Raw genomic sequence first — 102,260 nt, 5'->3', positions numbered from 1 at the left:
CACCACCTTGAAGGGCAGCACGGTCAGGAGCAAGGGCACGCTTGCAGGGGGCAGCAAGTCTCTGACGATCGAGGGTAATGCGGTGTTGGGTAACACGGTGAGTGATCTGAACAGCCTGACCGTGACGGGGACGACGAAGCTTGATATCGGAAACCTCGTGACCGTTGGTGAGCAAAGCTATGGTGGCGCGGTGACGCTTGGTGCCGATACCACCCTGGCCGGGAGTACCGTGAAGATGCTGGGAGGGGTGACGGGTCGAGAGCACCCTCTGTCGATCGTCGGCGATGCGGTTTTAGGTGGAACGTCGAGTGGGCTGACGACTTTGACGGTCAGCAAATCGACGACGATTACGGGCGGAGAGGTCAGGAGCACGGGCGCGCAGACCTACGGCGACAATCTCGTCATCCATAACGCGGATGCGTCGCTCAGTACCCTGGGTGGAGCGGTGATGGTCGCCGGGGCGACGACGCTGAGCAAGCGACTGACGGTCAGCAGCGGGGCGGGCGACGTGAGTTTCAGCGGCCGTATCGATGGCCCCGGCGAGTTGGAGGTGAATAGCAGCGGGATCACGACCTTCAGCCAGGCGGTGGGTGCAGGCACGGCGTTGGCCAGCCTGACGACCGATGCCCTTGGGCAGACGCTGATCGAAGGTGGCTCTGTCAAGACCAGCGGCGAGCAAAGCTACGGTGATGCGGTGACGCTCAGTGTCGACACTACCTTGAAGGGCAGCACGGTCAGGAGCAAGGGCACGCTTGCAGGGGGCAGCAAGTCTCTGACGATCGAGGGTAATGCGGTGTTGGGTAACACGGTGAGTGATCTGAACAGCCTGACCGTGACGGGGACGACGAAGCTTGATATCGGAAACCTGGTGACCGTTGGCGAGCAAAGCTACGGTGGCGGTGTGACACTTGGCACCGATACGACCCTGACCGGGAGCACCGTGAAGATGCTGAAAGGGGGGACGGGGGTAGAGCACGCGCTGTCGATCTTCGGCGATGCGGTTTTAGGTGGAACGCTGAGCGGGCTGACTACGTTGACGGTGAGCAAATCGACGACGATCACGGGCAGGACGGTGACTAGTTCCGGGAAGCAGGAGTATTTGGGCGATGCGACTATCGCCGGGGCGACGACGCTCAGTAGCGGCGCGGGCGACGTGACATTCCATGGCAAGGTTTTTGGCCCCAGCAGCCTGAGCTTGAACAGCCAGGGAACCGTTACTTTCAACGATGCAGTCGGTGGTTTCAACGATGCAGTCCATGCCGATACGCCCTTGGCGAGCCTGACCACCGATGCGGGCGGAAAGCTGCTGATCAATGGCGGCTTGGTCCGCACGACCGGGAGGCAGTCCTACGCTGATCGCGTGGAACTCGGGGGCGATACGACCCTGCATGTAAGCGCTAGCGATGCACGGATCCTCACGGTCAAAGGGGAAGATGGATTTTCCCTTGCCTACTACGACAATGCAGTCGAATTGAGGGAGGGCGGATCAATCACGAACCAGTCCGGCTCCCGGCTCAAGGTCGTCGTTGATGGGCCGGGGTCGGTCGATCTGCTCGGTCTGAAGCCGAAGGACGGGAGCAGCACCACGCCGTCGCTCGCCGAACTCGTCACCAAGGCTGCGGAAACCCTGGATCCCTCTTCGACAGCATTTGCCGGCTTGATTGGCTGGACGACGCGCAACGACTTGCAGGGAGAGGTGACCGTGATCACCGATGTAGCCAATGGGGGAGCGCATTCCTCGGACGCGCAGCATCTGGTCGGCATCGCCGCCCCGAAAATAGAAATCGCGAAGTTCGGCGGCTACGACGAGCGTGCCGATATCGGTGTTCTTGCTGATTCGGTCCTCTTGATGACTCGCGCATTGCCGATAAGCCGGCTGGATGGCATGGTCGATAACGGCATCGTCAAGGCGACGGCATCGCTACCGGCGGAGGCCGTCGCGCACCACCCTTACGTGCCGGCGCTGACCATGCTTCCCGTCGACGACGGGAGGATAGGTGCATCCCAGCCTTACTATTACGGTGGCGCAGATAAGGACTCGTGGATACCCGTGGAACTGGGTGTGGACGCCCGGCAGCAAGGCCTGGTCGTCTTCTTGCCCCCCCGCGATGCTGGCAGGGAGGCTAGCTCGTTGTTTCTGGGAGGGCCCAAGGAACTCAAACCCATCCAGACCGGTTCGTCATCGGTCAGCTATCGTAGCTACTCGCTTCCGGTGATCTATAACGGCGAGATCATATCGAGCGCCCAGTTTGCCGGCTTCGAGGCCTCGCTCGTGCAGTTGCTCAGCGATATCCGTCGTGAGCAACTCGAACGCGGTTACGCCAACGAGAGCATACCGGCGCGCCTTCGCACCGGTGTTGTGATGGAAACCGGTCTGGGCAGTCCGGCCGTTGACGAGTTCGAGGGCGTGGCACTTCCGGCACGTTGCACCGGCACCGTTTCCGCATCAGGCATGAGTTGCGCGAATTGAGCCGCTTTCGGGCGCAGCTGCGCAAGCGGGACAGCTCGGCCGAGAGAATGGAGCCGGATAGCCTATCTGCGCTTTTCAGTTTCCTGCACCAGGAAGCGCAGTGCGGCATAGTTCGCCGGGCAGGGCGCGCCCGACGCGCAGCGCGGACTGCCGGTGATGCTCCGGCTGGACGCGTCGGACCGATTGAGTGCTGCTTCGACACCGTCCTGGCTGGCGTCCAGCGTGCCGCCCTTGTTGCTGAAGCCGAGGGAGGTGAAATCACGTGGCGAAGCGGAGACGATGGTGAGGATGTCCCAGTCACCCGCAGGCGCATCGGCCTCGTAGCTCCACTCGGGTCGCGGGAAGGAGAGCGTCTCTCCGGCGCCGATGTGATTGTCACGATCGAGGTCGTTCGGGAAGATGAGGCTGACGTGGCCGCCTGCCTTGTCCCAGAGCAGGACGTTCAGGTAGCCGCCACGCTCGCTGCGCAAGGCGAAGCTGAGCCGGTCGTGTCCGATCCTCAGCGGGCTCTTGACCCCGGAAAGCTTGAGCGCAAAAGCGCTGTCCGATCCCGCCAGGGCTTCGGCAAACGCATCGTCGAGGGATACGCGCGCTCTTGTCGTGGGGGGCGACGACGTCAGCGGCTGCACAGCAGGAGGGCCCTCTTGCTGCGCAGTGGTTGAGGGAACTGATGGCTCACGCAGGTAGAAGGTGAGGCCGACAGCGAGCGCGAGGATGAGGACCGCCCCGACCATGTATTGCGGCAGACCCAGGCCCTTGCCCTCGGTTGCCGGAGCGGGCGAGTTCGGCGGGGACTCCGGCGCCAGCTTTGTCGTTGCGGGTGATGCCGCGGCAACGGTGAGGTCTGCCGCTGCGTCGGGGGGCACGTCGGCGAAGGGAGGAGCCGACGTGCCCCCGTCCGCGCGCGTGGCGACGGGCCGGGGCGCCAGTCCGGACCCAAGCTCACGCTGTACTGGCGACGCTCCAGCGACGATCGTCGAATCGAAGCCGATCAGTTCGCGCATCTCGGCGATCGATTGCGGGCGATCGCCCCCCTTCACGGACAGGCAACGGTCGATGCCGCGCAGGAAAACCTCGGAATAGCGCCCGGCTACCAGGTGAGCGAGCGGCTGGTAGTCGTCCTGCATCATGCGGCCGACAGAGGGCGGCGGAGTGTGTCCGGTGATCATCAGGTACACGACCGCTGCCAGCGCGTAGATGTCGGTCCAGGCGCCCTGTCTGGCGCCGGGTATCTCGGCGTACTGTTCGATCGGTGCGTAACCCGGTTTCAGGATCACGGTCAGCGCTTGCGTCATGTCGCCGATGACGCGGCGGGCGGCGCCGAAGTCGAGCAACACCGGGCGCCCGTCGGCAAGCAGCATGATGTTGTCGGGGGCGATGTCGCGGTGGAAGCAGTTTTCGTGGTGGATCAGTTCAAGTGCGTCCATCAGCGGCGACAGCAGATTGCGGATCCATGCCTCGTCGGGGGCTTCCGACCTGTCCTTGAGTGCCTGCTTGAGCGTCTTTCCGGAAAAGTAGGGCATCGCCATGTAGGCCGTGCCGTTGGCTTCCCAGAAACGGTGGACCTTGACCAGGGAAGGATGGTCGAATTGCGCGAGGAGCCGCGCCTCATTCACGAAGCTGCGCAAACCGATGGCGAAGGTTTCGGCGAATTGTTCCGAACGGAGCATTACCGTCGAATCGAGCGCCCGGGTCGCCAGCGAGGCCGGCATGTATTCCTTCACCGCGACCCGTCGATGCAGCGAGTGGTCATCGGCCAGATAGACGATACCGAAACCACCTTCGCCGACCAGACCGACGATCTCGAATTCGGAAAGTCGCGTTCCGATGGGCAGCGCGTTCCCGGAGGTGCGCGAATCCCGTCCTGCGCCCTCGGTAGGGCCGCCGAACACCACGGTCTGGTCTGCGTTGGAGTCGATCACGTCAGGTAGCCGAGCGAGGAATACCAGACCTCATCTTGGCTACAAAATTCCGGCGCTGCAAGTACGCAAATAGAATATCTCGAATATGACGAAAAATTTCCCGGCCTGGCCGTCAATGAGTCCGATTGCCCGGTAGCCTAACCTCATTTCAGCGCCGGTGAAGCCGCTTCGGCAGCCTCGAGTTGGCGGAATTCAAACAGGTAGTCGCCACCCTGCTGGTGGCCGGCGGAAGTCATCGCTCCATAGCGGGGCGTTTGCGGGAAAGCGTGGACGACCTCGCTCTGGACCGTGCTGAATACGGTATTGCCGGGTTGCCAGTTCTGCACCCGGGCTAGCGTATCCAGCAGGTACCAGGCGAAAATCGAGTGTCCCTCCCGGCCGGCGTCGGCAACCGGCTCGTCGCCGCCGGAGGAGACGACGACGACCGAGCGCTTCTGCAGGACCTCATCCGGCTTCAGATCGGCCGCCACCAGGACCCGTCCTTCACGCGCGAAAGCACCCGAATAGCAGCTGTCCGAGATCATCGTGATCTGGTTGGCACGAATCGCGGCAAGGTACTTCGTGATGTCCCGGTTCGAAACCCAGCGGGACGGATCATCGACCGGACCGTCAGCCGGGATCCAGTATCCTTCGCCGTCCTTGTCGAGCGAAAGGCCGTGGCCTGCATAGTAAATGAGGACGCTGTCCTTGTCCGAGGTCTCGATGGCGAGCTGATTCAGGGTCTGGATGATCGCCGCCTTCGTCGGGTTGCGCAGCACCCGAACCTCGTAGCCCATACGTTCGGCAAACAGCGCGGCCATGGCATCGGCATCGGCGAGCGCGTTCTCCAGTGGCGGGATCTTCTTGTCCGAATAGTCGTCGACGCCGAAGAAAATCGCCATCTTCCGCTCGATCCTGGGCAGTTCTGCAATCCTGACCTTCCGTTGCTTCCACAACCCGAGGCCCGACGTCTTCGCCATTGCGCCGATCTGGGCTTCGGTGACGCGGCACAGTCCCGTAGCGACATCCGCCTGCGTCAGACAAGGCCTTACGTCCGCCAGGCTTGGATCCAGTTTGAGCCTGAAGATCGCATCGGCAAAAAGCTTCCTCTTGAATTCCTGGCGTTCTTCCAGGAAACGCGACAGTTGATCCATGCTCATCGAGCCGATGTCGACCCTTCCGAACCCCATCGGGATGGCTGAACCCAAGGTGTCGATCAAGCTGCCGCTGCCAAGGGCAGTACCGTAACTCGTGGCCAGATTTACCGCCACATTGAGGCTGTTGATGAATTGGGATGGGTCCGCTTGCGGCTTCACCTCGTCGCCTGGTGTGGCATAGAGAATCCCGTTTCCAGATTGCGCGGGCGGGGTGGGGTAGGGCGCGTCATACTGAACGAAGTCGTAGGGTAGACCGTCCAACGTGTTTTTCGACGGAGCGCCGGCATAGATCAGCCAGCGCCCGTCCGGAGCAGACAGGGCGCTCGCGCCCGCACGGTTGTCGAAAATTCCCGTCGCTACGGTTATCACGCCACGGTCGGCGACAATTTGCGAATCGTCGCTGATTCGCACCGATCCATTCAGGCTCTCGATGAGGATGCTGCGCCCGCTTACGTTCGAGTCGCCTGCGAGTTCAATGCCGAGTTTTCCTCTTGATGTCGTGCTGCCATGGATGCTGATCGTCTCGGCCGAGAGCCTGGAATTGCCGCCAATGAGGACGCCATCACCACCGACGCTTGGACCGGTGCCCTTGAGTGAAATCGTGCCGCTGGATCCTGCATCGAGTGTTCCGTTGTCGATCTCTATTCCGGGCTCGCCCGGTCCCCCGACGGCGGCACCCGAAACTCCTCCTCCAAGATTGATGTTGCCGCCTTGGGTAACGATTGCAGAGCCCGAATGCATGATTATCCTGCCCACGCCGCTACCACCCTTGTTCGCGATCAAGCTCACGGTGAGCGGAGCAGAAGGCGCTTCAATACCCGTCGATCTGATACTCGTTCCGGCTTCCATGTGGATGTGCCGGTAGGCCTCCAGGGTCAGTTGGGCGGGTTCCGTCCCTTCATAGACGATGGATGCGGCGATCCCGGGTTGATTGTCGAAGTCGCTCCACACGAAGAGGTCGCCGCCTTCCTCGCTTCCGTCTCCCGGATCGAATCCGGTCCGGATGGTCACGTTTGTGCTGCTGTTCAGCGCAGCCGAGATATCGCTGTCCAGAACCACCGCTGGCGTCCCAGAGGCCTCGAAGACTGGTGCGCTTTCCGTTCCGGTATTGACGACGTTGACCGTAGTGCACGAGGCGGTGAATTCGCCAGAGCCACACTGGGCTTGGGCACTCATGATGTAGATGTCCGAGGGATCGAGCAGCCACCGTCCCGGCGATCCCTTCGTGGCGCCTGCCGAAACCCTGATTCCGGCGGTATCGAGAAACTTCCCCGAGGTCTCGATCAGCCCGCCGTCGCCGCCGAGCGGGCCACCCTTGGCTTCGATGCGGCCGAAGGCACGCGTCGCATTTTCACTCCAGACGATGACGCGACCGCCGTCGCCGGATGCAGTCGCGTTGGCCTTCAGTTGCGCGGTGCTCCCCAGGTAGGTCGCAGTCGCGTTGTCGATGGCTGGATTGCCGCCCTGGTAGTCGCCGCCCACCAGCACTTCGCCGCCGCCGGTCGCTCCGGAAGCATCCACGCTCGCTTGGCGAAAGACGCCGACGTTTTCGCCGAGCAGATGGATCTTGCCGCCTTTCCCCTCTGCGCTGGTGGCGCTGATTTCGCCGCTCAGCAAGGTGGTGCCGCTTTCCGATTGCGCGACGACCATTCCGCCCGAACCGCTGCCGAGCGCGCTGGCGCTGGTCTGGCTACCGTCTCCGAGCGTCAGTTCGTCCTGCGCGCGCAGCGTGATCATTCCCGCCGCGTCGACGCCGAGGCTGTCGGCCCGGATGATTCCCTGCTGGTTGACGATGCTGCCGTAGACGTCGACCTTGCCGCCATCGCTGGCGAGCAGCGATCCGAGGTTGATGGCCGCGCTCTCCGCTGCGCTGACCCTGACGACCAGATTGGGGAGGCCCGAGTCGACCAGTTCCAGACTGCGGCCGGCGGCAAGGACGATCCTTCCTCCGGGGGTTTCGACGACTCCTTCGTTGCGTACGCTGTCGCCGATCAGCCAGACCCGACCGCCGAAGGAGGTGCGGATTTCGCCCTGGTTCAAGACTCCTGCCGCGGGCAGTGAATCCGGGCGCGCAAAGGCATAGCGCCCGCCGAGGAAGTCAGCATTCGAGATGTTGAGCGAGGTGGCCACCAGTCCGGCGACGTCGATGCGCGCGTTCTGGCCGAACAGGACGCCGTGCGGGTTCACCAGCCAGACGCGGCCGTTCGAAGCGAGGCTGCCGAGGATCCGCGAGGGATCATTGCCGACGACGCGGTTCAGCACCTGGCTGCTGGCGTCCTGCTGCTGGAAATAGACGCTGTTCCTGGCGCCGATCGAAAAGCCCTGCCAGTTCAGGATCGCATTCGGGCTGTTGGTGATCGTCATCGCATTGCCGACCGTGGCGATCGTCGCATTGCCGTTGATGACCGTCGGAGCGACCGGCAACTGTGCCTCGCTTGTTGTTGCAATCGCCAGCAGGGCCACAGCTGCTGCGAGCGTCGTCAGTCTGCGGGAAGAACTGAAGGAGGTCCTGGGGACGCTTGTGACTGACGCAGTCGATGCCATGATCGATCTCCTCTGCACACAATGCCGGCGCAGCGACAGGTCAGGCCTGAATCGGTGTCGATCCGGGGCTCGATCTTCGAGCGCGTTGCTGGCGAGAGAACTCTGCTCTCGTGGCAGGTGCTTGAGCGTGGGAGCGTTCGAATGACTTGACGGTGCTTGCCAGCAACTCTTTCCGTCCGCTTCCCCATTGCACACGCTCAGGCTTGATGGCCCCCCTGGTTCGGCCTGCTTCACTTGCTTTGGCACGCAATTAGCAGGCCGTCCCGGCTTTATCTAGGAAAAACAAAGGGGTGCGTTTGATTACCCCGGTACGGTGGGCCGCAGTGGAAACTTTTCCGACAGTGGCACTTCTCCGAGGAGCGATGCGCCCCGCGTTGGCAGGGATGCGACGGTCGCGAGCGGCTGCGCTTCCAGGGCCTCCGGAGGCTCAGTAAGCGATATTGACGGAGAGATGCCCGCGCGTACGGCCGGCGCTATGGATGATCCCGTCCTCGAGGGCTCTGCCGATGTCGAGGCGCGCCGATGTACTTTTGCCGGCAGTCAGGCGGAAGCCGAAACCGATGCTGCTGAGGCTGCAGGATTGCTCATCGACTCCGCGGCAGGGCTTGTCCTGATGGTTCGCAACGCTGCCCTGATCCAGGAAGACGAGCGGTCGCAAGCGCAGGCCACCGGTGCCAGGCGCCATGGCGAAATCCGGCCCCAAGGCTTCAAGACTGAGGAAGTGGCCATGATCGCCGGCGAGTTCCCTTTCGCTGTAGCCGCGCACGCTTGCCGCGCCGCCGAGGCCGAACTGTTCGCCGGGAACCAGGGCGTCCGCGCTGTACTGGGCCGAAACCCGGCCATGCAGGGCGTAACCGTCGCCGAATGGAATCTCGGCGAAGGCCGACAGCTTGCCGATTAGGTAGTCACGCGCGGCGCCGGGTCTGGCCGCCGCAAATTCTTCCTGCGAACTGCCGCCGATGTTGTTCAGCAATGTGACGTTGAAACCCCAGGCACTCCTTGCCGTCTGCTGCTGACCGACATAGGTCATGCTCAGTGGCGCTATCCTGATGTCGGCAGCGGCCGGGCCGCAGCCGATCGCGCCGAAATCCCCGAGCGAGCAGCTGTTGTCGTATTTGCGCCAGTCCATGCCGAGCGTCAGGCGATGGTCGTATTCCCCGAGACGATCGAGGTAACGGTTCGCGCGCAGGCCGACGACCGTTCCCTTGCCGCTGAAGCTCAACGGCCCCGCGGTGGTCGCCGTGGTCCCTGTATCGACGGTCGAGTGGGCGTAGAAAGCATCGATCGACGATGCCCAGCCATAAAGCGGCATGCGATAACCCAGGCTGTAGATCCTGACCCGATCGGGTTCTTCAGGTGAGCTCTGGAACTGGGCGGTGCCGACATGATCCGAGTTGAACAGGTTGGCGTGCTGGATACCGACGCCGATCCGATAATTTCCGGTGCGCTCGTTACCCGTGTTGTCGACGTTGGCCAGGAAAATCAGCGGGTTCTTCTCGGCGACTTCGATGTCGGCGTCGATGTCGCCGGGCTTGCGGCCGGCGAGGAGGGTGACCCGCAGTTCCTTGGCAGGATTTTCGTTGGACAACTGGATGTCGCGATCGATCGCCCGGACGAACGGTGTCTCGCCTTCGCGCAGATGCGGCAGGCCGGCACGGACATTTTCGGGCGTGAAGTGCGCACCTTCGCCCTTGACCCGCACCTCGGCCAGCTTCCCTTCGACGACGCGGATGGCGACATCGCCTCCGGACAGTGACTGCTCCGGCAGATAGGTGACGACTCCTCCGTAACCTGCGTCACGATAAGCCTCCTGCACCCTTGCGGCACGCTGCTTGAGTTCGGCAAGGCTGCGGCCTTCGCCAGCCAGACCCGCGAGCAGCTCAGCGACGCTTGCTTCCGGCAACAGCGTGTTGCCTTCGAGACGCACGGACTTCACCGGGAAGCTCGTGGGCTGGACGGACTGCTGGCCGAAGGCCGTTGTTGCCGGGAAAAGGGTGTAGACGAGGAGCATTGCGCAGCAGCCCTGGAGGCGATGCAGGGCCGACGACGGCCCGCCTGATTCGTGCAGGGAACTTGAATTCATGGTCTTCGTCCTGAGGGCGCCGCCAAGGACGGCTTGTGCCCCCGGTTGGCCGCCTGTAATGCCGATAAGATGCTCTGGTTCGCGTCACGAGATTATGCCAACGATTGCAAGTTGATGATGAGTGAATTTTTGGTGTTCAATGGTCGCCGATGCTTCTTGGGCGAAGCTTGCCCGACCCCGCGAACTTTTGCTGCCCTCGCCATGGCCGGTACCGGGAGATTTTCCTGCCGGCAGCTTGTCATGATGATTCATATGCCATAATGCCGGATCGATCGCCCGGCCAGGGCGATGCCAAAGTCAGCGGAGACGGAGTCATGATCACGATCCGGGTCGTTTCCTGCAACGGCGAAGCTCCGGCAAGGCCGCTCGCGGTCGAGTTCGACGAACTCGGCGGCACGATCGGTCGCGCCGAGATGAATCAACTGGTATTGCCCGATCCGGAACGTCACATCTCGCGCCTGCAGGCGCGCGTCGCCTGGCGCAACGGCAGCTTCGAGATCGCCAACGTCGGCGCCAATCCGCTCGACGTCGCCGGGCAGAGCATCGCCAACGGCGCCAGCACCACGATTGAGCCCGGCGATCGCATCACGGTGGGCGGCTACCTGCTCGAAGTCTCCGCCGGCGGCAGCGGTCCTGCGCCAAGCCCCGCCGCGGAAGGTGCGGGACCGTCCGCTGCGAAGGACGATCCGCTCGGTCTGTTCGGCGGACTGGCGCAGGGGGGGCCTGACGAGGATCCCTTTGCCAGCATTCTTGCCGGGGCCGTGGGCGCTGCGGTGCCGCCGATGGCGACGGAAGCGCCCGCGCGTTCCCCGGTGCCCGCGCCCGCGGAGCGGCCTGCGTCGGCCCCGTCGGTTGCGGGCGCGAGCGCTTCGGCACCCGTCATTCCCGAGGATTTCGACCCCTTCGCAGACCCGTTTGCGCAGGCTCCCGCTGCGAAGCTTGCCTCCGACAATCTCGACGACCTCGGCTTCGGCGCGAGCGGCGAGTCCGTGTCGGGGCCGGGGATCAGCACGATCTTCGGTCTCGAGCGCGGCGCGCGAGCGGGCACGGCAGCAGACCTCCTTGCCGGAACCCCGCTGGCAGCCCCCGCGCCCGGCAAGGACGAGAAGGGCGCACTCCTCGATCCGCTGGCGGCGCTGTCAGGCGCAGCTCCGGCCGAGCCCAAGCAGGCTGCCGTTCCGGACCAGGTGCCCGAGATCCGCGCTGCCTATCGTCCGCCGGCAGCGAAGCTGCCCGACGATGCCTTCCTGTCCTGGGAGCAGGCAGGGGCGGGCAAGGCTGCGGAAAGTGCCGAGCCCGCTGAAGCACCTTCCCCCAGGCCACGCGCGGACGTCGAGATTGCGCCATCGTCGGGCGCTGAGACGGCGAAGGGGAGCGAACGCTTGCCGGGAGCCGAAGCTGTCCCCGAGCCGCCCCCAACGCCAGTCGCGCCCCCTGCCGGCGAATCCGACGCACTCCTGCAGGCCTTCCTGCAAGGTCTCGGGCTGCCGGGGCTGAAGCTGGAACAGGGGCTAACGCCGGAGGCGATGCAGACCATCGGCCAGCTGCTGCGCGAGGCGACCCAGGGAACCCTCGATCTCCTCCTGGCGCGGGCGACGACCAAGCGCGAGGTCAGGGCCGAGGTGACGATGATCGTCAGTCGCGACAACAATCCGCTCAAGTTTTCACCCAGCGTCGAGGTGGCGCTCATGCATCTGCTGGCGCCGCAGGGCAGGGGCTTCCTGCCGCCGCTGGCAGCGATGCGCGACGCCTGGGACGACCTGCGCGCGCACCAGCTCGGTTTCATGGCTGGAATGCGCGCGGCGCTGGCCGGCGTGCTGCAACGCTTCGATCCCGCGACGCTGGAGCAGCGCCTGAGTGCGAAATCGCTGCTCGACAGCCTGCTGCCGATGAATCGCCGCGCCCACCTGTGGGAACTGTACATTTCCCTGTACAGGGAAATCGCGCGCGAGGCCGAGGACGACTTCCACGCGCTGTTCGGCCGCGAGTTCGTGCGCGCCTACGAAGAGCAGGTCAGGCGCCTGCACGCTGCTGACGAATGAGCGCCCCGACGAGGATGAGAAATCGATGAAGATGGAAGTGGCGGTACTGTCCAAGCCCGGCGGTCGCCTGCGCAACGAGGATGCCTGTGGCTACTGGACTTCGGATGGCTCCTGTTGCTGGGTATTGTCCGACGGTGCCGGCGGGCACGCGGGCGGTGATGTCGCCTCGCGCTCGGTGGTCGCCACGATCGTGCGCGAGTTCGCAGCGGCGCCGCAGGCGACGCCCGACGCTGTTGCCTCGCTGATCGTGCATGCGAACGAGGTCCTGCTGCGCGAGCAGCACGAAGAATATCGGCTGCGCGACATGCGCGCGACGGTCGTCGTGCTGGCCTTCGACCACGCCCGGCAGAAGGCCTGCTGGGGCCATGTCGGCGATTCGCGCATCTACGGCTTGCGCAGCGGTCACGTGCGCTTCCAGTCGCGCGACCACAGCGTGCTGCAGCGCATGATCGATGCCGGTCTCGGCGACGCTGCGCTGCTGCGCACCCACCCGCAGAGGAGCGTGCTGCTCGCCGCGCTCGGCTCGCTCGACGGCGTGCAGCCGGAGGTCCCGCTGCAGGCTGAAACGGTGCATGAGGGCGATGTCTTCCTGCTCTGCAGCGACGGACTCTGGGAGTACGTCGACGAGTCGGTCATGGAAGCCACGCTCGCCGCCAGCGTCACCGCCGAGAGCTGGCTGGCCGCGCTCGAAGCCGAGGTGCTGGCACGCGCCGAGCGGGGACACGACAACTACAGCGCGATCGCCATCTGGCTCGGCGACCGTGCGGAAACAACCCAGTTCGTAATCCGATGAACGAGAAGGAGAGAGACGATGAAAGCAAGGATGGTCAGGGCACCCATGATGGCTTCACTGCTCCTCGCAGCGCTGTGCGCCGGCGCACAGGCGCAGCAGATCTTCAGCGGCGAGGACATCACCGAAGAAAAGCTGATCCAGGCGCTGACCCCCGGGCAGCCGGGGGTCCGCACGCGCAGCATCCAGGTCCAGCGCGACGAAAAACCCGCAGCCAAGCCGGCGGCGTCGCTGCTGATCACCTTCGTCACCAACTCTGCCGAACTCACGCCGGACGCTCAGGCCAAGCTCGACGTCGTCGGCCGCGCACTGAAGGCCGACCGGCTGGCCGGCTTCAGCTTCTCGGTCGAGGGCCACGCCGACCCGCGCGGTCTCCATGAGCACAACCTGCGCCTGTCCCAGCTGCGGGCCGAGAACGTGGTCGATTACCTGGCGACCCGCCACGGGATCGAGCGCGATCGCCTGAAGCCGGTCGGCAAGGGCGATGCGGAACCGGTCAATACCACGCAACCCGCAGCCCCGGAAAACCGGCGGGTGACCATCGTCACGATCCGCGAGTGATCCTGGAAAAAGCAGTCGGCCACGAAATGCACGAAAAAGCACTCGTCGCCTTCGACGCCGCTTGGATGTGGCCCGGTGGGTCGGACGCCAGACGACGGCGAGCTTATGCTCTATTTCGCCACTTTCGTGTTTTTCGTGGCTGAAGAGAGATCTTCAGGCCCGCCTAATCGACTTCGACGATGGTGAAGGTCGCTGCGCCGTAAGCATCCGGACACGTGGCCTTGCCCTCCGGGCAGACCGGCCTGCCGAGGAAGGGCGACTGGCCGTCGCGATGCGCCGCCGCAATGCCGGCGGCGATGCTCAGCGGGAATTCGGCGAAGGGATCGACCGCGACCAGGCCGCTTTCGCTGAAGTCACGCGGCAGTTCGCTGACGACGGTGACGAACTGGTTGGCGCCCGCCGGCCCTCCCGCGACCATGGTCCAGCCGCTGCGCGGCAGGGACAGCGTCTGCCCGGCTTCGATGCGGTTGCGCGCATCGACCGCATTCGGAAACAGCCTGTAGAAGTGCTGGCGGTCGGTGCCGACCATCAGCACATAGAGATAGCCGGGCTTGGACGAACGCACCCGGAAGCTCAGCCTGTCCTTGCCGATGCGCACCTGTGGCCGGTCGATCGCCACCGTCACGCTGTGCTCGCGGTTGCGACCTTCGAAGATACGGTCGATTTCGTCCAGGGCGCTGAAAGGGGCGGGGACGCCTGCAGCGTCGACGCGGGCTGGCGGGGCGGGAGGAAGGGCGACCGGGCCCGGCCCCGTGCCAGTTCCGGGCGCGACCGGGGCGGAGCTCGGCGGCGTTGCGGAGGGGATCAGTAGATAAGCGGCCGCAGCGAGGATGACAGCGAGCGCCACGCCTCCGGCGAGCAAGGGCGGCTTGCGCCCGGCCGCAGGTCTTGCAGTCGGCGTCGGCAAGAGGACGACCGTCTCCGGTGATGTCGTGCGCTCGGTGCCGTGTTCGAGCTCGAGCAGGGCGCGGAATTCGGCGATGCTCTGCGGTCGGTCGGCAGGCTTCACGGCCAGGGCACGGTCGAGCGCGCGCAGGAAGGCCGCCGAGTAGCGCCCGGCAGCGGCTTGCGCGAGTGGCGGCATCGAGTCGTTCAGCATGCGCCCGACCGACGGCGGCGGCGTCCTGCCCATGATCGCCAGATGCACCACGGCGGCGAGCGCGTAGATGTCGGTCCATGGTCCCTGCTTCAGTTCGGGCATTTCGGCGTACTGCTCGACGGGCGCATAGCCGGGCTTCAGGATCACGGTGAGCGCCTGGGTCATGTCGCTGATGACGTGGCGGGCGGCTCCGAAATCGAGCAGCAGCGGACGCTCGCCGCCGAGCAGCATGATGTTGTCGGGGGCGACGTCGCGGTGATAGACGCGGGCGGCGTGCATCACCTCCAGCGCATCGAGCAGGGGCGCCAGCAGGCGCTTGAGCCAGGCTTCGTCCGGCGGGGTGCCCATCGCCTGCAGCGCCTGTTTCAGCGTCTTGCCCTCGTAGTAGGGCATGACCATGTAGGCGGTGCCGTTCGCCTCCCAGAAACGGTACACCTTGAGCAGCGCCGGATGGTCGAACTGGGCGAGCAGCCTCGCCTCATTGACGAAGCTGCGCCGACCGGCCTCGAAGGTCTCCACCTCGCGCTGCGACTTGACGCTCACCTGCAGCCCGCTGCCGCGTGCGGCGAGCGACGAGGGCATGTATTCCTTCAAGGCGACGCGCCGGCCGAGCGAATGGTCCTGCACCAGATAGACGATGCCAAAGCCGCCGATCCCGATCAGGTCGATGATCTCGAACTCATCGAGCCGCGTGCCCTTGGGCAGCGCCTTGCCTTCGCCGTCGGCAGGTGGCGACTTTTCCGGCGCAACGGGGGGAAGGACGACCGTCCTGTCCTCGGCCGTCGCCACGGCCTCCTCAGGTGCCAGCGTCCTTTCCGTCCCGCGCGTCTCGTCGATTGCGCCAGGATGCTTGTTCAGTTCGGCCATGAGCTTCGTTCCGTGGCAGGTGCCGGTCCGGTCAGAGCATCGCCGCGAAGCACTTGCCGTCCGGCAGTCCGCGGCAGGCGAGCAGCGACGCAGCAGTACCTGCCTCTCCCGCCGTCCACCACAGCGAACAGCCGCGAGCGGCTTCGGCGAGCAGCACGGCGCCTGCGCCCATCAGCGTCGGCGCCAACTCGTTGCCGGATGGCAGGCTGAGCAGCGCTGAATCACCGTTGCGCAGCGTGCCGATGATCTTCTGCGCGCCCCTCATCCGCGGCGCGGCGAGCGAGGGCGGCCGTAGTGCGGTGAGCGAGCGGTCGAACCGGTCGATATCGCAATTCAGATCGAGCGTCGAGCGCGCCAGGGCTTCGAGCCGGTCGAACCAGTCGGCCATCGCGTCGAACTCGCGCTCGGTGGTGGCGAAGGCCTCCAGCTCGCAGGCGAGCGTGACCGGAAAATAACGCCCGACCTTGTCCACGCTCGGCATGATCACGCCGCTCCAGATCCCCGGCGCGCAGACCCCCGGGAAGAGCACGAAGCGCCAGACGGGTGCGTTGAGGTAGGCGTCCAGCCAGGCCGGGCCGAGTTGCTCGCGCGAGGCGACGATCACCTGCTGCAACCAGCCATCCCAGCGCTCGACGAAGGCAGCAGGCAGCCGGCGCGAGGCGAAGTCGCCGAGGCTCGCGATCTTGCCGTACCAGCCGGCGACGCCGTTCATGGGCACCGGAACTGCTCGAGTTCGCGCAGGCGGAACGGGTTCTGCACGCTGTTGGCGATGACTTCGAACTGCGCCTTGCGGCCGTCGACGTTGAAGCTGACGAAGACGCGCTCGGGCTGTGCGGTCGGCGTCACCGACAGCTTGTCGAACAGGCGGAACAGCGCCCACGGTCCTTCGCTGCTCATCCCGGAAACTCCGGTGGGTCCGGGCGGCTGGATCTGCACGCGCACCGCGCTGCTGCCGGCCGGTCCCGGCCAGACCACCGTCTGCCGTACCTGCGGGCCATGGCTGTAGCGAACCAGTTGCCCGTCCACATCGAGGATGAACTGGTTGATGGTCGCGTCCATTTCGACCGGCTTGAATTCCAGCTTCAGCCCCGGCGTGCGTCCGCCCGAGGGAAAGAAGACCTCGCGGATCTTCTGCGCGCGCTGGAACTGGACGAGCGCCGCCGAACCACCGAAGGCGATGTCGTTGATCTTCCGGTAGCTCCACGGACGCGTCGTCGTGTCGACCAGCGGGGCCAGGTTCTGCTGGAAGAACTGGTCCATCTTGCCGCCGGGGGCGAACAGCGTGGCGAAGTCGTCCTGCGTCGCGTCGCGGTTCGAACTGCGCACGAGCGGGTAGCGTCCGGCGATCGCCTGGCGGCAGAAGTCGCCGACCTGCACCTGCATTGCCTCGGCGACATTGCCGATGATCGCGCCGCCGGCCTGACGTGCGCTGCTCTCGGCCAGGTTCTGCATCACCGCGCGCAAGGGCTCCGGCATGCTCGGTGCCTGTGCCTTGACCTTGTTCGGTACGTCGGAGGGCGGCGGTTGCGTTTTAGCCTTGATCGCGGTATCGGCGGCGCTCAACATCGTGTACAGCTCGCCGACGAGCGCGACGGCGCCATCCACCGGTGCCGGCTGTCCCGGCGCCGCGGCAGTCACGTAGCGGCGCAAGTCTTCGAAGCGTCGGTCGACGATGTCCTCGACCGTTCCGCCCGCTTCGGCGACCGGCTTCGCTGCGCCGCCGAAGAGGCTCGACAGGCGACGGGTCTCCTCCGCCAGCCGCTCGCTGGCCTGGTCGACGACGGTCTTTTCTGCGGCGGTCTTCTGCAGCGTCGTCTCGTGTGATGCGGCACGCAGGAAGGGCGCGAGCGGGTTGTCGATCGCCGAGAGCAGGCGGGCGACGTCCATCGCCTGCTGCAGGTTGGTGGTGCGCACGAGCTTCACGTCGCCGAGGAAGGCCTCCCAGGTGCGCGCGTAGTCTTCGAGGTAGAGGCGGCGCACCTCGTCGTCGAGGCGGGCGCGGACGGCGGGATCCTGGATCCGCGCGATCATTCCCCCGTCCTTGGTTCCGAGCACCCAGGCTTCCTCGTCGGCCAGCTGATTGGCGACCTTTTCCGCCGCGCCCTTGAACGCCTTGTGATAGCCGTCGTAGGTGAACAGGCCGGGGACGCCGCTGGTCAGTGGTTTTCCCGACGGACGGGTGAACACCAGCGAGGCCGACGGGCCGCCGGCCTTGACCAGCGTGAATTCGGGGATGTCGCTGCCGACCCCCTGGCGCTTCAGGCGGCTGTAGACACGGTCGGCCAGCGGGTAGCGGGCGAGCATGTTGCGCACGGAGGCGACCAGGTTCTGGTCGGCGGCGATCTGGTTCGTCACCGGGCCACGCGCGAAGAGGACGTCGAGGTGCGCAGCGAGCGCCTGCCGTTGTTCCAGGGTGATCTCGCGCGGCAGGCTGCGCTCCCAGTCGAAGCGGATCCAGGCTTTCAAGGCCTCGGCGTCGAAGTGCCCGCTCTCGTGCAGCATCAGGTAGGCCTTCAAGGCTTCGTAGGCGAATTCGAGGTTGTTGGCGTTGGCGCTGCGCAACTGCTCCTCGACGCGCAGTGCCAGCCGCGGCAGGAAAGCCTGTTCGAGCAGTCGCGCGTAGGCCTGCCCGGCGGCAGCGTCGAGCTTCTCGCCCTGATAGAGGCCGAAGCCCATCGTCGTCGGCACGCCCGCCTCGATCGCCGGGGTGACGGCGATCCGGCGCACCGCGTCGAGGACCGGCATCACCTCGATCAACTCGGCCGAGCGTCCCGCCTGCGGCAGCGCTGCGATCTGTTGTCTGACGGCCGGAAGCTTCGCTTCGACGGCAGCGACGTAATCGCCGTTCTGCGCGTAGCCGGCGAGCCAGGTCAGCGCGGCGCCCAGCAGCAGCAATCCGGCTGCGCCGTAGCTCGCAAGCTGCAACAGCCGGCGCTGGCGTTCGACGCGCAGGTTGCGGCCGGCGAGCCCCTGTTCGTGGAAGACCAGGTCGCGCAGGACACGGGTGATGAAGTAGCTGCGTCCGCTGGAGGCCTGCGGCGGCAGGCTCTTGCGCTCGACGCGGAAGGCGCGGGCGAGGCTGCCGAGCACGCGGTCGATCGGGCTGCCTTCCTGCGTGCCGCTGGTGAAATAGACGCCGCGCAGGAGCGGCGCTTCCTCGAACTTCGAAGCAGAGAAGACCCGGCCCAGGAAATCGAGCAGCAGGGGGCGGAGACTGGAGAACTGCTGCGGGAAGGCGAAGATCTGCGCGCGCCGCGCGGGGTCGCTCTCCTCGTGCAGGCGGGCATTCACGCGCGTCAGCAGCCGCTGCTCGAGCGCATCGAATTCGCCGGCGAAGGACTCCGGCGAGGGTGGCGAGGAGGGCGGCGCCTTCTCGGCCCAGGCAAAGGTGCTCCCCCAGACCTGCGCGCGTTCTTCCTTGCCGAGGTCGGCGAAGAACTCGGTGAAACCGGCGAGCAGGTCGGTCTTGGTGACGAGGACGTAGATCGGGAAGCGGATCCGGAAGCGTTCGTGCAGTTCCTGCAGGCGCTGCCTGACCGCGTCGGCCTGCGCCTGCCGCTGATCGGGGCTGAGCAGCAGGAGGTCTGAGACGCTGACTGTCAGCATGACGCCGTTGATCGGCTGCCGCGGTCGCGAGCGCTTGAGCAGGTCCAGGAATCCCTGCCAGGCGGCGCGGTCGACCTCGCGATCGGACTCCTGCGTCGTGTAGCGGCCGGCGGTATCGAGCAGGATCGCCTCGTCGGTGAACCACCAGTCGCAGTTGCGGGTGCCGCCGACACCCTTGATCGACGCGGTGCCGAACTTGTCGGCGAGCGGGAACTGCAGGCCTGAGTTGATCAGCGCGGTGGTCTTGCCCGAGCCGGGGGCGCCGATGAAGATGTACCAGGGCAGTTGATAGAGATATTGCCTGCCCGCGAGCGAGACGAGGTCGGCGAATCCGGGCTTCCTGCCGGCAGCCGAGATACGCACCTCCTTCAAGAGCCCGATCGCTTCGTCGAAGCGCTGGTTCAGTCTGGCGACTTCCTCTTCCGAGGCGCTCGGCGTCGCCGGCGCCGGTTCCGGCTTGGCGCGCAGACCTTCGAGCAGCTTCGTGTTCAGCTGCCTGGCCTTGATCAGGTCCCACAGCTTCTTCAGCAGCCAGGCGGCGAAGATCAGCGCGATGAGTAGCCAGCGCACGGTCGCCGACTCGAGCGGGCGGAAGCGATCGATCGCGACCAGCGGGCCGACGAACCAGATGAGCGCGGCAAGCGCCAGCAGGCCGACGATCGCCAGCAGGACGGGATGCGTCAGCAAGGCAAGGATCTTTTTCATGATGTCGCTCCGCTCAACGGACACCGTTGGCGACGAAAAGCGTGATCTCGACGCGCCGGTTCCTCGCCCGCTCCGCCGGCGTGGCGTTGCCGGCGACCGGTTCCGCATCGGCGCGTCCTTCGGCGCGCAGGCGTTCCGCCTGCACCGCGCCGGCGAGGATGTCGCGCACCGCCAGCGCGCGTTCCTGCGACAGGTGCCAGTTCGACGGGAAGCGTCCGCTGCGGATCGCCTGGTTGTCGGTATGGCCGGTGATCAGCACCGAGCCATTGACCGAGTTGAGTGCTTCACCGATCCGCGCGAGCAAGGGCAGCACCGCGTCGTCCACGCTCGCGCTGGCCGGCTTGAAGAAGCCGTCGCCGCGGAGGGTGATGACCGAGCGGTCGGCCAGATCCTGCACGGCGACGAGTCCGGCGTCGATCTCGGGTTTGAGGAAGGCGGACAGGCGCGGCTTTGCAGCGGGCGCAGCCGGGGGCGGGGTCGGCACCTGCATGCGCAGTGCCTGGATCTCGGCGAATACCGGGTCGGAAGCAGCGTTCAGCTTCAGCGACAGCGTCAGATAAAGCATGCCGGCGAGCAGCACGGCCACGGTCAGCGCGACCCACGCCGGCAACTGCGCCATGGTCGTGCGCCGGGTGTCGATTCCCTTGGCGCGCGGCGACAGCTCGCGCTCGTGCTCGCCCAGCTGTTCGCGCAACATGGCGTAGAGCCGCTCGCGCACCTGCGCGAGCTGTTGCAGCCCGCCGTCGATGACGCGGTAGCGTCCCTCGAAGCCGAGCGCGAGGACCACGTGCAGCAGTTCGAGCAGGTCGAGGTTGGCCGCGGGGTTCTCGGCGAGCTTCGCCATCAGCTGGAAGACCTTCTCGCCGCCCCAGGTCTCGTTGTGGAACATCACCAGCAGGCTCTGCCGTCCCCAAACGCCGGAACCGCCCCAGGGGGTACTCGCTGCCGCCTCGTCGATGAAGGTGCACAGGATGTAGCGGGCCGCCAGGATGTGGCGCGGGTCGACGCCGAGCTGTCCCGCCTTGCGCTCGAAGGCGCGCACGCCTTCGGCCAGCGTGTCGCGCAACTGCGCCGGGTCGGACTGGCTCGGCGAGATGCGCAGCGGCGGCACGGCGTTCAGCAGCGGGCTGGCGGCAGTGACGATCGGGTTGAGGCCATGCGCGGGGATCAGGGCTTCGAGCGCGAGGGGGGGCTCGGCGCGCGCTGTCTCCGCCGGCTGCTGCACAGCTCGCCGTGGCCCGCCCGCTCCCGGCGAGGGCATGACGAAGGTACGGTCCGACTCGAACGAGGCAAAGGGGTCTTCGTTGCTCATCGCAAGCCTCTCATTCGCGGATGGCCCAGAATTCCAGTTCGAGCCCGGGGAATTCGCCGGCGATGTGCATGGCCATGCCACCGGACTGCTGCAGCTGCTTCCACAAGTCGCCGCTGCGTTCGAGCTCGAAGTAGGTGAAGCCGGCGTGGTAGGGGATCTGCCGTGGCGCCACCGGCAGCGCACGCAGGGCAATTCCGGGCAGGGCCAGGTTCACCAGATCGCGGATGCGTTCGACCGGCCCGATCTTGACCTGGGTGGGAAAACGCGTGCGCAGGATTTCGCCGGCGACCTGCGCGTTGACCGCCAGCACGAAGGAAGCCGTACGCAGCAATTCCAGGTCGGGAATGATCGCGACCCGCACACCGTACTTGCGCTCCTGCAGTTCGATCGGGATCGCGCCCTGCTCTAGCACCATCGACAGCGATCGGCGCAGGTCGGCGATGAGCGGCCCGAAACAGGCCTCGGCGTCGTCGTGCTGGTAGAGCGGGTAGTCGGGCGGGCGCCGTCCCTCGCGCGAGAAGCTGCACAGCTCGCCGGCCAGCGACAGGCAGTGCAGGTACAGGGTCAGGGGATGCAGCAGCGTGCTCTCGCCGAACTGCCTGAACACGGGTTCGTGGCGGTTGACCGTCTGCAGCAGCAGGAAATCGGCGATTTCGGCGACGCCGCCGCGGCCAGGTTGCGACAGGCGTGCGGCGATCGCCTCGCCACGCTGATGCAGGAGGCCCTGCAACTCACGGATGTAGCCGGCCAGGCGCTCGTTGCCGCGGCAGGCGAGGCTTGGCGGGATGAAGGCATTGTCGAGCAGCAGCTGCTTGTCGGCGCGACGCTCGCGCACCCTGACGACGCCGAGCGTCGCCCAGGCGTCGGTGGCGTCCCGTTGGCGCATCAGTTTCAGGCGCAGGTCGCCGACCTGGACCAGCGCCTCCTGCGCATTGGCGAGGGTGTTGTCCGGGACCCGCAGCTCGCCGACCACATAGCGGGTGAGGCCGCTGGCGTCTTCGCCCGCCACATCGGCTTCAAGATTTCCCGGCCGGCGCAGGGGGACGCCGAGCACGACGAGTTCGTCCCGGACATCGGCGCCGAGCTCGAGCGGCAGGGGGGCGAGATCGTCGGCCGGAAAATCGAAGGGCGTGCCGTCGGGGAAAAGGCCTTGCGCCCGCGTGAGCGCGACCTTGCCGAGCGCCAAGGCGGCTTCGTCGATGACGAGACTGACGAAGCCCCAGGCATGGCCGGCGATCGGGCGGGTGCGTCCTTCGATGAGGCGTTCGAGATGGCGGTCATGCTGCTGCAGGTGCTGCGGCTGCAGGAACATGCCTTCCGACCAGAGAGTCTTGCTGTTCCGGGACATGGGGCTCGCCCTTCAGGTTTGCGCTTTTTCAAAAGCCCTGGCGTGAAATTCCGGCCCGACCGTTCATTCGCCGGAGATGTTCACGGAGCGCGATTCGACACGGATGCTGATCGGCTGACTCTCGTGCGGCACGACGTCCAGACTGTCGCGCCACCGTGCGTGCTCCAGGTCGCGAAAGGCAGCGACGACGCCCAGGTGTCGCGTGTCGGGCTGAAGCGTGCGCTCGAAATTCCGTTCCTCTCCGGGGCGCAACAGGAACTCCTCGCGCGCCACCGCGTCGGCGCCCAGGGCCTGGCTCTCGTGGTCCCACAGAGTGAAGAAATCGGCACCGTTGAATGCGGCGGCCGACTTCAACTCGAACAACCTGAGCACGACCGGCGAGGCTCGGCCCCGGCTGTCGGGGTTGAGCGTGTTCGTCACCTGCAGTGCAGCGACGACGACGGCCGGTTTGGGTGGCGCTGCGCCACAGGCGGCAAGCAGCAGGGCGGCCGACAGGAGGACAAGTGCGCGCAAGGCAAGAGGTTTACTCACTGAAATCTCCGTCGCTCATTAACTTGTAACTTCAAAGGCATGCGCCCGGGTGCGTGCTGCCGCCTACCGGGCTCGCCTGGCAGCGCAGGCCAGCGGTCGGTCATCACGGGATGACGTCGCGTTGCCCTCCGTCTATTATTTCATCATATTAAGTGATCCGGCAAATTACGACGTTTGCACGAATGCCATCTGCTTCGGGAATGCGGTTGGGGAAATTTACGCTGCGTGCCGGGTAGCGTTCCTGCTTCCGCAAGCGGCCGTTTTCTGCTAAAACTGCATCAGCAAAGGCGAGGGCCGGGCAGCAGCGTTCAGCCTTCTCCATGGGGCGCTGACGAAACCCGGAGGCATCGGCTGGCTATGAGCTATCAGGCGTGCGTATGCAATCTTTGCGGCACCGGCTGCGGGCAGTTCCTGAAGACCGACGGCAGGAAGGTGCTCGGCGTGGCCCCCGTCATCGCGCATCCGGTGAGCAAGGGCAAGCTCTGCGTTCGTGGCTGGCATGCGAACGAGTTGCTCAACAGCAATGAGCGGATCACGACGCCGCTGATCCGCGAGGACGGTGCCTGGCGCACCGCCAGCTATGCGGAGGCGATCGAGCTGCTTGTGCGGCGGATGGGCGAGTTCGACGGGCCCGCCGGCGAGATCGGTGTGTTGGCTTCGGCGCGTTCCAGCAACGAGGACCTGTTCGCCCTGCGCAGGCTGGTCGACGAGGTCTTCCACACGCACGTCGTCGGCGTCGGTGCCGAGGCCGGGCACCGCAACAGCATGGCCTGCATCAGCCATGCCTTCGGTTATCCCGGCGCCGTCGGCAGCCTGACCGCGATCGACAAGGCCGATTACATCCTGGTCGTCGGCAGCGACATCACCCGCCAGAATCCGATCATCGGCGGCAACATCCACTACGCCGCCCGCCGCGGGGCGCGGGTGGTGACGATGTGCAGTTCGCGCACGCAGATCGCCAAGCTGTCGACCAAGCATTTCCAGCAGAAGCCGGGGACCAAGGGCCTGCTGCTCAACGCGCTGGCGAAGGCGCTGCATGCCTTGCGTACGGTCAACAACACGCGCCGCGTCGATGTCGGCAAGCTGCCGGGCTACGCCCGGTACATCGACGCGCTGCGCAGCATCTCGTCGGTCGCGCTCGAGGCGGCGAGCGGCATCCGCTACGAGGAGATCGAGGCCGAGGCCGAACGCCTCGACCGGGCGAAGTCGGTGGTGATCCTCTTCTCCTCCGGGATTTCGGGCCTCGACCAGTGGACCATCCAGGCGATCACCAACCTCGCGGTGCTCACCGACAAGATGGACGACGAGAACTCGGCGCTGATTCCGGTCGCCGGGATCAGCAACCTGCAGGGCAGCTTCGACATGGGCTTGTCCGGCGAATTCGGCAACAGCGTCTTCAGGCGCCTCGCCGAGCCCCAATCGCCGCTGCGCGCGCTGTTCGTCGTCGACCACGACGACGGGATCATCCGCGACCGCGAGCGCATCGAGGCGCTCGATTTCGTCGCCTACTGCGGCGCCTTCAGGAATCCGTTCATGGAGCTTGCCGACGTGGTCTTCCCGCTGACCGCGTTCAACGAGGCGGACGGGACCTACACGGCCTCCGACCGGCGCGTGCAACTCACGCGCAAGAACACCGCCAACGCCAACGACTGCCTGCCGGGTTGGGCGCTCTACCAGGCAATCGCCGGGCAGGCTGCACGGTCCCGGCCGGTTGCCGTGCCGGCCGGCCGTCCCTGGGGCTACCGCGACGCTGCCGAGGTCTTCGCCGACATCGCCCGCTCGATTCCCGGCTACCACGAGCTCTCGCACGCGCAGCTGGCCAAGGGCTTCGGGCAGCATTGGGACGTCGGTGCCTTCGCCAATGCTGGCAGGAAGCGCTTCCACGAAGTCCGCATCGACTACCCGACACCGCCGACCAGCGACGAATTTCCGTTCGCGCTGATGGTCGGCAAGGCGCAGCACTTCTGGCACCAGAACAACCTGATGCGCAAGACCCTGATCCCGCGGCGCGAGTACGACCAGACCCTGCTGCTCTACCCGCAGGGCTACGTCGAAATCAGCCCCGAAGACGCGAACAGGCTCAAGGTCAAGGACAAGTGGCTGGTGCGGGTGACGTCGAGCACCGGCACCAGCATGCACATCGCGGTCAAGATCTCCGCGGACGTGCAGACGGGGACCGCTTACATCCCCTATTTCATCAAGAACATGATTTCCGACTTCCTCATCCACTACGACAATGCCTTCGCTGCCGGCGAGGAGAGCATCATTCCGGTCAGGATCGAGGAAAAGGAGTAGGTGATGTCCATCTATCTGGTGAGTTCCGAGGAAATCAAGGCACTGGCGCTGGATCTGCAGAAAACGCACGAGGTCTATGGCCCGCAGCTCAAACCTCCGGGCGGACAGGTCTTCTTCGACCTGCTCGCTGCCGGCGAAGTCCCCGACCTCGACGCGGCGATTCCGTCGATGCCGGTCAAGGAAATCCTGTTCCCGCAGATGGAGCGCATCCTCAAGTACCGTTACGATCCCGAGGCGCAGCAGGTCGAGATCGAAAAGCAGTACGCCGAGAAGCCGAAGGTGCTGTTCGGCCTGCGTCCCTGCGACCTCAACGGCATCCTCTGCCTCGACCGCTTCTTCCTCGGCCAGGAATTCGTCGACGACGTCTACCTCGTCCATCGCCGGCAGAGCATCCTCATCTCGAACACCTGCAGCGCCCCCTGGGATCAATGTCTCTGCGTGTGCACGCACAGCGGCCCGGCGGCCGAGGAGGGCTTCGACCTCGACCTCACTCGCCTGGACGACGGCTACCTGGTGCAGGTCGGCAGCGCGAAGGGGCAGGCGATCGCCGACGCGCAGGGCTGGCAGCCGGCCGGTGAAGAGCACCTCGCCGCGAAGAAGGCCGTGATCGAGCGCTCGATCGCCTCGTTCCCGGAACTGGCCAAGGACAACAAGGCGTGGATTTCACGCGCGATGAACCGGATGACCACCGGCTTCATCAAGCACGAGATCTGGGAGTACATCGGCAACCAGTGCCTCGAATGCGGTGCCTGCGCCTTCGTCTGCCCGACCTGCAGTTGCTTCAACATCGAGGACGCGCAGCAGTGCGGCGGCGATTGCGAGCGCCTGCGCACGCGCGACTCGTGCTCCTTCGAAGGCTACGCGCGCATGGCCGGCGACCACAACCCGCGCAAGCCGGTCGAGGACCGCCGCAACAAGCGTTTCTTCTGCAAGCTCTCGTACTCGCAGTCGAAGAAATACCTGCGTCCCGGCTGCGTCGGCTGCGGCCGTTGCCAGTGGGTCTGTCCCGGCGACATCGGCCTGCCCAACGTCGTCCAGTACATCCGTCGCGAAACCAGCGCATAGGCGAGGATCATGGCTCAAGCGAATGCTCAAGCGCGGCACCGTCCGGGCTCGTGCCAAGAAACCGGCGTCTGCCCGATCGTCGCCTTCCCGGAGGTCGTCAATATCGACGAGATCCGCGACGAGGCGCCTGAGGTGAAGACCTTCTACCTGTCCTTCCTCGACCCCGAGCTCGCAGCGCAGTTCACGCTGAAGTCCGGGCAGTTCATCATGTGCACCGTCTTTGGCGCCGGCGAGTTCGCGGTGTCCCTGCCGCCGAGCCCCGAGAACGACCGCTTCCACATCACCGTGCGTGCGGTCGGCAAGGTGACCCACGCGCTGCACGCGCTGCGTCCCGGCGACAAGCTCGGCGTGCGCGGCCCCTTCGGCAACGGTTTCCCGTTCGACGAGATCAAGGGCAGGAACATCATCTACGTCGCCGGCGGCATCGGCCTCATCCCCCTGCGCAGTTCGATCGTGCACGCCTTGCAGCACCGCGAGGAGTTCGGCCGGATCATCCTCCTCTACGGTGCGCGTAGCGCGCGCGACCTGCTCTACCAGGAAGACATCGTCGAGTGGAAGAAGAACGAAGGCTTCGAGACCTTCATCACCATCGACCGTCCCGAAGCCGGCTGGTCAGGCCACGTCGGCTTCGTGAACAAGCTGATCGAAGCCGCTGGCGTCCCGGTCGATAACACGGTGGCCTTCGTCTGCGGACCGCCGGTGATGTTCAACAGCGTGATCGACGAACTGCTGCGGCGCGGGATGAGCGAGCACGACATCGTGTCGACGCTGGAGCGGCAGATGAAGTGCGGCATCGGCAAGTGCCAGCACTGCTCGATCGGCCGCACCCTCGTCTGTACCGACGGGCCCGTCTACACCTACCACCAGATCAAGACCCTGGGCGAGGTGATATGAGCACGCTGCCGCGCGGCCCGGCTGCCGGGAACGATCTCGTGTCTCGCCTGCGGCAGATTCTGGCGCAGCCGACCTGCATCGTCGGCGTCGGCAATCCCTGGCGCAAGGACGACGCCGTCGGCGCGCTGATCGCCGAGCGTCTCCAGGACGAGCTTCCGGCCTCCGGGCAGCTCGGCGTCGTCAACGCCGAGGACGTGATCGAGAACCACGTGTTTACGATCGCCGACGGGCCGGCGCAGAACGTCCTCATCATCGACGCCGTCCGCGGCGCTGGCGGCGATCATGCACAACCGGGCACCTTGTTGCTCGGCCCGATCGAGGACCTGGAAGACGCGGCCGGCGGCTGGTCGACGCACAAGCTCGCGCTGTCCACCGCGGCTGCCGTATTGAAGCATCACGGCAAGTCAGTCTGGCTGCTCGGCATCGTCGCCGGAGACACCGATTACGGCAATGAGGTCGGCCGGGAAATCCTCGACAGCGCCGAGGCCGTGATCGACATGATCCGGACGCAGGGGCGGACGCCCGTTCCCGCGCTCCACGGGGAGTGAGAAGATGGAAATGCAAAGCACCTTGTTGGCCGGACTCGCGCTGCTGCTCGGGTCGGCGCTGATCACGCCGCTCCTCGCCACGCAGCGGCGAGTCGCCGGCGCAGCGAACTTCCTGTTCACCCTGGCCGCCGGGACGAGCTTCGGCCTGCTTGCCTTCGCCATCCTCTCGGGCAGCGTTCCCGGCGAGAGTTTCGTCCTGCATCTCGGCGAGATCGCCGTCCCCTTCCTGATCGACGGCTTCTCGGCGCTCTTCCTCGCACTGATCTCGTTCATGGGCGCGCTGGCGGCCTTCTACTGCATCGGCTACATGGAGATGGCGCATTACCGCGACTACCCCTTGCGCGGCTTCTACCTCGCCTTTCCGCTCTTCCTTGCCGGCATGGTCGGCATCGTCACCGTCGACGACCTGAGCATCGGTTTCACCGTCGCCTGGCAGACGATGACGCTCGCCTCGTACTTCCTGATCCGCTTCGACGACCGGAATCCGGAGATCGTGCGCAGCGCCAACAAGTACCTGCTGCTGATGCAGGTCGCCTGGGGCTGCGTCGTCGTCGCCGCGGCGGCCATCCCCGAGAGCGGCCCCGGAACGCCGCTGCACGCGCTCGCCGAAGGACTCGGCGCCGCCGAGTCGCCGCGGCGGGCGGCGATCTACGCGCTCCTGCTGCTCGGCTTCGGCATCAAGGCCGGCATGTTCCCGCTCGGCCAGCTCTGGCTGCCCGACGCGCACTCCTCGGCGCCGTCGCCGATCAGCGCGCTGCTCTCCGGGGTGATGATCAAGACCGGCGTCTACGGCATCGTGCGCACGCTGTTCTGGATGGTCCCGCCCGAGGTCCAAGTGCACGAAGGACGCAATCTCGGCCTGGTCCTCGCCTGTTTCGGTGTCGTCACCCTGTTCATCGGTACGGTGCAGGCACTCAAGCAGCACGACGCCAAGCGCCTGCACGCCTACCACTCGATCGGCCAGATGGGCTACATCCTGCTGGCGATCGGCAGCGCGCAGTATTTCCTGCTCTCCGGCAACCCGCTGCTCGGCACGCTCGCGGTGTTGGCGCTGGTCGGCGGCATCTACCACCTGGCCAACCACGCGCTGTTCAAGGGCCTGCTCTTCCTGACCACCGGCAGCGTCCAGTACGCGACCGGGACGAAGGACCTCGACAAGCTCGGCGGCCTCTTGACACTGATGCCGCTGACCGCCTTTGCCGCCGCGATCGCCTCGGCGTCGATTGCCGGGATCCCGGCCTTCAGCGGCTTCGTCAGCAAGTGGGCGATCATCGGCAGTGGCCTGCTCGGCGGCAAGGCCGCCGGGGTCATCGTCCTCTTCGCCGTGATCGCGCTGATGACCAGCGCGATCACGCTCGCTTCCTACGTCAAGTTCTTCGGCATGGCCTTCGCCTCGGCCGGGGTCGAGTGGAACGAGAAGAAGGATATCCGCGAGGTCGACTTTTGGATGCTGCTGCCGATGCTGCTGCTGGCGGCGGCCTGCCTCGTCCAGGGCTTCTTTCCGGCCTTCTTCGTCGATCTCTTCGTCGGCATCTTCGCCAACGCCGACGGTTCGATCGCGCAGGCACTGTTCGCCGACCCGGCGACGCAGGCGGCGCTCGCCACCTCGTGGGCGGGCGTCCGCCTCGACCTCGGTGCCGGTGGCGTCGCCTTCGTCATGCCGCTGGTCGTCCTCGCCGCCCTCGTCGTCGCCATGGTGCTGGCCGACTGGCTGCGCACCTCGGGCAGCAGCGCGCGGCGCAGCGCACCGGTGTGGCTGTGCGGCTACCAGACGCGCAACCAGGACAACAGCTACGTCAGCAGCCACATCTACGCGGCGTTCAAGAAGTTCATGAGGTGGACGGGCGGCAACGTCCACGGTGCCTGATGGCCGGGCAGAGCAGGGGTGCAGGATGAGAAAAGAGCTTGAAGCGGCATTGACCGCGCAACTGGGTGACGCGGTGATCTGCGTCGAGAAGACCGACCGGCGCACGGTCTTCGTCGATGTCAGGCGCGAGGCGATCCGCGCCGCCAGCCGGATCATCGTCGCGCAGGGCGGGCGCTACATGTGCAGCGTCGGCTACGACGAGATCGCGCGCGACGGCAGTCTCGGCCTCGTGCATACGTATTCGGTGGACAGCGAGGACCGCTTCGTCTGCCTGCGCACCAAGGCGCCGGCAGACGACCCCGAGGTGGAGTCGATCACGCCCGACCTGCCCTCGGCCGGCTGGTCGGAGCGTGAGTACATGGACCTTCTGGGCTTCAAGTTTCCGAACCACCCGAAGCCGAAGAAGCTGATCGTCTGCGACGACTGGCCGCCGGGCATCTACCCGATGCGCAAGGAAGTGCCGCACGACCTGGTGCCGCAGGGCGCCGAGGACGTCGCCTACCAGTTGGACGAGGCGCCGCCAGGCACCAAGATCGTGCCGATCGGCCCCTTCCACCCGAGCCTGCACGAGCCCGAGCACTTCGCCGTCTATGTCGACGGCGAGACGATCAAGGGTTGCGACTACCGCGGCTTCATGACCCACCGCGGCATCGAGAAGCTGTGCCAGACCCAGGTCAGCTACAACGAGATCCCGTTCATCGCCGAGCGCATCTGCGGCATCTGCGGGTCGGTGCATGCCACCGCCTACTCGCAGGCGGTCGAGGCTGCGGGCGGCATCCGGATTCCGCGCCGCGCGGAGTACATCCGCACGCTGATGCTCGAGATCGAGCGCATCCACTCGAACCTCCTGTGGCTCGGCGTCGCCGGCCACCTGATCGGCTTCGACACGGTGTTCATGCAGGCCTGGCGCGTGCGCGAGCAGCTGATGTGGCTCGCCGAACGCCTGACCGGCAACCGCAAGACCTACGGCATGATCCTGATCGGCGGCGTGCGCCGCGACATCACCCCCGAGATCGCCGACGACATCCGCGCGGTGGTCACCAAGATCGAGCAGGAACTGCGCGTGATCCACAAGGCGATCGAGAAGGACAGCTCGATCCACAAGCGCACCAAGGGCGTCGGCACCATCACCAAGCAGGAAGCGATCGACTGGGGCCTGGTCGGCCCCGTCGCGCGCGCGCGCGGCGTCGACATCGACGCGCGCCGCGACCATCCCTACGCGGCCTACGACGAGATGAAGTTCGACGTGCCGGTGCTCGACGACTGCGACGTCTGGGCGACGCTGGTCATCCGCGTGCTCGAGGTCTATGAGGCGATCCGCATCATCCACCAGGTGCTCGACCGCATGCCGTCAGGGGAATACTTCGTCGAGCTGAAGGACGACATCCCGCCCTTGCGCCACGCGATCACCGTGGTCGAGGCGCCGCGCGGCGAATCGACGCACTACGTGATCACCGGCGAGGACAACCGCCCCGAGCGCTGGCGGGTGAGGGCGCCGACCTACCCGAACCTGCAGGCGGTGCCGCTGATGCTGCTCGACGAGCAGTTCGGCGACTTTCCGATCATCCTCGGCAGCATCGACCCCTGCTTCTCGTGCACCGACCGCGTCGCGGTGGTCGACCTCAGGTCGGGCAAGGCCAGTTCGCTGACGAAGAGCGAACTGGAGCGCATGTCGCGGAAGGGAGGCCTCTGATGCAGCCGATGTTCGACAACCCGCCGGGCCTCTTGCTCGTCTTCGGCAACCTGCTCGTCTTCCTGCTCTTCGCGCCGCTCTTCGATGGGATCATCCGCCGCGTCGCCGCGCGCGTGCAGAACCGCGTCGGGCCGCCGCTGCTGCAGTCCTTCTACGACCTGTTCAAGCTGCTCGGCAAGGAGAACGTCGATTCCGCCGGCACCGCCCCCTACCGCCTGGCGCCGCTGGTCGCGTTCGCCTCGATCCTCTGCGTCGTCGCCATCCTGCCGGTCGCCGGCCGGCCGACGGCGCTGACGCCCTACGCCGACGCGATCTCTCTGATCTACCTCCTGACCCTCGGTGGCGTCGCGGTGCTCATGGGCGCCTTCGCCAGCCGTAACATCTATGCGCTGATCGGCGCCAGCCGCGAGATGACGACGATGATCATGGTCGAGCCGATCCTGTTCATGATCCTGCTGCTCGGCGTCCTGAAGACCGGCAGCCTCGACCTGACCACCGTGATCTACGGAACGCCGGCGCGCGAGTACGGCTGGCCGGGGATCGTCATGCTCGTCGTTTCCCTGTTCGCGCTGCAGGCCTTCGTCGGTCGCCAGCCCTTCGACATCGCCGAGGCCGAGCAGGAGATCATGGGCGGACCGTTCATGGAGTACAGCGGGCCGAACTACGCCCTGTTCAAGTACTACCTGATGGTGAAGCAGATGTTCTATGCCTACCTGCCGGTCGCGGTGTTCGTCCCGCTGCTCGGCGCCAGGCACGTCGGCTTCGACCTCGTCATCCAGCTGATGCTGACGGCGCTCGTCTTCCTGCTGATCGGTCTGCTGTCGGCGACGCACCCGCGCTTCCGCATCGACCAGGCGCTGAAGTACTTCGCGGGCCTCTTCGTCGTCGCGCTCTTCGCGATCGGCGGCGCGCTGTTCGCTTGAGAGGGAGAAAGACCATGTGGCTCACCAGCAAGATCAAGCAACTGATGCTCGTCGCCAAGCCCGGCGTGGTGACGCTCGACTACCCGCTGCAGCCGGCACCGGCGCCGCAGACCTTCCGCGGCCAGCCGACCTGGGACCACCACAAGTGCATCGGCTGCGGCGGCTGCGCCAACCACTGCCCGGCGCGCTGCATCCTGACGCGCGACGTGTGCCAGGAACTGCGCGTGATGCTCTACGACGGGACGCGCTGCACCTACTGCGGGCGCTGCGCCGACGTCTGCCCCGAAGACGCGATCAAGATGAGCAACACCTTCCAGACCGCGAGCGACGACAAGGACGACGTCACCACGCGCATGGAACTGTTCATGATGACCTGCCAGCGTTGCGGCCGCTGCTACGAGATGGAAAACAGCAACGCCATCGACCGCCTCGACCTCAAGGGCTTCCGCTACGACAACCTCGAACAGCGCGCGCTGCTCCGCAAGTCCTCGGAAACCTTCGCGCCGGATCTCCTCGCCGAGACCGAGGGCTACCAACGACCGCGCAGATAGGAGCGCAAGATGCTGAGAAGCCTGTGCAAGAAGATGTTCGCCAAGTCGGTCTGGGTGTACCACTGCAATACCGGTGCCTGCAACGGCTGCGACATCGAGATCCTCAACATCCTGACGCCTTATTACGACGTCGAGCGCTTCGGCATCAAGCTCGTCGCCTCGCCGCGCCACGCCGACGCCATGCTGATCTCCGGCGCGGTGACGCGGCCGACGCTGCCGCTGGTCAAGCGTGCCTACGAGGCGATCCCGTCGCCGAAACTGGTCTTCGCCATCGGCTCCTGCGCGACCGGTGGCGGCGCCTGGTTCGACACCTACAACGTCACCGGCGGTGTGGACAAGGTGCTCCCGGTCGACTACTTCATCCCCGGCTGCCCGTCGCGCCCCGAGGCGATTCTCTTCGGCATCGCGCTGGCCCTGGGCCTGGTCGAGAAGGAAGCCGCGCCGGTCGAACTGAAGCAGATGGAGTTCCCGATCGACATCTACGAGCGCAGGGAGGCGTGGGAGAAGCGCAACGTGATCTACGAGCTGCTCAAGTGAGCGCCGCCGGAGAGGGGCAAGGGATGAAGAAGATATTGCTGGTCGACGTCGATGAGGATTACCTGCGCGATCTGGCACGGCTGCTCGAAGGGAAGGGCTACGCGGTCGAACTCGCGCACAGCAGGGTCGAGGGCCTGAAGAAGGCGCTCGCCTGGCGGCCCGACGTGATCGTCCTCGAAGCCATCCTGGAAACCGACACGGCCGGTTTCGAATTCATCTACCAGCTGCGTGCCGGGCGCGCCGACTCGCGCTACCGGGAAATCAGGAACACGCCGGTGATCATCGTCTCGGCGATCCACGAGGTCACCCATTTCCGCTTCTCGCTCAACGAGGAGGCGAGCTACCTGCCGCCGATCAGCGCGATGCTGACGAAGCCCTTGCAGCTGGAGGCCCTGCTCGCGGAACTGGAGAAGCTGGGCGCAGCGGCGGCGTAGGTGACGCCCCGGCCGCTGCGCGCCGCGCGCTAGAGGCTCAGCGACGGCCGCTTTCCCATCTCCGCGCGCCAGCGCAACAGTTGCGGGTGGCGCTGGTCGGGCCTGAGTCTGACCACGCGCGCGAAGTCCACCGCGACGACCGCGCTGATGTCGGCGATGCTGAACTGCCCGGCCGCGATGAATTCGCGGTCGGCGAGCTTGGCGTCGAGGTCTGCGAAGAACTGCTGCACGCGTGCCCGACCCCGCTCGGCCAGCTCGGGGATCTGCGCGTAGTCGACCGGCCCCGGCAGCGCGCGCCCGACCATCGTCGGCGAACTGTTGCGCAGCACCTCGGCAATCGCCAGCAGGCCGTCGAACTCGATCTTCCAGTTCCAGCTCGCGATCTCGGCCTTGTCCAGCGGCGTCACGCCCAGCAACGGCGGCTCCGGCCAGCGCGCCTCCAGCCAGGCGGCGATCGCCGCGTTGTCGCTGAGGATCACGCCCTCGTCGGTGCGCAGCGCCGGTACGGTGCACTGCGGGTTGATCTGGCGGTAGGCCGCACCGAGCTGCTCGCCCGCGCGCAGGTCGATCTGCACCGTCTCGTGGGCGATGCTCTTCTCGGCGAGCAGGATGCGCGCGCGGCGCGGGCTGGGCGCGGTCGCGCAGTCGTAGAGGGTGATCACGATCGCGCTTCCAGCTTGTCCTGCGTGCGCGTGTCGAAGTCGCTGGCGTCGTGGCGCTCGCGCAGCTGGCTCTCCAGCGGCCCGTTCACGCGGTTGACCCTACGGCCACGCTGCACCGCCGGGCGGCTGGCGATCTCGTCGGCCCAGCGGATCACGTTCCCGTATTCGTGCACCTGAAGGAATTCACCCGCGTCGTAGAGCTCTCCCCTGACCAGCGCGCCGTACCACGGCCAGATGGCGATGTCGGCGATCGTGTACTCGTCACCGGCGACGTACGGATTGTCGGCCAGCCTGCGCTCGAGCACGTCGAGCTGGCGCTTGACCTCCATGGCGAAGCGGTCGATCGCGTATTCGATCTTGGTCGGTGCGTAGGCGTAGAAGTGGCCGAAGCCGCCGCCCAGAAAGGGCGCGCTGCCCATCTGCCAGAACAGCCAGGACAGGCATTCGGCACGGCGCGCCGGCTTGCCCGGCACGAAGGCGCCGAACTTCTCGGCTAGGTAAAGGAGGATCGCGCCCGATTCGAACACCCGGACCGGGGCGGGACCGCTGCAGTCGAGCAGCGCCGGAATCTTGGAGTTGGGGTTCACCTCGACGAAGCCGCTGCCGAACTGATCGCCCTCGCCGATGCGGATCAGCCAGGCGTCGTATTCGGCGCCGGCATGACCGAGCGCGAGCAATTCCTCGAGCAGCACCGTGACCTTGACGCCGTTCGGGGTGGCCAGCGAATAGAGCTGCAGCGGGTGCCTGCCACGCGGCAGCGCCTGCTCGTGCGTGGGACCGGCGATCGGCCGGTTGATGTGGGCAAAGGCGCCGCCGCTGGCCTTGTTCCAGGTCCAGACCTTGGGCGGGGTGTAAGCAGCGGAGTCGGACATGCGAGTTCCTCCTGAGAAAGTGCCGGCAAGCCTGCATGATATTGCAAGCTGCGGAAGAAAAACCGCAATGACTGTGGCGAACCCGTTGTCTATGCTGTTTGAATGGCTGCGCCGACTCGGGTGCAAGCGAAGGGAGCGCTCAAGCTCACTCCGGCATGCCTGCCGGAGCATCGATCCAGGAGGAAACAATGGAAACCACAGCCGCAAGACCGTCCGGACAGCAGCTGGAAGTCAGGGTGAGGATCGACCAGCTCGGGGACGAATCCCTGCCCGACGCTGCCGCTTACGTCTTTGACGAAGCCGACCGACTGCTCGTGTCGGAGAACCTTGTCCGTCGAGACTCGTCTACGTTCAAGCTGCAGCTCTCCCTCCCCGGAGACTTCAGCGCTCGACGCCTGCGCGTCATGGTTGCACCTGCCATGTCAGAAAAGTCGACGACCGGCGAGCTTCCGCAGTGGATGCAGCCGGTGCTCGAACAGGCCGGACAGCTTCCGCGTTCCGCCCTTTACGAAACCCTGCTGCGCCGTGGCGGCGTCGAGCGGAAGGTCAGGGTTGGCGCCAAGGAGGGAATCGTTGATATCGCCGTCGCCCGGGGTGACTGGACGAAGTGGCTCCAGTGCAGCTGCCAGGTGCGCGGACGCCTGGTCAAGCGCGTCAAGATGGCGGACGGCTCCACGGCAAGCTGGGGCGTTTGTCACGCCTGCGTTCAGATCTGGGAGGTTGACGCAGTCCCCCTCGTCCTGGCGAGGATCCCGGACGAGGCGCTCATCCGGATACGCGACGAGTTGATCGAACTGCTCAAGAGCCGGCCGCTCCCCAGGCCGAAGATCCCGCTGCCCTTGTTGGCGGCGCCCGCCGGCGCTGCTGCCGGACTTCGCGCCACTAATTCCGCTGCCGGCGAGTTGCTCGCGAGCCCGCTGCCAGCCTCGTCGGAACTCGAAGCGATCGCCTACGCGAGTTCGGCGGTCCAGATCCGCAACGCGCTGGCCGTGGCCTGGAAGCCCCACGCCTTCATCCTCTGCTCGCTCGGCGAGCTGGTATCGCATCTCCACAAGCACCTCCTCAAGTGCGTGTGCACCGACGAGGACGGCTACTTCGACACGAGCATCGACTACTCGTGTGCGGGCGACCACCCCGACCTTTATTTCTCGGCCGGCCAGTGCATCGATGGTTCCTGGCACTGGTTGTACGATCCCGGACTGAAGTGCCATGTGCATTGGAATCATGCCTGCGGCAGCGACGTGATCCTCGAGACCAGGGATCCCCAGGCCAGGGTATGCGCCCCGTCGATCGAGGTCGATCCACCCGCAGGGGTGCTCAAGTGGGTGATGCCCTATGCGATCGGCGGCATCCCGGTGCAGAAGGTCAAGGCCACCGGTCTGGTCGATCACGGCTTCGACTTCGACGCGACCGACGCCCCCTGGGGGGCCGTGCTCGGCTTCCGCGTCGGGCACGCAGCCAGCATTCCGACTGCGCAGATCCGCTACTATCGCTGGCTCGTTAAGAAACCGGGGGCCACGGCATTCGTCGATCTGGCGGCGCCTGCGGCGCTCGGCATCTACAAGACCTACGTCGATTACGACCTGAGCGCTCCGCTCAAGCCGCCTTCGTTCCCGCTGTATTTTCTCGGGCCGAAGGGCGTGAACTCGATGCTGCTGTATGAATTCCGCCCCCATGAACCGCCCGCCATCCCTGGCCATCACCGGGAGTGGCCCGGCGGCGATTATGCCGGAGAAATCTACTCGGCAATGGTCGACTCCAGCCAGCTCGATCATGGCCTGCACAGCTTCCGGCTCGAAGTCTACAACGAGTCCGGCGTCAAGGTGTCGCCTGCACCTGCGGACTTCCAGTTCATCCTCAGGGACCTGAGCGGAATCGACAGCCACGTCGTCACGGCGGGCGAGGGACTGGTCGACGGTGGTTTCGAGTTCAGCCTGACCATCGACAACCGGGCCTGCACGGCCGCGATTGACCCACCCACGGCAGGGGGGCTCGGTGCCAACCCGGACTGCGGCTTCCTGCAGTTCAATCCGGCAGACAGCGTCGGCTTGTCCGTGCATGCCGTCCACCCCGAGAATCGGGCGCGCTTCCGGCATTGGGTACGCCGTGGCGCGAACGTCCTGTTTTCGTCCAGCGGCGAGGTCGCCGCGTCCTCCGTTGCGATTGTGCCGGGCGGACCGACGCCCGCCGAGCAGATCCTGAGCGGGGATGGCTCGGGCCACTTCACCGCCAGCCTCTCAACGGGCTTCCTGCTGGGCTCGTGCAGCCAGGCCGCATTCGCCGAAATGCTCGAAGTCTATGCCAAGGCCACCAACGGCTGGGATCGCCTGCATGGCCTCGATGCGCAGACCGAATGGGCCTTTGCCCTGACCCCGGCCAAATCCCACACGCCCTAGGGCGCGTCGGCAAGGAGCTTTGCGGAGCCGGGAGCTCTCGCCGGCTCCTTTTCCCAAGCCAGCGAGCCAGGATGCAGGGCCCGCATTGTTGCATTGATGGCCGGATGCAACAATTCGGGCCCTGAACCCTTACTGAGTTTGCGATGAGCGCGATTTTCGAGATCCTCGCCGAGCAGCGCATCGCCGACGCGATCCGGCGCGGCGAGCTGGACGGCCTGCCGGGTGCGGGCAAGCCGCTCGAATTCGATGACGATCCCTTCGTCTCCCCCGAGCAGCGGATGGTCAATCGCGTGCTCAAGAACGCCGGTTTCACGCCGCCCGAAGTGGCTTTGCGCAAGGAGATCGCCGCCTTGCCCGAGGGCGCGCAGCGCAGCGAGCTGAAGCGGAAGCTGGCTTGGGTGCTGCTCGAACTCGGAGGCAAGGGGTGAAGCGCTCGCCGAATCTGTTGATCGATTCAAAATGAATCACTATGATTAGAAATGAATCAACCAGGGTGCGCTCTCTGAAGGAGATTTTTCATGGCACAGACCGAAACCAAAGTTCTGACTGCACACGTCCCGATTCTTCTCGCCGAGAGGGTCGATCAAATGGCCGCTCGCCTTGAACGCTCCCGCGGCTGGATCATGAAACAGGCTCTGTCTGCCTGGGTCGACCAGGAGGAAGAACGCAGCCGCCTGACCCGCGAGGGTTTGGCCGATGTGGATGCGGGGCGCGTCATCGATCATCAGGCCGTGCAGGCGTGGGCCGACAGCCTTGGAACGGATAAGCCCTTGCCGGTGCCCCGCTGATGGAACTGAAATGGACCAGCAAGGCGCTCTCCGATCTGCTACGCCTGTACGAGTTTCTGGCGCCCGTGAATGAAGCTGCGGCTGCGCGTACCGTACAGTCGATCACGGCGGCGACGTCCACCTTGCTGAACAACCCGCGCATCGGCGAACGGCTCGATGAATTCGAGCCGCGTGAGGTCCGCCGAATTCTCGTCGGTCGTTACGAGATGCGCTACGAGATCGTCGATCTCAGCCTCTACGTGCTGCGACTCTGGCACACCAGAGGGACAGTATGAATCATACTGTCCCCAGTTCTTAGGTTTTCAAGGGGCGGCACGAATCAGGCCGCCCCCCGTTTTCACGCGCGCTTCTGGATCTCGTCGATGTAGCCGATCATTCCGGTCTTGATGCTGGCGGCGTTCCCTTCGTCGGTGTCGATGTGCATGGCCAGGCGGTAGCCGGGGTTCACGCGCACGACGACGTCGCCGAAGATCAGTTCGCGCTGGCCTTCGACGCGGACGCGGACGATGTAGTTGTCACGCACGTGGAAGCGCATGGCTTCCTCGGGCGACATGTGGATGTGGCGGTAGGCGCAGATGACGCCGCGCTCGATGGTGACGCTGCCGTACGGGCCTTCGAGCGTGCAGCCGGGGGTGCCGGCGAGTTCGCCCGACTGGCGGATCGGTGGCTGCACGCCGAGCTTGAACTGCTCGGTCATGGCGATCTCGACCTGCGTTTCCTTGCGCGTCGGGCCGAGCACGCGGACCTTGGCGATGCGCCCCTTCGGCCCGACCAGATGCACCTGTTCCTCGCAGGCGAACTGCCCGGGCTGCGACAGCTCCGACTTCGGCGTCAGCTGGTGACCCGGTCCGAACAGCTTCTCGACGTCTTCCTGGCACAGATGCACGTGGTGCGCCGAAATCTCGATCGGGATCGGCAGCTGTTCCGGCGCGCCGGCGGCGAGCAGCAGCTGGTTGCGCTCGATCGCGCGCAGGGTTTCCCAGGCGACCAGGCGCTCGTCGTCGTTGGTGATGACGAGGATGGTCACCGGCGAGTCGTCGGCGGAGATGATCGCGTAGCCGCGGCTCAGGTCGAGCTTGCTGTTCTTCTCCTCGTCGAGCTTGATGCCCATGTACTCGAGGCCCTGGCAGACCGAGCTGCGCACGCGGGCGCTCGTCTCGCCGATGTCGCCGGTGAAGGCGAGTACCTCGATGCCGCCCATCGCCGCGGCGTAGGCGCCGACGTTCTTGCGAATCTGGTAGCAGAAGGCCTTGTGTGCGAGCAGCGCGCGATGATGGCCATCGGCGGCGGCGCTCTCGATTTCGTGGATGTCGCCGGAGATGCCGGAGATCCCCTTGAGGCCGCTTTCGGTGTTGATCATCGCCGACAGTTGCTCGGGCGACATCCCGTGCTTTTCCATCAGGTGGATCATCACCGCCGGGTCGACGCTGCCCGAGCGCGCGGACATGATCAGGCCGTCGCTCGGCGTCACGCCCATGCTGGTGTCGATCGAGCGGCCGTGGTCGATTGCGCACAGCGAGGCGCCGACGCCGAGGTGGCAGGAGACGATTTCCAGTTCGCCGAGCGGGCGCTTCAAGACCTCGGCCGACTTGGCGGCGACGTAACGGTGCGAATTGCCGTGGAAGCCGTAGCGGCGGATGCCTTCCTTCTCGTACAGTTCCCAGGGCAGGCCGTAGAGGTAGGCGTAGGGCGGCAGCGTCTGGTGGAAGGCCGTGTCGAACACCGCCACCTGCGGCACCTTGGGGAAGTGCTCGAGCGCGGCGCGGATGCCGGCGACGTTGATCGGGTTATGCAGGGGCGCGAACATCGCCAGTTCCTCGATGTCGGCGATCACCTGCGGCGTGATCACGACCGAACTGGCGAACTTGTTGCCGCCATGGACGATGCGATGGCCAATGGCGATGACGTCTTCCGGATAGAACTTGTGGTCGGGGCCGAGCAGGGCGGTCGCCTCGCGCATCACCGAGAACAGCTCGGGCAGCGGGAAGGGCGGGAAGTCGAGGCTCTTCTGGATCGCGCCGACCTGCACGGTGACCCGGGTCTGCTGCGCATTGGAGTGGTCGATGCAGCCATGGACCGCGGCGCTGCTCTCCTGGGTGTCGTAAATGCCGAAGTGGATCTGGCGCAGGCCGACGTCGAGCGCGAGGATCTTGCCGGCCTGCTTGTTGGCGAGGGAAAGCGCGTAGGGCTCGTCGGCACCGGCGGCTCCGATATGCTGCGTCGCGGCCGTGTCGACGGCGATCTTGCCGACGATCTCGGCGAGCGCGCGCGCGAGGAAGCTGACTGCCTTGGGGTTGCCGAGGATGTGGCTGTTGAACACCTCGAGCGGAATCGACAGGACGCGGCAGCGCGTGCTGGCGATGACGTCGGCCATGATGCGGTCGCCGGTCATGCGCGAAACGACGCCATAGACCTCGCCCTGGCCAAGCTGCTTGATCAGCGTGCGCGAGCCGGTTTTGCCCGTCGTCGAGATCTCGGCGCTGCCCTCGATGATGACGCCGAAGACGTTTGCCTCGTCGCCCGTCTCGAGGATCGCCTCGTTGGCCTCGTAGGTCGCCAGGCGCGACTCGGCTACGATTTGCTCGACCTGGTTGGCCGGGAAGTTTTCGAACAGGGGCACCTGTTCGAGGAAGAAACGGTTCAGATCGATTTCGCTCATGCTGGGAGGGGGACAGTATGGAAAAGACGGTCGCTTACATCGTAATTCATAATTATAGCGCCGCACACCAAGAAAAAAGGGACAGCATGAACCTCGCTGTCCCCTTTCCCATCGGCGGACAGCATGAATCATGCTGTCCGCCGTTTTCCTTGCTTACGCCCGCTTCTGGATCTCGTCGATGTAGCCGAGCATCCCGGTCGTGATGTTGGCGGCGTTGCCTTCGTCGGTGTCGATGTGCATCGCCAGCCGATATTCGGGATTGACGCGCACGACGACGTCGCCGAAGATCAGCTCGCGCTCGCCTTCGACGCGGACGCGGACGACGTACTTGTCGCGGACGTGGAAGCGCATCGCGTCCTCGGGCGACATGTGGATGTGGCGCTGCGCGCAGACGACGCCGCGTTCGATGCTGACGCTGCCGTGCGGGCCTTCCAGGGTCACGCCCGGCGTGCCGGCGAGGTCGCCGGACTGGCGGATCGGCGGGTGCACGCCGAGCTTGAACTGCTCGGTCATGGCGATCTCGACCTGCGTTTCCTTGCGCGGCGGGCCGAGCACGCGCACCTTGGCGATGCGCCCCTTCGGTCCGACCAGGTGCACCTGTTCCTCGCAGGCGAACTGGCCCGGCTGCGACAGCTCGGACTTCGGCGTCAGCTGGTGCCCCGGTCCGAACAACTGCTCGACGTGCTCCTGGCTCAGATGCACGTGGTGCGCCGAGATCTCGATCGGGATCGGCAGGTCTTCCGGCGCGCCGGCGGAGAGCAGGAGCTGGTTGCGCTCGATCGCGTGCAGGGTCTCCCAGGCGACCAGGCGCTCGTCGTCGTTGGCGATGACGAGGATGGTCACCGGCGAGTCGTCGGCCGAAATGATCGCGTAGCCTGCGCTCAGGTCGAGGTTGCGGTTCTTCTCCTCGTCGAGCTTGATGTTCATGTAGGCGAGGCCCTGGCAGGCCGAGCTGCGCACGCGCGCGCTCGTCTCGCCGATGTCGCCGGTGAAGGCGAGCACGTCGACGCCGCCCATCGCCGCGACGTAGGCGCCGATGTTCTTGCGGATCTGGTAGCAGAAGGCCGTGTGCGCGAGCAGTGCGCGATGATGGCCGTCGGCCGCAGCGGCCTCGATCTCGTGGATGTCACCGGAGAGGCCGGAGATTCCCTTGAGGCCGCTTTCCGTGTTGATCAGCGTCGCCAGTTGCTCGGACGACATCTGGTGCTGCTCGCGCAGGTGGAGCATCACGGCCGGGTCGATGCTGCCGCAACGCGTGGGCATGATCAGGCCGTCGCTCGGCGTCAGGCCCATGCTCGTGTCGACCGAGCGGCCGTGGTCGATCGCGCACAGCGAGGCGCCGACGCCGAGGTGACAGGAAATGATCTCCAGTTCTCCGAGCGGGCGCTTCAGGATCTCGGCCGACTTGGTCGCGACGTAGCGGTGCGAGTTGCCGTGGAAACCGTAACGGCGGATTCCCTCCTGCTTGTACAGCTCGTAGGGCAGGCCGTAGAGATAGGCGTAGGGTGGCAGCGTCTGGTGGAAGGCCGTGTCGAACACCGCCACCTGCGGCACGTTGGGGAAAGCGGCCAGCGCGGCACGGATGCCGGCGACGTTGATCGGGTTGTGCTGCGGCGCAAGCACCGAGAGCTTCTCGATGTCGGCGATCACCGCCGGCGTGATGACGACCGAGCTGGTGAACTTGTTGCCGCCATGGACGACGCGGTGGCCGATGGCGGTGACTTCTTCCGGGTAGAAGGTGAAGGCCGGGCCGAGCAAGGCGCTCGCCTCGCGCATCGCCTTGAACAGGTCGGCGAGTTCGAAGGGCGCACGCTCGAGGCGCTTCTCGATGCCGCCGGCGCTGACCGTGACCCTGACGACGTTGCCTTCGCGCTGGTCGAAGACGCCGCGCACGTCGTTGCCGGCCTTTTCGGTATCGTAGATGCCGAAGTGGATCTGGCGCATGCCGATGTCGAGCGCAAGGATCTTGCCGGGCAGGTCGTTGAGCACGCTCAGCACGCTCTGGTCGTCCGGATCCGTCGGTGCTTCGCTCGGTGCCGCCGCGGGTTCGGGCGTCAGCGTGCGCGCGCGGTCGGCGAGCAGCCGCGCGAGATGGCGGAAGGCCTTCGGATTGCTGAGGACGTGCGCGTTGAAGACTTCCTCGGGGATGCCCAGGACCAGACAACGGGTGGTGGCAACGACCCCGGCGTAGCTGCGTTCGCCGGTGAGCATCGACATCACGCCGAAGACGTCACCGGGCCCCATGCGCTGGATCACCACGCGCGTTCCGGTGTTGTCGGTGTTCGAGATTTCCGCGAGGCCGGAGACGAGCACGCAGAAGCGACGGGTCTCCTCGCCGGGTTCTAGCATCGCCTCGTTACCCTCGAAGGTCAGCAGTTGCGACTTGCCGACGATTTCCTCGACCTGAGTCGCCGAAAAGTGTTCGAACAGGGGCACCTGCTCAAGGAAGAAACGGTAGAGATCGCTTTCACTCATGTGCTGCCTCGCGGTAAATTGACTTGCAGGCGACAGGATAACACCTTTTGCTGCGGCGCAGCATATGGGTCGCTGGCGCGCAGGGAAGCGTATGCGGGCGGGCGCGCATGCGCTCAGGCGCCTCGGCTTCCGGACGTCATGATCGGGCGGGAGCACGCGCTGCCGCGGTCGGGCAAGGCTTCAGGATCAGGCAGGCTGAGCGGCAGTTCCGGGTCGCATCCACTGACGCGGGAAAGCAACGGGGGCGGGCGATTGGCGCCCGAAGTCGACATGACCTCCCCGGAACCGCTCAGCGGCTGACGCGGACGAGGCGCTGCTTCTCGCGTTCCCAGTCGCGTTCCTTTTCGGCCTCGCGCTTGTCGTGCATCTTCTTGCCGCGGGCGAGGCCGATTTCGGCCTTGATGCGGCCGCGCGTGTAGTGCAGGTCGAGCGGCAGCAGGGTGTAGCCCGCGCGTTCGACCTTGCCGATCAGCTTGTCGATCTCGTTGGCATGCAGCAGGAGCTTGCGCGTGCGCGTCGGATCGGGCGTGACGTGGGTCGAGGCGGTCGGCAGCGCGGTGATGTGCATGCCGAAGACGAACAACTCGCCGCCGCGGATGACGACGTAGGCTTCCTTGATGTTGGCGCGACCGGCGCGGATGGCCTTCACTTCCCAGCCGCTGAGGACGATGCCAGCCTCGAACTTTTCCTCGATGAAGTAATCGTGGAAGGCTTTCTTGTTGACGACGATGCTCATCGGAATGGGGCTCTCTGAAGGGGAGTGTTGCGCTCGGGCAGCTGATTTTACAGGATTTCCGGGTTTCTCCGGAGTGGCTGCGGCGACGCAGGGAAAGCTCCCACACCAATCAATTCCGGGGACGTTATAATTCCGGGACAATCCGGGACGCGTCTTGAGCAATGCTTTTGACATGGGATGTGGCGCACCCGACATCCGGGAGACTCCATGAGCTGGCGTGTCTTGTTCCGCGCGGTTTTCTGGCTGGCGGCGCTGGCGGTGGCTGTGCTGGCGCTGTCACCGGGGGAATACCTGCCGCCGCAGGCGCTGAACTGGTGGGACAAGGCCCAGCATGCGTTGGCCTTCGTCGTGCTTGCGCTGCTCGGGCTACCGGCCTATCCGCGCGATTTCGGCAAGCTGGCAGCAGGTCTGCTGGCGTTCGGCGGCCTGATCGAGCTGGCACAGTCGGCGACAGGCTGGCGCTTTGGCGACTGGGCCGACTGGCTGGCCGACTGTCTCGGGGTAGCGGTGGTGATGGCACCGGCGTGGTGGTGGCACCGCCTTCATCGCTCGCGTTGATGTACGATTGCCACGCGGCTACCCCTTTCCGGAACTCAAGCCTGAGGATGACGGTCCCTGATCTGCATGGCTAAAAAACTTCTCCTTGCGCTGCTCGTTGCAGCCTTTCTTCCCGAGCTGGCGAGTGCGCAGACGCCGCCGTCGAACGCAGACCACGTCGGCGGCGTCGTCAAGATTCTCGGACAATCGGCGCGGACCAAGACGGCGATGCTCACCGTGTGGCAGCCGCGGACGAAGGGCGGAGAGCATGCAGCCTTCCAGCTCCGCGCTGACACCGACCTCTACCGGTTCTCGCTGACGCGCGAGCAGGTCGCCGGCTTCATCGAGGCCATCCGCAAGTATCAGCTGGCCGAGCGACAACTGGGTTCCGACGCCGAGGCCGGCGGCGAGTTGTATCGGACTGGAGTGAAGCTCGGGCGGGGTGACGAGGAAGCGAAATCGGACACCCTGATCGTCAGCATGGAGCGCAAGGGCCGCCAGAAGGCGGCGCTGTTCCTGAGCTTCGACTCTTGGCAAGCCGGCGAACGCCCCTACAACGGCGCCACCTTCCGCTACGAAAGCGCCCTGGGTCTGCGGGAAATCCTCGAAGAATTGCAGTGAGGAATTGCGGGGATAGAGTGGCACCATCGCGGGTGCTAGCATTGGTGCTATTAACAGCTCCTGGAGATCGTCATGACTCATCAAATCCTGGCCGAAACTGCGGCAAGCATCTCTGAACTGAAAAAAAACCCGATGGGCACGGTTGCAGCGGGCGATGGGTTTCCTGTCGCGATCCTGAACAGGAATGCCCCAGCCTTCTATTGCGTTCCGGCGAAGATGTACGAAGCCATGATGGATCGGCTCGATGACATTGAACTGAATGCCATCGCTGATGCGCGCGCTGATCAAAAAGTGATCAAGGTCAAGCTCGATGAGTTATGAACTCGGCTTCCTCGATGAAGCCTTGGGCGAGTGGCGCAAGCTGGATGGCTCGATTCGAGAACAGTTCAAGAAAAAACTCGCCGAGCGCTTGGACAACCCGCGAGTGCCTTCAGCCAAACTGAGCGGTCATCCAGACCGCTACAAGGTCAAGTTGCGCAGTATCGGTTACCGCCTTGTTTACGAGGTACGAGACAGTCAGTTGGTCGTGGTGGTCGTGGCTGTGGGAAAAAGAGAGCGAAACGCGGTTTATCAGCCAGCCGGCAAGCGCTGAATTACGGGGACGGAATTTCGGGGGCGTTATGCTTGATTCAACGTCCCCCGAATTCCTCGGCAGAAAACTGCATCGATTCGCTGTCGCGGCGCAAGCTCACGGCCTGTTGCGAGACGGAGAGATACCAGGTCTGACGCTCGGCATCGGGCCTGGCCTGGGCAAAGCCGCTCGGCGTCAGCAGGGCGAGGCACCAGGCGGGATGGGGATCGCGGACCGAGCGGTAGAGGATGCCGGAGAGCCCGGCCGCGCGGGCGATCCGCGCAAGCTGCTGCGTCGGGCCGTAGTCCGTCGGGTGCTGCCAGGCCCCGGCCTCAGCGGCGAACGGCGGGCGCTGCAGGTCGATGACGGCGGTGGCGATCTCCGTCCGGAAGGCGGTGTGGGCGACCGGTTCGAGGCGCTCGAGATCGACCGCGTCGCGCAGGAACTTCCAGCGCCAGTAGCCCAGTTCGGCAGCAGCCGTCCGCACCGATTCCGCAGCGTAGAAGACGCCGGGCTCGGTCGCTGCGCGGAAGCGTGAGCCTCCCTGCCGGGGAGGATAGCGAAACGGGGTCGCCAGCAGGTAGTCGAGCCCGGCCGTAGCGTCCGGCAGGGCCGGCTTGCTCGATTCGAGCAAGGACTCGAGCAGGTCCTGCTCGTCGCGGCTATCGACCAGTTTCATGGTGGCAGCGATGTGCTGCGATTCGACCATGCGCCAGACCTGGCCACGCCAGGCGAACGCCTCAGACGAGAGCGCGGGAGGCGTCCAGGTAGTGAACGACACGGACGAGTCCCTCCGTTTGCCGGATCAGATCGCGCGGACGGCCGTTGAGCGCCCGGTTTTCGCTGGTAAGCCACTGGCGTGCGCTCTTTTCGTCGCCGACGATGGTGTCGAGCGAGCGGAAGACGCGGACGAAGAGCAGGGCGAATTCCCACTCCTTGCGCCGCTCGTCGAGCGTGTATTCCCCGTTGTAGAGGCGGGTGATCGTCGGCGGGCTCACGCCGAGGATCCTGGCGAGCAGGGCACGCGAGATGTCGAGGCGCTCGGCAGCCCGTGCCACGGCCTTGCTCAGCACCCGGGCCTGGTCCGGCGCTGCGGCGAACTTGTGCGGGGATGCGGTCATCGTCCAACTCCTTTCCTGCTGAAATAATAGTACCTCCGTATTTCTGAGGGAAGTTTTTCTCGGCAATTCCGGGATCAGGGGGAACCCGGGATCACCTGCGCAGGCCAAAGTCCGACACAATCAGCGAAAGGACCCATCATGAGTCTCGGTCGAAGCTTGCAGCGGGCGATGCTGTCGATCCTGTCCTGCTTCCTGCTCGCCGCCTGCGCCGACGACAAGCCGGCCGCGGTCGCCAAGCCGGTGGAGATTCCCGACAATGCCGAATCGATCGTGCTCGGCATGGGCTGCTTCTGGGGGGCCGAGAAGCGCATGGCGGCACTGCCGGGCGTGCTCGACGTCGAGAGCGGCTACGCCAACGGCGAGATTCCTGCGACCTACGAGGCGATCCTGGCGCACGAGAAGGCGCTGCGTGCCGGGAAGGCGAGCCAGCGCAACCATGCCGAGGTAGTCAGGGTGACCTTCGACCCGGCGGTGGTCGACCTGGAGAAGGTGCTGATCCAGTTCTGGGAGAACCACGACCCGACGCAGGGCGACCGCCAGGGCAACGACGTCGGCAGCAATTACCGCAGTGCAATCTACACGCACGGCGAGGCACAGCAGGCGGTCGCGCTGCGTACGCGGGCGATCTACCAGCAGGCGCTGTCGGCCAAGGGGTTCGGCAGCATCACCACCGAGATCGCGCCGCTGCACAACTACCAAGCAGCCGAGGCTTACCATCAGGATTATCTGCAGAAGAACCCGAAGGGTTACTGCGGATTGGGCGGCACCGGGGTGAAGTATCCCGGCGGGCAGGGCGCTGCGTCGGCGATCGCGCCTGCCGCCGCCAAGGCAGCGCCGCTCGATGCCGCGCGACTCGACTTCGCGCGGCAACTGATCGTCTTCGAGGCTGAGGATTGCGCGTATTGCCGCAAGTTCAAGGCCGATGTGCTCGACCACTGGCAGTCGCCGGTCGCCGTCGCGCGCAGCCTTTCTTCGCTTCCGCCGGCGGGCTGGTCGCTCGAAAAGCCGCTGTTCGCGACACCGACGATCGTGCTCTTCGCCAAGGGCAGGGAGGTGTCGCGCTACACGGGCTACGATGGCGATACGCAGCGCTTCTGGCAGTGGCTGGGCTACCAGCTGCTCACCCCGGAACAACAGCGGATCGCCTTCGCCCAGGGGACCGAGCGGGCGTTCACCGGCTCGCACCTCGACGAGAAGCGAGCCGGGACCTTCGTCGATCCGGTCAGTGGCGCGCCGCTATTCCGCAGCGACAGCAAGTTCGAGAGCGGTACCGGCTGGCCGAGCTTCTTCACCCCGGTCGAGGGCGCGATCACGCTGCACGAGGACCGGAGCCTCGGCATGCGCCGGGTCGAGGTGCGCAGCGCGAGTTCGGGAATCCACCTGGGCCATGTCTTCGACGACGGCCCGCCACCGACCTACAAGCGCTACTGCATCAACGGCAAGGTGCTGAGGTTCGTGCCCGACGCGCCTTGAAGCTGGAATCAGGTTTAGGGGTTAACGTGAAACGTGGAACGATGTCGTGAACCATCGGCAGACCTGATCTGCGGAAGCCGTCGCAATCAACAGCCCGTCATCGCGAGCCCGAAGGGCGTGGCGATCCAGTGCATAGGGCTGTTATCCGGTCGCCCGAAATGGCGAGGCCGCGAAACTGGAAGAACGAACTGGATTGCCACGGCGCTACGCGCCTCGCAATGACGGCATCGAAGCGAATGGCTGCATTTCATACTCAGGGGTGGCACGACTCGCCATGATCGTTAAGGGTAAAGTCCGAGATTGCCGGAAGTTGCTTCCGCGGCCGCATCGTTCGGGCCTGCCGGCCCTTCCACGAGAGGCTGATGCTGGGGGAGCGCTTTTCGCGGGAGCGGCGGCAGCCGCGAATGCTGCGTTGAGCTTGGCAAGCCGCTTGGTGTCGGCAGGCTACGCGCTCTTGATCAGCTCCGGTCCCGGTCCGAAGCGTCGGTCCTGGCGTCGGCAGAAGTCGCGGATCAGCCAGTGGGCGATGGTCGACGGCCCGGGCAGGTTAGGGGGCAGGCGGTCGACGTGGAAGAAGGCGACGTCCTCGAGTTCGTCGGCCTGGACCACGATGTCCCCGTCGGCGTAGTCGGCGTGGAAGCCGAGCATCAGCGAATGCGGGAAGGGCCACGGCTGGCTGGAGAAGTAGCGGAGGTTGCGCACGAAGAGGCCGCTTTCCTCGTGGATCTCCCGATGCACCGCGGCCTCGACCGATTCGCCGGCGTCGACGAAACCGGCGAGCGCGCTGTACATGCCGGGCGGGAAGCGCGGCGAGCGTCCGAGCAGGATCTCCGGGCCGCGCTCGACGGCGACGATGACCACCGGCGAGATGCGCGGGTAGTGCTCGCGCCGGCACATCTGGTTGGTGCAGACGCGGACGATGGCGTCGTCCCGCTGCGTGGTCGGGGCGCCGCAGACGCCGCAGTAGCGGTGCGTATGGTCCCACTCGATGAGTTCGAGCGCGCGCCCGGCGAGGTGGCCGAGGTCCTGCGGCAGTTCGTCGAGCAGCTTCTTGAGGTGGCGCAAGCAGGTTCCCGGGAAGACAGGGGTGTCGGTGGCGAGCACCGCGCAGTAGCAGGGCCTGCCGCGGTAGTCGCCGACGCGCTGCACCTGCTTGAACCAGCGCGAGAAATGCCGCAAGGACTCGATCTCGGGAAGCTCGCCCGACTCGGTCAGCAGCAGCTCGCTGCCGCGAAAGGCGAGCAGCCAGCCCGTCGCTTCGTTGATCCTGCTGGTGTGCACCCTTTTCCTCCTGTCGATCGGATTCAGCGCGCGATCCGGGGACGGGCGATGGCGCCACGCCCGGTGATCGCCAGCGCATCCTTGAAGTTGAGCGTCGAGTAGGCGACGTCCACGGTCACCACGCGCTCGGGCAGCGCGGAATCTTCCATGTCGACCAGTTCGGCATGGGTCTTCTTGTCGTTGCTCTGCGACAGCGCCTTGAAGCTCATCGTGGTCCTCGCGGGTGGATCGAAATGCCAAGGTTGACTATGATCGCGGCGCCGGTCAAGCGTTTCGTCGTGGGTTTTTGCGTTTGTCCGGAACGTCAATCGTCATATTCAGCACTGGGGGATCGAGATCATGGGCAGCAAGTTGTCGGCGACGGAGTTGAGGATCCTGGGAACGCTGAGCGAGAAGGAGCGCACGGTTCCCGACACCTATCCGCTCTCGCTCAATGCCCTGCTCGCCGGCTGCAACCAGAAGACCAGCCGCAATCCGGTGATGGAGGTTTCCGAGAGCGACGCGCTGCGCGCGATAGAGTCGCTCAAGGAATCGGGATTCGTCAGCGAAGTGAGCGGCGGCCGGGTCGTCCGCTATGCGCACCGTCTGGACAAGGCGCTCGCTCTTTCGCGGCCGGCGGCGGCCCTGCTCACGGTGCTGATCCTGCGCGGGCTGCAGACAGCCGGCGAGTTGCGCCTCAACTGCGAGCGCATGCACGGCTTTGCCGACATCTCCTCGGTCGAGGCCTACCTGGAAGAGATGGCGGCGCGGCAAGACGAGGGCGGGCCGGCTGCGCTGGTGCGCGAGCTGCCGCGGCTGCCGGGGACGCGCGAGAACCGCTGGGCGCACACGCTGGGCGAGCCCGACGGAGAGGGTGAAAACGCGGCGGCACAGCCGGAAGCTGCCGGCGAACGGAGCGACCTGAGCGCCCGGGTCGCGGCGCTGGAGGGCGAGGTGAAGGCGCTGCGCGACATGCTCGAACGCCTGCTGGCGAAGGACTAATCACGGGCAGGCTGTCGCGGGAGGGCCGTGAGGCCCGACTACAGCAGCACAGCCTGCGCTGCCATCTCTGGCAATCACCGTCACGGCTTGGACCTGCTCAGGATAGGATTTCAATGACTGTAAAGCGCTGGCACTGGCTCTCCCGCCTGCTCAGAGCACGCCCGCCGGAGGCGCCGGAGATCGCAAGGGCGCGCGAGCTGATCAAGGCGATCGACCGCGGCGGCATCCCGCTCAACCCGGCCAGGGTGAACGCGATCGCGCGCGACATCGGACTCGAGGTTTCTCGCAAGGCGCTGGTCGAGGAAACCCTCCTGCGCATCCGTGAAGCCATCGTGCGCGCCGGCCGATGACCCCGGAATTCAGGCTCACAAACCGAATGAGGTGTGGTGCGCAATAGACTGAAAAATGATCGTTTTCAGCGCTGCCGTGAGCGCCAGGGCCAGGCCTGGGAGTCCCTGATACGGGCCTTCAGGCACGCTCACGAGAGCACGATGCCGCGCAAGGTTTTTCGTGGGAGTGGCGGCAGCCGCGAATGAGGCGTTCAGGCGTCAGAGCGCTTCCGGTCGCGCGAATGCGGCCGCCTGGCCGAGCCGCCGGCCTGCGTCATCGACGAGGTTCCACACCGTCGCCCGCTCGATACGAAAGCGCGTGCCATCTGCCGCGATCCGGATTCCCGAGTAATCGTCGATGTAGCCGTGCTGCGTCACTCTTTCGAGCAGCGTCTGCCTTTCGGCGCGTGCCACCGGCTCCGCAGAAAAGCGCGAGGGCAAGCGCGTGATCTCTTCCCAGTTCATCGCAAACGCCCGCTGCGCCGCCAGGTTGGCGTAGAAGAACACCGGGTCGGTAGCGCCGTCGTGCGCGAGGACGGCGATCGGTGCGAAGTACAGCTGCTCTGCGAAGTCGATCCCGCTGGCCTCTGCAGCGAGCAAGGGACGCTGCAGCAGGCGCTGGTGAGTCGCCAGAATGAGACGGGCGCTGTCGGCTTGAAAGCAGTTGGCAGCGGCAGGTTCGCTGCGATCGTAGCTGAAGTTCGTCATGAGCTTGGTAGTTTAAATTATTGAAAAATAATACTTGGCTCGGGCCTTCCGGCCCTCTCGCGAGAGGGCGATGCTGCCGGGAGGGATGGTCGTGGGAGCGGCGGCAGCCGCGAATGGCGCGTTCAGTTCCGTGCAGGTAGCGCGGGTCTTCAGGCAGGGCCGGCGGCTGATCGCGGCGCATGCTCCAGCCAGCCGAGCGCCAGACCTGCCCACAGCGACAGCGGTTGCATCCCCCGCAAGGCGAGTGCCTCGGCGCGCGTCATCACCCGCGGGCGGATGTCTTCGCCCTCGTGTGCCAGGCCATGCAGGCCGGCGACCTGTGCCGAGTCGACCGTGGCGCAATAGAGATGGACCTGCTCGCTCGACAGGTGCGGTGCCGTCAGATAGACGCCGATCGGCTCGATCGACGTTGGCGTCAGCCCGGATTCCTCGCTTATTTCGCGAATGACGGTCTCCAGCGCGGACTGCCCGCCCTCGATGCGACCGGCGACGATGTCGATCAGCCAGGGATCGACCCCGGCGAGGTGGGCGCCGGCGCGATACTGTTCGACCAGCACCACCTTGTCGGCGGCGGGGTCGTGGAGCAGCGCGGCGGCGACGTCGCTGCGCTGCAGGACTTCGCGCACCAGCGGCCCGCTGCTGCCGCCGGCGAAGCGATCGTGCTCGAGCTTCAGGCGGCGCAGTTCGAAGAAGCCGCAGTACGCCGTCTCCGCGTGGAGGATCTTCGCCTGCATCGCCAGGCACCGATCAGGCTTACGCCTTCTTCACGAACTCCGACTTGAGTCCCATCTGCCCGATGCCGTCGATCTTGCAGTCGATGTCGTGGTCGCCGTCGACGAGGCGGATGTTCTTGACCTTGGTGCCGACCTTGACCACCAGGGAGGAACCCTTGACCTTGAGGTCCTTGATCACGGTCACGGTGTCGCCGTCCTGCAGGACGTTGCCGTTGGCGTCCTTGACGACGCGCTTTTCCTCGACCGTCTCGGCAGCGGCCTGCGGCCACTCGTGCGCACATTCGGGGCAGACGTAGTTGTCGCCGTCTTCGTAGGTGAATTCGGAGTTGCACTGCGGGCAGGGGGGGAGGGCGCTCATGTGTTCTCTCAGGCTACAAAGCAGAAAGCCCATTCCGGAGAATGGGCTTTCTGCTTGAATTTTGGCTCCCCGACCTGGGCTCGAACCAGGGACCTACGGATTAACAGTCCGGCGCTCTACCGACTGAGCTATCGAGGAATTGTGTAACCGGTTGAATGTCCGGAAGCGCGAGATATTACCGAAGACGCGGGCGCTTGTCTAGAGGCTGGGAGCTTGCAGTAGCGGGCGTGCCGCTCACGAAAGGGCATCACGCTTTCCCTGCCGTCGCATGCTGATGATAAAGGGTGATGAGGGGTTGCGATCGGCTAGCCCTAAGGGATATCTTGATGCCGGAAACGTTCCCGGAATCTTTCACGACCTGCGCCCGACAAAAACCATGTGGATCTTCACAAGCATCGGCTTCTTCAGCGCCGTTCAGAAGCCTGGAACGAATTTCCTGACCATCCGCGCCCGTGTCAAGGCGGACCTCGACCAACTCAGGGAGAAGTATTTACCCGAGTTGTCACCCAGCGTCGGCCATGTCGGCAGCGACTATCCTTGGCGAGCGACCGCAACGCACCCGCAGTTTGCCGCCGCCCTGGTGAAGATAGCGTGCGACGTGCAGTACGCCAACTTCAAGGACGAAGTTTCCAAGCAGCAGGGCAAGGCAAGAGCACTTCGCTATCACAAGGTATGGTCGGCGCTGTACGACATGGAGGATGAGGGTCCCTCCACCGAGCAGGCAAACCCATGGGCGAAGGCGATCACTGGCGGCAAGAAGGTCGCGTATGGGGGCGTGGTTTTCGACCCGCAGGGCCGGGTGCTGCTGCGAGAGCCCAAGAACCACTTCGACGGATATGTCTGGACCTTCCCGAAGGGACGTCCCGATCCCGGGGAGTCGCCCGAATCGACTGCCTTGAGGGAAACGTGCGAAGAAACAGGTGTAGCCGCCACGATCGTATGCCCGATTCCCGGCGAGTTCGTCGGCGGGACGACCATCAATCGCTACTACCTCATGCAGGCACCGGCCGGCAGCGGCAGCGTGCCGGCAACCGATCCCGAGACCCAGTCGATCTGCTGGGTGACGTCCGAGGAGGCGGCAGGGCTGATAAAGATGACAATCAACGCCACGGGGCGCGAACGCGATCTGAAGGTGCTCAAGAGCGCGCTGACTGAAAGGGATAAGCGTGGCTAAGAAGGAAATGACCTGGCGCGACGCGATCGACTTCGTGCTCTCCGCATCGCCGAACGCACTGCACTACCAGGAGATCACCGAGAGGATCATTGTCCAGGGCTTGCGCACGAGCCTTGGTGCAACGCCGGCAGCGACGGTCAATGCGCAGATCAGTGCCTCGATCAAGAAGGATGGGGACAAGTCGCCCTATGTCCGGGTGGATAAAGGCAGCTTCATGCTGAAGGCGGGCGCGGCAGTTGAGGTCGGCGCATCGCCGGTCGCAGCCACCCCAGTCGAGGCGCAGGAGGAGGTCGAAGAGGATCAGTACGACATTGTCACCTCGTTCGGGATGTTCTGGAGCAGGCAATCCGTCCTCTGGCAGGCGACGCCAAAGTTGCTGGGCGTGCAGCAGAAGGGCGCGGCCACGGTTGACGTGAGCAAGCAGGCCGGAATCTACATGCTCTATGATGGCCGCGAGGTGATCTACGTCGGCCGGGCAACCAGCGCCCTCGGCAAGCGGCTTTACGAGCACACCTACGATCGTCTGGCGAGCCGCTGGGATCGCTTCTCGTGGTTTGGATTGCTACCCATCGCCGACAACGGAACGATCGGTGAGCTGCCCTCGACCTTCGAGGGCAGCAAGTTGATTCCGGCCCTCGAAGCGATCCTGATCGAGGCGCTGGAGCCGCGACAGAACCGCAAGCGCGGGGACGATTTATCCGCGGTCGAATTCATGCAGGTGGAGGACCCGGAGCTTCAGAAGAAGCGGGTCAAGGCGACTCTGGCAGCGGCAATGGAAAAACTCTGATCGACGGAGCGAAGAGCGTGCTTCGGTGAAACCGGGAGCGTGTATGGCTATGGCGAATGAATTCTCAATCTGTCGATTAAATCAGTGCTTCCTTGGAGGGACGAAACTGATGCCTGATCAATTCGCCGAGAAACCGCGGTTGCAGCCGTTCTCTGCAGCAGATTTGCCTGTGGTGGACGGGCGTGCTTATCATCTGAACTTGCGTCCTGACGATTTGGCTTCGTCAGTGCTGCTTGTGGGCGATCCCGAGCGCGTTCCACTCATCGCCGACGAATGGTTCTCGTCACGAGAGATCGATGTGGATCACCGCGGACTGCGAACCATTACTGGCCGGGTGCGCGAGACCGGACAGCGCGTCTCGATCGTCACTTCGGGGATGGGCACGCCGTCACTCGAAATCGTTCTCGGGGAGTTGTACGCCTTGAGTGCCATCGACCTGGTCGCACGGACTCCGCTGCGCACGATGCGGCCGCTGACCCTGATCCGACTCGGAACCTCGGGCGCGCTCCAGCCCTCCACGGTACTCGGAACCGCGATCGTCACGACACATGCCGCCGGACTCGACAATACGGCCTTGTTCTACGACGTCGGTGACGAAACGGACGACGAGCAGCGAATCAGTTCCGCGGTAACGCTTGCGGTTCAAGCAGCCCGACTTCCGGGCGCACGCCGGGCGAGAGCAATCTCGGCATACGCGGCTACCGCAGATCCTGCCGTCGTCGACGCCCTGCTGGATGCTTGCGAGACGGCCCGGATCCCCTCACAGCGCGGGGTCACGGTGTCGAGCAGCGGCTTTTTCGCAAATCAGGGGCGGGCAATCTTTCCATTTCCGATTGCCGTTCCGGACCTAGACCTTGTTTTGGCGGGCCTGAGCTTCGGAACCCAGCTTCCGTGCTGCGAAAACATGGAGATGGAAGCGAGCTTCCTCCTCCATTGGGCACGGGCCCTCGGATTCCGGGCGGGAGCAATGTGCCCGGTAATCGCACATCGACCTACGGATACATTTGCCGAAGACTACCTCGAGATCATGAAGAGATGTGGTCGCGCTGCGCTACTGGCACTGGCAGCGCTTGACAAGGAGAGGCACGAGGAGAATGCCGTCAGCCATGACTGAAACGAGCACGCGCTTCCGGAAGAAGTTTTTCAAGGCTTGCTACGAGGCGTGCGGTCGAGCAGAAAGCAAAAAAGCCAACCCGAAGGCTGGCTTTTTTGCTTGAATCTTTGGCTCCCCGACCTGGGCTCGAACCAGGGACCTACGGATTAACAGTCCGGCGCTCTACCGACTGAGCTATCGAGGAACGACTTGAGAAGCCCGCATTTTAGACGCCGATCCGGGCTTCGTCAAGAAAAAATTCGCTGAAAACGACAAAAAACCGCTTACAGCACCGCCGCGATCGCGTCGGCGACGTAGTCGATGTTCTTCGTGTTCAGCGCGGCGAGGCAGATGCGGCCGGTGCCGACGGCGTAGATGCCGTATTCGGCCTTCAGGCGCTCGACCTGCGCGGCCGACAGGCCGGTGTAGGAGAACATGCCGCGTTGCTTGACGACGAAGGAGAAGTCCTGCGCGACGCCGCGTGCGGCCAGCTTCTCGACCAGGCCGGTGCGCATCGCGCGGATGCGCAGGCGCATGCCGGCGAGTTCGTCTTCCCACTGCTGGCGCAGTTCGTCGCTGGAAAGCACGGCTGCGACGATGGCACCGCCGTGCGTCGGCGGGTTCGAGTAGTTGGTGCGGATGACGCGCTTGACCTGCGACATGACGCGGGCCGATTCGTCGCGGTTGGCGGTGACGATCGACAGCGCGCCGACGCGTTCGCCGTAGAGCGAGAACGACTTCGAGAAGGAGCTGGAGACGAAGAACTGCAGGCCCGAGGCGGCGAACAGGTCGAGCGCGATCTTGTCTTCGGCGATGCCTTCGGCGAAGCCCTGGTAGGCCATGTCGATGAAGGCAACGAGCCCGCGCTCGCGGATCGCTTCGATCACTTCGACCCATTGCGCGGCGTCGAGGTCGGCGCCGGTCGGGTTGTGGCAGCAGGCGTGGAGGACGACGATCGATCCCGGTGCCAGGGTCAGGAGGCAGGCCTTCATCGCCGCGAAATTCACGCCGCGCGTGGCGGCGTCGTAGTAGGGGTAGTTCTCGACCGGGAAGCCGGCGGCTTCGAACAGCGCACGGTGGTTTTCCCAGGAGGGGTCGCTCAGGTAGACGGTGGCGTCGGGCAGGAGGCGCTTCAGGTAGTCGGCGCCGACCTTCAGCGCGCCGGTGCCGCCGAGGGCCTGCGCGGTGATGACGCGACCGTCGGCGAGCAGTTGCGAGTCGGCACCGAAGATCAGCTTCTGCACCGACTGGTTGTAGGCGGGAGCGCCTTCGATCGGCTGGTAGCCACGCGCCGGCATGGCGGCGAGGCGGGCCTGTTCGGCAGTGCGCACGGCGCCGAGCAGCGGCAGCTTGCCGTTGTCGTCGAAATAGACGCCGACGCCGAGGTTGACCTTGGTCGTGCGCGTGTCGGCGTTGAAGGCTTCGTTGAGGCCGAGGATCGGGTCGCGCGGGGCCATCTCAACGGCGGCGAAAATCGAGGAAGTCATGGATGCTCCTGTTGGCGCGCTGCTGCGCAGGTGGTGCGGTACGCCGACGACGGCAAAAGCCGTGCCAGACGCCGCGATTTACGAAATAATGCGGAACCTCCGGCTGCATCCGTGCGCCCAAGACAAGCTCGACACTCGGTCATCCGGTCGTGAAAAAAGGCGCAAAATTCTACCATGTCCGACACGACAAGCCCTGCCCAATCTGCCCCTGCCAAGCCTTCCGGGAAAACGCGCGCGGCGAAACCGCCGGCACCGACCATTGCCGCCGCCGTGGACGCTGCCGCAGTGTCGGCCGGCGTCGCCGCGGCGGACATCCCCGCTGCGCACCCGGTCGCCACTTTCCCCGGCAGCCCGTTCCGCCTGCACCAGCCGTTCCCGCCGGCCGGCGACCAGCCCGAAGCGATCCGTCTGCTGGTCGAGGGACTCGACGACGGTCTCGCCTTCCAGACCCTGCTCGGCGTCACCGGCTCGGGCAAGACCTTCACCATGGCCAACGTGATCGCGCGCAGCGGGCGGCCGGCGCTGGTGCTGGCGCCGAACAAGACGCTGGCGGCGCAGCTCTATGCCGAGTTCCGCGAGTTCTTTCCAGAGAACGCGGTCGAGTACTTCGTCTCCTACTACGACTACTACCAGCCCGAGGCCTACGTCCCGGCGCGCGACCTGTTCATCGAGAAGGACTCGGCGATCAACGAGCACATCGAGCAGATGCGGCTGTCGGCGACGAAGAGTCTGCTCGAACGCCGCGACGTGGTCATCGTCGCCACCGTCTCCTGCATCTACGGCATCGGCGACCGCGACGAGTACCATCAGATGATCCTGACCATGCGCGTCGGCGACCGCATGGGCCAGCGCGAGATCATCAAACGCCTCTCCGAGATGCAGTACGAGCGCAACGAGCTCGACTTCCACCGCGGCACCTTCCGCGTACGCGGCGACGTGATCGACGTCTTTCCGGCCGAGCACGCCGAGCACGCGATCCGCATCTCCCTGTTCGACGACGAGATCGACGGCCTGCAGCTGTTCGACCCGCTCACCGGCCACCTGCAGAACAAGCTGAAGCGCTTCACGGTGTTCCCGTCCTCGCATTACGTCACGCCGCGCGAGACCGTGCTGCGCGCGATCGAGGCGATCAAGGAAGAACTGCGCGAGCGCATCGAGTTCTACCACCGCGAGCAGAAGCTGGTCGAGGCGCAGCGCATCGAGCAGCGCACGCGCTTCGACCTCGAGATGCTCGACCAGCTCGGCTTCTGCAAGGGCATCGAGAACTACTCGCGTCACCTGTCGGGCAGGAAGCCCGGCGAGGCGCCGCCGACCCTGCTCGACTACCTGCCGAAGGACGCCTTGATGTTCATCGACGAGTCGCACGTCGCCATCTCGCAGGTCGGCGGCATGTACAAGGGCGACCGCTCGCGCAAGGAGAACCTGGTCAATTACGGCTTCCGCCTGCCGTCGGCGCTCGACAACCGGCCGCTCAAGTTCGACGAGTACGAGAAGCTGATGCGGCAGACGATCTTCGTCTCGGCGACGCCGGCCGAGTACGAGCGCGTGCATCAGGGGCAGGTGGTCGAGCAGGTGGTGCGCCCGACCGGCCTGGTCGACCCGGTGATCATCGTCCGCCCGGCGACGACCCAGGTCGACGACCTGCTCTCGGAAATCAGGAAGCGCATCGCCGTCGGTGAGCGCGTGCTGGTGACGACGCTGACCAAGCGCATGTCCGAGGACCTCACCGACTTCCTCGGCGAGCAGGGGATCAAGGTACGCTACCTGCACTCGGACATCGACACCGTCGAGCGCGTCGAGATCATCCGCGACCTGCGCCTCGGCGAGTTCGACGTACTGGTCGGCATCAACCTGCTGCGCGAGGGCCTGGACATCCCCGAGGTGTCGCTGGTGGCGATCCTCGACGCCGACAAGGAAGGCTTCCTGCGTTCCGAGCGCTCGCTGATCCAGACCATCGGCCGCGCCGCGCGCCACCTGAACGGCACCGCGATCCTCTACGCCGACCGCATCACCAATTCGATGGAGCGCGCGATCGCCGAGACCGAGCGGCGGCGCACCAAGCAACTCGCCTTCAACGCCGAGCACGGCATCACGCCGAAGGGCGTCTCCAAGCGGATCAAGGACATCATCGACGGCGTATACGACGCGGATGCCGCCGGGCGCGAGCTGAAGGCGGCGCAGGCACAGGAAAACTACGCGGCGATGAGCGAGAAGCAGCTGGCGCGCGAGATCAAGCGGCTGGAAAAGGAGATGCAGGAGCACGCCAAGAACCTCGACTTCGAGAAGGCCGCCGCCACGCGCGACGAACTCTTCCGCATCAAGGCGCTGGCCTTCGGCGTCGCCGTGCACGACGAGCCGCCCGAACCGCCGGCGGCGTGACGGCCTGTCGTGGGAGGGCCGTCAGGCCCGAATCTTTGCCCCGACACTACTGCTTCAGGGTGATGCCGCCGGAACCGGGTTGGTTGATGCTCCTGCCCACCGGCGAAAACTCAGTTTGCGGGCGCGCGGGCGACGCTGGCGGAGCGCAGCCAGGCAGCGAAATCGGCTTCGGACAGTTCGCCGGCGGCGAGGGCGAGCATCCGCTGCAGGGCGTCGACCTGCGTCGCGACCAGGCGATAGCCGTTCAGGCGCAGGAAGAGACCGGCTGCCAGAAATACCGCGCGCTTGTTGCCGTCGACGAAAGGATGGTTGCGCGAGAGTCCGAAGGCGTAAGCGGCGGCGCAGTCGAAGACATCGGGTTCGCCGTAAACAGCCTGGTTTTCCGGTCGGGAGAGTGCCGACTCCAGCAGCCCTTCGTCGCGCACTCCGGAAGCGCCGCCGTGGATGGCGAGGCTTTCCTCGTGCAGGAGAAGGAGGGCGCGGCGATCAAGCCAGGCGAAGCTCATTTCGCCAGCGCATGAAAGGTGTCGCGGTACTCACGCATGAACTCGCGCCCTTCTGCGAGCTGTCGTTCAAGCGTCGGATCGTAGGGCGAGAGTAGAAAACCTTCAGGCGACTCGCTCAGATACAGCGTATCGCCCTTGTCGACGTGGAGCAGCGCGAGCGCCTCCTTCGGCAGCACGACGCCGACCGAATTGCCGATCTGGGTGAGTTTCAGGCTGAACATGGTGCTCTCCGATGTAATTACATACGTAATAATAGGCGGCTGCCGGGCGACAAGCAAGCGACGAAGAAGGGAGGCGAAAAAAAAACGGCCTCCAAGCCGCTCAATTCACCGGAGACCCCGCAGCGGAACGGGCGAGGTTGAGCGCGAGCATGCGGCGCAGGATTTCTTCGTCGGGCATGTCGACGCTGTAGTCGGTCCAGCCGTAGGCGCCGGCGACTGCGGTGTCGAGTGCGTGGTGCGCGTGCGCGAGCCAGGTCGGACGGGCGTTGTAGAGGTTCGTCAGCGTGCGCTTCTTCAGCTCGGCTTCGTGGCCGGGTTTGGCGAGCGGCCGTTTCGGGAAACCGGCTTTTTCCTCCTCGGGAGTGATCACCCAGTCGACCCATTCGGGCGGATTCAGCCAGTTTTCGCGCAGTTCGTCGAGGCGTCTGGCGGCGCTGGCGATGGCTTGCGCGTGTTTGGCGGTCGGAGCGCTGTGAGCTGTGGCGCTTGTTTCGGTCGCGGCGCACGGCGAACCGGGGGCCGGTGGCGCCTCATGGTTGTCACAAATCGGTGCCCCCGGCCCCCAGCCCGCCGTGTCACGCGGCGTCAGCTGTTCGGGGAAGGGGAAGGTCTCGAAAGTCGTGCTCGATGTGTAGCGCGGGCGGTCTTCGAGGCTGGTTCCGAGACGCAGTGCCCACAGCTCGTGGAAGCGCGAGTGCAGGATGCCGAAAGTCACGTCGTCGGCGCGGGCGACGACGAGGTTCTTGTCGGCGACAACGCCCGGCGGGAGACAGACGCCGCTGTGGAGGGTAGGGAAGCCCGAATCGTGGCACCCACATGCGGCTGTTTCAGCGTGATGCCGCCGGAAGTGGTTTGGCCGATGCAATAGTCCCAGAGTTGCTGCTGGCTGTAACATTTCTGTCATGAAGCGGGGCCAGCGCAGCGCGGTGCTAGAATTCGCGATCCTTTGCTGCAAGGTTCAGAGAAATGGCTTACGAACTGGTCGCTGCCGTCGATCTTGGGTCCAACAGTTTTCGCCTTCAGGTCGGGCGCGTCGTCGATGATCAGATTTATCCGCTCGATGCACTGAAGGAGCCGGTCCGGCTGGCATCGGGGCTTACGGCCGACAAGCGCCTCGACGCGGCTTCGCGCGCGCGCGCGCTGCTGGCCTTGCGCCGCTTCGGCGAGCGCCTGCGCGGTTTCGCCCCCGATGCGGTGCGCGCGGTCGCCACCAACACGCTGCGCGTGGCCAGGGACGCGCCCGAGTTCATTCCGCTGGCCGAGAAGGCGCTCGGTTTCCCGATCGAGGTCATCGGCGGTCGCGAGGAAGCGCGCCTGATCTACCTCGGCGTCGCGCATTCGCTGCCGGCGGCCGAGCACAAGCGCCTGGTGTTCGACATCGGCGGCGGCTCGACCGAGTTCATCATCGGCCGCCAGGTCGAGCCCTTGTTGCTCGAATCGCTGTACATGGGCTGCGTCAGCTACACGCTGCGCTTCTTTCCCGGTGGCCTGGTCGACAAGAAGCGCTTCCGCGAGGCCGAACTGGCGGCGGCGCGCGAGATCCAGCGCATCGCCACCAGCTATCGCCAGTTCGGCTGGCAGGAGGCGGTCGGCTCTTCGGGAACGGCGCGCGCGCTGGCCGACATCCTCGAACTCAACGGATTCAACCCCGGCGGCGTCAGCGGCGTCACCCGCGCGGGACTGGAACGGCTGCGCAGCCTGCTGATCCGTGCCGGTTCGGCGGAAGCCTTGTCGATCGAAGGACTGCGCCCCGACCGCATGCCGGTCTTCGTCGGCGGCCTGGCGATCATGTGCGCGATCTTTTCCGAGATGGGGGTCGAGCACATGACCTACGCCGACGGCGCCCTGCGCCTCGGCGTCCTCTACGACCTGCTCGGACGTTTCTTCGCACACGACATGCGCGACGCGACGGTGCAGCAGTTCATGCGCCGCTACCAGGTCGACGGCCCGCAGGCGGAGCGCGTCGCGCGCACGGCGCACGGCCTGTTCGCGCAACTGGTCGATGCCGAGGCGCCGGAACACGAGAACGATTTCCGCTTCCTGCGCTGGGCGGCGCAACTGCACGAGATCGGCATCTCGGTCGCGCATTCGGGCTACCACAAGCACGGCGCCTATGTCCTGACCTTCGCCGACATGCCCGGCTTCTCGAAGAAGGAGCAGTCGCGGCTGGCGCTGATCGTGCTCGGCCAGCGCGGCAAGCTGGAGAAGCTCTCTGCCTTGCCGCCGCAGGACAGCGCCTGGCTGCTCGTCCTCTGCCTGCGCCTGGCGGTGCAGCTGCACCGCTCGCGCGACGACGGCGCCTTGCCCTCGCTCACCCTCAAGCGCAGCGCGTCCGGCTTCCAGCTCGAGGTTCCCGCCGACTGGATTGCCAACAATCCGCTCAAGGCCGTGTCGCTGAACGAAGAGGCGGCAGTCTGGGAGCGCATCGGCTCCAGCCTGCGCATTCGCCGCCGGGCGACAGCGACCGAGGGCTGATCCGGCAACGATCCGCCGATGGCTGCCGCGACGCTCGACTACGATGAGGCAGACGCCGTCGCGCGGCTGGGCGGCGACTGGACCCTGGTCGGGCTCGGCAAGTCCCTGCCCGCGCGCGAAGCCCGGCTCGCCGAGCTGAGCCGGGCAGCGCCGCGCTGGGACCTGCGCGGAATCGGGCGCCTCGACAGCGTCGGCGCGCTCGTGCTGTGGCGGGCCTGGGGCCGCAGCTTGCCGTCGACGCTGCTCATTTCCGAACAGCACCGTCAGGTCCTCGAGCGCGTCAGTCGCCTCCCGCGCCGCGAGGCGCGCCTTGCCGAGCGGCATCCGGCGGGGCCGATCGTCGCGCTCGGGCGTTTCGCGCTCGACGCGCAGAGAATTTTCCTCGGGACGATCGCGCTGATCGGTCAGCTGGTGCTCGACCTCGCGTGGCTGTGGCTGCATCCGCGCGAGCTGCCGCTGCGCGAGTTTTCGGCGACGCTGTACAAGAGCGGCGCGCAGGCGTTGCCGGTGATCGCGCTGATCGGCTTCCTGATCGGCGTCGTCCTCTCCTACCTCTCGTCGTTGCAACTGAAGGCCTACGGCGCCGACGTCTTCATCGTGAACCTGCTCGGCATCGCCATCATCCGCGAGCTGGGACCGCTGCTGGTTGCCGTCCTCGTCGCCGGTCGCTCCGGGTCGGCGATGACCGCGCAACTCGGCGTCATGCGCGTCACCGAGGAAATCGACGCGCTGGCGACGATGGGGGTCTCGCGCAGCCTGCGCCTGGTCCTGCCGAAGGTGCTGGCGCTGGCAGTGGCGACGCCGCTCCTGGTGGTGTGGTGCTCGGCGGCCGGCATCTTCGGCGGCATGGTCGCCGCCTACCTGCAGATGGGACTCTCCTACGCCTATTTCATCGACACGCTGCCGAAGGTGGTCCCGCTCGCCAACCTGTGGATAGGCCTGGCCAAGGGCGTGAGCTTCGGTGTCCTGGTCGGCGTCATCGCCTGCTACTTCGGCCTGCACGTGCGCCCGAACACCGAAAGCCTGTCGACCGGGACGACCAGTTCGGTAGTCACCGCGATCACCACGGTGATCGTCGTCGATGCGATCTTCGCGATCTTCACGCGCACGCTCGGGATGCCCGGAACATGAGCGCCACGATCAACAGGGGCGAACCGGTCATCGACGTGCGCGGCGTGTCGACGTGCTTCGGCCGGATGCTGATCCATCTCGACCTCGACCTCCAGGTCTTCGCCGGCGACATCCTCGGCCTGGTCGGCGGCTCGGGCAGCGGCAAGACGACGCTCCTGCGCGAGATGGTCGGCCTGCTCGCGCCGAGCGCGGGCGAGGTACGCCTGTTCGGCCACCCGGTACTCGACCGCGACCCCGAGATCCGGCGCAGCATCCGCCAGCGCTTCGGCATGCTGTTCCAGCAGGGCGCGCTGTTTTCGGCGCTGCCGGTCTACGACAACGTCGCCTTCCCGCTGCGCGAGCTGAAGCTGCTCGACGAGGACCTGATCCACGACGCGGTGATGACGAAGCTGGCGATGGTCGAACTCGATGCCAACGACAGCCGCCTGATGCCGGCCGAGTTGTCGGGCGGGATGGTCAAGCGCGTCGCGCTGGCGCGGGCGCTGGCGCTGGAGCCGGAACTGCTGGTGCTCGACGAGCCGACCGCCGGCCTCGATCCGGATCGCGCCGCCGGCTTCGTCCGCCTGATCCGCTCGCTGCAGGAGGCGCTGGGCTTCACCGTGGTGATGGTCACGCACGATCTGGAGACGCTGGTCGGACTGGCGAGCCGCGTCGCCGCGCTCGCCGAGCAGCGCATCGTCGCCGACGGCACCCTGGCCGAGGTGACGACGGTGGATCATCCGTTCGTGCGCAACTTCTTCGGTTCGCTACAGGTCAATGGCGCCTTGCAGCGGGCTGCGCGCTGAAGGCCGCCAGGGAGGGGAGAGACATGGAAAACCGTTCGCATGCATTGATCGCCGGCCTGTTCACGATCCTGCTCGGGCTCGCCGCGCTCGCCGCGGTCTGGTGGTTCGGCGGCAAGCACGAGGCGACCCGTCCGCTCGTCGTCGTCACCCAGCAGAACGTCACCGGCCTCAACCCGCAGGCGCAGGTGCGTTACCGCGGCATCCCGGTCGGCAAGCTGCAGTCGATCGGGATCGACCCGGAAGACCCTCGCAACATCCTGATCAGGATGAACGTGAACGACAAGCTGCCGCTGACGCGCGGCACCCGGGCCAAGCTCGGCTATCAGGGCGTCACCGGCATCGCCCACATCCTGCTCGAGGACGACGGCAGCGATCCGCGGCCGCTGGAGGGTTCCGCCGAGTCGCCGCCACGCATCGCGATGCAGTCCTCCCTGCTCGAAGAGCTGTCCACGCTCGGCGGCGACACGATGCGCCAGGCGCGCGACCTGCTGCTCGCCGTAAACCAGCTGCTCGGCCCGGAGAACCGCGAGCGTGTCGCGCGCACGCTCGCCAACATCGAGTCCGGCTCGAACGACGCCAGCCGGACGGCGGCACAGGTACGCGCCTTGCTATCTCCTGAAAACGTCGCTGCGCTGAGTTCGACGCTGGCGCGGCTGGAAGCGGCGGCCGGCGAAGCGGCGCCGACGCTGGCCGAAGCGCGCGGGCTGCTGGTCAGCCTGCGTGCGACCAGCGAGCGTGTCGAAGAGGCGCTCGCCAGTCCGGGCAGCGGCGTCGGTGCGCTGGCGCCGCGGGTGAATGAACTCGTCGGCGAGCTGGCGGCGACCTCGCAGCAGCTCAACCGGGTGCTGCAAGTCCTCGAACACGCGCCGCAGAGCGTCGTCTTCGGCGCACCCGGCCCCTTGCCGGGGCCAGGCGAGACGGGGTTCGTGGCGCCGTCGGCAGCGCAGGCGGACGGTGGTGCCGTCATGACGGGCCGTCCCGGGCAAGAGTAGGCTGCGACGATCCCGGGGAAAATCAGTTGGCCACGAAATTCACGAAAAATGCACGAAAAAATCGTCAAGGGTTCGGGCCGAGGCGAAATGACTGAATGGCTTGAATACGACTAGAAGCCCATGTTTCGTGGCTTTCGTGTTTTTCGTGGCTGATAAGAGGTTTTGACGATGAGCGAACTGACTGGTTTGAACACGACTACGACCCGATCTTTCATTTCGTGGCTTTCGTGCTTTTCGTGGCTGAAAAGAGGTTTTTACGATGAGCAGCTGGAGCCGAAACGAGGAGACCCGATGACCATCTTCGCTTTCAGGAATTTTCTGCCGCGGTCGATCCTCGCCGGGCTTGCCGCCGCTCTGCTGCTTGCCGGATGCGCGCTCGGCGGGCGTTCCGGGCCGCCGGCGACGGTCTATGATTTCGGCCCGCCGGCGCAGCGTGCCGCCACCGCGCCGGTCAGCCTCGCCGTCGAGGTTCGGGCGCCCGCGTGGCTCGACGGAACAGCGATCGCCTATCGTCTCGCCTACGAAGACCCGTTGCGCCTGCGCGAATATTCGGGGAGCCGCTGGGCCGGGGGCGCGGCGCAACTGCTGGCGCAACGCCTGCGCCAGCAACTCGGCGCGACCGCCGCGAACGGCGCCGTCGATTGCCTGTTGCGCGTCGATGTGCAGGAATTCACGCAGGTGTTCGACACTGCCGAGCGCAGCCGCGGCGTGGTGCAGGCGGAAGCCTTCCTCCTCGACGCGGGCCGCCGCATCCTTGCCCGGCGTGTCTTCAGCGTCGAGCGCCCGGCGGCGAGCCAGGACGCGCGCGGCGGTGCGGCGGCGCTGGTCGCGGCCAGCGGCCAGCTCGGCGGCGAACTGGCGAGCTGGCTGGTGGAGAGCGACGGCGCGCGCTCTTGCGCGCCGGCGGCCGGGAACGCCCGCAGCAGAGCGCAGTAGTCGCATCTGCTTTCATACTGGGGCGGCAAGCTTTCGTGGGAGGGCCGTAAGGCCCGAACGTGACGCTCTGACTGCGCTGCGGGTGAGGGCGCAGCCTCAGCGCGAGAGGATTCGCTCGGCGATCCAGCGCTTGCAGTCGGCGTTCTGCGGGTCGTTGCGGTCGTAGGCCATCAGGCTGCTGCCGAAGACGTAGGCGTAGAGCAGGAGGCTGCGGCTGCGCGCGTCGGCGTCGGCAAAGCCGCAGGCGAGGAACAGCTTGCGCGTGCATTCCATCCGCCAGGCATCGACTTCCTCGACCACCGCCTTGGCCGCGGCGTCGCGCCGCGCCCAGTCGCGGATCGCGAGTTCGATCCAGAGCCCGCGGCGGTGGCCCGCGGCGCCACTGTAGATGTCGATGACGCGGCGCAGTTGCTCGGCTTCGCGCCCGGGTGCGCTCTGCGTCTGCCGGTTGATGTCGCGTACGCGGCCTTCCTTCCAGGCGGCCAGGACCGCGTCGAAGATGTCCTGGCGATCCTTGAAGTGCCAGTAGAAACTGCCCTTGGTCACACCGCAGCGCTTGGCCAGCGCTTCGACGCGTAGGCCGTCGATGCCATGGTCGGCGAGTGCGTCGAAGGCGGCCTCGATCCAGTCCTTGCGTTCGAGTTGGGTGCGTAGCTTCTGCTCATCCATGCTGCGATCTTCTCCATCGTTCTGCGCTGCGCGCCGCCGTCTTCCGGGGCGCGCCGCCGAGTCGGGCAAGGGCTCTGGCGATTCTTGACAGCATCGTTGCGCCTGCGGTACTTTGCAGGCTTCCATACTGTACAGTATGGGTTATTGTGCGGGCATGAATCCAGACTGTCAAACTGCTGTCGCCGCCGTCCACAGGGGCGGCATAATGTCGGCCGGAGCGCCTGCTCCCCAGCCTTTGAAAGGAGAAAAGATTGAAGATTCTCGTTCCCGTCAAGCGGGTCATTGATTACAACGTCAAAGTCCGCGTCAAGAGTGACGGTTCCGGCGTCGACCTCGCCAACGTCAAGATGTCGATGAACCCGTTCGACGAAGTCGCGATCGAGGAAGCGGTGCGTCTGAAGGAAGCCGGGATCGCCACCGAGGTGGTCGCCGTTTCGGCAGGCGTCGGCGCGTGCCAGGAAACGCTGCGCACGGCGATGGCGCTCGGCGCCGACCGTGCCATCCTGATCGAGACCGATGTCGAACTGCAGCCGCTGGCGGTCGCCAAGCTGCTCAAGGCGGTCGTCGACAAGGAACAGCCGCAGCTGGTCATCCCCGGCAAGCAGGCGATCGACGATGACTCCAACCAGACCGGCCAGATGCTCGCCGCGCTGCTCGGCTGGCCGCAGGCCTGTTTCGCGTCGAAGGTCGTGGTCAATGCCGACAAGACCGGCGCCGCGGTGACCCGCGAAATCGACGGCGGCCTGGAAACGCTCGACATCAAGCTGCCGGCCGTGGTGACGACCGACCTGCGCCTGAACGAGCCGCGCTACGCGACCCTGCCGAACATCATGAAGGCGAAGAAGAAGCCGCTGGAAACGACGACGCCGGCCGCGCTGGGCGTCGACGTCACGCCGCGCCTGAAGACGCTGAAGGTTGCCGAGCCGCCGAAGCGCTCGGGCGGCATCAAGGTGGCCGACGTGGCCGCGCTGGTCGACAAACTCAAGAACGAAGCAAAGGTGATCTGAACATGGCCATTCTTGTCATTGCCGAACACGACAACGCAGTCCTCAAGCCGGCGACGCGCAACGCCATCACCGCCGCCACCAAGATCGGCGGCGACATCGACGTGCTGGTCGCAGGTAGCGGCGTCGCCGCCGTTGCCGCAGCCGCCGCTGCGATCGCCGGCGTCAGCCGCGTGCGCGTCGCCGACGCCGCCTTGTACGCAGACCTCGGTGCCGAAAACCTCGCCGCGCTGGTCGTCGCCAACGCCGCCGGCTACAGCCACATCCTGGCGCCGGCCACCGCCGGCGGCAAGAACTTCCTGCCGCGCGTCGCCGCGCTGCTCGACGTCGCGCAGATCTCCGACATCGTCGCGGTCGAGTCCGCCGATACCTTCGTGCGTCCGATCTACGCCGGCAACGCGCTGGCGACGGTGCAGTCGGCCGACCCGGTCAAGGTCATCACCGTGCGCGGCACCGCCTTCGAGGCCGCCGCCGACGGCGGCTCGGCACCGATCGAGGCGCTCGGCGCTGCTGCCGATCTCGGCATCAGCAAGCTGGTCGGTCGCGAGCTGACCAAGTCGGCGCGTCCCGAACTGACTGCCGCGCGCATCATCGTTTCCGGTGGCCGCGCGCTCGGCAGCAGCGAGCAGTTCCACGCCGTCCTCGAACCGCTCGCCGACAAGCTCGGTGCCGCCGTCGGCGCCTCGCGTGCCGCGGTCGACGCCGGCTACGCGCCGAACGACTACCAGGTCGGCCAGACCGGCAAGATCGTCGCGCCGTCGCTGTACGTCGCGGTCGGCGTCTCGGGCGCGATCCAGCACCTTGCCGGCATGAAGGACAGCAAGGTGATCGTCGCCATCAACAAGGATCCCGACGCACCGATCTTCCAGGTCGCCGACTACGGCCTGGTGGCCGACCTGTTCGTCGCCGTACCGGAACTCGTCGCCGCCCTCGGCTGATCGCTTCAGCCTGGTCGACGCTCCCCGGTCTTGGCCGGGGGAGTCCCCTGCAACGCCCCGCCCGGACTGGCGTCCCGGCGGGGCGTTTCCTTGCTGCGACAGGCTTCGACGAGCGCCGGGCCGCGGTATAATTATGCATTCCCGCGCGCCTGCGCCGACTGCCAGCTTTCTGACCCTGAAACCCCGCTGAGGAGAATGCAATGAGTGAATACATCGCCCCGCTGAAGGACATGCAGTTCGTGCTGAAGGAATTGGCGGGGATCGAAGAGGTTGCGCAGTTGCCCGGCTACGAAGAGGCGTCGGTCGACGTCGTCGATGCCGTGCTCGAGGAAGCTGCCAAGTTTGCCAACGGCGTGCTCTCGCCGCTGAACTGGTCGGGTGACCAGAACGGCGCCAAGTGGTCGGCCAACGACGGCAAGCCTGCCGTCACCGCAGCTCCCGGCTTCAAGGAGGCGTACAAGCTGTTCGCCGAAAGCGGCTGGACGGCGCTCGCGGCCGAGGCCGAGTGGGGCGGCCAGGGCCTGCCGAAGGTGGTCAGCGCCGCCGTCAATGAAATGTGGAAGTCGGCCAACCACGCGTTCTCGCTCTGCCCGATGCTCTCCGGTGGCGCCGCCGAAGCGATCACGCTGTCGGCCTCGCAGGCGATCAAGGAAAAGTACCTGCCGAAGCTGACCAGCGGCGAGTGGACTGGGACGATGAACCTGACCGAACCGCAGGCCGGCTCGGACCTGGCGGCGATCCGCTCGCGCGCCGAACCGCAGGCCGACGGCACCTACAAGATCTTCGGCCAGAAGATCTTCATCACCTGGGGTGACCACGACGCCGCCGACAACATCATCCACCTGGTGCTGGCGCGTACGCCCGATGCTCCTCCCGGGGTCAAGGGCATCTCGCTGTTCGTCGTGCCGAAGTTCCTGGTCAATGAGGATGGCAGCCTCGGCGAGCGCAACGACGCCTGGTGCGTGTCGATCGAGCACAAGCTCGGCATCCACGCCAGCCCGACGGCGGTGATGGCCTTCGGCGACAACGGTGGCGCCATCGGCGAGCTGGTCGGCGAGGAAAACCGCGGTCTCGAATACATGTTCATCATGATGAACGCAGCGCGCTTCGCGGTCGGCCAGGAAGGCGTCGCGGTGTGCGAGCGTGCCTACCAGCGTGCGCGCGACTACGCCAAGGACCGCATCCAGGGTACCGAACTCGGCGTCCGCGGTGGTCCGAAGGTGCCGATCATCAACCAGCCCGACGTCCGCCGCCTGCTGATGACGATGCGCGCCTACGCCGAGGCGACGCGCGCGCTGTCCTACGTCGTCGCCGCCGCGCACGACGCCGCTGCCCATCATCCGGACGCCGACGTGCGCAAGAAGAACCAGGCCTTCGTCGACCTGTTCGTGCCCGTCGTCAAGGGCTGGAGCACCGAGATCGGCATCCTGGTCGCCTCCGACGGCGTGCAGGTGCACGGCGGCATGGGCTTCATCGAGGAAACGGGCGCGGCGCAGCACCTGCGTGACTCGCGCATCTCGGCGATCTACGAAGGCACCACCGCGATCCAGGCGAACGACCTGATCGGCCGCAAGACGGCGCGCGAAGGCGGCGTCACGCTGAAGGCCGTGATCGAGGAAATGCGTGCGTTCGACGCCGAGCTGGCGAAGGCATCGGGCGAGCACTTCGCGGCGATCCGTCGCCGCTTCGCCGCCGGGGTCGAGGCAGTGGCCACCGCCGGACAGTGGATCATCGACAACTACGGTCCGAACATCAAGGCGGCCCACGCCGGCTCGGTGCCGTTCCTGATGCTGCTCGGCACGGTCGCCGGTGGCTGGCAGATGGCGCGTGCCGCGCTGATCGCGCAAGCCAAGATCGACGCCGGCGATGCCGATCCGTTCTATCAGGACAAGATCATCACCGCGCGCTTCTACGCCGACCACATCCTGTCGAAGGCCGATGGTCTGGCCAGCAGCATCGTCGACGGCGCGGTCGGTGTCCTGGCGCTGGCCGAGGATCGCTTCTGATCGGCTCGCCCCTTTAGCTGATCCGTTCGCAGGGCCCGGCGCACCGCAAGGTACGCCGGGCCTGTTTCTTGGATTCAACACTCATGTCTCCTGCGGCCCATGCTTGGCCTGCCCGGACAGCGAGGCCATCATCCTTGCAAGAACGTGACTTTCCGGCAGCTGCGACCGTCCTGAAGAAGCTTGTGGCAAGGCTTCCCGGGCGAAGCGGGCTCGCGCTGTGCGCGCTACTGGCCCTCTCCGGCTGCGCTGCGGTGGGGCCGGACTACGTCCCGCCCAGCGTGTCGGCGCCGGCCCAGTGGTCGTCGCGCACGGACGCGTCCACGACGGGCGCACCGTCGGATCAGCGCCTTCCCGCCCAGTGGTGGAGCGAACTGTCGGACCCGGCCCTGGACCAGCTGGTGGACGAGGCCTTGCGCACGAGCCCCACGCTGGAGGCCGCACTCGCCAAACTGGGCCAGTCGCGCGCGCTCCATGCACAGGCGGACGCCGCAGCGTCGCCGTCGCTGGGCGCCAGCGCGGCGACCCAGGTCGAGTCGTCGTCGGGGAGCCGCGAGCGGCAATCCTGGCTGTCTACGAACGCCGCCTGGGAACTCGATTTCTTCGGTGCGGTTCGCCGCGGCAGGGAAGGCGCCCTGGCCCGCGAGGCAGTGCAACGCGCCAGCCTCGCCGATGCACAGGTCAGTCTCGCCGCCGATGTGGCCGACGCTTACCTGAGCCAGCGCGCCTGCCAATCGCGCCTGGCGCTGAGCGAACAGGACGTGGCTTCCCGGGAAGCCACCGAAAAGCTGACGGCGACCAGCGTCGAGGTGGGCTTCACCGCGCCCTACCAGGGGATCCGCAGCACGGCCTCGGTCGCGGAGGCCAGGACCCGACTGGCCTCGACCCGTGCCCAGTGCGAGTTGCTGGAGAACCTGCTGACGCGCCTGACCGGGGTTGCCCGTCCGAGCCTGAACAGGATATTGGCGGACAAGCCGACCGGGCTCGATCGCCTGCCGGTACCGAAGCATTTCAGCGTTGCCGTCCCGGCGCAGGCCTTGCTGCAGCGCCCCGACATCCGCGCCGCCGAGCGCAGGGTCGCCGCCGCCTCTGCCGACATCGGGCTGGCCGAGGCGGACCGCTATCCTCGGCTGGCACTCAACGGGGCGCTGGCCTATTCGGTCAACGAGACGAGTGGTGCCGGTTCGCTGTCGTTCGGAACATGGTCGTTCGGCCCTTCGCTGAGCCTGCCGATCCTCGATGGCGGGCGCCGCGCAGCCGCGGTGCAGGCCGCCCGCGCCAGGTATGACGAGGCGCTGGCCAACTTCAAGTCCAGTGCGCGTAGCGCCATCCAGGAAATCGAGGACGCGCTCTCCCGCTACGCTGCCGCGCACGAGCGCGCCGAGACCGCGCGCCTGTCCGCCAGCCAGTATCAACGCTTTTTCGACGCCGTCGAGTTGCGCTACCGCGAGGGCGCTAGCAACCTGCTGGAGCTCGAGGACGCACGACGTGCCATGCTCGGCGCGCAACAGACCTTGCTCGTCGTTCGCCTGGAGCGCTTGCAGGCTTGGGTGGCACTGAACCGGGCAAGCGGCGGTGGCGCCCGCTACGAGCCGCCCTCGACCGTGCTTTCGCAGGCGGCCGCAAGCACTTCCACCGAGTGAGCTCCCGCATGCTGCTTCCTGTCCGTCACGTCGTCCGCATGGCCAGCGCGCTGGCCATGCTCTGTAGCGCTCTCGGCGCAGGAACGCTCGCCCATGCCGGCCCCGCGCTCGAGGGCAAGCTGTCGCGCCCGACGCCCGCGGCTGCTGCGACTGCGCAGTCCGCGAGCGTGCCGCCAGTCGCTCGTCCGCGCCCTGTGTCCTTGCTCGCCCCGGAAATCGAACGCTGGCCCGACTGGATCGAGGCGAGCGGCAACGTCATGCCCTGGCAGGAGAGCCACATCGCCACCGAAATCGGCGGGCTGCGCGTGCTCAGCGTACTCGTGAATGCGGGGGATGTCGTCAGGAAAGGCCAGGTCCTGGCAAGGCTCAACCCGGCGCCAGTGGAAGTCGAACTGGAAGCGGCCAACGCGCAGCTGGCCGAGGCCGAGGCGGCGCTGGCGCAGGCCGTGGCGACCCTGGATCGTGCCAATCGCCTCGCTCCCACCGGCGGCGTCAGCCGGCAGGAGTTGACGCTCTACGAAACGCAGAAGCATACGAGCGAGGCGCGCCTCGATGCGGCGCGGGCCAAGGTCAAGGCACAACAGCTCAGGCTCGACGCGGCGACCCTGCTGGCGCCCGACGACGGGATGATTGCCTCCCGTTCCGTGACAGAAGGCGCAATCGTTCAGGCCGGGAGCGAACTGTTCAGACTGATCCGCCAGGGGCGCCTCGAGTGGCGTGCCGAGGTGAGCGGCGAGACCCTGCTCAAGCTCAGCCCCGGACAGGCAGCCAGGATCAGGAGCCCCCTGGGTCCGGAGATCGCGGGCCGTGTGCGGCAGGTCTCGCCGACGGTCGATCTCGATACGCGCAAGGGTCTGGTCTACGTGGACCTGCCGCCGGAGGCCAATCTCAAGGCGGGCCTGCAGGTGGCCGGCACGCTCGCGATCGGCGAGCGCGAGGTGCTCGTCCTGCCCGCTGCCACCGTGTTGTGCCAAGCTGCAACGTGTCGCGTGTTCAAGGTGGGCGTCGACAACAGGATCGAGGCGCTTGCGGTCGGTACCGGACGCACGCAGAACGGAAGGGTCGAAATCACTGCCGGCCTCGACCCGCAGAGCCGGGTCGTGGCCCGGGACCTCGCTGCCCTGCGGCCGGGAGACCCGGTCGAGGTCTTGACAGGACAAGACCTGCGTCATTAAGTTGGCGTCCTGATTCACGCCTCACCGGGCTTGGCCTGTTCCTTCCGTTCGCCCTTCGCCAGGCTCAGGGCGACGACACGGGGCGATATTCATAGATCGGTTTAACAACCGATCATATGATTATGTTTTCAGATAACATTGCGGAGCGAGCATGAGCCGTCTTGCCAATCCCGATTTCGCCGCCAGTGTCAGCGCCAGTTTCGCGAAGCAGACGGCGATGCGACTGATCCGGGCGAGCCTGCCCGTCGTCGAGCACGGGCGCACCGAAATCCATGTGCCGCACTGGGACGGCATCGAGCAGCAGCACGGCTTCGTCCATGGCGGGGTGGTCGGAATGATCGCCGACTCGGCGGCCGGTTACGCGGCGATGACGATGGTACCGGCGACCGCCTCGGTGCTGACCGTCGAATACAAGGTGAACCTCGTCGCCCCGGCCGACGGCGAGAAGCTGATCGCGCGTGGCGAGGTGGTTCGCCCCGGGCGGACCCTGGTCGTCACCAAGGCCGAGGTGTTCGCGGTGAAGGAGGGCAGGGAAACGCTCTGCGCCATCATGCAGCAGACCATCATGGTCATGCACGGCAAGGCGGAGAAGTAGCCTCAGAAAAGCCGATCGGGAGTCAGGCGCAGGCCGAACGACAGCCAGCGGCCATCGCGGTTGCCGCCGCTCTGTCCGCCGCAGGTGGCGTCGATCTGGACCTTGCCGGGGACGATGAAGGTGCGCACGCCGGTCTGCCAGAACGGCGAACCCTGATCGTCGCCGAAGGTTTCGGCGATCGCCGAGACGCGTCCGTTGAGCACGTACTCGCCGCCGATTCCCCAGGTCATCCGGTCGGCGTGCGTGGCGCGGTCACGCAGCCAGCCGAGGTTGCCATGGACGACGAGACGCTCGTCGGGCGAGACGTAGGTCAGCGGAACGTAGGCGTAGGTATTGCCGAACAGGTTGGGGCCGGGATTGACGCTCGGATGCGTCACCCGCCCGAGTGCGAAGCCGAGGCCGAAACCGTCCCTCTCGATCGTCCGCGCGAGGGTCTTCATCTGGACGAGGTAGTCATTGCTGTCGCCGAGCGCTTCGTTGCGCGCGTGGCCGGTGCCGGCGGTGACTTCGAAGTTGCCCCCCGGATTGCAGGCGGGGAGCGCCCACAGTTCCCGGCTCTGCGGATAGACGCGCATCCAGCTTTCGAGCTGGCAGCTGTGCGCAGTCGTCAGCCTGGCGTCGTCGGTGACGAAGGGGCGGGCGGCGAGGGCATCGTCGACCGCCAGCAGCAGGGCCAGAGTGAAGGCGGCGCTGCTCGCCAGACGATACGGCGGAGTCTTTAGCATGTGGACGGGAGAGGCAAGGAAGGTCATGGCCGGTTGCAGGAAGGGAGCACGCTGAATGTCGATTGAGTGGGGGCTCGTTCGGGCCTTGTGGCCCTCCCCACTGGTGCCGTGGCAGCGCTTATTCGGGCCCTACGGCCCTCCCACAGGTGCTGCGGCTGTCGTGGGAGCGGCGGCAGCAGCGAATGCGAAGATTCCATGGCTGGGAGGGCCGGAACCCGCGCAAAAAAATGCGCCGTCCAAGAAGACGGCGCATTGTGGACGGTAGATGTTACCGAAACGTTACATGTTCGGGTAGTTCGGTCCCTCGCCACCTTGGGGCGCGACCCAGGTGATGTTCTGCGTCGGATCCTTGATGTCGCAGGTCTTGCAGTGCACGCAGTTCTGCGCGTTGATCTGCAGGCGCGGCTTGCCCGCTTCGCCGTCGCGGACGATCTCGTACACGCCGGCCGGGCAGTAGCGCTGCTCGGGCGAGTCGTAGACTTCGAGATTGACCTTGATCGCCTTCTCGGGGTCGGCGAGTTTCAGGTGGCAGGGCTCGTCTTCCTCGTGGTTGGTGTTGGAGAGGAACACCGAGGTGAGGCGGTCGAAGGTCAGCTTGTTGTCGGGCTTCGGATAGGCGATCGGCGAGCAGGCGGAGGCCGGCTTCAGCTTCACGTGGTCGGCGGTGTTGTGCAGCGTCCACGGCGCACGTCCCCGGAACACGATCTGGTCGATGCCGAACATCAGCGCGCCGACGGTGAGGCCCTTGCTCATCCACGGCTTGAAGTTGCGGCCTTCGTAGAGTTCCTGGTAGAGCCAGCTGTTGCGGAAGGCCTCGGGATAGGCGGTCAGTTCGTCGCCGGAGCGGTCGGCGCCGAGCGCGTCGAAGCAGGCCTCGGCAGCAAGCGCGCCCGACTTGATCGCACAGTGGCCGCCTTTGATGCGCGACGCACTCAGGAAGCCTGCGTTGTCGCCGATCAGCACGCCGCCGGGGAAGGTCAGCTTCGGCAGCGACTGCAAGCCGCCGGCAACGATCGCGCGCGCGCCGTAGGTGAGGCGCTTGCCGCCTTCGAGGAATTCGCGGATGCGCGGATGGGTCTTGTAGCGCTGGAATTCCTCGTAGGGCGAGAGGTAGGGGTTGGTGTAGCCGAGACCGACGACGAAGCCGACCGCCACCAGTCCGTCGTTCATCTGGTACATGAAACCGCCGCCGTAGGTGTCCGGCTCGAGCGGCCAGCCGCCGGTGTGGATGATCAGTCCGGGCTGGCGCTTCTCGGGGACGATCTCCCACAGTTCCTTGATGCCGATCGCGTAGGTCTGCGGGTCGGAGTTCTCGTTCAGCTTGAAGTGCGCCTGCAGCTGCTTGCCGAGCTGGCCGCGACAGCCTTCGCCGAAGAAGGTGTAACGCGCGTGCAGTTCCATGCCGGGCTGGAAGGCCGGGCCTTCGCTGCCGTCCTTGAGGCGGCCCATGTCGCCGGTGGCGACGCCCTTGACCGAGCCGTCTTCGTTGAACAGCACTTCGGTGCCGGCAAAACCGGGGTAGATCTCGACGCCGAGTTCCTCGGCCTGCTGGCCGAGCCAGCGGCACAGCGCACCCATGCTGATGATGTAGTTGCCGTGGTTCTGGAAGCACTTCGGCAGGAGCGAGTGCGGGATCGGCAGTTCGCCGTTCTCCTTGAGGATGTACATCCGGTCTTCGCGCGCTTCGGTTTCCAGCGGTGCACCACGCTCGCGCCAGTCGGGAATCAGTTCATCGAGCGCGCGCGGGTTCATCACCGCGCCGGAGAGGATGTGGGCGCCGATCTCGGACCCCTTTTCGATCAGGCAGACATTGACTTCGCGTCCAGCCTCTGCCGCCAACTGCTTCAGACGGATCGCTGCCGAAAGCCCGGACGGCCCCCCGCCGACGATCACGACATCGTATTCCATTGCTTCGCGTTGCATCCCGTTCCTCCCGTCAAGTCTTCAGTTGGTGGCTTGGTCAGACCGTGTTTGATTTGTCTTCTTGACGCGGTTGACAATACGGTATCGTATGGAAAAAATCGACCCTTCGTCAAGCCTTAAAAGAGCAGCGCAGCGAATCCTGCGCGTCATCAACCGGTAACGAGGAATCCACATGCAAACCACCGACAAACCCGTTTTCACCACGCTGATCCCGATGCGCTGGGGCGACATGGACGCGTATGGTCACATCAACAATACTGTCTTCTTCCGCTACATGGAACAGGCGCGTTGCGAGTGGCTGGAAAGGGAGGGGATCGTCGTCGCCAAGCAGGGAATCGCGCCGGTGATCATCAACGCTTCCTGTACCTTCCTCGCCCAGCTCAATTATCCGGGGACGGTCGAAGTGAGGATGTTCCTCGGCGAGCCGGGACGCAGCAGCCTGCCCTCGCATTACGAGATCCGGGTGCAGGGGGAGGAGAAGCTGTACGCGACGGGGGACGCGAAGATCGTCTGGATGGACGCGGAAACCGGCAAGTCGGCACCGATCCCCGACCCCCTGCGCGCGAAACTGCTCACTTCTGGGGTTAGGGGTTAAGTGCTAGGTGTTAGGAGTTAGGAGTTAGGACCTAACACCTAACACCCAACACTTCCGTCGCGCTTCAGTCGGCTCGCGCCGGCAGGCGCAGGCGGGCGATCAGGCCGCCGCCGGGGCGCGGGAGCAGGTCGAGGCGGCCGCCGTGCTGGCGGGCGATGCGATCGACGATGGCGAGCCCGAGCCCCGAGCCGCTGGCGTCCGAGCGTGCGTTCTCCAAGCGCGTGAACGGCTGTTTCAGGCGCTCGCTCTCGCCCTCGGGAATCCCCGGTCCGCGATCGAGGACCTCGATCAGGCGGTCGCTGCCGCGCCCGGGCTTCCTGCCGGCGCCGGCGTCGAGGCGGGTGAGCAATTCGATCTCGCCGCCCGCGTACTTGCGCGCGTTCTCGAGCAGGTTGTCGAGCGCACGCGCCAGCGCCAGCGGGCGAAGCGGCGTCGGCGGCAGTCCGCCGGGCGTGAAGCGGACGTCGGCACCGGAGCGCTGCGCGCGCGCGACGCTCTCGGCCGCGAGCGCGTCGATGTCGGCAGCGGCGTCGATCGGTCCGCTCTCGCCACGCGCGAATTCGAGGAACTGCGCGATGACCGCGTTCATCTGCTCGATGTCGGCCTCGACGGCGGCACGCGCCTCGCTGTCGGCGATCGACATCTCGGCCTCCAGGCGCAACCTGGCCAGCGGCGTGCGCAGGTCGTGCGAGATGCCGGCGAGGGTCTCGGCGCGTTCGTCATCGAGGCGGCGCAGGTCATCCGACATGCGGTTGAAGGCCTGCGCGAGTTGCTGCATCTCGCGCGATCCCTCCTCGCGCAGCGGCTCGGGACGACGTCCGCGCCCCAGTTCGCCGGCGGCGGCGGCGAGCGCACGCAGCGGCGCGCTGATGCGCGAGACGATCAGCCAGGCGACCAGCAGGCCGGCGGCGAGGATCAGTCCGCCCCAGACCAGCCAGGGCCACGGGAAATGCTGCTCGGCACGGGAAACCGGCAGCATCAGCCAGAATTCGTCCTCGATGTTCTCGGCCACCTCGCCCCGTTCGGCCATCCCGGGCGGTTCGAGGTGGAAGCTCACCCAAAGTCCGGGCTGATCGTTCACCGCGCTGGCGAAGCGCGTGCGCGGGTCGAGTTGCTCCAGTGCGAGCACGCGAAAGCGCTTCTGGAAAGGACTGTCGGGCGGCGCCGCGATGCGGTCGCCGTTCTCGGCCGGAAAGACGCGCACGCCCTCGCGCTCGTCGAGCTCGCGCAGCAGGTCACGCCGCCGTGCCGGTTCGGCGGCGATCACGGCGGCGCGGGTCAGGTTAACGACGCTCGCCGTCAGTTGCGCCAGCTGGCGGGCGCGCGGCTCGCGTTCGGCGAGCGCGAACAGCACCAGCCACGAGGCGACGACAAAGGAGAGCAGCAGGCTGATCAGCAGGAAGGTGCGCGCGAGCAGCGTGCGCGGGATGAAGCTCATGCCGGCGGCGGGGTATCCGGGACGAAGACGTAGCCGTGACCCCACACCGTCTGCAGATAGCGTGGCTTGCTCGGGTCGGGTTCGATCAGCTTGCGCAGGCGCGAAACCTGGACGTCGATGGTGCGGTCGAAGGGGCCCTGTTCGCGCCCGCGCGCGAGCGTCATCAGGCGGTTGCGCGACAGGGGCTGGTGCGGGTGCTGCAGGAGCGCGCGCAGCACAGCGAACTCGCCGGTGGTCAGCGGGATGATTTCCTCACCGCGGCGCAGCGTGCGTGCCGCGAAGTCGACCTCGACGCCACCGAACGCCAGGCGCTCGGCTTCGACATCGGGTGCGCCCGGTGGCGGAGCGGCACGGCGGCGCAGGACGGCGTTGATGCGGGCGACCAGCTCGCGCGGGTTGAAGGGCTTGGGCAGGTAGTCGTCGGCGCCCATCTCCAGTCCGACGATGCGGTCGACCTCGTCGCCGCGCGCGGTGAGCATGATGACCGCCTGCTGCGGGTCGGTTGCGCGCAGGCGACGACAGATCGACAGGCCGTCCTCGCCGGGCAGCATCAGGTCGAGCACGATGAGGTCGAAGCGCTCGCGGTCGAGGCGCTGGTCCATCGCCTTGGCGCTCTCGGCGGTGCGCACGACGAAGCCTTGCTCGCCGAGATAGCGCTGCAGCAGGTCACGCAGTCGGTTGTCGTCGTCGACGACGAGAATTTTGACTTCAGCCATTGCGGAATCCTAAACGGAATTCGCCCTTCGCAGGAAGAGCCGGAAAAGTTTGGCAACGATCGGCCACGACTCGAAACGTAACGTAGACGAAAGTCTGCGGCGTCCCGGTGAAGCGTAAAAGTTTGTTCCATACGCTGTCGAAAGCGCAATAGCCGGGTCAGAATACAGTGCTGAGCAGACCGTGAATCGCTGCTCGTGTTGATGCAAGGCTTGAAATTGTGTGAGGGTAGGGTGATGAGTGAGGCGACGCGCTTGCCGCTGCTGCGGATACGTCCACCAACGAGGAAGATGCCGTTGCGCAGCTGTTGGCGCCGACACACCGCCGTGCGCAGCCTCGCGCTCATGCTGCTGCTGGCCAGCCCGCTCATGCTAGCCGGAACGGCTGACGCAGACGCTGCCGAGTCAGGACGCCGACACCAGGGAAAGCGGGCAGATGTGCAGGCGCATGACTTCGCCGGCCAGTCCGCAGGCCAGCCGGCACGGAACGACAGCCAGGCTGCCGGCAACGCGACGCCCGCCACGCATGGAGCGCTGGCCTCCCAGGAAACTCCCGAGGCCTCGCGTCCGCTGCGCTTCTCTTCCGAAGAAAGACGCCGCCTGCGCCGCGACCTGCACGAGGCCGGCCGCGACCTCTACGCACCGCGCTGAAACTTGCGAAAGCGCTTCAAGAACAGGCTGCAAGGCCATGTTTCACAAGGCTTAGAACAGCTCTGCGGCTGCCGCTGCTCCGCGTAACTTTCGCACCTGCATGTAAAAAGCACTTGGCCACGAAATGCACCAAAACTGATCCAGGTGCCTCGACCTCGGCCGCCAATAAGCCGATGAACTAAACACTAGCCGGCTGCAAATTCGTGTTCGTGGCTTTCGTGTTTTTCGTGGCTGAAAAGAGGTTTCCGATCAGAGGTCTTCGCGGCGCAGCAGGAAGACGTAGCCTTCGCCGGCGTGGGTGTCGAGCCAGGTGAAGGGCAGGGCAGGGAAGGTGGATTCGACGACTTCGCGGTTGTGGCCGATCTCGACGACGAGCAGCCCGCCCGGATTGAGCCGCGCCTTCGCCTCGCGCAGCAGGATGCGCACGATGTCGAGCCCGTCTTCGCCTGCAGCCAGCGCCAGCACCGGTTCGCGGCGGTACTCCTCGGGCAGTGCGCGCATGGCGGCGGCGTCGACGTAGGGCGGGTTCGAGATGATCAGGTCGTAGCGACGATCCTCTTCCAGTTCGGTGAAAAGGTCGGAGTGGATCAGCTGCACGCGCCCGTGCAGGCCATAGTCGGAGACATTGCGTTCGGCGACCGCGAGCGCGTCCGTCGAGATGTCGACGGCGTCGACCACGGCTTCGGGAAAGGCGAGCGCGGCGATGATGGCGAGGCAGCCGGAACCGGTGCACAGGTCGAGCACGCTGTCGACGGCCCAGGGATCCTCGATCCACGGCGCGAGCTGCTCGTCGAGCAGTTCGGCGATGAACGAACGCGGGACGATGACGCGCTCGTCGATGTAGAAGCGGTGTTCGCCGAGCCAGGCTTCGTTGGTCAGATAGGCGGCCGGCACCCGCTCGAGGACGCGACGGCGGATCAGTTGCAGCACACGCGCACGCTCGACCGTCGTGATGCGCGCATCGAGGAAGGGTTCGAGCCGGTCGAGCGGCAGGTGCAGCGCGTGCAGGATGAGATAGACAGCCTCGTCCCAGGCGTTGTCGCTGCCGTGGCCGAAGAAGAGCCCGGCTTCGTTGAAACGGCTGACGGCGTAGCGCAACAGGTCGCGCAATGTGAACAGCTCCTGGCGTGCTTGCGTCGAGAGTTCGGATTTTTCGATGGATTTGTCAGGCATGGTCGGGCAGCAGTCTTTCCAGTAGGCGACGATAGACGGCCGCGAGACGCGGCAGGTCGGCGATGGCGACGTTCTCGTCGATCTTGTGAATGCTCTCGTTCACCGGGCCGAGTTCGATCACCTGCGGGCAGATCTCGGCGATGAAGCGACCGTCGGAGGTGCCGCCGGTGGTCGACAGCTCGGCGTCGATGCCGGTTTCCTCTCGGATCGCGGCCAGCGCCGCCTCGACCAGCGTCGCGCGCGGGGTGAAGAAGGGACGCGCGCCGAGCGTCCACACGATCTCGAAGTCGAGCCCGTGGCGTTCGAGGACGGCGACGAGGCGCGCCTTGAGGCTTTCCGGCGTGCTCACCGCGGCGAAGCGGAAGTTGAAGAGGACCTCGACGCTGCCGGGGATCACGTTGCCCGCACCGTTGCCGGCGTGGATGTTCGAGACCTGCCAGGTCGTCGGCGGGAAATACTCGTCGCCCGCATCCCAGGTGGTGGCCGCCAGTTCGGCGAGCGCCGGCGCGACCTGATGGATCGGGTTCCTCGCCAGTTGCGGGTAGGCGACGTGGCCCTGGATTCCCTTCACCGTCAGCCGGCCGGTGAGCGAACCGCGGCGACCGTTCTTGACCGTGTCGCCGAGTCGGAAGACGGCGGTCGGCTCGCCGACGACGCAGTAGTCGATCGTCTCGCCGCGCGCGCGCAGCGTCTCGACGACGGCGACGGTGCCGTCGACGGCGTCGCCTTCCTCGTCGGCAGTGACGAGGAAGGCGATCGATCCCGCATGCCGCGGGTGCGCGGCGACGAAGTCCTCGACGGCGACGACGAAGGCGGCAAGCGAGCTTTTCATGTCGGCAGCGCCGCGTCCGTAGAGGCGACCGTCACGCCGGGTCGGCGTGAACGGGTCGGACTGCCAGCGCTCGGGCGGGCCGCTCGGGACGACATCGGTGTGGCCGGCGAGGCAGACCAGCGGCGCGCTCGAACCACGGCGCGCCCACAGGTTCCTGACGCCACCGCGTTCAATCGTCTCGCAGACGAAGCCGAGCCGCTGCAGGCGCTCGGCGATCAACTCCTGGCAGCCGGCGTCGTCGGGGGTGACCGAGCGGCGTGCGATCAGCGCTTCGGCGAGCGCGAGGACAGGTTCCTGCGTGCTTGCGGACATGGGGCGATCAGTCGCCGCGCAGCAGTTCGTTGATGCTGGTCTTCGAGCGCGTCTGCGCGTCGACCTGCTTGACGATGATCGCCGCGTACAGGCTGTAGGCGCCGCCCGCCTTGGGCAGGCTGCCGCTGATCACGACCGATCCGGGCGGGATCTTGCCGTAGGTGATTTCGCCCGTGGCACGGTTGTAGATCGGCGTGCTCTGGCCGAGATAGACGCCCATCGAGATCACCGAATTCTCGCCGACGATGACGCCTTCGACGACTTCCGAGCGCGCGCCGATGAAGCAGTTGTCCTCGATGATCACCGGGCCGGCCTGGATCGGTTCGAGCACGCCGCCGATGCCGACGCCGCCGGAGAGGTGCACGTTCTTGCCGATCTGCGCGCAGGAACCGACCGTCGCCCAGGTGTCGACCATGGTGCCTTCATCGACGCGGGCGCCGATGTTCACGTAGGACGGCATGAGCACGACGTTCTTCGCGATGAACGAGCCGCGACGGGCGGTCGCCGGTGGCACGACGCGGAAGCCGCCGCGCGCGAACTGTTCGGCCGTGTAGCCGGCGAACTTGCTCGGCACCTTGTCGAAGTAGCGGGTTTCGCCGCCTTCCATCAGCTTGTTGTCTTCGAGGCGGAACGAGAGCAGCACCGCCTTCTTGATCCACTGGTGCGTCACCCATTCGCCGTCGATCTTCTCGGCAACGCGCAGGCTGCCGTCGTCGAGGCAGGCGAGCACCGCAGCGACGGCTTCGCCGATCTTGGCCGGCGCCGTGCCGGGGCTCAGGGTGGTGCGCGCTTCCCAAGCGTCTTCGATGATCTGGCGGGTGGCGAGGAGGTCTGCGGTCATGGTTTCAATCCTGGAGTTTCGAGGTGAATGAACGGATACGCTCGGCGGCTTCGAGGCATTCGGCGAGCGGTGCAACGAGGGCGATGCGGGTGAATCCCTGTCCGGGATTGACGCCGCCGGCTTCACGGGCGAGGAAGCTGCCCGGCAGCAGCATCACGTTGTATTCGGCGAGCAGGCGCCGGGCGAACTCACGGTCGTCGCCCGGCGTCTTCGCCCAGAAGTAGAAGCTCGCGTCGGGACGCTCGGCACCGAGCGCCTCGGCGAGGATCGGCGTCACCGCGTCGAACTTCTCGCGGTAGCGGCGGCGGTTGTCACGCACGTGCGCCTCGTCGCTCCAGGCCGCGACGGAGGCGACCTGCACCGCCGGATTCATCGCGCAGCCGTGGTAGGTGCGGTAGAGCAGGAAGGGCTTCAACACCGCCGCGTCGCCGGCGACGAAACCCGAGCGCAGGCCGGGAACGTTGGAGCGCTTCGAGAGGCTGGAGAACATCACCAGGCGCTCCCAGCCGCGACCGAGCCGCTGCGCCGCCTGCAGGCCGCCGAGCGGCGGGCTGGCCTCGTCGAAGTAGATCTCCGAATAACACTCGTCGGCGGCGATGACGAAGCCGTAGCGGTCGGCGAGTGCGAACAGCCTTCGCCAGTCCTCGAGGTCGAGCACCTTGCCGGTCGGGTTGCCCGGCGAGCAGACGTAGAAGAGCTGGACGCGCTGCCATTCGGCCTCGGACAGGCTGTCGAAGTCGAAGGCGAAACCGTTCTCGGGCAGGGTGTTGAGGAAGCGTGGCTCGGCGCCGGCGAGGAGGGCGGCACCTTCGTAGATCTGGTAGAACGGGTTCGGGCAGACGACGATCGGCGGGCCGCCGCGCGCAGCGGTCGGGTCGATGACTGCCTGGCAGAACGAGAACAGCGCCTCGCGCGAGCCATTGACCGGTATCACCTGCGTCTCCGGGTCGACCGGGCCGACTTCGTAGCGGCGCTCGATCCAGCGCGCGATCGCACCGCGCAGCTCGGGGCTACCGATGGTCGTCGGATAGTGCGCAAGCCCGCCGAGGCTCGCGGCCAGCGCTTCCTTGATCAGCAGCGGCGTCTCGTGCTGCGGCTCGCCGATGAAGAGCTTGATCTCGGAATGGCGGGTGTTCGGGGTCACCCCCTTGAACAGCTGGCGCAGCTTCTCGAAGGGGTAGGGCTGCAGCCTGGAGAGGTCTGGGTTCACGTTGCGCGTCGGGTTTTGTGAAGCACGAGATTATAAGGGGCAAGCACAGGAGAAGGAAAAATTCCGTCGGCCGCCACGCTGGCCTGCGCGGAATGGGAGCGCTCCCGGAACGCCTCCGTGCTATTCTGAATGCATGAAACGGGCGGGGAGGCCAGCGCTCTTGCCGCAGTCGGCGCCCGTGCGGGAGAAAAGCATGAACACCCATCCCCTTGCCGTCATCGGCCTGTCCATGCTGGTTGCGGGATGTGCCGGCGTCGGTCCCCCCGATCAGTTCATCGGCAACTCCCCGCAGGCGACGCAGGCCATCGAGAGGTGGCGACAGGAGGTCCATGCGCAGGGGTATGCGGGCAAGGAAGAAGCCTGGCAGAACGCGCCGGCAAAGCGCGTCCTGGCCCGCCGCCCGGTCAGCGCCGTCCTCCAGCCTGCGGCTGCGGGCGAACTCGCCGCCGAGTTCGGCGACGAGTTCGCGCTCCTCGGCATCGGTGACGGGAGGAGCACCACCGGCACCCCGCAGGACGCGCTGGGGCTTGCGCTCTCGGGCGGCGGCCCGCGTTCGGCTTCGTTCAGCATCGGCGTCTTGAAGGCATTGCACGAAGAGCGGCGCCAATCCGCAGCGCTGCTCGCCCGCGTGCATTACCTGTCGACGGTTTCCGGCGGTGGCTACGCGGCGTACTGGTATTACAACAACGTGCTCGACAACGGCGCGTGGGCCGACAGGATCTTCGCTCCGGACGATGTGTTCCAGCAGCACCTGCAGAAGAACACCCATATCCTGTTCGACGACGAATGCCCGGTCTCCGCCCGCAATTCCGAGCTTGGCCTGAAAATTTATTCCGGAGTCAGCGCGCTGTTCTATCCACTCACCGGTGCCCTGGCCTGGTTGCCCGGCTTCATCCCCGCCATTCCCCACCATTTCGCCAACACCCTGTTCGACTGGTCCTGGGACAATTCGGTATTCAACGACACCTACCGTACCGGCATCGAAAGGATGTACGGCAGGCTGGCCTTGCCCGGCGCTGCTGCCGGGGCATCCGGCAGCCGCTGCGCCGGCGAGGCCAGGGCGCCGGACCAGGATCTGGCCCGCCAGGGCCCACGCATCGCGGACGGTTCCTGGCTCGATTTCGCCACACTGAGAGCGCGCACGGCGGCATTCTGGCAAGGGCAGTCAGCCGCCGGCGCAACGCCGCCGCTGCCGCTGTGGATCATCAACACCTCGGGCTTCTCCAGCAACTCGGTCTGGGCCAGCAGTGGTGACAAGGACCTTGAAAAGTATCAGTACGAGTTCACCCCGCTCGGTTACGGGTCGGGACTGTTCGGTTATTTCGCACGCAGCGACGGCGAGCATGACCTTGACGAGACGCTCGAACCCGGGAACAAGGGGCCAGGATCACAGGCCGTTTATCCGCATCAGCTGCTGCCCTTCGATGCCGTCAATGCTTCCGGGGCGGCTGTCGATGCCTTCGGCTTCGACAGCATCGGCCAGGAACGTACGGCCAGACTGGCCGCGCACCTCGCCAACTTCAGCCTGGGTACCCAGCTCAACAACCCGATTTTCGGCGAGCAGAACCGGACCGTGCATCGCATGCTGCCGCTACCTTTCTATTACCTGCACGGCAGCAACGATTCCGCCGATTCCCCGGAAATCTATCTCACCGACGGCGGACATACCGACAATCTGGGCCTGTTCGCCCTGGTGCGGCGTGGCCTTGGCAAGATCATCGTCATCGACGCTTCCGAAGACGAGAAGGGACGCTTCGACAGTCTGGCGGAGACCTGCGCCCGCCTGGAAAAGCTCGGCGTGCGCGTCAGCTTCTGCCGTCCAGGCGAAGCAGGCAGCCCGCCTGCAGTGCAGCTCGACATCGACACGCACGACAACGGAGGACGCTTCGTATTCATCGGTCATTACGCTGTGCAAGGGAAGGACTACCCGCCCATCGGTGCGATCGCCTATCTGAAACTGAGCATGCCGAAAGCGGACGGGCAGTGTGCGCAACAGCTCGGCGACGCTGTCCGGCTGACCCTGGAATCGCCCGAGGCGCCGACGCTACCCTGCTCGGTGCAGCAGGCCCATGAGCGGAATCGTCATTTCCCCCATCTGTCGACGGGCAGGGCGACGACCTCGCTGCAGGACTGGCAGTTCATCGCGCTGCGTGATCTCGGCGAGTACCTGACGCTGTGGGCGCTCAGGAGCGGCCAACTGGCTGCCTTCTTCCCTGACGGATGATCCTTAAAACCTCTTTTCATCCACGAAAAACACGAAAGCCACGAAACAAAACATGGGGTTGCGGTCGTTCAGTGTCTAACCCGAAGGCTTGTTTCCACTCAGCGTCGAACCGCATGAACGATTTCGTGTTTTTCGTGCATTTCGTGGCCAACTGCCTTTTTCAGGATGATCCTGGCAGGGTTCTCGGCCAGGGACGCCGGCGGGCGCTGCCGCCGCGGGACGCGACACATCGGGGCTTGCCTTTGCCCGGCAACTGTACAAAAATACAGTCATTCATCACCGGAGCTTGCAGCAATGATCAAGCTGACCCCGCGTCAACAGGAAATCCTCGACTTCATCCGCCAATCGCTGGAGGCCGGCGCGCCGCCGACGCGTGCCGAGATCGCATCGGCCTTCGGTTTCGCCTCGCCGAACGCCGCCGAGGAGCATCTCAAGGCACTGGCGAAGAAGGGCGCAGTGGTGCTCGAACCGGGCTCGGCACGCGGCATCCGCCTGGTCGAACAGCTCGGTCTGCCGCTGATCGGCAGCGTTGCCGCCGGTAGCCCGATCCTCGCCGTCGAGAACGTGCAGGGACGCTACTCGCTCGATCCTGCGCTATTCCGGCCGCGCGCCGATTTCCTGCTGCGCGTGCGCGGCCTGTCGATGATCAATGCCGGCATCTGCGACGGTGACCTGCTCGCCGTGCATCGCACCGGGGAAGCGCGCAACGGCCAGATCGTCGTCGCCCGCCTCGAGGACGACGTGACCGTCAAGCGCTTCCAGCAGAAGGGGCCGATCGTCGAACTGATCGCCGAGAACCCCGATTTCGAACCGATCGTCGTCGATACGCGCGAAGTCTCGATCGCCATCGAAGGCATCGCCGTCGGCCTGATCCGCGGCAGCGAGTCGCTGTAAGGCCGGCAGCGGCTTGCGTGTTCTCCGACTTGCGTAGTTCGCGGCTGCTGCCGACACCTTCTTCCCGTCTTTGCCAATGCCTGCCGCCGTTCATCTCGACGACATCCTCGCCCGTGCCGACGTCTGGCGCGGCGATGCGCTGGCGGCTGCGCCGCAGCCGGGGGTGGCGAGCGGTTTTGCGGAGCTGGACGCCGAACTTCCCGGCGGCGGCTGGGCGCGCGGCGCTCTGACCGAACTGCTGCCGACGCGGACGGGGGTCGGCGAACTGAGCCTGCTGCTGCCGGCGCTGGCGCAGGTCTCCGAGGACGAACTGGCCTGGGTGGTCTGTGTCGCGCCGCCGCATCCCCTGCACGCGCCGGCGCTGGCACAGGGCGGCGTCGCGCTCGAACGTCTGCTCGTCGTCGGCGCTCCCGGTCGCGATGCCGCCTGGTCTTGCGCGCGCGCGCTCGCGACCGAAGGCGTCGGCGCGGTCGTCGCCTGGCTGCCTGCCGCCGACGCGACGCTCTTGCGTCGCCTGCACCTCGCTGCCGAGGGCAGCCGTGCGCTGTTCTTCGTCTTCCGCCCGGGCGCCTGCGCCGCCACTGCATCGCCGGCACCGCTGCGCCTGCAGATCGATGGTGAGGGTGAGCAGCTGCGGGTGAGCATCCTCAAGCGACGTGGCGGCGGCAGGCCGGCGCCGCTGTCGCTGGCCATCCGCCGACCGGCCTCGCTGGCTGCAGCGGGAGCGCAGGCTCAGCCCCCGGCGGCATCGCCCGTCGCCAGGATCGGCGCCGGCAGACGGGCTGCCCCCCCTGCTGCGTCGTCCGATTCCTCGTCACGCCCGGCTTCGCCACATGCTCTGGCTTGCCCTGTTCCTGCCGCGCCTGCCGCTCGACGCGCGTCCTGATCTGCCCTCGGCAGCGGCCTGCCGGCCCCCCCAGCCGCGCGCCGTCGTCGAGCTCGATCGCGTGCTCGTCGCCGACGAGGCAGCGCAGGCGGCCGGTGTCGTTCCAGGACTGCGCCTGGCCAGTGCGCGCGCACGCCTGCCGGAACTGGTCGCGCTGCCGCGTGATCCGGCGCAGGAGGCGGCTGCGCTCGCGCGCCTCGCCTGCTGGGCGGGTAGCTTCACTTCCGAAGTCAGCTTGGCGCCGCCGGCGACGCTGCTGCTCGAACTCTCGTCCTCGCTGCGCCTCTTCGGCGGCGTCGAGGCGCTGTCTGCGCGCATCGTCAACGAGGTCCTGGCGCAGGGCTTCAGCGTTCAGCCGGCACTGGCGCCGACGCCACTCGCCGCGCAGTGGCTGGCCTTCGCCGCCAGACCCGCCGCAGCCGGTTTTCCCGCTGTTGCAGAGTGCGCAAACAACGCGTACTTCGTCTGCCGCGACCTAGCCGCACTGCCACTGCAACTGGGCACGCTGCCGCTGTCGCTGCTCGACTTGGGCGAAGACCGGCAGGCGCGTCTGGCCGCGTTCGGGGCGCGCACGCTCGCCGACGTGCTCGCCCTGCCGCGCGCCGGTCTCGCGCGGCGCGTCGGCGCCGGATTCGCCGCCGACCTGGCGCGCGCGCTCGGCGAACGGCCCGACCCGCGGCCACGCTTCGCCTTTCCGGAGCATTTCCGCGAGGCGATCGAACTGCCGGCACGCTGCGAGAACGCGCCCGCGCTCGCCTTCGCCGCGCGCCGCCTGATCGCAGCGCTGTGCGGCTGGCTCGCCGTGCGCGCGGCCGGGATTCACGAGTGCGTCCTCGAACTGCGCTGCGAACGCGGCAGTGCCGCAACGCCGGCCTTGACGCTGGCACTCACCTTCGCCGCAGCGACGCGCGATCCGGCGCGCATCGCTCGCGTGCTCGACGAACGCCTGGCGCGCTTGCAACTGCCGGCGCCGGTCGAGTCGCTGTGCTTGCGCGCGGACGCCGTGGAAGCGCTCGCCGGGCAGACGACTTCGCTCTTTGCCGCCGCGGGCAGCAATTCCCGTGACCGCTCCGGGGATACCGCCACGGGTGTCGCCGAACTCGTCGAACGTCTGCAGGCACGCCTCGGCGAGCAGTGCGTCTACCGCCTCGTCGCCGTCTCCGAGCACCGTCCGGAAAAGGCGACGCAAAAAGCCGCTTTCCAGCTCGCGCAGCGTGCGCACGCGAAGAGGAGGAAGGCCACCCCGGCTGGCGCCGGCGAGCCCGCGCACGGGGCCGTGCCTGCGCCCGCGGCAGCCTCGCTCGGGGCGCGCCCGCTGTGCCTTTTGCCGGAGCCACAGGCGCTCGCCGAGCAAGGCGGGCGGCCACAACGCGGCGGGCCGCTGCGCCTCGTCGCCGGGCCCGAGCGCATCGAGAGCGGCTGGTGGGACGAGGGCGAGCCGGGGGCCGTCGGCGACGTGCGTCGCGACTATTTCATCGCGCTCTCGGCGCGCGCCGAGTGGCTGTGGATTTTCCGCTCCGACGCGGGCTGGTTCCTGCATGGCCTGTTCGCCTGATCCGGGGCTGTTCCTGCGCAGTGGCTGCGGCAGCGGCGCAAGCATGGACCTGGAAGTTGGCCACGAAATACACGAACGAAAGCATTCGCCGCGTTCGCCGCAGCGAGGAGTCGTGACTTTCGTGTTTTTCGTGGCTGAAAAAAGGTCGTTCACGATGAACCGGATTCCCCCTGCGCCATGAGCCGGCTGCCGGATTACGCCGAACTGCACTGCGTCTCCAACTTTTCCTTCCTGCGCGGCGCCTCGCACCCGGAGGAACTGGTCGAGCGCGCGCATTCGCTCGGTTATGCAGCGCTGGCGATCAGCGACGAGTGCTCGCTCGCCGGCGTCGTGCGCGCGCACCGGGCAGCGAAAGCCGTCGGGCTGAAGCTGATCGTCGGTGCCGAATTCCGCCTCGACGGCACGGTGGAAGGCCATACTGGCGGGCGACTGGTGCTGCTCGCGCAGAATCGAGCAGGTTACGGCAACCTGGCGGCGCTGATCACGCTGGCGAGAAGGCGAGCGGAGAAGGGTTCTTACCGGCTCTTGCGCGGCGACCTCGCCGCCATCGCTCCCGGTGGCGCCGTTCCCGACTGCCTGGCTTTGTGGGTGCCTGCGGTGTCCGCTGCCTCCGTGCCGAACGATGCCGGCCCCGACAGCGCCGCGCTGCAGGCCGAAGGAAGGTTTTTCGCGCGACGCTTCCCCGGCCGTTGCTGGCTGGCGGTCGAACTCCACTCTGCCGGCAACGACGGCGTGCGGCTGGCGACCTTGCTCGCGCTCGCCAGCGCTTGCGGGCTGCCCGCAGTGGCCGCCGGCGACGTGCACATGCACCTGCGCGCGCGGCGTCCGCTGCAGGACGTGCTCACCGCGATCCGTCACCGGACCAGCGTTTTCGCCTGCGGCGCGCGGCTCTTTGCCAACGGCGAGCGCCACCTGCGCACGCGGCTGCGCCTGTCGCGACTCTATCCGCAGGAGCTTCTCGCCGAGACGCAGCGCATCGCCGAGCGCTGCAACTTCTCGCTCGACGAGCTGCGCTACGAGTACCCGGAAGAGATCGTCCCGCAGGGGCAGACGGCGGCATCCTTCCTGCGCGCCGAGACCGAGCGCGGGCTCGCGCGTCGCTACGGCGATGCGGTTCCGGCGAGCGTGCGCGAGCGCATCGAGCACGAGCTCGGGCTGATCGGCGAACTCGCTTACGAGCCGTATTTCCTGACCGTTCACGACATCGTCCGTTTCGCGCGCAGCCGCGGCATCCTCTGCCAGGGACGCGGCTCGGCGGCGAATTCGGCGGTCTGCTACGCCCTCGGCATCACCGAGGTCGACCCGGCGCGCTCGCACCTCCTGTTCGAGCGCTTCATCTCGAAGGAGCGCGGCGAGCCGCCGGACATCGACGTCGACTTCGAGCACGAGCGGCGCGAGGAGGTGATCCAGTACCTCTACGCCAAGTACGGGCGCGAGCGCGCGGCGCTGACGGCGGCGGTGCACACCTGGCACACGCGCGGCGCCCTGCGCGACGTCGGCCGCGCGCTCGGCTTCGAGCCGCCGCAGATCGACGCGCTCGCCGCCTCGCTCTCGTGGTGGGACAAGCGCGAGCAACTGCCCGATCGGCTGCTTTCGATCGGCCTCGACCCCGAGGCGCCGCGCGTCGCCAAGTGGCTCGCGCTCGCCGACGCACTGCGCGGCTTTCCGCGCCACCTGTCGCAGCACACCGGGGGTTTCGTCCTCTCGCGCGGGCCGATCTCGCAACTGGTTCCGGTCGAGAACGCGGCGATGGCCGGGCGCACGGTGATCCAGTGGGACAAGGACGACCTCGACGCGGTCGGCCTGCTCAAGGTCGACCTGCTCGCGCTCGGCATGCTCTCGGCGATCCGCCGCACGCTCGAACTCGTCGGCCTGCGCCTCGATCAGGTGCCGGCGGAAGACCCGGCGACCTACGACATGATCTGCCGGGCAGATACCGTCGGCGTCTTCCAGATCGAGTCGCGCGCTCAGATGGCGATGCTGCCGCGCCTGAAACCGCGCCACTTCTACGACCTCGTGATCGAGGTGGCGCTGGTGCGCCCCGGACCGATCCAGGGCGACATGGTCCATCCCTACCTGCGGCGGCGCGACGGCAGCGAGCCGGTCGAGCCGATGAGCGAGGCGATTGCCGGCGTGCTCGGGCGGACGCTCGGCGTGCCGATCTTCCAGGAGCAGGTGATGCAGCTCGCCGTCGTCGCCGCTGGTTTCACGCCGGGCGAGGCCGACCAGTTACGCCGCGCGATGGCCGCCTGGCGCCGCAAGGGCGGGCTCGAACCCTTCGAGCAGAAGCTGATCGCCGGCATGCGCGAGCGCGGCTACCCGGAAGACTTCGCGCTCCGGCTGTGCGCGCAGATCCGCGGCTTCGGCGAATACGGCTTTCCCGAGTCGCATGCCGCGAGCTTCGCGCTGCTCGTCTATGTCTCGGCCTGGCTCAAGCGGCACCGCCCCGACGCCTTCCTCTGCGCGCTGCTCAACAGCCAGCCGATGGGCTTCTACGCGCCGGCGCAACTCGTCCGCGACGCACGCCGGCACGGCATCGAGGTGCGCCCGGTCGATGTCTTGGCGAGCGCGGTCGAGGCGAGCCTGGAGGCCACGACCGCGCCGATGGTCGGCGAGACGGATGGCCGGGAGGCAGGAGCGGCAGGCGGGCCGTGCGGGTGCGCCGTCCTCGTGGCGACGCGTGTCGTCTGCGCAGTCCGTCTCGGCCTCTCCAGCGTCGGCGGACTGGTCAGGGCCGCGGCTGCGCGCATCGTCGCCGCCCGCCGCGAGCGCGCCTTTGCCGACGTCGACGACCTCGCCGCGCGTGCCGCCCTGGCGCGCTCCGACCTCGACGCGCTGGCTGCCGCCGGCGCGCTGGAGCGGATCGCGGGACACCGCCGGCAGGCGGCGTGGGCGGCGGCAGCGGCCCCGGTGCAGCGCGACCTCCTGTCCACGGCCGCGGTCGCCGAGCCGGTACCGCTCCTCGTTCCGGCGAGCGAAGGCGAGGAGATCGTCGCCGACTACGCTAGCCTCGGCCTCACCCTCGGCCGGCACCCGCTGGCCTTGCTGCGCGATCGCCTGCGTGCGCAGCGCTTCCTGTCGGCGGCTGAGCTGCGCGCGGGCAAGGACCGCCAGCTCGCGCGCGCTGCCGGCATCGTCACCTGCCGGCAGCGGCCGGGGACCGCGAGCGGAATCGTCTTCGTGACCATCGAGGACGAGAGCGGGCTTACCAACGTCGTCGTCCATGCGCCGCTGGTCGAGCGGCAGCGGCGCGAACTGCTCGGCGCGCGCCTGCTCGGCGTCTTCGGGCAGATCAGCCGGCAGGGCGAGGTCGTCCACCTCGTCGCCAAGCGGCTGGTCGATCTTTCCGCCTGGCTTGGTCGTTTGACGACCGGGAGCCGCGACTTTCATTGATTTTTGTCGGGATAACGTGAAACTGCGGAGGAACGAGGCAAAGACGCTGCCCTGAGCAGCAGCCCGTCATTGCAAGCCCGCAGGGCGTGGCGATCCAGTACGTAGGTCTCGCATCGTGAAGGGCGTAGAGACAGAAGAACGAACTGGATTGCCACGGCGCTACGCGCCTCGCAATGACGGCAGTGCCAGGAGTGCATGGAGAGGGTTTCAGAGCGTAATCGTCATCGCGAGCCCGCAGGGCGTGGCGATCCAGTACGTAGGTCTCGCATCGTGAAGGGCGCAGAGACAGAAGAACGAACTGGATTGCCACGGCGCTACGCGCCTCGCAATGACGGCAGTGCCAGGAGTGCATGGAGAGGCCCTGAGAGCGTAATCGTCATCGCAAGCCCGCAGGGCGTGGCGATCCAGTACGTAGGTCTTGCATCGTGAAGGGCGCAGAGACAGAAGAACGAACTGGATTGCCACTGCGCTTCGCGCCTCGCAATGACGGCAGTGCCAGGAGTGAATGGAGAGGCCCTGAGAGCGTAATCGTCATCGCGAGCCCGCAGGGCGTGGCGATCCAGTACGTAGGTCTTGCATCGTGAAGGGCGCAAAGACAGAAGAACGAACTGGATTGCGACGGCGCTACGCGCCTCGCAATGACGGCAGTGCCAGGAGTGCATGGAGAGGCCCTGAGAGCGTAATCGTCATCGCGAGCCCGCAGGGCGTGGCGATCCAGTACGTGGGTCTCGCATCCTGAAGGGCGTAGAGACAGAAGAACGAACTGGATTGCCACGGCGCTACGCGCCTCGCAATGACGGCAGTGCCAGGAGTGCATGGAGAGGCCCTGAGAGCGTAATCGTCATCGCAAGCCCGCAGGGCGTGGCGATCCAGTACGTAGGTCTTGCATCGTGAAGGGCGCAGAGACAGAAGAACGAACTGGATTGCCACTGCGCTTCGCGCCTCGCAATGACGGCAGTGCCAGGAGTGAATGGAGAGGCCCTGAGAGCGTAATCGTCATCGCGAGCCCGCAGGGCGTGGCGATCCAGTACGTGGGTCTCGCATCCTGAAGGGCGTAGAGACAGAAGAACGAACTGGATTGCCACGGCGCTACGCGCCTCGCAATGACGGCAGTGCCAGGAGTGCATGGAGAGGGTCTCAGAGCGTAATCGTCATCGCGAGCCCGCAGGGCGTGGCGATCCAGTACGTGGGTATTGCATCGTGAAGGGCGTAGAGACAGAAGAACGAACTGGATTGCCACGGCGCTACGCGCCTCGCAATGACGGCAGTGCCAGGAGTGCATGGAGAGGGTCTGAGAGCGTAATCGTCATCGCGAGCCCGCAGGGCGTGGCGATCCAGTACGTAGGTCTTGCATCGTGAAGGGCGCAAAGACAGAAGAACGAACTGGATTGCCACGGCGCTACGCGCCTCGCAATGACGGCAGTGCCAGGAGTGCATGGAGAGGGTCTCAGAGCGTAATCGTCATCGCGAGCCCGCAGGGCGTGGCGATCCAGTACGTGGGTCTTGCATCGTGAAGGGCGTAGAGACAGAAGAACGAACTGGATTGCCACGGCGCTACGCGCCTCGCAATGACGGCATTGAAGCGAAGGGCTGCGTTTCATGCTCAGGGGTGGCACGACTCGCCATGATCGTTAGCGCAGCCTAACCCGACACCACCCCCGACTGATCCGCGTGTCTTTGCCGCTCCATGCCCGTATAATCGTGGCAGTCATTACCGATACTTGTATTGCCGGGTTGCAGATGACGGAGCGCTGCAATTACGTTCAGGCGAGTGGCCGCCGGGCCCGGGCTTGCAATCCGCTCCGGTCGGCCAGCCAGGACAGTCTCGTAGGTCGGGTTAGCGTAGCGTAACCCGACACCACTCCTCAATGCATCCATCAGCAATCACTCAGGATCTCCCGGGCAGCGGTACACAGCGTCGCCACGACCCGCTGCTCTCGTGTCTTATTGAAATCGCCCGTTTCCACGGGCGCGGCATGAGCGGCGAAAGCTTCGTCGCCGGGCTGCCTTTGGCCGACGGCAGGCTGACGCCCTCGCTCTTTCGCCGCGCCGCCGAGCGTGCCGGCCTGGTGACCCGCGTTTCGCAACGCCCGCTCGCCGCCGTTCGCGACGAACTGCTGCCGGCGATCCTGCTGCTCAGGGAAAACGAAGCCTGCGTCCTGCTCGGCTGGAACGAGGAGCGCAGCCGCCTGCGCGTGCTCTTCCCCGAGGCCGGACAGGGTGTCGCCGAGGTGGCGCCGGAGACGCTCGCCGATGACTACGCGGGTTACTGCATCTTCGTCCGGCCGCGCTTCCGCTTCGATCGGCGTGCGCCGGAAGTGCGCAAGCCCGTCGATCGGCACTGGTTCTGGGGCGCGCTCTTCGACAACCTGCCGCTCTATCGCGACGTGCTGCTCGCGGCCTTCCTCGTCAATATCTTCGCGACCGTCATCCCGCTGTTCACCCTCAATGTCTACGACCGGGTGGTCCCCAACAGCGCGCTGGAAACGCTGTGGACGCTGGCGATCGGCGTCGTCCTGGTGATCGTCGCCGACTTCGCGCTGCGCATGATCCGCGGTTACCTGCTCGACCTTGCGGGCAAGCGCGTCGACGTCAATCTGTCGGCACTGATCATGGAGCGCGTGCTCGGCATGCAGATGTTGAACCGGCCGGCGTCGGCAGGGTCGTTCGCCGCCAACCTGCGTGCGTTCGAGTCGGTGCGCGACTTCATCACCTCGACGACGGTGACCGCCTTCATCGACCTGCCGTTCGCGCTGATCTTCCTCGGCCTGATCGTCTGGCTCGGCTGGCCGATGGCGATCCCGCTGCTGCTCGGCATGGGCGGACTGATCCTCTACGCGCTGCTGCTGCAGCCGAAGATGCAGGAACTGACCGAGGCGAGCTACCGCGCGACGGCGACGCGCAACTCGACGCTGATAGAGAGCCTGGTCGGCATGGAGGCGATCAAGACCCAGGCCGCCGAGGGCGTCATGCAGCGGAAATGGGAGCAATCGGTCGCCCATCTCGCGCGCGTCGGTGCCGACCTGCGCTACCTGTCCCTGTCCGTGGTCAATGGCAGCGCCGCGGTGCAGCAACTGGTGACGGTCGGCATGCTCATCGTCGGTGTCTATCTGATCGCCGACCACCAGCTGTCGCAGGGTGCTCTGATCGCGACGGTGATGCTGTCCTCGCGCGCGCTCGCGCCGTTCGCGCAGATCGCCGGCTTGCTCGGCCAGTACCAGAACGTCGCGATGTCCTTGTCGGCGCTCGACCGGGTCGTCGCCCAGCCGCTGGAACGGAGCGAGACTACTTCCTACGTCAGCCGCGAGCGGATCGCCGGCGCCATCGAGTTCAAGCGCGTCAGCTTCGCCTACCCCGGCGAGAACTCGCTCGAGGTGCTGCGCGAGCTCTCCTTCCGCATCGCGCCTGGCGAGCACGTCGGCATCATCGGCAAGGTCGGCTCGGGCAAGTCGACCTTGAACCGGCTGATCCTCGGTCTCTACCAGCCGGGCGCGGGCAGCATCAGGATCGACGGCGTCGACAGCAGGCAGATCGACCCGGCCGAACTGCGCCACGCGATCGGCTACGTGCCGCAGGACGTGACCCTGTTCTACGGCACGCTGCGCGAGAACATCACGATCGGCATGCCGCAGGTCGAGGATCACGCCATCCTGCACGCCGCCGAGCTCGCCGGGCTGCAGGAAATGGTCGGCAGTCACCCGCAGGGCTTCGACATGATCATCGGCGAACGCGGCGAATCGCTCTCCGGCGGGCAGCGGCAGTCGGTGGCGATCGCACGTGCGCTGGTACATGAGCCGAGCATCCTGCTCCTCGACGAACCGAGCAGCGCGATGGATCATTCGACCGAGGAAGCCTTGAAGAAGAAGCTGGCTGCCTACGCGCGCGGCCGCACCCTGCTGCTGGTGACGCACCGCAATTCGCTGCTCGACCTGGTGGACCGTCTGATCGTCATCGATCGCGGCCGGGTCGTCGCCGACGGACCCAAGCAGCAGGTGGTCGCCGACCTCGCGGCCGGCAAGGTGGGAAGGGGCTGAGCATGAGCGAGAGAACCCCGACCATGCAGCCCGGGAAAGGCAGCCGGAAGCGCGCTTTCCTGAACGGCCTCGGGCTGGATCAGCTCAATCCCTTCGCCCGGCGTGCGCTCGATCCGTATGCGGTCTATCGCCCGGAGGACGGGATGCTTGGGCGCGACTTCGTCGCCGATGCCGACGCAGCGATGATCGCGCAGGATCCGCTGCGCGCGCGCCAGGTGTTGCGGCTGGTCGGCGTCACGCTCGTCGTCGCACTCGTCTGGGCGGCGATCGCCGAGGTCGACGAGATCACCCGCGGCGACGGCAAGGTCATTCCCTCGCGGCAGTTGCAGGTGGTGCAGAGCCTCGACGGCGGCATCGTCCGCGAAATCCTGGCCAAGGAAGGCGATACGGTCAAGGAAGGGCAGGTACTGCTGAAGATCGACACGACGCGCTTCATGTCGAGCTTCAAGGAAAGCCGCGCCACCTACCTGGCCTTGCTGGCCAAGTCGGCGCGCCTCTCCGCCATCGCCGAAGGCGGCGAATTCGTCGCGCCGCCCGAATTGCTCGCCGAGGACCCCAGGCTGGTCGAGCAGGAGCGCAGCCTCTACCTGAACCGCAGGGCCGAACTCGATTCGCAGCTCGGCATCGCCCGCCAGCAGTTGTCGCAGCGCAACAACGAACTGAACGAGGCGCGTGCGCGCTACGAGCAGGCGACCAAGGGCTACGAGTTCACCGCGAAGGAACTGGCGCTGACCAAGCCGATGATCAAGTCCGGTGCGGTTTCCGACGTCGAGATCCTGCGTCTGGAACGCGATGTCTCGCGCTACGCCGGCGAACGCAACCAGGCGTCTTCGCAGATCAACCGGCTGCAGGCAGCGATCAGCGAGGCCCGGCACAAGATCGACGAGGTCGAACTGGAATTCAAGAACCAGGCGCGCAACGAACTGGCGGAGACGCAGGCCAGGCTGAAGAGCCTGGGCGAGGGTAGCGTCGCCTTGTCCGACAAGGTCAAGCAGGCCGACATCAAGTCGCCGGTCAACGGCACGGTCAAGCGCATCTTCCACAACACGGTCGGCGGCGTCGTCCAGCCGGGCAAGGACATCGTCGAGGTAGTGCCCGCCGAGGAGGCGCTGCTGCTCGAAGCGCGCGTCCTGCCCCGCGACATCGCCTTCCTGCGCCCCGGGCAGCGCGCCAACGTCAAGCTCTCCGCCTACGACTTCACCATCTACGGCGGACTCGACGGCAAGCTCGAACACATCAGCGCCGACTCGGTGCTCGACGAGAAGGGGAACGCCTTCTACATCGTCCGCGTGCGCACCACGCGCCCCGACTTCGGCGCCGATTTGCCGATCATTCCCGGGATGACCGCCGAAGTCGACATCATCACGGGCAAGAAATCGGTCCTGAGCTACCTGTTGAAGCCTGTGCTGCGCGCCAAGCAGTACGCGCTGAGCGAGCGTTGAGGGTAGCGATGGAAAGGAACATCTTCGTTACCCGCAGTCCGCAGCCGCCGGAGCGCTGGCGGCAGGCGTTTCCCGAAGCGGAGATCGTCGTGCGCCTGCCCGACGACGTCGACGCCAACAGCCTCGTCTGGTTGCACAACCTGACCCCGGCGCAGTTGCCCGGCACTTCACCGCTGTCCGGCGCACGCTGGGTCGTCATGCACGACGAACCGTCGGACGAGGGCGGTCTGGCCGCCTTGGCGCAGGGCGCAGCCGCTTACTGCAACGCCCACGCCACGCCCGAACTGCTCAAGAGCATCGCCACCGTCGTCCGCAGCCAGGGGCTGTGGGTCGGCGAATCCTTGCTCAACCGCCTGCTCGGCGGCATCAGCCTGCGCGCAAGCGTACCTCAGGAACAACATCCGGCGCTGACGAGGCTCTCGGAGCGCGAACGCGAGGTCGCGCTGTGCGTCGCGCGCGGAGAGCAGAACAAGGTGATCGCCCGCCGCCTCGATCTGGCCGAGCGCACCATCAAGGCGCATCTGACCAGCGTCTTCGAGAAGCTCGGCGTGCGCGACCGGCTGCAACTCGCGCTGCTCTTGAGCAAGTCCGACTAGACCGGCTGCCGGCACATCGTCGCCACGAGCTGCGCGGTTCTCGCGGAGCCGGGCCATACAAAAGCCCGCCAGGCAGGCTTGAGGATTCCCTGCCCCATGCCCTTTTGGGCAATGGCATTTTTTAATTCCCGGTAATAAATTCGAAGGCATCTTAAAATGCTTTCGGGGTCGGGAAATCATGGCAGAGAGCAGCGCAACGGTCGCCTACGTCAGTTTCATCGAAGGCGAAGTGAAGGCACGTGATGCCAAGGGGCAGATTCGCATCCTGCAGCTGAACGACCCGATCCACGAAGGCGACGTCCTCATCACTGGGCAGTTCAGCACGGTCGTCATCGCGCTCGCCGACGAGACGACGCTGACTCTCGGCGAGCAGCAGATCCTCGCCGTCGACGAGCAAGTAATCACCAGTTCCCCGGATCCCTCCGCCGCCAGCGTCAGCACGCTGGAATCGAGCGAAGCGGAAACGGTCATCGAGATTTTCGGGCTTGAGGCCGATCGGGAACTTGCCGAGCGCAGCTTCGACTCCTCGCCGGGTGAGGATCCTGGCAGCGGCCCGAACTTCGTCAATCTGTTGCGCATCGTCGAGGCGGTGCCTGTTGCCGCTTATGAATTCCCCACCAATCCGACGGGGACGCCGCCGGTGATCGAGGGGTTCGCGGGGGGGAGTGCCGACTGAGTTGTATGTTCAGCGGGCGGAGGATTCCGTTTATGAGGCGGGTTTGCCTCAAGGTTCGCAGAGTGGTGGCTCGTCGGCAGCGGTGGGCACGATTGACTTCACCGCAGTTCACGGCTTCAGTGAGGTGTCTATGGCGGGGCACGTGTTGACCACGACACCGCAGAGCTTCGACGGACTCTTCGGCGAACTGACAGCGTGGTACAGCTACGACCCCGTCGCGGGTACTGGTTCGATCTCCTACCGCTACACACTGACGGGCACGACCTCGGGAGACAACACAGCAGATAGTTTCCCTGTAGTGCTCAGCGATGCGTTGGGTAACACGACGATCAACTCGCTGACGATAAACATCGTCGACGACGTGCCCACGGCACGCCCTGATGTCGCAGGTATTGGAGAAGATGCCACAGGAGTGATTACCGGCACTGTGATTGCGAATGATACGTACGGCGCCGATGGTGTTCCTGGTAGCAAGTACGTAACGGGGGTGACGGCTGGCACGCAGACCACGGAAGTGATTGGCGGGGTGGCTGGCGATATCGAAGGTAGCTTCGGCAAGCTGGCCTTGCAAGAGAATGGTAGTTACACCTACACGCTTTACGCCGCATCTGATTCAGGTTCGGCAGCCACACTTGGCTACAAAGCGCTGCAAGCGCTGAGCGCCAATGAGACGCAGCCAGATACATTCAGCTACACGATCAAGGATGCGGATGGTGACTTCAGTACGACGACTCTGACGATCACGGTTACCGGCGTAAATGATGCACCGGTGATCACGGTGGTGGATGTGGCCGGTACGGTGAAGGAAGACACCGCCACGATTGCCGACAACCCGAACACGCAAACCGTGGAAACCGGCGCCTACCTCAGCGATACCGGCTCGGTGACCTTCACCGATGCAGACGCCACCGACCTGTCGGACGCCAGCGTCGCGATCAAGGGCACGGCAGTGGCGAGCACGGGGGCGAGTGTCTCGACCGATCTGGCCACGGCGCTAAGCTCGGCGATGGCGCTCAGCGGTGACATCGC

At 66.1% G+C, this 102,260-nt stretch carries 87 protein-coding genes and 2 tRNA genes; 52 read left to right on the top strand and 37 right to left on the bottom strand.

Annotated features, from left to right (window positions below; all coding sequences use genetic code 11):
• The coding region (locus CCR84_RS12020) for an autotransporter outer membrane beta-barrel domain-containing protein (protein WP_201212580.1) at positions 1–2,470 on the top strand (2,470 nt) is incomplete at its 5' end.
• A 62-nt stretch (positions 2,471–2,532) separates the two neighbouring features.
• Here CCR84_RS12020 and CCR84_RS12015 read toward each other — a convergent pair.
• From CCR84_RS12015 to CCR84_RS12005, 3 genes are all read right to left on the bottom strand, one after another.
• Positions 2,533–4,392 (bottom strand): protein kinase domain-containing protein, encoded by a 1,860-nt coding sequence (locus CCR84_RS12015; RefSeq protein ID WP_201212578.1) that lies wholly within the window; start codon positions 4,390–4,392, stop codon positions 2,533–2,535.
• A 143-nt stretch (positions 4,393–4,535) separates the two neighbouring features.
• Positions 4,536–8,072, bottom strand: a complete 3,537-nt coding sequence (locus CCR84_RS12010; RefSeq protein ID WP_201212577.1) for a two-partner secretion domain-containing protein — start codon at positions 8,070–8,072, stop codon at positions 4,536–4,538.
• Positions 8,073–8,499: 427 nt separating this feature from the next.
• On the bottom strand, positions 8,500–10,155 hold the full coding sequence (locus CCR84_RS12005; RefSeq protein WP_201212575.1) for a ShlB/FhaC/HecB family hemolysin secretion/activation protein: 1,656 nt from the start codon (positions 10,153–10,155) through the stop codon (positions 8,500–8,502).
• A gap of 314 nt (positions 10,156–10,469) precedes the next feature.
• Between CCR84_RS12005 and tagH the strand changes: the two genes are divergently transcribed.
• Genes tagH through CCR84_RS11990 form a run of 3 tightly spaced genes read left to right on the top strand, consistent with a single transcriptional unit; the run spans position 10,470 to position 13,548 of the window.
• Complete coding sequence (gene tagH, locus CCR84_RS12000) at positions 10,470–12,197, top strand: type VI secretion system-associated FHA domain protein TagH (RefSeq protein WP_201212573.1); 1,728 nt, start codon at positions 10,470–10,472, stop codon at positions 12,195–12,197.
• Between the two features lie 25 nt (positions 12,198–12,222).
• Entirely contained in the window at positions 12,223–12,990 is a 768-nt protein-coding gene (locus CCR84_RS11995; RefSeq protein ID WP_201212571.1) for a PP2C family protein-serine/threonine phosphatase, read from the top strand.
• 45 nt (positions 12,991–13,035) lie between these two features.
• Entirely contained in the window at positions 13,036–13,548 is a 513-nt protein-coding gene (locus CCR84_RS11990) for an OmpA family protein (RefSeq protein ID WP_242508697.1), read from the top strand.
• Positions 13,549–13,711: 163 nt separating this feature from the next.
• Here CCR84_RS11990 and CCR84_RS11985 read toward each other — a convergent pair whose 3' ends face one another.
• The 7 genes from CCR84_RS11985 to CCR84_RS11955 form a co-directional block, all read right to left on the bottom strand.
• Entirely contained in the window at positions 13,712–15,514 is a 1,803-nt protein-coding gene (locus tag CCR84_RS11985; protein ID WP_201212567.1) for a serine/threonine-protein kinase, read from the bottom strand.
• Positions 15,515–15,545: 31 nt separating this feature from the next.
• Entirely contained in the window at positions 15,546–16,226 is a 681-nt protein-coding gene (tagF, locus tag CCR84_RS11980; RefSeq protein ID WP_201212565.1) for a type VI secretion system-associated protein TagF, read from the bottom strand.
• The gene (gene tssM / locus CCR84_RS11975; protein WP_201212563.1) at positions 16,223–19,825 is read right to left on the bottom strand and encodes a type VI secretion system membrane subunit TssM; all 3,603 of its coding nucleotides are present in this window, start codon (positions 19,823–19,825) and stop codon (positions 16,223–16,225) included. The genes tagF and tssM overlap by 4 nt, the downstream gene beginning before the upstream one ends.
• Before the next feature lie 13 nt (positions 19,826–19,838).
• Entirely contained in the window at positions 19,839–21,137 is a 1,299-nt protein-coding gene (locus CCR84_RS11970) for a DotU family type VI secretion system protein (protein ID WP_201212561.1), read from the bottom strand.
• A gap of 10 nt (positions 21,138–21,147) precedes the next feature.
• Complete coding sequence (tssK, locus tag CCR84_RS11965) at positions 21,148–22,485, bottom strand: type VI secretion system baseplate subunit TssK (protein WP_201212559.1); 1,338 nt, start codon at positions 22,483–22,485, stop codon at positions 21,148–21,150.
• A 63-nt stretch (positions 22,486–22,548) separates the two neighbouring features.
• Positions 22,549–23,016 carry a type VI secretion system lipoprotein TssJ gene (tssJ, locus tag CCR84_RS11960; protein ID WP_201212557.1) on the bottom strand — a complete coding sequence of 156 codons (468 nt, stop codon included), beginning with the start codon at positions 23,014–23,016 and terminating at the stop codon, positions 22,549–22,551.
• A 148-nt stretch (positions 23,017–23,164) separates the two neighbouring features.
• A complete protein-coding gene (locus tag CCR84_RS11955) occupies positions 23,165–23,338 on the bottom strand; it encodes a hypothetical protein (protein ID WP_201212555.1) in 174 nt (57 codons plus the stop codon).
• A 35-nt stretch (positions 23,339–23,373) separates the two neighbouring features.
• On the opposite strand from CCR84_RS11955, the gene CCR84_RS11950 reads away from it, so the two are divergent.
• Genes CCR84_RS11950 through CCR84_RS11905 form a run of 10 tightly spaced genes read left to right on the top strand, consistent with a single transcriptional unit; the run spans position 23,374 to position 33,823 of the window.
• On the top strand, positions 23,374–25,311 hold the full coding sequence (locus CCR84_RS11950; protein ID WP_201212553.1) for a molybdopterin oxidoreductase family protein: 1,938 nt from the start codon (positions 23,374–23,376) through the stop codon (positions 25,309–25,311).
• 3 nt (positions 25,312–25,314) lie between these two features.
• Positions 25,315–26,376, top strand: coding sequence for a 4Fe-4S dicluster domain-containing protein (locus tag CCR84_RS11945; protein WP_201212551.1), 1,062 nt, complete (start codon positions 25,315–25,317; stop codon positions 26,374–26,376).
• Positions 26,377–26,385: 9 nt separating this feature from the next.
• A complete protein-coding gene (locus CCR84_RS11940; protein WP_201212549.1) occupies positions 26,386–27,270 on the top strand; it encodes an FAD/NAD(P)-binding protein in 885 nt (294 codons plus the stop codon).
• Positions 27,267–27,818 carry a hydrogenase maturation protease gene (locus tag CCR84_RS11935; RefSeq protein ID WP_201212547.1) on the top strand — a complete coding sequence of 184 codons (552 nt, stop codon included), beginning with the start codon at positions 27,267–27,269 and terminating at the stop codon, positions 27,816–27,818. The genes CCR84_RS11940 and CCR84_RS11935 overlap by 4 nt, the downstream gene beginning before the upstream one ends.
• A gap of 4 nt (positions 27,819–27,822) precedes the next feature.
• Positions 27,823–29,685 carry a complex I subunit 5 family protein gene (locus CCR84_RS11930; RefSeq protein ID WP_201212545.1) on the top strand — a complete coding sequence of 621 codons (1,863 nt, stop codon included), beginning with the start codon at positions 27,823–27,825 and terminating at the stop codon, positions 29,683–29,685.
• 25 nt (positions 29,686–29,710) lie between these two features.
• Complete coding sequence (locus CCR84_RS11925; RefSeq protein ID WP_201212543.1) at positions 29,711–31,378, top strand: hydrogenase large subunit; 1,668 nt, start codon at positions 29,711–29,713, stop codon at positions 31,376–31,378.
• On the top strand, positions 31,378–32,301 hold the full coding sequence (locus CCR84_RS11920; protein WP_201212541.1) for a respiratory chain complex I subunit 1 family protein: 924 nt from the start codon (positions 31,378–31,380) through the stop codon (positions 32,299–32,301). Before CCR84_RS11925 ends, CCR84_RS11920 begins: the two co-directional genes overlap by 1 nt.
• Before the next feature lie 14 nt (positions 32,302–32,315).
• Positions 32,316–32,852 carry a 4Fe-4S binding protein gene (locus CCR84_RS11915; RefSeq protein ID WP_201212538.1) on the top strand — a complete coding sequence of 179 codons (537 nt, stop codon included), beginning with the start codon at positions 32,316–32,318 and terminating at the stop codon, positions 32,850–32,852.
• 9 nt (positions 32,853–32,861) lie between these two features.
• Positions 32,862–33,389 (top strand): NADH-quinone oxidoreductase subunit B family protein, encoded by a 528-nt coding sequence (locus CCR84_RS11910; protein WP_201212536.1) that lies wholly within the window; start codon positions 32,862–32,864, stop codon positions 33,387–33,389.
• Between the two features lie 23 nt (positions 33,390–33,412).
• A complete protein-coding gene (locus tag CCR84_RS11905) occupies positions 33,413–33,823 on the top strand; it encodes a response regulator transcription factor (protein WP_201212534.1) in 411 nt (136 codons plus the stop codon).
• A 29-nt stretch (positions 33,824–33,852) separates the two neighbouring features.
• Here CCR84_RS11905 and CCR84_RS16800 read toward each other — a convergent pair whose 3' ends face one another.
• A complete protein-coding gene (locus CCR84_RS16800; RefSeq protein ID WP_201212532.1) occupies positions 33,853–34,485 on the bottom strand; it encodes a glutathione S-transferase N-terminal domain-containing protein in 633 nt (210 codons plus the stop codon).
• Positions 34,482–35,357 (bottom strand): glutathione-dependent disulfide-bond oxidoreductase, encoded by an 876-nt coding sequence (yghU, locus tag CCR84_RS11895; protein WP_201212530.1) that lies wholly within the window; start codon positions 35,355–35,357, stop codon positions 34,482–34,484. The genes CCR84_RS16800 and yghU overlap by 4 nt, the downstream gene beginning before the upstream one ends.
• A 188-nt stretch (positions 35,358–35,545) precedes the next feature.
• Here yghU and CCR84_RS11890 point away from each other — a divergent pair, with 188 nt between their 5' ends.
• The 4 genes from CCR84_RS11890 to CCR84_RS11875 all read left to right on the top strand — a co-directional run bounded on the left by CCR84_RS11890 (position 35,546) and on the right by CCR84_RS11875 (position 38,816).
• Positions 35,546–37,753 (top strand): hypothetical protein, encoded by a 2,208-nt coding sequence (locus CCR84_RS11890; protein ID WP_201212528.1) that lies wholly within the window; start codon positions 35,546–35,548, stop codon positions 37,751–37,753.
• A gap of 143 nt (positions 37,754–37,896) precedes the next feature.
• Positions 37,897–38,181 carry a DnaJ family domain-containing protein gene (locus CCR84_RS11885; RefSeq protein ID WP_201212526.1) on the top strand — a complete coding sequence of 95 codons (285 nt, stop codon included), beginning with the start codon at positions 37,897–37,899 and terminating at the stop codon, positions 38,179–38,181.
• A gap of 90 nt (positions 38,182–38,271) precedes the next feature.
• On the top strand, positions 38,272–38,541 hold the full coding sequence (locus tag CCR84_RS11880; RefSeq protein ID WP_201212524.1) for a CopG family ribbon-helix-helix protein: 270 nt from the start codon (positions 38,272–38,274) through the stop codon (positions 38,539–38,541).
• Entirely contained in the window at positions 38,541–38,816 is a 276-nt protein-coding gene (locus CCR84_RS11875) for a type II toxin-antitoxin system RelE/ParE family toxin (RefSeq protein WP_201212522.1), read from the top strand. Before CCR84_RS11880 ends, CCR84_RS11875 begins: the two co-directional genes overlap by 1 nt.
• A 62-nt stretch (positions 38,817–38,878) precedes the next feature.
• Here CCR84_RS11875 and CCR84_RS11870 read toward each other — a convergent pair whose 3' ends face one another.
• From CCR84_RS11870 to smpB, 3 genes are all read right to left on the bottom strand, one after another.
• Positions 38,879–41,200, bottom strand: a complete 2,322-nt coding sequence (locus CCR84_RS11870) for an acetate/propionate family kinase (RefSeq protein WP_201212520.1) — start codon at positions 41,198–41,200, stop codon at positions 38,879–38,881.
• 153 nt (positions 41,201–41,353) lie between these two features.
• Positions 41,354–43,675, bottom strand: coding sequence for an acetate/propionate family kinase (locus tag CCR84_RS11865; protein ID WP_201212518.1), 2,322 nt, complete (start codon positions 43,673–43,675; stop codon positions 41,354–41,356).
• Positions 43,676–43,964: 289 nt separating this feature from the next.
• Positions 43,965–44,411, bottom strand: a complete 447-nt coding sequence (gene smpB, locus CCR84_RS11860) for an SsrA-binding protein SmpB (protein ID WP_201212516.1) — start codon at positions 44,409–44,411, stop codon at positions 43,965–43,967.
• Between the two features lie 207 nt (positions 44,412–44,618).
• On the opposite strand from smpB, the gene CCR84_RS11855 reads away from it, so the two are divergent.
• From CCR84_RS11855 to CCR84_RS11840, 4 genes are all read left to right on the top strand, one after another.
• Positions 44,619–44,969: a VanZ family protein gene (locus CCR84_RS11855; protein WP_201212514.1), complete on the top strand. Its 351-nt coding sequence runs from the start codon at positions 44,619–44,621 to the stop codon at positions 44,967–44,969.
• 66 nt (positions 44,970–45,035) lie between these two features.
• Entirely contained in the window at positions 45,036–45,569 is a 534-nt protein-coding gene (locus CCR84_RS11850) for a hypothetical protein (RefSeq protein ID WP_201212512.1), read from the top strand.
• Between the two features lie 72 nt (positions 45,570–45,641).
• Entirely contained in the window at positions 45,642–45,890 is a 249-nt protein-coding gene (locus CCR84_RS11845; protein WP_201212510.1) for a type II toxin-antitoxin system Phd/YefM family antitoxin, read from the top strand.
• Positions 45,880–46,161, top strand: a complete 282-nt coding sequence (locus tag CCR84_RS11840) for a type II toxin-antitoxin system RelE family toxin (RefSeq protein WP_201212508.1) — start codon at positions 45,880–45,882, stop codon at positions 46,159–46,161. The genes CCR84_RS11845 and CCR84_RS11840 overlap by 11 nt, the downstream gene beginning before the upstream one ends.
• Positions 46,162–46,198: 37 nt before the next feature.
• On the opposite strand, the gene CCR84_RS11835 is transcribed toward CCR84_RS11840, so the two are convergent.
• Both CCR84_RS11835 and CCR84_RS11830 read right to left on the bottom strand, forming a co-directional pair.
• Complete coding sequence (locus CCR84_RS11835; protein ID WP_201212506.1) at positions 46,199–46,849, bottom strand: RES family NAD+ phosphorylase; 651 nt, start codon at positions 46,847–46,849, stop codon at positions 46,199–46,201.
• Between the two features lie 31 nt (positions 46,850–46,880).
• Positions 46,881–47,261 carry an antitoxin Xre/MbcA/ParS toxin-binding domain-containing protein gene (locus CCR84_RS11830; RefSeq protein ID WP_207186282.1) on the bottom strand — a complete coding sequence of 127 codons (381 nt, stop codon included), beginning with the start codon at positions 47,259–47,261 and terminating at the stop codon, positions 46,881–46,883.
• Positions 47,262–47,399: 138 nt separating this feature from the next.
• On the opposite strand from CCR84_RS11830, the gene msrA reads away from it, so the two are divergent.
• On the top strand, positions 47,400–48,734 hold the full coding sequence (gene msrA, locus CCR84_RS16545; RefSeq protein WP_242508696.1) for a peptide-methionine (S)-S-oxide reductase MsrA: 1,335 nt from the start codon (positions 47,400–47,402) through the stop codon (positions 48,732–48,734).
• Between the two features lie 444 nt (positions 48,735–49,178).
• On the opposite strand, the gene nudC is transcribed toward msrA, so the two are convergent.
• Together nudC and CCR84_RS11810 are read right to left on the bottom strand one after the other, a co-directional pair.
• Positions 49,179–50,015 (bottom strand): NAD(+) diphosphatase, encoded by an 837-nt coding sequence (nudC, locus tag CCR84_RS11815; protein ID WP_338052607.1) that lies wholly within the window; start codon positions 50,013–50,015, stop codon positions 49,179–49,181.
• 23 nt (positions 50,016–50,038) lie between these two features.
• The gene (locus tag CCR84_RS11810) at positions 50,039–50,224 is read right to left on the bottom strand and encodes a hypothetical protein (protein ID WP_201212504.1); all 186 of its coding nucleotides are present in this window, start codon (positions 50,222–50,224) and stop codon (positions 50,039–50,041) included.
• 130 nt (positions 50,225–50,354) lie between these two features.
• Here CCR84_RS11810 and CCR84_RS11805 point away from each other — a divergent pair, with 130 nt between their 5' ends.
• Positions 50,355–50,996: a YceH family protein gene (locus CCR84_RS11805; RefSeq protein ID WP_201212502.1), complete on the top strand. Its 642-nt coding sequence runs from the start codon at positions 50,355–50,357 to the stop codon at positions 50,994–50,996.
• A gap of 113 nt (positions 50,997–51,109) precedes the next feature.
• On the top strand, positions 51,110–51,346 hold the full coding sequence (locus tag CCR84_RS11800) for a hypothetical protein (protein WP_201212500.1): 237 nt from the start codon (positions 51,110–51,112) through the stop codon (positions 51,344–51,346).
• Positions 51,347–51,544: 198 nt separating this feature from the next.
• On the opposite strand, the gene CCR84_RS11795 is transcribed toward CCR84_RS11800, so the two are convergent.
• The 4 genes from CCR84_RS11795 to CCR84_RS11780 all read right to left on the bottom strand — a co-directional run bounded on the left by CCR84_RS11795 (position 51,545) and on the right by CCR84_RS11780 (position 53,263).
• The gene (locus CCR84_RS11795; RefSeq protein ID WP_201212498.1) at positions 51,545–52,033 is read right to left on the bottom strand and encodes an MEKHLA domain-containing protein; all 489 of its coding nucleotides are present in this window, start codon (positions 52,031–52,033) and stop codon (positions 51,545–51,547) included.
• A 149-nt stretch (positions 52,034–52,182) separates the two neighbouring features.
• Positions 52,183–52,767, bottom strand: a complete 585-nt coding sequence (locus CCR84_RS11790; RefSeq protein WP_201212496.1) for an NUDIX domain-containing protein — start codon at positions 52,765–52,767, stop codon at positions 52,183–52,185.
• A 19-nt stretch (positions 52,768–52,786) separates the two neighbouring features.
• Positions 52,787–53,125: a zinc ribbon domain-containing protein YjdM gene (locus CCR84_RS11785; protein WP_201212494.1), complete on the bottom strand. Its 339-nt coding sequence runs from the start codon at positions 53,123–53,125 to the stop codon at positions 52,787–52,789.
• A 62-nt stretch (positions 53,126–53,187) separates the two neighbouring features.
• Positions 53,188–53,263 (bottom strand) — tRNA-Asn (locus CCR84_RS11780).
• A gap of 238 nt (positions 53,264–53,501) precedes the next feature.
• Here CCR84_RS11780 and CCR84_RS11775 point away from each other — a divergent pair.
• The 3 genes from CCR84_RS11775 to CCR84_RS11765 all read left to right on the top strand — a co-directional run bounded on the left by CCR84_RS11775 (position 53,502) and on the right by CCR84_RS11765 (position 56,200).
• Positions 53,502–54,299, top strand: coding sequence for an NUDIX domain-containing protein (locus tag CCR84_RS11775; RefSeq protein ID WP_201212492.1), 798 nt, complete (start codon positions 53,502–53,504; stop codon positions 54,297–54,299).
• Complete coding sequence (locus CCR84_RS11770) at positions 54,292–55,086, top strand: HTH domain-containing protein (protein ID WP_201212490.1); 795 nt, start codon at positions 54,292–54,294, stop codon at positions 55,084–55,086. Before CCR84_RS11775 ends, CCR84_RS11770 begins: the two co-directional genes overlap by 8 nt.
• A gap of 109 nt (positions 55,087–55,195) precedes the next feature.
• Positions 55,196–56,200 (top strand): phosphorylase family protein, encoded by a 1,005-nt coding sequence (locus tag CCR84_RS11765; RefSeq protein ID WP_201212488.1) that lies wholly within the window; start codon positions 55,196–55,198, stop codon positions 56,198–56,200.
• A 108-nt stretch (positions 56,201–56,308) separates the two neighbouring features.
• Here the strand turns inward: CCR84_RS11765 and CCR84_RS11760 are convergent.
• Positions 56,309–56,384 (bottom strand) — tRNA-Asn (locus tag CCR84_RS11760).
• 79 nt (positions 56,385–56,463) lie between these two features.
• Positions 56,464–57,666, bottom strand: a complete 1,203-nt coding sequence (locus tag CCR84_RS11755) for an amino acid aminotransferase (protein ID WP_201212486.1) — start codon at positions 57,664–57,666, stop codon at positions 56,464–56,466.
• 174 nt (positions 57,667–57,840) lie between these two features.
• On the opposite strand from CCR84_RS11755, the gene uvrB reads away from it, so the two are divergent.
• Entirely contained in the window at positions 57,841–60,045 is a 2,205-nt protein-coding gene (uvrB, locus tag CCR84_RS11750; RefSeq protein WP_242508695.1) for an excinuclease ABC subunit UvrB, read from the top strand.
• A 110-nt stretch (positions 60,046–60,155) separates the two neighbouring features.
• Here uvrB and CCR84_RS11745 read toward each other — a convergent pair whose 3' ends face one another.
• The 3 genes from CCR84_RS11745 to CCR84_RS11735 all read right to left on the bottom strand — a co-directional run bounded on the left by CCR84_RS11745 (position 60,156) and on the right by CCR84_RS11735 (position 61,667).
• The gene (locus tag CCR84_RS11745; protein ID WP_201212484.1) at positions 60,156–60,551 is read right to left on the bottom strand and encodes a type II toxin-antitoxin system death-on-curing family toxin; all 396 of its coding nucleotides are present in this window, start codon (positions 60,549–60,551) and stop codon (positions 60,156–60,158) included.
• On the bottom strand, positions 60,548–60,772 hold the full coding sequence (locus tag CCR84_RS11740; protein ID WP_201212482.1) for an AbrB/MazE/SpoVT family DNA-binding domain-containing protein: 225 nt from the start codon (positions 60,770–60,772) through the stop codon (positions 60,548–60,550). Before CCR84_RS11740 ends, CCR84_RS11745 begins: the two co-directional genes overlap by 4 nt.
• Before the next feature lie 100 nt (positions 60,773–60,872).
• Positions 60,873–61,667: a type IIL restriction-modification enzyme MmeI gene (locus tag CCR84_RS11735; protein ID WP_338052608.1), complete on the bottom strand. Its 795-nt coding sequence runs from the start codon at positions 61,665–61,667 to the stop codon at positions 60,873–60,875.
• A 71-nt stretch (positions 61,668–61,738) separates the two neighbouring features.
• On the opposite strand from CCR84_RS11735, the gene ppx reads away from it, so the two are divergent.
• The 5 genes from ppx (at position 61,739) to CCR84_RS11710 (ending at position 67,091) form a co-directional block, all read left to right on the top strand.
• On the top strand, positions 61,739–63,247 hold the full coding sequence (ppx, locus tag CCR84_RS11730; RefSeq protein ID WP_201212479.1) for an exopolyphosphatase: 1,509 nt from the start codon (positions 61,739–61,741) through the stop codon (positions 63,245–63,247).
• An 18-nt stretch (positions 63,248–63,265) separates the two neighbouring features.
• Positions 63,266–64,378, top strand: a complete 1,113-nt coding sequence (locus CCR84_RS11725; protein WP_201212477.1) for an MlaE family ABC transporter permease — start codon at positions 63,266–63,268, stop codon at positions 64,376–64,378.
• Positions 64,375–65,163: an ABC transporter ATP-binding protein gene (locus tag CCR84_RS11720; RefSeq protein WP_201212475.1), complete on the top strand. Its 789-nt coding sequence runs from the start codon at positions 64,375–64,377 to the stop codon at positions 65,161–65,163. Before CCR84_RS11725 ends, CCR84_RS11720 begins: the two co-directional genes overlap by 4 nt.
• 23 nt (positions 65,164–65,186) lie before the next feature.
• Positions 65,187–66,155, top strand: coding sequence for an MlaD family protein (locus CCR84_RS11715; protein ID WP_201212473.1), 969 nt, complete (start codon positions 65,187–65,189; stop codon positions 66,153–66,155).
• 291 nt (positions 66,156–66,446) lie between these two features.
• Positions 66,447–67,091, top strand: a complete 645-nt coding sequence (locus CCR84_RS11710; RefSeq protein WP_201212471.1) for an ABC-type transport auxiliary lipoprotein family protein — start codon at positions 66,447–66,449, stop codon at positions 67,089–67,091.
• Between the two features lie 96 nt (positions 67,092–67,187).
• Here the strand turns inward: CCR84_RS11710 and CCR84_RS11705 are convergent, their stop codons facing one another.
• Positions 67,188–67,760 (bottom strand): TetR/AcrR family transcriptional regulator, encoded by a 573-nt coding sequence (locus tag CCR84_RS11705; RefSeq protein ID WP_201212469.1) that lies wholly within the window; start codon positions 67,758–67,760, stop codon positions 67,188–67,190.
• A gap of 251 nt (positions 67,761–68,011) precedes the next feature.
• Here CCR84_RS11705 and CCR84_RS11700 point away from each other — a divergent pair, with 251 nt between their 5' ends.
• The 6 genes from CCR84_RS11700 to CCR84_RS11675 all read left to right on the top strand — a co-directional run bounded on the left by CCR84_RS11700 (position 68,012) and on the right by CCR84_RS11675 (position 75,118).
• Positions 68,012–68,767: an electron transfer flavoprotein subunit beta/FixA family protein gene (locus CCR84_RS11700; RefSeq protein WP_201212467.1), complete on the top strand. Its 756-nt coding sequence runs from the start codon at positions 68,012–68,014 to the stop codon at positions 68,765–68,767.
• A gap of 2 nt (positions 68,768–68,769) precedes the next feature.
• A complete protein-coding gene (locus CCR84_RS11695) occupies positions 68,770–69,702 on the top strand; it encodes an electron transfer flavoprotein subunit alpha/FixB family protein (protein ID WP_201212465.1) in 933 nt (310 codons plus the stop codon).
• A 200-nt stretch (positions 69,703–69,902) separates the two neighbouring features.
• Positions 69,903–71,708, top strand: a complete 1,806-nt coding sequence (locus CCR84_RS11690) for an acyl-CoA dehydrogenase (protein WP_201212463.1) — start codon at positions 69,903–69,905, stop codon at positions 71,706–71,708.
• Positions 71,709–71,842: 134 nt separating this feature from the next.
• On the top strand, positions 71,843–73,348 hold the full coding sequence (locus CCR84_RS11685) for an efflux transporter outer membrane subunit (protein ID WP_201212461.1): 1,506 nt from the start codon (positions 71,843–71,845) through the stop codon (positions 73,346–73,348).
• Between the two features lie 8 nt (positions 73,349–73,356).
• On the top strand, positions 73,357–74,523 hold the full coding sequence (locus tag CCR84_RS11680) for an efflux RND transporter periplasmic adaptor subunit (protein WP_201212459.1): 1,167 nt from the start codon (positions 73,357–73,359) through the stop codon (positions 74,521–74,523).
• Between the two features lie 151 nt (positions 74,524–74,674).
• Positions 74,675–75,118 carry a PaaI family thioesterase gene (locus CCR84_RS11675; RefSeq protein ID WP_201212457.1) on the top strand — a complete coding sequence of 148 codons (444 nt, stop codon included), beginning with the start codon at positions 74,675–74,677 and terminating at the stop codon, positions 75,116–75,118.
• Between the two features lie 2 nt (positions 75,119–75,120).
• Here the strand turns inward: CCR84_RS11675 and CCR84_RS11670 are convergent, their stop codons facing one another.
• Both CCR84_RS11670 and CCR84_RS11665 read right to left on the bottom strand, forming a co-directional pair.
• Positions 75,121–75,843, bottom strand: coding sequence for a hypothetical protein (locus CCR84_RS11670; RefSeq protein WP_242508694.1), 723 nt, complete (start codon positions 75,841–75,843; stop codon positions 75,121–75,123).
• A gap of 279 nt (positions 75,844–76,122) precedes the next feature.
• Entirely contained in the window at positions 76,123–77,766 is a 1,644-nt protein-coding gene (locus CCR84_RS11665) for an electron transfer flavoprotein-ubiquinone oxidoreductase (protein ID WP_201212455.1), read from the bottom strand.
• Between the two features lie 172 nt (positions 77,767–77,938).
• Between CCR84_RS11665 and CCR84_RS11660 the strand changes: the two genes are divergently transcribed.
• Positions 77,939–78,361, top strand: coding sequence for an acyl-CoA thioesterase (locus CCR84_RS11660; protein WP_201212453.1), 423 nt, complete (start codon positions 77,939–77,941; stop codon positions 78,359–78,361).
• 64 nt (positions 78,362–78,425) lie between these two features.
• Here CCR84_RS11660 and CCR84_RS11655 read toward each other — a convergent pair whose 3' ends face one another.
• Both CCR84_RS11655 and ompR read right to left on the bottom strand, forming a co-directional pair.
• Entirely contained in the window at positions 78,426–79,799 is a 1,374-nt protein-coding gene (locus CCR84_RS11655; RefSeq protein ID WP_201212451.1) for an ATP-binding protein, read from the bottom strand.
• Complete coding sequence (gene ompR / locus CCR84_RS11650) at positions 79,796–80,515, bottom strand: osmolarity response regulator transcription factor OmpR (protein ID WP_201212450.1); 720 nt, start codon at positions 80,513–80,515, stop codon at positions 79,796–79,798. Before ompR ends, CCR84_RS11655 begins: the two co-directional genes overlap by 4 nt.
• Positions 80,516–80,809: 294 nt before the next feature.
• On the opposite strand from ompR, the gene CCR84_RS11645 reads away from it, so the two are divergent.
• Positions 80,810–81,163 carry a hypothetical protein gene (locus CCR84_RS11645; protein WP_201212448.1) on the top strand — a complete coding sequence of 118 codons (354 nt, stop codon included), beginning with the start codon at positions 80,810–80,812 and terminating at the stop codon, positions 81,161–81,163.
• 249 nt (positions 81,164–81,412) lie between these two features.
• Here the strand turns inward: CCR84_RS11645 and prmB are convergent, their stop codons facing one another.
• Genes prmB through dapC form a run of 4 tightly spaced genes read right to left on the bottom strand, consistent with a single transcriptional unit; the run spans position 81,413 to position 85,531 of the window.
• Entirely contained in the window at positions 81,413–82,336 is a 924-nt protein-coding gene (gene prmB, locus CCR84_RS11640; RefSeq protein ID WP_201212446.1) for a 50S ribosomal protein L3 N(5)-glutamine methyltransferase, read from the bottom strand.
• Entirely contained in the window at positions 82,329–83,480 is a 1,152-nt protein-coding gene (gene dapE / locus CCR84_RS11635) for a succinyl-diaminopimelate desuccinylase (protein ID WP_201212444.1), read from the bottom strand. The genes prmB and dapE overlap by 8 nt, the downstream gene beginning before the upstream one ends.
• A 7-nt stretch (positions 83,481–83,487) precedes the next feature.
• Positions 83,488–84,321, bottom strand: coding sequence for a 2,3,4,5-tetrahydropyridine-2,6-dicarboxylate N-succinyltransferase (gene dapD, locus CCR84_RS11630; RefSeq protein ID WP_201212442.1), 834 nt, complete (start codon positions 84,319–84,321; stop codon positions 83,488–83,490).
• A 4-nt stretch (positions 84,322–84,325) separates the two neighbouring features.
• On the bottom strand, positions 84,326–85,531 hold the full coding sequence (dapC, locus tag CCR84_RS11625; RefSeq protein ID WP_201212440.1) for a succinyldiaminopimelate transaminase: 1,206 nt from the start codon (positions 85,529–85,531) through the stop codon (positions 84,326–84,328).
• 193 nt (positions 85,532–85,724) lie between these two features.
• On the opposite strand from dapC, the gene CCR84_RS11620 reads away from it, so the two are divergent.
• The 10 genes from CCR84_RS11620 to CCR84_RS11575 all read left to right on the top strand — a co-directional run.
• On the top strand, positions 85,725–87,755 hold the full coding sequence (locus CCR84_RS11620; RefSeq protein ID WP_201212438.1) for a patatin-like phospholipase domain-containing protein: 2,031 nt from the start codon (positions 85,725–85,727) through the stop codon (positions 87,753–87,755).
• Positions 87,756–88,049: 294 nt separating this feature from the next.
• Positions 88,050–88,649 (top strand): transcriptional repressor LexA, encoded by a 600-nt coding sequence (lexA, locus tag CCR84_RS11615; protein ID WP_201212436.1) that lies wholly within the window; start codon positions 88,050–88,052, stop codon positions 88,647–88,649.
• A gap of 76 nt (positions 88,650–88,725) precedes the next feature.
• The gene (gene imuA, locus CCR84_RS11610) at positions 88,726–89,535 is read left to right on the top strand and encodes a translesion DNA synthesis-associated protein ImuA (RefSeq protein ID WP_201212434.1); all 810 of its coding nucleotides are present in this window, start codon (positions 88,726–88,728) and stop codon (positions 89,533–89,535) included.
• On the top strand, positions 89,483–91,090 hold the full coding sequence (locus tag CCR84_RS11605; protein WP_201212432.1) for a Y-family DNA polymerase: 1,608 nt from the start codon (positions 89,483–89,485) through the stop codon (positions 91,088–91,090). Before imuA ends, CCR84_RS11605 begins: the two co-directional genes overlap by 53 nt.
• A gap of 177 nt (positions 91,091–91,267) precedes the next feature.
• Positions 91,268–94,483, top strand: a complete 3,216-nt coding sequence (locus CCR84_RS11600) for an error-prone DNA polymerase (protein WP_201212430.1) — start codon at positions 91,268–91,270, stop codon at positions 94,481–94,483.
• Between the two features lie 1,868 nt (positions 94,484–96,351).
• A complete protein-coding gene (locus CCR84_RS11595) occupies positions 96,352–98,517 on the top strand; it encodes a type I secretion system permease/ATPase (RefSeq protein ID WP_201212428.1) in 2,166 nt (721 codons plus the stop codon).
• Positions 98,518–98,519: 2 nt separating this feature from the next.
• On the top strand, positions 98,520–99,959 hold the full coding sequence (locus tag CCR84_RS11590; protein WP_242508692.1) for an HlyD family type I secretion periplasmic adaptor subunit: 1,440 nt from the start codon (positions 98,520–98,522) through the stop codon (positions 99,957–99,959).
• Positions 99,960–99,967: 8 nt separating this feature from the next.
• Positions 99,968–100,555 carry a helix-turn-helix domain-containing protein gene (locus CCR84_RS11585; RefSeq protein ID WP_201212426.1) on the top strand — a complete coding sequence of 196 codons (588 nt, stop codon included), beginning with the start codon at positions 99,968–99,970 and terminating at the stop codon, positions 100,553–100,555.
• Positions 100,556–100,733: 178 nt separating this feature from the next.
• A complete protein-coding gene (locus tag CCR84_RS11580) occupies positions 100,734–101,231 on the top strand; it encodes a retention module-containing protein (RefSeq protein ID WP_201212424.1) in 498 nt (165 codons plus the stop codon).
• Position 101,232: 1 nt separating this feature from the next.
• On the top strand, positions 101,233–102,260 hold a 1,028-nt coding region (locus tag CCR84_RS11575; protein ID WP_201212422.1), incomplete at its 3' end, for a VCBS domain-containing protein.

Origin of the sequence: Rhodocyclus purpureus, assembly GCF_016653115.1 — a bacterium.
GTDB classification, from domain to species: Bacteria; Pseudomonadota; Gammaproteobacteria; order Burkholderiales; family Rhodocyclaceae; genus Rhodocyclus; species Rhodocyclus purpureus.
Note: the sequence above shows the minus strand (reverse complement) of the source record. Positions and strands in the feature narration are given on the sequence as shown.

Coding starts and splice junctions, on each gene's coding strand:
- CCR84_RS11595 (WP_201212428.1), top strand. CDS start 96,352: ATGCATCCATCAGCAATCACTCAGGATCTCCCGGGCAGCGGTACACAG.
- CCR84_RS11665 (WP_201212455.1), bottom strand. CDS start 77,766: ATGCAACGCGAAGCAATGGAATACGATGTCGTGATCGTCGGCGGGGGG.
- CCR84_RS11705 (WP_201212469.1), bottom strand. CDS start 67,760: ATGGATGAGCAGAAGCTACGCACCCAACTCGAACGCAAGGACTGGATC.
- CCR84_RS11935 (WP_201212547.1), top strand. CDS start 27,267: ATGAGCACGCTGCCGCGCGGCCCGGCTGCCGGGAACGATCTCGTGTCT.
- CCR84_RS11925 (WP_201212543.1), top strand. CDS start 29,711: ATGAGAAAAGAGCTTGAAGCGGCATTGACCGCGCAACTGGGTGACGCG.
- smpB (WP_201212516.1), bottom strand. CDS start 44,411: ATGAGCATCGTCGTCAACAAGAAAGCCTTCCACGATTACTTCATCGAG.
- CCR84_RS11600 (WP_201212430.1), top strand. CDS start 91,268: ATGAGCCGGCTGCCGGATTACGCCGAACTGCACTGCGTCTCCAACTTT.
- CCR84_RS11775 (WP_201212492.1), top strand. CDS start 53,502: ATGTGGATCTTCACAAGCATCGGCTTCTTCAGCGCCGTTCAGAAGCCT.
- CCR84_RS11655 (WP_201212451.1), bottom strand. CDS start 79,799: ATGAGCTTCATCCCGCGCACGCTGCTCGCGCGCACCTTCCTGCTGATC.
- msrA (WP_242508696.1), top strand. CDS start 47,400: ATGAGTCTCGGTCGAAGCTTGCAGCGGGCGATGCTGTCGATCCTGTCC.
- CCR84_RS11840 (WP_201212508.1), top strand. CDS start 45,880: ATGAGTTATGAACTCGGCTTCCTCGATGAAGCCTTGGGCGAGTGGCGC.
- CCR84_RS11720 (WP_201212475.1), top strand. CDS start 64,375: ATGAGCGCCACGATCAACAGGGGCGAACCGGTCATCGACGTGCGCGGC.
- CCR84_RS11905 (WP_201212534.1), top strand. CDS start 33,413: ATGAAGAAGATATTGCTGGTCGACGTCGATGAGGATTACCTGCGCGAT.
- tssK (WP_201212559.1), bottom strand. CDS start 22,485: ATGTCCCGGAACAGCAAGACTCTCTGGTCGGAAGGCATGTTCCTGCAG.
- lexA (WP_201212436.1), top strand. CDS start 88,050: ATGATCAAGCTGACCCCGCGTCAACAGGAAATCCTCGACTTCATCCGC.
- CCR84_RS11590 (WP_242508692.1), top strand. CDS start 98,520: ATGAGCGAGAGAACCCCGACCATGCAGCCCGGGAAAGGCAGCCGGAAG.
- CCR84_RS11585 (WP_201212426.1), top strand. CDS start 99,968: ATGGAAAGGAACATCTTCGTTACCCGCAGTCCGCAGCCGCCGGAGCGC.
- CCR84_RS11620 (WP_201212438.1), top strand. CDS start 85,725: ATGAACACCCATCCCCTTGCCGTCATCGGCCTGTCCATGCTGGTTGCG.
- CCR84_RS11830 (WP_207186282.1), bottom strand. CDS start 47,261: ATGACCGCATCCCCGCACAAGTTCGCCGCAGCGCCGGACCAGGCCCGG.
- CCR84_RS11605 (WP_201212432.1), top strand. CDS start 89,483: ATGCTCTGGCTTGCCCTGTTCCTGCCGCGCCTGCCGCTCGACGCGCGT.
- CCR84_RS11955 (WP_201212555.1), bottom strand. CDS start 23,338: ATGGAGAAGGCTGAACGCTGCTGCCCGGCCCTCGCCTTTGCTGATGCA.
- CCR84_RS11745 (WP_201212484.1), bottom strand. CDS start 60,551: ATGAGCTTCGCCTGGCTTGATCGCCGCGCCCTCCTTCTCCTGCACGAG.
- CCR84_RS11875 (WP_201212522.1), top strand. CDS start 38,541: ATGGAACTGAAATGGACCAGCAAGGCGCTCTCCGATCTGCTACGCCTG.
- CCR84_RS11940 (WP_201212549.1), top strand. CDS start 26,386: ATGGCTCAAGCGAATGCTCAAGCGCGGCACCGTCCGGGCTCGTGCCAA.
- CCR84_RS11695 (WP_201212465.1), top strand. CDS start 68,770: ATGGCCATTCTTGTCATTGCCGAACACGACAACGCAGTCCTCAAGCCG.
- CCR84_RS11755 (WP_201212486.1), bottom strand. CDS start 57,666: ATGACTTCCTCGATTTTCGCCGCCGTTGAGATGGCCCCGCGCGACCCG.
- CCR84_RS11680 (WP_201212459.1), top strand. CDS start 73,357: ATGCTGCTTCCTGTCCGTCACGTCGTCCGCATGGCCAGCGCGCTGGCC.
- tagH (WP_201212573.1), top strand. CDS start 10,470: ATGATCACGATCCGGGTCGTTTCCTGCAACGGCGAAGCTCCGGCAAGG.
- tagF (WP_201212565.1), bottom strand. CDS start 16,226: ATGAACGGCGTCGCCGGCTGGTACGGCAAGATCGCGAGCCTCGGCGAC.
- CCR84_RS11910 (WP_201212536.1), top strand. CDS start 32,862: ATGCTGAGAAGCCTGTGCAAGAAGATGTTCGCCAAGTCGGTCTGGGTG.
- CCR84_RS11985 (WP_201212567.1), bottom strand. CDS start 15,514: ATGGCCGAACTGAACAAGCATCCTGGCGCAATCGACGAGACGCGCGGG.
- CCR84_RS11660 (WP_201212453.1), top strand. CDS start 77,939: ATGCAAACCACCGACAAACCCGTTTTCACCACGCTGATCCCGATGCGC.
- CCR84_RS12010 (WP_201212577.1), bottom strand. CDS start 8,072: ATGGCATCGACTGCGTCAGTCACAAGCGTCCCCAGGACCTCCTTCAGT.
- CCR84_RS11950 (WP_201212553.1), top strand. CDS start 23,374: ATGAGCTATCAGGCGTGCGTATGCAATCTTTGCGGCACCGGCTGCGGG.
- CCR84_RS11845 (WP_201212510.1), top strand. CDS start 45,642: ATGACTCATCAAATCCTGGCCGAAACTGCGGCAAGCATCTCTGAACTG.
- CCR84_RS11790 (WP_201212496.1), bottom strand. CDS start 52,767: ATGCAGGCGAAGATCCTCCACGCGGAGACGGCGTACTGCGGCTTCTTC.
- CCR84_RS11735 (WP_338052608.1), bottom strand. CDS start 61,667: ATGTTACAGCCAGCAGCAACTCTGGGACTATTGCATCGGCCAAACCAC.
- CCR84_RS11850 (WP_201212512.1), top strand. CDS start 45,036: ATGGCTAAAAAACTTCTCCTTGCGCTGCTCGTTGCAGCCTTTCTTCCC.
- CCR84_RS11800 (WP_201212500.1), top strand. CDS start 51,110: ATGACTGTAAAGCGCTGGCACTGGCTCTCCCGCCTGCTCAGAGCACGC.
- CCR84_RS11835 (WP_201212506.1), bottom strand. CDS start 46,849: ATGGTCGAATCGCAGCACATCGCTGCCACCATGAAACTGGTCGATAGC.
- CCR84_RS11995 (WP_201212571.1), top strand. CDS start 12,223: ATGAAGATGGAAGTGGCGGTACTGTCCAAGCCCGGCGGTCGCCTGCGC.
- tssM (WP_201212563.1), bottom strand. CDS start 19,825: ATGAAAAAGATCCTTGCCTTGCTGACGCATCCCGTCCTGCTGGCGATC.
- CCR84_RS11670 (WP_242508694.1), bottom strand. CDS start 75,843: ATGCTAAAGACTCCGCCGTATCGTCTGGCGAGCAGCGCCGCCTTCACT.
- CCR84_RS12005 (WP_201212575.1), bottom strand. CDS start 10,155: ATGAATTCAAGTTCCCTGCACGAATCAGGCGGGCCGTCGTCGGCCCTG.
- CCR84_RS11725 (WP_201212477.1), top strand. CDS start 63,266: ATGGCTGCCGCGACGCTCGACTACGATGAGGCAGACGCCGTCGCGCGG.
- CCR84_RS11930 (WP_201212545.1), top strand. CDS start 27,823: ATGGAAATGCAAAGCACCTTGTTGGCCGGACTCGCGCTGCTGCTCGGG.
- CCR84_RS11710 (WP_201212471.1), top strand. CDS start 66,447: ATGACCATCTTCGCTTTCAGGAATTTTCTGCCGCGGTCGATCCTCGCC.
- CCR84_RS11870 (WP_201212520.1), bottom strand. CDS start 41,200: ATGAGCGAAATCGATCTGAACCGTTTCTTCCTCGAACAGGTGCCCCTG.
- CCR84_RS11970 (WP_201212561.1), bottom strand. CDS start 21,137: ATGAGCAACGAAGACCCCTTTGCCTCGTTCGAGTCGGACCGTACCTTC.
- CCR84_RS11885 (WP_201212526.1), top strand. CDS start 37,897: ATGAGCGCGATTTTCGAGATCCTCGCCGAGCAGCGCATCGCCGACGCG.
- imuA (WP_201212434.1), top strand. CDS start 88,726: ATGCCTGCCGCCGTTCATCTCGACGACATCCTCGCCCGTGCCGACGTC.
- dapD (WP_201212442.1), bottom strand. CDS start 84,321: ATGACCGCAGACCTCCTCGCCACCCGCCAGATCATCGAAGACGCTTGG.
- uvrB (WP_242508695.1), top strand. CDS start 57,841: ATGTCCGACACGACAAGCCCTGCCCAATCTGCCCCTGCCAAGCCTTCC.
- CCR84_RS11865 (WP_201212518.1), bottom strand. CDS start 43,675: ATGAGTGAAAGCGATCTCTACCGTTTCTTCCTTGAGCAGGTGCCCCTG.
- CCR84_RS11990 (WP_242508697.1), top strand. CDS start 13,036: ATGATGGCTTCACTGCTCCTCGCAGCGCTGTGCGCCGGCGCACAGGCG.
- CCR84_RS11945 (WP_201212551.1), top strand. CDS start 25,315: ATGTCCATCTATCTGGTGAGTTCCGAGGAAATCAAGGCACTGGCGCTG.
- CCR84_RS11880 (WP_201212524.1), top strand. CDS start 38,272: ATGGCACAGACCGAAACCAAAGTTCTGACTGCACACGTCCCGATTCTT.
- CCR84_RS11690 (WP_201212463.1), top strand. CDS start 69,903: ATGAGTGAATACATCGCCCCGCTGAAGGACATGCAGTTCGTGCTGAAG.
- CCR84_RS11920 (WP_201212541.1), top strand. CDS start 31,378: ATGCAGCCGATGTTCGACAACCCGCCGGGCCTCTTGCTCGTCTTCGGC.
- CCR84_RS11915 (WP_201212538.1), top strand. CDS start 32,316: ATGTGGCTCACCAGCAAGATCAAGCAACTGATGCTCGTCGCCAAGCCC.
- CCR84_RS11785 (WP_201212494.1), bottom strand. CDS start 53,125: ATGAGCGCCCTCCCCCCCTGCCCGCAGTGCAACTCCGAATTCACCTAC.
- prmB (WP_201212446.1), bottom strand. CDS start 82,336: ATGCCTGACAAATCCATCGAAAAATCCGAACTCTCGACGCAAGCACGC.
- CCR84_RS11765 (WP_201212488.1), top strand. CDS start 55,196: ATGCCTGATCAATTCGCCGAGAAACCGCGGTTGCAGCCGTTCTCTGCA.
- CCR84_RS11890 (WP_201212528.1), top strand. CDS start 35,546: ATGGAAACCACAGCCGCAAGACCGTCCGGACAGCAGCTGGAAGTCAGG.
- CCR84_RS11580 (WP_201212424.1), top strand. CDS start 100,734: ATGGCAGAGAGCAGCGCAACGGTCGCCTACGTCAGTTTCATCGAAGGC.
- CCR84_RS11795 (WP_201212498.1), bottom strand. CDS start 52,033: ATGACGAACTTCAGCTACGATCGCAGCGAACCTGCCGCTGCCAACTGC.
- CCR84_RS11675 (WP_201212457.1), top strand. CDS start 74,675: ATGAGCCGTCTTGCCAATCCCGATTTCGCCGCCAGTGTCAGCGCCAGT.
- CCR84_RS11810 (WP_201212504.1), bottom strand. CDS start 50,224: ATGAGCTTCAAGGCGCTGTCGCAGAGCAACGACAAGAAGACCCATGCC.
- yghU (WP_201212530.1), bottom strand. CDS start 35,357: ATGTCCGACTCCGCTGCTTACACCCCGCCCAAGGTCTGGACCTGGAAC.
- dapE (WP_201212444.1), bottom strand. CDS start 83,480: ATGTCCGCAAGCACGCAGGAACCTGTCCTCGCGCTCGCCGAAGCGCTG.
- CCR84_RS11855 (WP_201212514.1), top strand. CDS start 44,619: ATGAGCTGGCGTGTCTTGTTCCGCGCGGTTTTCTGGCTGGCGGCGCTG.
- ompR (WP_201212450.1), bottom strand. CDS start 80,515: ATGGCTGAAGTCAAAATTCTCGTCGTCGACGACGACAACCGACTGCGT.
- CCR84_RS11715 (WP_201212473.1), top strand. CDS start 65,187: ATGGAAAACCGTTCGCATGCATTGATCGCCGGCCTGTTCACGATCCTG.
- CCR84_RS11805 (WP_201212502.1), top strand. CDS start 50,355: ATGGGCAGCAAGTTGTCGGCGACGGAGTTGAGGATCCTGGGAACGCTG.
- CCR84_RS11740 (WP_201212482.1), bottom strand. CDS start 60,772: ATGTTCAGCCTGAAACTCACCCAGATCGGCAATTCGGTCGGCGTCGTG.
- ppx (WP_201212479.1), top strand. CDS start 61,739: ATGGCTTACGAACTGGTCGCTGCCGTCGATCTTGGGTCCAACAGTTTT.